100 protein-coding genes (2 of these 100 cut by a window edge) are annotated in these 115,343 nt (G+C 35.4%); 51 read left to right on the forward strand and 49 right to left on the reverse strand.

Going from position 1 to position 115,343, the window contains the following annotated elements:
* Positions 1 to 2,078 carry the 3' portion of a TonB-dependent receptor plug domain-containing protein gene (locus LPC21_RS09705; protein ID WP_229317003.1) on the forward strand. The gene continues 394 nt to the left of window position 1, outside the view, so the window shows 2,078 of its 2,472 coding nt (coding positions 395–2,472); its start codon lies beyond the left edge, outside the window; the stop codon is at positions 2,076 to 2,078.
* 74 nt (positions 2,079 to 2,152) lie between these two features.
* Here LPC21_RS09705 and LPC21_RS09710 read toward each other — a convergent pair whose 3' ends face one another.
* Complete coding sequence (locus tag LPC21_RS09710; protein WP_229317004.1) at positions 2,153 to 2,503, reverse strand: 4Fe-4S dicluster domain-containing protein; 351 nt, start codon at positions 2,501 to 2,503, stop codon at positions 2,153 to 2,155.
* Between the two features lie 115 nt (positions 2,504 to 2,618).
* Here LPC21_RS09710 and LPC21_RS09715 point away from each other — a divergent pair, with 115 nt between their 5' ends.
* From LPC21_RS09715 to LPC21_RS09745, 7 genes are all read left to right on the forward strand, one after another.
* Positions 2,619 to 3,680 carry an acyl-CoA reductase gene (locus LPC21_RS09715; RefSeq protein WP_229317005.1) on the forward strand — a complete coding sequence of 354 codons (1,062 nt, stop codon included), beginning with the start codon at positions 2,619 to 2,621 and terminating at the stop codon, positions 3,678 to 3,680.
* A 90-nt stretch (positions 3,681 to 3,770) separates the two neighbouring features.
* Positions 3,771 to 4,841, forward strand: a complete 1,071-nt coding sequence (serC, locus tag LPC21_RS09720; protein WP_229317006.1) for a 3-phosphoserine/phosphohydroxythreonine transaminase — start codon at positions 3,771 to 3,773, stop codon at positions 4,839 to 4,841.
* Between the two features lie 63 nt (positions 4,842 to 4,904).
* Complete coding sequence (locus LPC21_RS09725; RefSeq protein WP_229317007.1) at positions 4,905 to 5,855, forward strand: D-2-hydroxyacid dehydrogenase; 951 nt, start codon at positions 4,905 to 4,907, stop codon at positions 5,853 to 5,855.
* 104 nt (positions 5,856 to 5,959) lie between these two features.
* A complete protein-coding gene (locus LPC21_RS09730; RefSeq protein WP_229317008.1) occupies positions 5,960 to 6,262 on the forward strand; it encodes a DUF6787 family protein in 303 nt (100 codons plus the stop codon).
* A 77-nt stretch (positions 6,263 to 6,339) separates the two neighbouring features.
* Positions 6,340 to 7,005 carry an ABC transporter ATP-binding protein gene (locus LPC21_RS09735; protein WP_229317010.1) on the forward strand — a complete coding sequence of 222 codons (666 nt, stop codon included), beginning with the start codon at positions 6,340 to 6,342 and terminating at the stop codon, positions 7,003 to 7,005.
* A 14-nt stretch (positions 7,006 to 7,019) separates the two neighbouring features.
* Complete coding sequence (locus tag LPC21_RS09740; protein WP_229317012.1) at positions 7,020 to 7,784, forward strand: TIGR02757 family protein; 765 nt, start codon at positions 7,020 to 7,022, stop codon at positions 7,782 to 7,784.
* Positions 7,785 to 7,853: 69 nt separating this feature from the next.
* A complete protein-coding gene (locus LPC21_RS09745; RefSeq protein ID WP_229317014.1) occupies positions 7,854 to 9,200 on the forward strand; it encodes a DEAD/DEAH box helicase in 1,347 nt (448 codons plus the stop codon).
* A 6-nt stretch (positions 9,201 to 9,206) separates the two neighbouring features.
* Here the strand turns inward: LPC21_RS09745 and LPC21_RS09750 are convergent, their stop codons facing one another.
* The gene (locus LPC21_RS09750; protein ID WP_229317015.1) at positions 9,207 to 10,316 is read right to left on the reverse strand and encodes a lactonase family protein; all 1,110 of its coding nucleotides are present in this window, start codon (positions 10,314 to 10,316) and stop codon (positions 9,207 to 9,209) included.
* A gap of 423 nt (positions 10,317 to 10,739) precedes the next feature.
* On the opposite strand from LPC21_RS09750, the gene LPC21_RS09755 reads away from it, so the two are divergent.
* From LPC21_RS09755 to LPC21_RS09765, 3 genes are read left to right on the forward strand one after another with little or no spacing between them, the layout of a single operon-like run.
* Positions 10,740 to 11,996, forward strand: coding sequence for a dihydroorotase (locus LPC21_RS09755; protein ID WP_229317017.1), 1,257 nt, complete (start codon positions 10,740 to 10,742; stop codon positions 11,994 to 11,996).
* A 3-nt stretch (positions 11,997 to 11,999) separates the two neighbouring features.
* The gene (locus LPC21_RS09760; protein ID WP_229317019.1) at positions 12,000 to 12,329 is read left to right on the forward strand and encodes a hypothetical protein; all 330 of its coding nucleotides are present in this window, start codon (positions 12,000 to 12,002) and stop codon (positions 12,327 to 12,329) included.
* A gap of 4 nt (positions 12,330 to 12,333) precedes the next feature.
* Positions 12,334 to 12,984, forward strand: coding sequence for an alpha/beta hydrolase (locus tag LPC21_RS09765; RefSeq protein ID WP_229317021.1), 651 nt, complete (start codon positions 12,334 to 12,336; stop codon positions 12,982 to 12,984).
* Between the two features lie 6 nt (positions 12,985 to 12,990).
* On the opposite strand, the gene LPC21_RS09770 is transcribed toward LPC21_RS09765, so the two are convergent.
* Complete coding sequence (locus LPC21_RS09770; protein WP_229317023.1) at positions 12,991 to 13,491, reverse strand: hypothetical protein; 501 nt, start codon at positions 13,489 to 13,491, stop codon at positions 12,991 to 12,993.
* Positions 13,492 to 13,498: 7 nt separating this feature from the next.
* Positions 13,499 to 14,263 (reverse strand): MBL fold metallo-hydrolase, encoded by a 765-nt coding sequence (locus LPC21_RS09775; RefSeq protein WP_229317024.1) that lies wholly within the window; start codon positions 14,261 to 14,263, stop codon positions 13,499 to 13,501.
* A 228-nt stretch (positions 14,264 to 14,491) separates the two neighbouring features.
* Between LPC21_RS09775 and LPC21_RS09780 the strand changes: the two genes are divergently transcribed.
* Entirely contained in the window at positions 14,492 to 15,952 is a 1,461-nt protein-coding gene (locus tag LPC21_RS09780) for a TonB-dependent receptor (protein WP_229317025.1), read from the forward strand.
* 67 nt (positions 15,953 to 16,019) lie between these two features.
* On the opposite strand, the gene bcp is transcribed toward LPC21_RS09780, so the two are convergent.
* A complete protein-coding gene (gene bcp / locus LPC21_RS09785) occupies positions 16,020 to 16,472 on the reverse strand; it encodes a thioredoxin-dependent thiol peroxidase (protein WP_229317026.1) in 453 nt (150 codons plus the stop codon).
* Between the two features lie 57 nt (positions 16,473 to 16,529).
* Here bcp and LPC21_RS09790 point away from each other — a divergent pair, with 57 nt between their 5' ends.
* From LPC21_RS09790 to amaB, 4 genes are all read left to right on the forward strand, one after another.
* The gene (locus LPC21_RS09790) at positions 16,530 to 17,174 is read left to right on the forward strand and encodes an endonuclease III domain-containing protein (protein ID WP_229317027.1); all 645 of its coding nucleotides are present in this window, start codon (positions 16,530 to 16,532) and stop codon (positions 17,172 to 17,174) included.
* A 139-nt stretch (positions 17,175 to 17,313) separates the two neighbouring features.
* Positions 17,314 to 18,393 (forward strand): saccharopine dehydrogenase family protein, encoded by a 1,080-nt coding sequence (locus LPC21_RS09795; RefSeq protein ID WP_229317028.1) that lies wholly within the window; start codon positions 17,314 to 17,316, stop codon positions 18,391 to 18,393.
* 8 nt (positions 18,394 to 18,401) lie between these two features.
* Positions 18,402 to 19,304: a DUF1338 domain-containing protein gene (locus LPC21_RS09800; protein ID WP_229317029.1), complete on the forward strand. Its 903-nt coding sequence runs from the start codon at positions 18,402 to 18,404 to the stop codon at positions 19,302 to 19,304.
* Between the two features lie 4 nt (positions 19,305 to 19,308).
* Positions 19,309 to 20,838, forward strand: a complete 1,530-nt coding sequence (amaB, locus tag LPC21_RS09805; protein WP_229317030.1) for an L-piperidine-6-carboxylate dehydrogenase — start codon at positions 19,309 to 19,311, stop codon at positions 20,836 to 20,838.
* A 48-nt stretch (positions 20,839 to 20,886) separates the two neighbouring features.
* Here amaB and LPC21_RS09810 read toward each other — a convergent pair whose 3' ends face one another.
* On the reverse strand, positions 20,887 to 21,030 hold the full coding sequence (locus LPC21_RS09810; protein ID WP_229317032.1) for a hypothetical protein: 144 nt from the start codon (positions 21,028 to 21,030) through the stop codon (positions 20,887 to 20,889).
* A 50-nt stretch (positions 21,031 to 21,080) separates the two neighbouring features.
* Positions 21,081 to 21,665, reverse strand: a complete 585-nt coding sequence (locus LPC21_RS09815) for an RNA polymerase sigma factor (protein WP_229317034.1) — start codon at positions 21,663 to 21,665, stop codon at positions 21,081 to 21,083.
* Between the two features lie 283 nt (positions 21,666 to 21,948).
* Here LPC21_RS09815 and uvrA point away from each other — a divergent pair, with 283 nt between their 5' ends.
* The gene (gene uvrA / locus LPC21_RS09820; protein WP_229317035.1) at positions 21,949 to 24,732 is read left to right on the forward strand and encodes an excinuclease ABC subunit UvrA; all 2,784 of its coding nucleotides are present in this window, start codon (positions 21,949 to 21,951) and stop codon (positions 24,730 to 24,732) included.
* Between the two features lie 7 nt (positions 24,733 to 24,739).
* Here the strand turns inward: uvrA and LPC21_RS09825 are convergent, their stop codons facing one another.
* From LPC21_RS09825 to LPC21_RS09845, 5 genes are all read right to left on the reverse strand, one after another.
* A complete protein-coding gene (locus LPC21_RS09825) occupies positions 24,740 to 25,033 on the reverse strand; it encodes a hypothetical protein (RefSeq protein ID WP_229317036.1) in 294 nt (97 codons plus the stop codon).
* Positions 25,034 to 25,118: 85 nt separating this feature from the next.
* Positions 25,119 to 26,582, reverse strand: coding sequence for a lipopolysaccharide biosynthesis protein (locus LPC21_RS09830; protein WP_229317037.1), 1,464 nt, complete (start codon positions 26,580 to 26,582; stop codon positions 25,119 to 25,121).
* Between the two features lie 15 nt (positions 26,583 to 26,597).
* The gene (locus tag LPC21_RS09835) at positions 26,598 to 27,896 is read right to left on the reverse strand and encodes a glycosyltransferase family 4 protein (RefSeq protein ID WP_229317038.1); all 1,299 of its coding nucleotides are present in this window, start codon (positions 27,894 to 27,896) and stop codon (positions 26,598 to 26,600) included.
* Positions 27,886 to 30,315, reverse strand: a complete 2,430-nt coding sequence (locus LPC21_RS09840) for a YfhO family protein (protein ID WP_229317041.1) — start codon at positions 30,313 to 30,315, stop codon at positions 27,886 to 27,888. Before LPC21_RS09840 ends, LPC21_RS09835 begins: the two co-directional genes overlap by 11 nt.
* A 48-nt stretch (positions 30,316 to 30,363) precedes the next feature.
* Positions 30,364 to 30,645 carry a DUF4834 family protein gene (locus LPC21_RS09845; protein ID WP_229317043.1) on the reverse strand — a complete coding sequence of 94 codons (282 nt, stop codon included), beginning with the start codon at positions 30,643 to 30,645 and terminating at the stop codon, positions 30,364 to 30,366.
* A 125-nt stretch (positions 30,646 to 30,770) separates the two neighbouring features.
* Here LPC21_RS09845 and LPC21_RS09850 point away from each other — a divergent pair, with 125 nt between their 5' ends.
* Both LPC21_RS09850 and LPC21_RS09855 read left to right on the forward strand, forming a co-directional pair.
* Positions 30,771 to 31,712: a transporter gene (locus LPC21_RS09850; RefSeq protein WP_229317045.1), complete on the forward strand. Its 942-nt coding sequence runs from the start codon at positions 30,771 to 30,773 to the stop codon at positions 31,710 to 31,712.
* 9 nt (positions 31,713 to 31,721) lie between these two features.
* Positions 31,722 to 32,840 (forward strand): GTP cyclohydrolase, encoded by a 1,119-nt coding sequence (locus tag LPC21_RS09855; protein ID WP_229317047.1) that lies wholly within the window; start codon positions 31,722 to 31,724, stop codon positions 32,838 to 32,840.
* Positions 32,841 to 32,896: 56 nt separating this feature from the next.
* On the opposite strand, the gene capB is transcribed toward LPC21_RS09855, so the two are convergent.
* The 3 genes from capB to LPC21_RS09870 form a co-directional block, all read right to left on the reverse strand.
* Positions 32,897 to 34,159: a cysteate-C-fatty acyltransferase gene (capB, locus tag LPC21_RS09860; RefSeq protein WP_229317049.1), complete on the reverse strand. Its 1,263-nt coding sequence runs from the start codon at positions 34,157 to 34,159 to the stop codon at positions 32,897 to 32,899.
* Between the two features lie 120 nt (positions 34,160 to 34,279).
* Positions 34,280 to 35,884 carry a DUF1501 domain-containing protein gene (locus LPC21_RS09865; protein WP_229317052.1) on the reverse strand — a complete coding sequence of 535 codons (1,605 nt, stop codon included), beginning with the start codon at positions 35,882 to 35,884 and terminating at the stop codon, positions 34,280 to 34,282.
* Positions 35,885 to 35,889: 5 nt separating this feature from the next.
* On the reverse strand, positions 35,890 to 37,686 hold the full coding sequence (locus LPC21_RS09870) for a DUF1800 domain-containing protein (protein WP_229317054.1): 1,797 nt from the start codon (positions 37,684 to 37,686) through the stop codon (positions 35,890 to 35,892).
* 114 nt (positions 37,687 to 37,800) lie between these two features.
* Here LPC21_RS09870 and LPC21_RS09875 point away from each other — a divergent pair, with 114 nt between their 5' ends.
* From LPC21_RS09875 to LPC21_RS09885, 3 genes are all read left to right on the forward strand, one after another.
* Positions 37,801 to 38,373 carry a non-canonical purine NTP diphosphatase gene (locus LPC21_RS09875; protein ID WP_229317056.1) on the forward strand — a complete coding sequence of 191 codons (573 nt, stop codon included), beginning with the start codon at positions 37,801 to 37,803 and terminating at the stop codon, positions 38,371 to 38,373.
* Between the two features lie 148 nt (positions 38,374 to 38,521).
* The gene (locus LPC21_RS09880) at positions 38,522 to 40,414 is read left to right on the forward strand and encodes a DEAD/DEAH box helicase (RefSeq protein WP_229317058.1); all 1,893 of its coding nucleotides are present in this window, start codon (positions 38,522 to 38,524) and stop codon (positions 40,412 to 40,414) included.
* 86 nt (positions 40,415 to 40,500) lie between these two features.
* A complete protein-coding gene (locus tag LPC21_RS09885) occupies positions 40,501 to 41,268 on the forward strand; it encodes a carboxypeptidase-like regulatory domain-containing protein (protein ID WP_229317060.1) in 768 nt (255 codons plus the stop codon).
* A 242-nt stretch (positions 41,269 to 41,510) separates the two neighbouring features.
* Here LPC21_RS09885 and LPC21_RS09890 read toward each other — a convergent pair whose 3' ends face one another.
* Positions 41,511 to 42,974, reverse strand: a complete 1,464-nt coding sequence (locus tag LPC21_RS09890; protein ID WP_229317062.1) for an aminoacyl-histidine dipeptidase — start codon at positions 42,972 to 42,974, stop codon at positions 41,511 to 41,513.
* Between the two features lie 227 nt (positions 42,975 to 43,201).
* Here LPC21_RS09890 and LPC21_RS09895 point away from each other — a divergent pair, with 227 nt between their 5' ends.
* The 3 genes from LPC21_RS09895 (at position 43,202) to LPC21_RS09905 (ending at position 45,314) form a co-directional block, all read left to right on the forward strand.
* Positions 43,202 to 44,137 carry a DUF3810 domain-containing protein gene (locus tag LPC21_RS09895; RefSeq protein WP_338030349.1) on the forward strand — a complete coding sequence of 312 codons (936 nt, stop codon included), beginning with the start codon at positions 43,202 to 43,204 and terminating at the stop codon, positions 44,135 to 44,137.
* 71 nt (positions 44,138 to 44,208) lie between these two features.
* The gene (locus LPC21_RS09900; RefSeq protein WP_229317064.1) at positions 44,209 to 44,712 is read left to right on the forward strand and encodes an RNA polymerase sigma factor; all 504 of its coding nucleotides are present in this window, start codon (positions 44,209 to 44,211) and stop codon (positions 44,710 to 44,712) included.
* Positions 44,709 to 45,314 (forward strand): hypothetical protein, encoded by a 606-nt coding sequence (locus LPC21_RS09905; RefSeq protein WP_229317065.1) that lies wholly within the window; start codon positions 44,709 to 44,711, stop codon positions 45,312 to 45,314. Before LPC21_RS09900 ends, LPC21_RS09905 begins: the two co-directional genes overlap by 4 nt.
* A gap of 31 nt (positions 45,315 to 45,345) precedes the next feature.
* Here LPC21_RS09905 and LPC21_RS09910 read toward each other — a convergent pair whose 3' ends face one another.
* A complete protein-coding gene (locus LPC21_RS09910) occupies positions 45,346 to 46,155 on the reverse strand; it encodes a lysophospholipid acyltransferase family protein (RefSeq protein WP_229317066.1) in 810 nt (269 codons plus the stop codon).
* An 84-nt stretch (positions 46,156 to 46,239) separates the two neighbouring features.
* Positions 46,240 to 46,884: an NUDIX hydrolase gene (locus LPC21_RS09915; protein ID WP_229317067.1), complete on the reverse strand. Its 645-nt coding sequence runs from the start codon at positions 46,882 to 46,884 to the stop codon at positions 46,240 to 46,242.
* 91 nt (positions 46,885 to 46,975) lie between these two features.
* Here LPC21_RS09915 and LPC21_RS09920 point away from each other — a divergent pair, with 91 nt between their 5' ends.
* Positions 46,976 to 47,416 (forward strand): DUF4268 domain-containing protein, encoded by a 441-nt coding sequence (locus tag LPC21_RS09920; protein ID WP_229317068.1) that lies wholly within the window; start codon positions 46,976 to 46,978, stop codon positions 47,414 to 47,416.
* Between the two features lie 19 nt (positions 47,417 to 47,435).
* On the opposite strand, the gene LPC21_RS09925 is transcribed toward LPC21_RS09920, so the two are convergent.
* The 9 genes from LPC21_RS09925 to LPC21_RS09965 all read right to left on the reverse strand — a co-directional run bounded on the left by LPC21_RS09925 (position 47,436) and on the right by LPC21_RS09965 (position 57,940).
* Positions 47,436 to 48,380 carry an NAD(P)H-dependent flavin oxidoreductase gene (locus LPC21_RS09925; RefSeq protein ID WP_229317069.1) on the reverse strand — a complete coding sequence of 315 codons (945 nt, stop codon included), beginning with the start codon at positions 48,378 to 48,380 and terminating at the stop codon, positions 47,436 to 47,438.
* A gap of 17 nt (positions 48,381 to 48,397) precedes the next feature.
* The gene (gene mnmA, locus LPC21_RS09930; protein ID WP_229317070.1) at positions 48,398 to 49,585 is read right to left on the reverse strand and encodes a tRNA 2-thiouridine(34) synthase MnmA; all 1,188 of its coding nucleotides are present in this window, start codon (positions 49,583 to 49,585) and stop codon (positions 48,398 to 48,400) included.
* A 60-nt stretch (positions 49,586 to 49,645) separates the two neighbouring features.
* Positions 49,646 to 50,347 carry a toxin-antitoxin system YwqK family antitoxin gene (locus LPC21_RS09935; RefSeq protein ID WP_229317071.1) on the reverse strand — a complete coding sequence of 234 codons (702 nt, stop codon included), beginning with the start codon at positions 50,345 to 50,347 and terminating at the stop codon, positions 49,646 to 49,648.
* 78 nt (positions 50,348 to 50,425) lie between these two features.
* A complete protein-coding gene (yidC, locus tag LPC21_RS09940) occupies positions 50,426 to 52,330 on the reverse strand; it encodes a membrane protein insertase YidC (RefSeq protein WP_229317073.1) in 1,905 nt (634 codons plus the stop codon).
* 41 nt (positions 52,331 to 52,371) lie between these two features.
* Positions 52,372 to 53,985 (reverse strand): CTP synthase, encoded by a 1,614-nt coding sequence (locus tag LPC21_RS09945; protein ID WP_229317075.1) that lies wholly within the window; start codon positions 53,983 to 53,985, stop codon positions 52,372 to 52,374.
* Positions 53,986 to 54,134: 149 nt separating this feature from the next.
* Positions 54,135 to 54,368 carry a DUF3820 family protein gene (locus LPC21_RS09950; protein WP_229317077.1) on the reverse strand — a complete coding sequence of 78 codons (234 nt, stop codon included), beginning with the start codon at positions 54,366 to 54,368 and terminating at the stop codon, positions 54,135 to 54,137.
* A 7-nt stretch (positions 54,369 to 54,375) separates the two neighbouring features.
* Complete coding sequence (locus LPC21_RS09955; RefSeq protein WP_229317078.1) at positions 54,376 to 55,557, reverse strand: ABC transporter substrate-binding protein; 1,182 nt, start codon at positions 55,555 to 55,557, stop codon at positions 54,376 to 54,378.
* A 102-nt stretch (positions 55,558 to 55,659) separates the two neighbouring features.
* A complete protein-coding gene (gene guaA / locus LPC21_RS09960) occupies positions 55,660 to 57,189 on the reverse strand; it encodes a glutamine-hydrolyzing GMP synthase (RefSeq protein WP_229317079.1) in 1,530 nt (509 codons plus the stop codon).
* A 58-nt stretch (positions 57,190 to 57,247) separates the two neighbouring features.
* Complete coding sequence (locus tag LPC21_RS09965; protein WP_229317082.1) at positions 57,248 to 57,940, reverse strand: hypothetical protein; 693 nt, start codon at positions 57,938 to 57,940, stop codon at positions 57,248 to 57,250.
* 217 nt (positions 57,941 to 58,157) lie between these two features.
* Here LPC21_RS09965 and LPC21_RS09970 point away from each other — a divergent pair, with 217 nt between their 5' ends.
* The 6 genes from LPC21_RS09970 to LPC21_RS09995 all read left to right on the forward strand — a co-directional run bounded on the left by LPC21_RS09970 (position 58,158) and on the right by LPC21_RS09995 (position 63,963).
* A complete protein-coding gene (locus tag LPC21_RS09970; RefSeq protein WP_229317084.1) occupies positions 58,158 to 58,544 on the forward strand; it encodes a RidA family protein in 387 nt (128 codons plus the stop codon).
* Between the two features lie 121 nt (positions 58,545 to 58,665).
* Positions 58,666 to 59,913 (forward strand): voltage-gated chloride channel family protein, encoded by a 1,248-nt coding sequence (locus tag LPC21_RS09975; RefSeq protein ID WP_229317086.1) that lies wholly within the window; start codon positions 58,666 to 58,668, stop codon positions 59,911 to 59,913.
* A 70-nt stretch (positions 59,914 to 59,983) separates the two neighbouring features.
* Positions 59,984 to 60,988: a DHH family phosphoesterase gene (locus tag LPC21_RS09980; RefSeq protein ID WP_229317088.1), complete on the forward strand. Its 1,005-nt coding sequence runs from the start codon at positions 59,984 to 59,986 to the stop codon at positions 60,986 to 60,988.
* A gap of 3 nt (positions 60,989 to 60,991) precedes the next feature.
* Positions 60,992 to 61,609 carry a gliding motility-associated peptidyl-prolyl isomerase GldI gene (gldI, locus tag LPC21_RS09985; protein WP_229317091.1) on the forward strand — a complete coding sequence of 206 codons (618 nt, stop codon included), beginning with the start codon at positions 60,992 to 60,994 and terminating at the stop codon, positions 61,607 to 61,609.
* 7 nt (positions 61,610 to 61,616) lie between these two features.
* A complete protein-coding gene (locus LPC21_RS09990; RefSeq protein ID WP_229317092.1) occupies positions 61,617 to 62,738 on the forward strand; it encodes a peptidylprolyl isomerase in 1,122 nt (373 codons plus the stop codon).
* 19 nt (positions 62,739 to 62,757) lie between these two features.
* A complete protein-coding gene (locus LPC21_RS09995) occupies positions 62,758 to 63,963 on the forward strand; it encodes a peptidylprolyl isomerase (RefSeq protein WP_229317094.1) in 1,206 nt (401 codons plus the stop codon).
* A 58-nt stretch (positions 63,964 to 64,021) separates the two neighbouring features.
* Here LPC21_RS09995 and LPC21_RS10000 read toward each other — a convergent pair whose 3' ends face one another.
* The 4 genes from LPC21_RS10000 to LPC21_RS10015 form a co-directional block, all read right to left on the reverse strand.
* Entirely contained in the window at positions 64,022 to 64,459 is a 438-nt protein-coding gene (locus LPC21_RS10000) for a hypothetical protein (RefSeq protein WP_229317097.1), read from the reverse strand.
* Between the two features lie 32 nt (positions 64,460 to 64,491).
* Entirely contained in the window at positions 64,492 to 64,848 is a 357-nt protein-coding gene (locus tag LPC21_RS10005; protein WP_229317099.1) for a hypothetical protein, read from the reverse strand.
* Between the two features lie 19 nt (positions 64,849 to 64,867).
* The gene (locus LPC21_RS10010) at positions 64,868 to 66,046 is read right to left on the reverse strand and encodes an AIR synthase related protein (protein ID WP_229317101.1); all 1,179 of its coding nucleotides are present in this window, start codon (positions 66,044 to 66,046) and stop codon (positions 64,868 to 64,870) included.
* Positions 66,047 to 66,207: 161 nt separating this feature from the next.
* Positions 66,208 to 68,397, reverse strand: coding sequence for a glutamine synthetase III family protein (locus LPC21_RS10015; RefSeq protein ID WP_229317103.1), 2,190 nt, complete (start codon positions 68,395 to 68,397; stop codon positions 66,208 to 66,210).
* A gap of 268 nt (positions 68,398 to 68,665) precedes the next feature.
* On the opposite strand from LPC21_RS10015, the gene LPC21_RS10020 reads away from it, so the two are divergent.
* The 3 genes from LPC21_RS10020 (at position 68,666) to purU (ending at position 71,301) form a co-directional block, all read left to right on the forward strand.
* The gene (locus tag LPC21_RS10020; RefSeq protein WP_229317105.1) at positions 68,666 to 69,682 is read left to right on the forward strand and encodes a glutamine synthetase beta-grasp domain-containing protein; all 1,017 of its coding nucleotides are present in this window, start codon (positions 68,666 to 68,668) and stop codon (positions 69,680 to 69,682) included.
* Positions 69,683 to 69,765: 83 nt separating this feature from the next.
* Complete coding sequence (locus LPC21_RS10025) at positions 69,766 to 70,326, forward strand: DUF1543 domain-containing protein (protein ID WP_229317107.1); 561 nt, start codon at positions 69,766 to 69,768, stop codon at positions 70,324 to 70,326.
* Positions 70,327 to 70,446: 120 nt separating this feature from the next.
* Positions 70,447 to 71,301 (forward strand): formyltetrahydrofolate deformylase, encoded by an 855-nt coding sequence (gene purU / locus LPC21_RS10030; protein ID WP_229317109.1) that lies wholly within the window; start codon positions 70,447 to 70,449, stop codon positions 71,299 to 71,301.
* Positions 71,302 to 71,458: 157 nt separating this feature from the next.
* Here the strand turns inward: purU and LPC21_RS10035 are convergent, their stop codons facing one another.
* From LPC21_RS10035 to prfA, 3 genes are all read right to left on the reverse strand, one after another.
* Complete coding sequence (locus LPC21_RS10035; RefSeq protein WP_229317111.1) at positions 71,459 to 72,244, reverse strand: alpha/beta fold hydrolase; 786 nt, start codon at positions 72,242 to 72,244, stop codon at positions 71,459 to 71,461.
* A 37-nt stretch (positions 72,245 to 72,281) separates the two neighbouring features.
* Positions 72,282 to 73,094 (reverse strand): orotidine-5'-phosphate decarboxylase, encoded by an 813-nt coding sequence (gene pyrF, locus LPC21_RS10040; RefSeq protein ID WP_229317113.1) that lies wholly within the window; start codon positions 73,092 to 73,094, stop codon positions 72,282 to 72,284.
* An 83-nt stretch (positions 73,095 to 73,177) separates the two neighbouring features.
* Positions 73,178 to 74,254: a peptide chain release factor 1 gene (prfA, locus tag LPC21_RS10045; protein ID WP_229317115.1), complete on the reverse strand. Its 1,077-nt coding sequence runs from the start codon at positions 74,252 to 74,254 to the stop codon at positions 73,178 to 73,180.
* A gap of 211 nt (positions 74,255 to 74,465) precedes the next feature.
* Here prfA and LPC21_RS10050 point away from each other — a divergent pair, with 211 nt between their 5' ends.
* From LPC21_RS10050 to LPC21_RS10060, 3 genes are all read left to right on the forward strand, one after another.
* The gene (locus LPC21_RS10050; protein WP_229317117.1) at positions 74,466 to 74,939 is read left to right on the forward strand and encodes a DUF6265 family protein; all 474 of its coding nucleotides are present in this window, start codon (positions 74,466 to 74,468) and stop codon (positions 74,937 to 74,939) included.
* Between the two features lie 196 nt (positions 74,940 to 75,135).
* Positions 75,136 to 77,538: a TonB-dependent siderophore receptor gene (locus LPC21_RS10055; protein WP_229317118.1), complete on the forward strand. Its 2,403-nt coding sequence runs from the start codon at positions 75,136 to 75,138 to the stop codon at positions 77,536 to 77,538.
* Positions 77,539 to 77,591: 53 nt separating this feature from the next.
* The gene (locus LPC21_RS10060) at positions 77,592 to 78,140 is read left to right on the forward strand and encodes a PepSY-associated TM helix domain-containing protein (RefSeq protein ID WP_229317120.1); all 549 of its coding nucleotides are present in this window, start codon (positions 77,592 to 77,594) and stop codon (positions 78,138 to 78,140) included.
* A gap of 69 nt (positions 78,141 to 78,209) precedes the next feature.
* On the opposite strand, the gene LPC21_RS10065 is transcribed toward LPC21_RS10060, so the two are convergent.
* Positions 78,210 to 80,843 carry a valine--tRNA ligase gene (locus LPC21_RS10065; RefSeq protein WP_229317124.1) on the reverse strand — a complete coding sequence of 878 codons (2,634 nt, stop codon included), beginning with the start codon at positions 80,841 to 80,843 and terminating at the stop codon, positions 78,210 to 78,212.
* A 215-nt stretch (positions 80,844 to 81,058) separates the two neighbouring features.
* Here LPC21_RS10065 and LPC21_RS10070 point away from each other — a divergent pair, with 215 nt between their 5' ends.
* The 6 genes from LPC21_RS10070 to lgt all read left to right on the forward strand — a co-directional run bounded on the left by LPC21_RS10070 (position 81,059) and on the right by lgt (position 86,498).
* Positions 81,059 to 81,442, forward strand: coding sequence for a DUF1573 domain-containing protein (locus LPC21_RS10070; RefSeq protein WP_229317125.1), 384 nt, complete (start codon positions 81,059 to 81,061; stop codon positions 81,440 to 81,442).
* Positions 81,443 to 81,625: 183 nt separating this feature from the next.
* The gene (locus LPC21_RS10075) at positions 81,626 to 82,831 is read left to right on the forward strand and encodes a pyridoxal phosphate-dependent aminotransferase (protein ID WP_229317127.1); all 1,206 of its coding nucleotides are present in this window, start codon (positions 81,626 to 81,628) and stop codon (positions 82,829 to 82,831) included.
* A gap of 166 nt (positions 82,832 to 82,997) precedes the next feature.
* Positions 82,998 to 83,669, forward strand: a complete 672-nt coding sequence (folE, locus tag LPC21_RS10080) for a GTP cyclohydrolase I FolE (protein WP_229317131.1) — start codon at positions 82,998 to 83,000, stop codon at positions 83,667 to 83,669.
* Between the two features lie 95 nt (positions 83,670 to 83,764).
* A complete protein-coding gene (cysS, locus tag LPC21_RS10085) occupies positions 83,765 to 85,243 on the forward strand; it encodes a cysteine--tRNA ligase (RefSeq protein ID WP_229317133.1) in 1,479 nt (492 codons plus the stop codon).
* A 40-nt stretch (positions 85,244 to 85,283) separates the two neighbouring features.
* Positions 85,284 to 85,532, forward strand: coding sequence for a membrane protein insertion efficiency factor YidD (gene yidD, locus LPC21_RS10090; RefSeq protein ID WP_229317134.1), 249 nt, complete (start codon positions 85,284 to 85,286; stop codon positions 85,530 to 85,532).
* Between the two features lie 42 nt (positions 85,533 to 85,574).
* Positions 85,575 to 86,498 (forward strand): prolipoprotein diacylglyceryl transferase, encoded by a 924-nt coding sequence (lgt, locus tag LPC21_RS10095; protein WP_229317135.1) that lies wholly within the window; start codon positions 85,575 to 85,577, stop codon positions 86,496 to 86,498.
* A 77-nt stretch (positions 86,499 to 86,575) separates the two neighbouring features.
* Here lgt and LPC21_RS10100 read toward each other — a convergent pair whose 3' ends face one another.
* From LPC21_RS10100 to LPC21_RS10140, 9 genes are all read right to left on the reverse strand, one after another.
* Positions 86,576 to 88,684 (reverse strand): prolyl oligopeptidase family serine peptidase, encoded by a 2,109-nt coding sequence (locus LPC21_RS10100; RefSeq protein ID WP_229317136.1) that lies wholly within the window; start codon positions 88,682 to 88,684, stop codon positions 86,576 to 86,578.
* A 111-nt stretch (positions 88,685 to 88,795) separates the two neighbouring features.
* Entirely contained in the window at positions 88,796 to 91,768 is a 2,973-nt protein-coding gene (secDF, locus tag LPC21_RS10105) for a protein translocase subunit SecDF (RefSeq protein WP_229317138.1), read from the reverse strand.
* Positions 91,769 to 91,990: 222 nt separating this feature from the next.
* The gene (mdh, locus tag LPC21_RS10110; protein ID WP_229317140.1) at positions 91,991 to 92,926 is read right to left on the reverse strand and encodes a malate dehydrogenase; all 936 of its coding nucleotides are present in this window, start codon (positions 92,924 to 92,926) and stop codon (positions 91,991 to 91,993) included.
* Positions 92,927 to 92,980: 54 nt separating this feature from the next.
* Positions 92,981 to 94,924: a DNA topoisomerase (ATP-hydrolyzing) subunit B gene (gene gyrB, locus LPC21_RS10115; RefSeq protein ID WP_229317142.1), complete on the reverse strand. Its 1,944-nt coding sequence runs from the start codon at positions 94,922 to 94,924 to the stop codon at positions 92,981 to 92,983.
* A 185-nt stretch (positions 94,925 to 95,109) separates the two neighbouring features.
* On the reverse strand, positions 95,110 to 96,711 hold the full coding sequence (asnB, locus tag LPC21_RS10120) for an asparagine synthase B (RefSeq protein ID WP_229317144.1): 1,602 nt from the start codon (positions 96,709 to 96,711) through the stop codon (positions 95,110 to 95,112).
* 203 nt (positions 96,712 to 96,914) lie between these two features.
* Positions 96,915 to 97,367, reverse strand: a complete 453-nt coding sequence (locus LPC21_RS10125; protein ID WP_229317146.1) for a hypothetical protein — start codon at positions 97,365 to 97,367, stop codon at positions 96,915 to 96,917.
* Between the two features lie 12 nt (positions 97,368 to 97,379).
* A complete protein-coding gene (locus LPC21_RS10130; RefSeq protein WP_229317154.1) occupies positions 97,380 to 99,146 on the reverse strand; it encodes a TonB-dependent receptor in 1,767 nt (588 codons plus the stop codon).
* A gap of 31 nt (positions 99,147 to 99,177) precedes the next feature.
* Entirely contained in the window at positions 99,178 to 100,041 is an 864-nt protein-coding gene (locus LPC21_RS10135) for a PhzF family phenazine biosynthesis protein (protein ID WP_229317156.1), read from the reverse strand.
* Positions 100,042 to 100,045: 4 nt separating this feature from the next.
* Positions 100,046 to 103,054 carry a tetratricopeptide repeat protein gene (locus tag LPC21_RS10140; protein ID WP_229317157.1) on the reverse strand — a complete coding sequence of 1,003 codons (3,009 nt, stop codon included), beginning with the start codon at positions 103,052 to 103,054 and terminating at the stop codon, positions 100,046 to 100,048.
* A 168-nt stretch (positions 103,055 to 103,222) separates the two neighbouring features.
* Between LPC21_RS10140 and LPC21_RS10145 the strand changes: the two genes are divergently transcribed.
* The 7 genes from LPC21_RS10145 to meaB all read left to right on the forward strand — a co-directional run bounded on the left by LPC21_RS10145 (position 103,223) and on the right by meaB (position 110,622).
* Positions 103,223 to 103,906: a cell division ATP-binding protein FtsE gene (locus tag LPC21_RS10145; RefSeq protein ID WP_229317158.1), complete on the forward strand. Its 684-nt coding sequence runs from the start codon at positions 103,223 to 103,225 to the stop codon at positions 103,904 to 103,906.
* A 5-nt stretch (positions 103,907 to 103,911) separates the two neighbouring features.
* Positions 103,912 to 104,697: a TrmH family RNA methyltransferase gene (locus LPC21_RS10150; RefSeq protein WP_229317160.1), complete on the forward strand. Its 786-nt coding sequence runs from the start codon at positions 103,912 to 103,914 to the stop codon at positions 104,695 to 104,697.
* Positions 104,698 to 104,779: 82 nt separating this feature from the next.
* Positions 104,780 to 106,999 carry a RelA/SpoT family protein gene (locus LPC21_RS10155; RefSeq protein ID WP_229317161.1) on the forward strand — a complete coding sequence of 740 codons (2,220 nt, stop codon included), beginning with the start codon at positions 104,780 to 104,782 and terminating at the stop codon, positions 106,997 to 106,999.
* Between the two features lie 73 nt (positions 107,000 to 107,072).
* Positions 107,073 to 107,528, forward strand: a complete 456-nt coding sequence (locus LPC21_RS10160) for a Fur family transcriptional regulator (RefSeq protein ID WP_229317165.1) — start codon at positions 107,073 to 107,075, stop codon at positions 107,526 to 107,528.
* A 49-nt stretch (positions 107,529 to 107,577) separates the two neighbouring features.
* The gene (locus LPC21_RS10165) at positions 107,578 to 108,849 is read left to right on the forward strand and encodes an adenylosuccinate synthase (RefSeq protein WP_229317166.1); all 1,272 of its coding nucleotides are present in this window, start codon (positions 107,578 to 107,580) and stop codon (positions 108,847 to 108,849) included.
* A 57-nt stretch (positions 108,850 to 108,906) separates the two neighbouring features.
* On the forward strand, positions 108,907 to 109,488 hold the full coding sequence (nudK, locus tag LPC21_RS10170; protein ID WP_229317167.1) for a GDP-mannose pyrophosphatase NudK: 582 nt from the start codon (positions 108,907 to 108,909) through the stop codon (positions 109,486 to 109,488).
* Positions 109,489 to 109,536: 48 nt separating this feature from the next.
* The gene (meaB, locus tag LPC21_RS10175) at positions 109,537 to 110,622 is read left to right on the forward strand and encodes a methylmalonyl Co-A mutase-associated GTPase MeaB (protein ID WP_229317169.1); all 1,086 of its coding nucleotides are present in this window, start codon (positions 109,537 to 109,539) and stop codon (positions 110,620 to 110,622) included.
* A 1-nt stretch (position 110,623) separates the two neighbouring features.
* Here the strand turns inward: meaB and LPC21_RS10180 are convergent, their stop codons facing one another.
* The 5 genes from LPC21_RS10180 to LPC21_RS10200 all read right to left on the reverse strand — a co-directional run.
* Entirely contained in the window at positions 110,624 to 110,851 is a 228-nt protein-coding gene (locus LPC21_RS10180) for a hypothetical protein (RefSeq protein ID WP_229317172.1), read from the reverse strand.
* 24 nt (positions 110,852 to 110,875) lie between these two features.
* Positions 110,876 to 111,784 carry a prohibitin family protein gene (locus tag LPC21_RS10185; RefSeq protein WP_229317174.1) on the reverse strand — a complete coding sequence of 303 codons (909 nt, stop codon included), beginning with the start codon at positions 111,782 to 111,784 and terminating at the stop codon, positions 110,876 to 110,878.
* 52 nt (positions 111,785 to 111,836) lie between these two features.
* On the reverse strand, positions 111,837 to 113,216 hold the full coding sequence (locus LPC21_RS10190) for an MATE family efflux transporter (protein WP_229317176.1): 1,380 nt from the start codon (positions 113,214 to 113,216) through the stop codon (positions 111,837 to 111,839).
* Positions 113,217 to 113,258: 42 nt separating this feature from the next.
* Complete coding sequence (gene mtaB, locus LPC21_RS10195) at positions 113,259 to 114,587, reverse strand: tRNA (N(6)-L-threonylcarbamoyladenosine(37)-C(2))-methylthiotransferase MtaB (RefSeq protein ID WP_229317177.1); 1,329 nt, start codon at positions 114,585 to 114,587, stop codon at positions 113,259 to 113,261.
* Between the two features lie 215 nt (positions 114,588 to 114,802).
* Positions 114,803 to 115,343, reverse strand: the 3' portion of a protein-coding gene (locus LPC21_RS10200; protein ID WP_229317179.1) for a Cof-type HAD-IIB family hydrolase. The gene runs 257 nt beyond the window's last position; only the last 541 of its 798 coding nucleotides appear in the window; its start codon lies off the right edge, out of view; its stop codon occupies positions 114,803 to 114,805.

A 115,343-nucleotide genomic window follows, 5' to 3' on the forward strand; every position in this document is an offset into this window, starting at 1 on the left:
CTGGGACTGATTTAAATGCTATTCCTGCATCTGCAATCAAAAGAATTGAAATCTTAAGAGACGGTGCTGCTGCACAATACGGTTCAGATGCTATTGCTGGGGTAATTAATATTGTTTTAAACGACAATATTAACCAAGTAACCGGAGCGGTAACCTACGGAGCTTACAACACAAATGCTCAAGGTGAGTTTGACCCAGGAACTGCCAATACCAAAAACAATTTCTTAGACGAAACTGGTTTTGGAAACACACTAGGTCAAAAAAGAAATTTTGATGGACAATCCTTAAAAGTTGCTGCTAACTATGGTGTTGCCGTAGGTAAAAAAGGAGGGATTGCTAACTTCACTGCTGAATACTTAAACAAAGAAAAGACATTGCGTCCAGGATTTGATTTCAGAAAAGGTTTTGGTGAAGCGGCTATTCAAGGATTGAATCTTTTTGGAAATTTAGTTTTACCAATTTCTGACAAAACGGAATTCTATGCATTCGGGGGAAGAAACTTTAGAGATACTGATGCGTATGCTTTTACAAGAAATGGTGGAGAAAGAGTAGTTGAATCCATCTATCCTGGTGGATATACGCCAAGAATTACTTCAGAGATTGTAGATAATTCTATCGCAACCGGTATCAGAACTAAATATGCCTCTGGATGGAAAATGGATTTGAGTAATACCTTCGGAAAAAACCTTTTCCATTATTATATTAAAGGAACTATCAATGCCTCGTTAGTAGGAAATTCTCCAACAGAATTTAATGCAGGTGGACATAGTTTAAGTCAAAACACTACCAACTTAGATTTTTCTAAAAACTACGATTCAGTTTTAAACGGAATGAACTTGGCCTTTGGAGCAGAATTTAGAACAGAGCAATTCAGCATCTTTGCTGGAGAAGAAGGTTCTTATGCTACTTATGATACAGCTGGAAGACCAATTACCAATCCAGCAACTCAAACCGCACCAACAGACCCTATTTCTGGCGAATTACGTCCAGGTGGTTCTCAAGGATTTCCAGGATATAGCCCTGCTAACGAAGTGAAGAAAAACCGTAACAACGTATCTTTATATACGGATGCCGAATTTGATGTAACTGACAATTTGTTAGTGAGTACTGCAGTTCGTTTTGAAAACTACAGCGATTTTGGAAGTACACTTAATGGAAAATTAGCTGCGCGTTTGAAAGCAACTGATAATGTCAATTTCAGAGGATCGTTAAGCACAGGATTTAGAGCGCCTTCATTGGCTCAAGTATACTATAACTTACGTTTTACTAATTTTAGTTCAGGTGGGGCTACTGAGGTTATTTTATCTTCAAATGACAGTCCAGTAACTCAGGCTTTTGGAATTAATAAATTAAACGAAGAGAAAGCAGTAAACGGATCTTTGGGAGTAACAGCTAGTTTTGGTGCTTTCACTGCAACAGTTGACGGATATTTTATTAACGTAAAAGACCGTATCGTTTTGACTGGATACTTTGATGCTTCTGCATTGAACCTTGGTGTTTCTGCTGCACAATTCTTTACAAATGGAGTAGATACTAAAACTGCTGGTGTAGATGTAGTATTGGCTTGGAAAAAGAAATTTGGAGACAGTAATTTTGCTGCTACCTTAGTTGGAAACATCAACCACATGAAAATTGGTGATGTGAAAAATGGCACTTTAGACAAAGAAACTTTCTTTGGAGAAAGAGAAAAAGCGTTTTTATTAGCTTCGGCTCCAGCCAATAAATTTGGATTAAATCTTAACTATGATAAAAAATGGTTCAATGCTGGTTTAGCGTTTACCCGTTTTAGCAAAGTAGAATTATTAGACTACCAAATGTATGAAGACGTAGCTGATTACGGTAGTTTTGCCGATCAAATAAAAGCAGCAACAGATACGTATAGTGCAAAAATTGTAACTGATTTAACTTTAGGATTCAAATTAAATAAAGCTTCTAAATTAAGTATAGGTGCTAATAACTTATTCAACATCTATCCTGATCAACAAGATGACTGGGTAGAAGCTGGTGGATATTGGGATGCTGTTCAAATGGGATTCAGCGGAGCTTATTACTATGCTAGATTAGGATTTACATTCTAATTTAACTTCATAGAAACAAAAAAATCCTGAGCATGTGCTCAGGATTTTTTTTTGATAAAAGTTTTTTAAAAAAACTATTCGTTATGTAAGAATGCTTGTCTGTTCAACAAGGTTTCTTCTGACTCTACATGATTATCATCTGGAATACAACAATCTACTGGACAAACAGCTGCACATTGTGGCTCATCATGAAATCCTTTACATTCCGTACATTTTCCGGGAACGATGTAATATACATCATCAGAAATCGGAGTTTGAGCTGCATCGGAATCTACCTCAGTACCATCCGGCAAAATTACTTTACCCGATAGTTTAGTTCCATCTTTGTATCTCCAGTCATCAGCTCCTTCGTAAATTGCAGTATTTGGACATTCTGGCTCACAAGCCCCACAATTGATACATTCGTCTGTAATTATAATTGCCATAATTTTAGTCTTAAAGTTGGAAAGTCTAAAGTCTTGTATTGTCTTATTGACTTTCGGCTTAATTATCCTTATTTTTGTGCAAAATTACAATCAAAACCATTCATAAACAAACATTATGGACTTAGAAACAAAAAAAAATGTTTTTGTTACATTAGGACGCTTTTTAAATCAGTTCGCAGAAAATAATTCTAACCAGGATTTGAGCGTACCCAATAATGATTTGTTTTTTGAAGAATTTGAACAATTAATTCAATTATCCCAATCACACAATGGGTGGTATACTCCGGAACAAGTCTACTTCTCTATCCAATCTTGGGCAAAAGCCTTAACAAAAGAAAACCTAGATCAATGGACTTCGTCTTATGATTTTACTATAGCTGAATCCAAAACAATTGCTTTAATTTTAGCAGGAAATATTCCCTTAGTTGGATTTCACGATTTTATTTCTGTTTTAATTTCAGGACATAATGTATTGGTTAAAACATCATCTAACGACCAGCACTTATTGCCTTTTTTAGCCAAATACCTCATAACTCTTGAACCCCAATTAGCCCAAAAAATAACTTTTGTGGAAGGTAAATTAGAGAATTTTGATGCCGTTATTGCTACTGGAAGCAACAATACAGCCCGTTATTTTGAATATTATTTCAAAGACAAGCCTTCTATTATTAGAAAAAACAGAAATTCAGTTGCCGTACTAAACGGTCAAGAAACCAAAGAACAACTCATCGCTTTGGGCGAAGATATTTTTAGATATTTTGGATTGGGTTGCCGCAATGTTTCCAAACTTTTTGTACCCAAAGGCTATTCGTTTGATGCTTTTTTCGAAGCCATTTTTGAATACCAAGACGTGATTCATTATGAAAAATATGCCAATAATTACGATTACAACAAGGCTGTTTTTTTAATGAGTAACTACAAATTATTGGACAATGGCTTTTTAACTTTAAAAGAAGACTCCAGTCATGCCTCTCCTATTTCTAGCGTGTTTTACGAATACTATGATTCCCTTGCCGAAATAGAAAAAAGACTAAAAACTGAAGCTGAAACTATTCAATGTATTGTAAGCAATAATTTAGTACAAAATAGCATCACATTTGGACAAACACAACGCCCTCAATTATGGGATTATGCAGACCATGTGGATACTATTTCGTTTTCGTTAACAATAAACTAATAAATTGTTCAAATATTTCGTTTTTTTTAATTGATTTTAAGAATCGATTGTCGAAATTTGCATTCTTTAAATTTGGAACAAACAACTACCATGAAAAAACACAACTACAGCGCAGGACCTTGTATTTTACCACAAGAAGTTTTTGAAAAATCAGCTCAAGCTATTTTGGATTTCAACAATTCCGGTTTATCTATTTTAGAAATATCGCACAGAAGCAAAGATTTTGTTGCGGTAATGGATGAAGCAAGAGCGTTGGCACTAGAATTATTAGGATTAGAAGGCAAAGGTTACCAAGCCCTTTTTCTTGCTGGTGGTGCTAGTTTGGAGTTTTTAATGGTTCCTTATAACTTGATGAAAGAAAACGGTAAAGCCGCTTATTTAGATTCTGGAACTTGGGCATCAGCCGCAATTAAAGAAGCTAAATATTTTGGAGAAACTGTTGTTGTAGCTTCATCTAAAGAACAAAATTACAATAACGTACCAAAAGGATATTCGATTCCTGCTGATGCCGATTATTTCCACTGTACAAGTAACAATACTATTTTTGGAACTCAAATGAAAGAATTGCCAACTACTAATGTACCTGTAGTTTGCGATATGAGTTCGGATATTTTCTCACGTCAATTGGACTTTACTAAATTTGACATTATCTATGCTGGGGCTCAAAAAAATATGGGACCTGCAGGAACTACTTTAGTAGTGATCAAAGAAGAAATTTTAGGTAAAAACGGAAGAGAAATTCCAAGTATGTTAGATTACGCTAAACACATTAAAGCAGAAAGTATGTATAATACACCTCCTGTTTTCCCAGTGTACGCCTCTTTATTAACCTTACAATGGTTGAAAAAATTAGGCGGAATTGCAGCTATCGAAAAAATCAACAATGCTAAAGCAGAATTACTTTACAACGAAATAGATAGAAACCCATTATTCAAAGGTGCTGCTGCCGTAGAAGATCGTTCGAATATGAATGCAACTTTCTTATTGAATAACCCAGAACACGCTCCGATTTTTGATACTATGTGGAAAGAAGCGGGTATTTCTGGATTGCCAGGACACCGTTCAGTGGGAGGCTACAGAGCGTCTATGTACAATGCAATGCCAATTGAAAGCGTACAAGTTTTAGTTGACGTAATGCAAGCTTTAGAAAAAGCAGTTTAATAAATAAACCATTTATCAATTTGAGGATGAAGGCACTTTATTCCTCGCAATGAAATAAACACAATGAAAGTATTAGCAAATGACGGAATTTCTAAAAGCGGAATTCAAGCTTTAGAAAAAGGCGGATATGAAGTGATTACTACAAAAGTAGCGCAAGAACAAGTGGCTAACTTTATTAACGAAAATAACGTAAGCGTTATTTTGGTAAGAAGCGCAACTAAAGTTCGTAAAGATATTATCGATGCTTGTCCTGGTATCAAAATCATCGGTCGTGGTGGGGTTGGTATGGACAATATTGATGTTGACTATGCTAAAAGTAAAGGAATCAACGTAATCAACACACCAGCTTCTTCATCAGAATCAGTTGCTGAGTTGGTTTTTGGTCACTTATTTAACGGAGTTCGTTTCTTACACGATTCTAACAGAAACATGCCTTTAGAAGGCGATGCTAACTTTGAAGGATTGAAAAAAGCCTACGCTAACGGAACTGAATTAAGAGGTAAAACTTTAGGAATTGTAGGAATTGGTCGTATTGGTCAAGCTACTGCGAAAATGGCGCTTGGTCTTGGAATGAAAGTGATTGCAGCGGATAGTTTTATTGAAAAAGTAGATGTGAAAGTAGAATTCTTTGACGGACAATCAATCACTACAACTATTGTATCACAATCGTTAGAATCATTGTTCAAAGAAGCTGATTTCATTTCATTACACGTTCCAGCTCAAAACGGATATATCATTTCAAAAGCTGAATTGGCAATTATGAAAGACGGTGTAGGTATCGTAAACTGTGCTCGTGGTGGAGTAATTGACGAAATTGCTTTAATAGAAGCTTTAGACAGCGGAAAAGTTGGTTTCGCTGGATTGGACGTTTTTGAAAGCGAACCAAAACCAGAAATCAAAATCCTTATGCATCCAAAAATCTCTTTGACACCTCACATTGGAGCAGCAACAGGAGAAGCACAAGATAGAATTGGAACAGAATTAGCACAACAAATCATTAGTATTTTAGGTTAATCTTTTTCAAATAAAAATAAGAAGGATGTCTCTAAAAGGCATCCTTTTTTTTATGCTTTACTTTGTACAAAAATGATAACTTTGTAACGCTTAAGACAATCCAAATGGAGAAATTAAAACAGCGATGGGGAGTTCAATCCAATTTACAGCTGACTATTATTTTTATCGTTTTTGCAATAACAGGTTCGGCCTCAGCGATGGTTTCGAAACCAGTTTGTCTTTGGTTAGGAATAACTAAAGAGGATTTTGGATTTTTGTTTACTCCTATTCGACTCATTCTGATTTTTCCATTGTACCAAGTGCTGTTAGTTAGCATCGGATTTCTATTTGGCCAATTTGCCTTTTTCTGGAAGTTTGAAAAAAAACTCTTGCGAAAATTAGGATTGGGATTTTTATTCAAAGAATAATTACGCTACGAATTCTTTACCCAAAATTACATTTGGATAACCAAAAAACTTTGTTTCTTTGTAAAAACTAGTTCCTAATGATACAAGCGAAAAACCTACATAAATTTTACGACCAATTAGAAGTACTAAAAGGCGTGGATTTGCATATTCAAAAAGGAGAAATCGTTTCTATTGTAGGGGCTTCTGGAGCAGGAAAAACAACTTTGTTGCAATTATTAGGCACGCTAGACAAACCTTCCATTCAAGAAGGGACATCGCTTCACATTAATGGAGAAGATGTTTTGAGAATGAATGATAAAAATTTATCCAAATTCAGAAATTTGAATCTGGGTTTTATTTTTCAATTTCACCAATTATTACCTGAATTTACAGCTTTAGAAAATGTTTGTATTCCCGCTTTTATTGCCAATAAAAACAAACAAGAAACCGAGAAAGAAGCCAAACGATTATTAGAATATTTAGGTCTTTCGAATCGTATTGATCACAAACCCAATGCGCTTTCGGGCGGAGAACAACAACGTGTAGCCGTTGCGAGGGCATTAATCAACAAACCCGATGTGATTTTTGCTGACGAACCATCCGGAAACCTAGATACGCTTTCGGCAGAAAATTTACACCAATTGTTTTTTCAATTGCGTGATGAGTTCGGACAAACCTTTGTCATTGTCACTCACAACGAAGAATTAGCTAATATGGCGGATCGAAAATTGATTATGATAGACGGACAAATTAGTAATCCTTAATCTTAGCTGCTACCATGAAAGCTGCCGAACTAAAATCTTTTTTGGACGAAAAGGTTATACAATATAACACCCAAGATTTTATAGATAGCGATCCTGTTCAAATTCCGCATTTATTTTCCCAAAAAGAAGATATAGAAATTGCCGGTTTTTTGGCCGCAACCATCGCTTGGGGCAACCGCAAGATGATCATCAAAAATGCACATCATATGATGGAATTGATGGGAAATTCACCCTATGACTTTGTTCTTTCACATCAACAAAAAGATTTGAAAGATCTCGAATCCTTTGTTCACCGAACTTTTAACGGTCAAGATTTTAAAGTTTTCATCAAAGGATTACAACACATTTATCAAAAACACAACGGACTCGAAGCCGTTTTTGCTCAAAACCAAGAAGCCTTTTCTATGCAAAAGAGCATACATGAATTCAAAAAACTCTTTTTTGATGTTCCTCATGCAACTCGTACTCAAAAACACATTTCAGATCCACTGAATAATTCGGCGGCCAAACGCATCAATATGTATTTGCGTTGGATGGTACGCCAAGACACCAAAGGGGTTGATTTAGGTATTTGGAAAAGTATTTCACCCGCAGCACTCTCTTGCCCACTCGATGTTCATTCAGGTAATGTAGCACGAAAATTAGGTTTACTACATCGCAAGCAAAACGATGCAAAAGCTTTAACTGAATTAGATACACAACTGCGAATTTTAGACCCAAATGACCCTGTAAAATATGACTTTGCCTTGTTTGGATTGGGAGTCTTTGAAGGTTTCTAATTGGACTCCTCCAATATAATACACTTAAAATCCCTCTTTTTAATGTACCTTTGCACAAAATAGCATTTTATGAGCACTTTTGAGCAATTCAATCTTCCTAAATCCGTACAAAAAGCCATTGACGAATTGGGCTTTACTACGCCTACTCCAATCCAGGAAAAATCTTTCTCTGTGATTATGTCAGGACGAGATATGATGGGAATTGCACAAACTGGAACAGGTAAAACCTTTGCTTATTTATTGCCGTTATTAAAACTATACAAGTTTACCAATACCAACACACCTAAAATTGTGATTTTGGTACCTACCCGAGAATTAGTGGTTCAAGTAGTTGAAGAAGTGGAGAAACTGACCAAATACATGTCGGTTAGCACGCTCGGAATTTATGGAGGGGTGAACATCAATACGCAGAAAAAAGCAGTTTACGAAGGTGTGGATATATTAGTTGGAACACCCGGTAGAACAATGGATTTGGCCTTAGATGCAGTAGTTCGTTTTGACGAAACTCAAAAATTAGTCATCGACGAATTTGACGAAATGTTGAATTTAGGATTTAGAACCCAATTAACGGCTCTGCTAGCGATGATGAAAACCAAACGTCAAAACATATTGTTTTCAGCAACCATGACCGAAGAGGTAGATGCTGTTTTGAACGACTTTTTTGACTATCCAGAGGAAGTCACACTATCAGCTTCGGGAACACCATTAGAAAAAATAAAACAAATTACATATCAGGTTCCGAATTTCAATACCAAAGTTAATTTATTGAAACATTTATTGACTTCAGACGAAAGTATGAGTCGAGTTTTGGTTTTTGTGAACAATAAAAAAATATCGGATATGCTGTTTGAAAGCATTGATGAAGAATTTGAAGGACAGTTTGGAGTAATTCACTCCAATAAATCACAAAACTACCGTTTAAGCACGATGGCAGAGTTTCAAGAAGGTAATTTGCGTGGTTTAATTACGACCGATATTATGGCGAGAGGTTTGGATATTTCCAATATTACACACGTCATCAACTTTGAAATGCCAGAGCTTCCTGAATTGTACATGCACCGAATTGGACGAACCGGTCGTGCTGATGCTGAAGGAACTTCCATTAGCTTTGTAACCCCTCGCGAAGAAGAATCTTTTGTGGAGGTAGAAGTTTTAATGAACAAAGAACTCGAAATCACTCCATTTCCAGAAGAAGTTGAAATTTCCATCAAGTTGATTGGTCCAGAAAAAGACCGCCAACCGGTGAAGTTTTTGATGAAAAAAGTGAAATTAGAGGGTGATGGGGCTTACCACGAAAAAGCCAAAAAGAATACCAAAGTCAACTTGGGTGGTCCATCAAAAACAAAGAAAAAAACACACGGATCTGTCAACCGAAACATGCTTAAAACTAGAGCTCAGAAAAAGAAGAAAAAGTAATTACAATTACTTCTGATTCCCGAAAACTAAACATACCGGAGAACACAATTCAATTCGTTTACCCGTATCGGAAATTGCTCCTGAAGATAAATCCCTTTTAAAAACAACAATGTCATTAGAATATTGATGTGCAACTAAAAGAAACTTACCGGTTGGATCAATGACAAAATTTCGAGGTCCCTTCCCTAAAGAAGAAACAACTGAAAGCGACTGTAACTGACCATTTTTAAGTATTTTGAAAATAGAAATTGTATTTGCTTCACCTCGATTCGAAGCATACAGAAACTTTCCATCAGGCGAAATATGAATATCAGCTCCGGTAAAATTACCTTTAAAATCTTTCGCTAAAATGGTAGTTTCTTGAATTTTATTCAATTTATCATTAGCAAAATCAAATACTGAAATAGCGCCATTTAATTCTTGCAACACATACAGCTTTTTCCCGTCTTTGCTAAAAGTTAAATGACGCGGTCCACTCCCCGATTGAACTGGAATCGAACTTTCCCATTGCAAAACATCATTAGCAGCATCTGGATGGTATTTATAAATATCTACAGAATCGGTACCTAAATCAGTACTCAATACATATTTCTTATCTGGTGAAAAATACACCATATGAACATGAGCACTTTCTTGGCGTGGATGAATTCCTTTGCCCTTGTGTTGCATTAGTTGTTTGACCTCGGTCAAACTACCATCTGTATTTTTTCTAAAAACAGCAATATTACCACCAGAATAATTAGCCACAATCACATTCAGAACATCATTGATAATATAGCAAGGATCTGCACCCTGCGCCTTTTGCTGATTCAAACTCGTTAATTGACCTGTAGTTCCATCCAATCCAAAAGAGCTTATCGTACTTTCAGTTCCGTTTTCATTGACTGAATACAGCACTTTTTGGTTTTTAGAAAGTGCTAGATAGCTAGGGTTAATTACTTTTTCAGTCGCATTTTTGAACACAAAATCACCCGTATTGGTATCAAAATCGTACACATAGATACCTTTACTATCACAACTATTAGTATAAGTACCAATGAATAAAGGTAGATTTTTGGTTTGGGCTTGTGACAAAGAAATTAAACCCAAGAACAGAAGTAGAATACTATTTTTCATTTTGAATACAATTGAAGGGCTAAAATAAACAATAATGATATGCACTACATTGTAAATGGATGTATTTAAATCCAAATTGCTAAAATTAAATTAAAGAGAGACATCTATGTAGCATGTAAAACTATAAAAACTAGTTTCGAATATATATCTGATCAATTCAATCACAACATTTTTTAATGAAGTGTAAAGCAAAACCAACCTTGGTCGAATATGGAAATGGTTTCTTATATTTGCACTGTAATTAAGAATTATAAAATAATTATTAATTGATTCGCAACGTAATATTGAAAAAAAAATATTTGATTTTTCAATCAGATAAAAATCAAATTTGATATAAATAATTACTTTCGATAAAATATTTTAAAATACTGGTTTAGAATATAATAATAAGCAGATTTTACACAATAAAAAATCAAACACAACATGAAAACAATCATCAGAAGCGCAACTATTATCGATCCTAATAGTCCATTTCACAACAAGACTGTAGACATATTCATTGCAGATGGTTGTATCACTAAAATTGGGGCCACCCTCCCTAATCCAGATAATTGTCAAGAAATTCAATTGGACAATCTACATGTTTCACCAGGATGGTTTGACAGCAGTGTTTCACTTGGCGAACCGGGATTTGAAGATCGAGAAACTATTAAAAACGGTTTACAGGTTGCTGCTAAAAGCGGGTTTACCGGAATTGCACTACAACCCAACTCTTACCCAATAATTGACAATCAATCGCAAGTTCATTTTGTAAAAAGTAAAGCACAAAGTGCAGCAACTGAGCTCTTTCCTATTGGAGCATTAACCAAAGGGAGTGAAGGAAAAGATATGGCTGAATTGTTCGATATGAAAAATGCTGGAGCTATAGCTTTTGGAGATTACAATAGAAGTTTGGATAATGCCAATTTGTTAAAAATAGCCTTGCAATACGCACAAGATTTTGATGGCTTAGTAATCGCTTTCTCCCAAGACGAAAAAATCAAAGGGAATGGTGTCGCAAATGAAGGTGTTGTTTCAACACGATTAGGCTTAAAAGGAATACCTAATTTAGCAGAAGAATTACAAGTGGCTAGGAACTTATTTCTCCTTGAATATACCGGAGGAAAACTACATATGCCAACTATTTCCACCGCGAAATCAGTAGCTTTAATCCAAGAAGCTAAAACTAAAGGACTGAATGTAAGTTGCAGTGTTTCAGTTCACAACATTATTTTAACTGATGTAAAACTAGAAGATTTTGATACTCGCTTCAAAGTAAACCCTCCATTACGAACAGAAGCTGATCGACTCGCTTTGATTGAAGGTGTTAAAAACGGCACTATTGATTTGATTACTTCAGATCACAATCCAATTGATATCGAACATAAAAAAATGGATTTTGACACGGCAAAAAGTGGAACAATTGGTTTGGAAAGTGCTTTTGGAGCTTTACTGACAGTATTGCCTCTCGAAACAGTAATTAATAAACTTACCGCAGCTAGAGCTTTATTTGGAATAGAAAATCCAACAATCTCTGAGGGCGCTAAAGCTAATTTAAGTTTATTCAATCCGGAGGGGAAAAGCACTTTTACTTCTGAATCCATTTTGTCAAAATCGAAAAACTCCGCTTTTATTGGCACTGAAATGAAAGGAAAAGTATACGGAATTATGAATCAAAACCAATTGATTCTAAACCAATAAATCATGAATAAAGAAACGATTGAAGCAGGGAAATCAACCGCCATTACCAGTTATATTTTAGGAATTGGCGTTTTTATCGCCATGTCCATGAATGCCGAAAATAAGAATCCGTTTGCTACTTTTCATATCCGTCAAGGATTAGGATTAACACTGACATTTATCTCTTTGGGTTTAATCATTAGCAATTTTGACAGTTTATTGATTTCATTTCCCATGTGGATTTTCATTTCCATTTTATGGAGTTATGGTATTTTTACCGCTATTAAAGGCGAAACCAAACCTATACCGCTTTTAGGAACTTATTTCCAGAAATGGTTATCCAATATTTCGTAACATCATGAATTTATCATTAGAATACCTAATCAAAGAGCCTAAAATAAAAAAGGAGTCCAATCCCCTTTTGCTTTTATTACACGGATACGGAAGCAATGAAGCCGATTTGTTTTCTTTTGCCTCTGAACTTCCTGAAGACAATTACATCGTTTCAGCGCGTGCTCCTTATGATTTACAATACGGAAGTTATGCTTGGTATGCCATCAATTTTGATGCCGACGAAAATAAATTTTCTGACAATGAACAAGCTAAAGTTTCCAGAGATTTGATTGGTACATTTATAGATGAACTAGTTGCTAATTATCCAATTGATAAAAACAGTATTACGCTAATTGGTTTTAGCCAAGGGGCCATTTTAAGTTATGGAGTAGCGCTTTCAGATCCAAAAAAAATCAAAAATGTGATCGGATTGAGTGGCTATGTTAGCGAACCCATTTTAAAACAAGGGTTTGAAAATAATGACTTTTCCACTCTAGGAGTTTTTGTATCTCACGGAACCGTAGACCAAGTAATTCCAATTGAATGGGCTAGAAAGTCGGATAATTTTTTAACTCAAACAAATATTGCTCACACCTATAAAGAATATCCTATAGGTCATGGGATTTCTCCTCAAGTATTTTTCGACTTTAAGAATTGGCTTCAAGCCCATTCTTAATTCATTTTATTTTTGATATAAAAGCGATTGATTGACTTCAAAAGTGATGGTTTCATCCTCATTTACGAAATATTTTAAGAGTACTTCGCCCCAAATTTCGCCATCACTAAAATCAGCGATGATCCAGCGGTGATTCAATATTTTTACTTTGTTGATAATGAATTTATTCGCCCCAATTTGATCTTGGCCGGTATATGGATTCCCTTTTAGATTGGAATTGTAATCCAGTAATTTTTCCGTCACCACAGGAATTAACTTTTCGTATTGAATTATCATTTGCGAATTCTGATTCTCAAAATAGTTTTGCGCATTTTCGTTTTTAGCCAAAGAAAAATAATTAGCATCTGCCAATTGATTGGTAACTAGAGCCAAGCTATCACGTAATTTAGTGATTTTTCGCTCAGAACGCTTTTGTTCAAATTGTAATTCGCTATTCAAAAAAACATAGGTAAACAAAGTAGTCAATGCAAAAAGTATAGTCAAATAAAGGAGTAAAGAACGTTTCATAGGAAAATTAAATAGTGATTTCTAAATTATCATAAGCGATAAAAACATTTTCAGGAAGACTTTTTTGTACTTCTTCATGAAAACCTAAATGGTGGCTTATGTGTGTTAAATAGGCTTTTTCAGGTTGTACCAAAGTTATAAAATCTAAAGCTTCCTGCAAATTGAAATGGGTAGCATGTGGCTCTTCTCGTAAAGCATTTACGACCAAAACTTTAAGCCCTTTTAGCTTTTGGATTTCCGATTCTTCAATCGTCTTTACATCCGTTAAATACGCAAAATCATCTATACGATAACCAAAGACCTGCAGGTCACCATGCATTACGTTAATAGGAATAGCTGTTTTATTTCCAACTGAAAACGGGATATTGTTTTGTACTTCAAAGGTACATACAGATGGTGCGCCAGGATATCTATTGACTGTTTCAAACACATAATCGAAACGTCGTTTCAAATTCTCAATTACACGTTGATGAGCATAAATCGGCATTGGACCTTGCCGAAAGTTAAATGGGCGAATATCATCAATTCCTGCCGTGTGATCTGCATGTTCGTGAGTAAATAAAATTCCGTCAACTTGTTGGCAATTAGAAACCAGCATTTGTTGTCTAAAATCGGGGCCACAATCAAAAACAAACGAATGATTATCCCAAGACAGCCATGCCGAAACCCGCAAGCGTTTGTCTTTGGCATCAGCACTTTTGCAAACAGGATGATCGCTTCCGATAATTGGAATGCCTTGTGATGTACCTGTTCCTAAAAAATATACTTTCAATAGTGACAGTTGTTTTTTGGTTGATTAAATAATTGCCAATTCGTATTGTGTTAATATCAAAAAAAATAGTCTTCAAAAATAGTAATTCTACATTTGAAAGCGCTAAAAATACGATTCAAATAATAATCGAATGTAGTTGTTATTTTTTTATAAAATTATGGTTAAATTTCTTTTGGCAAACCCCTTATTTGTTAACTTTGTAACATTAAAGCCCATTTAATACAAAAAATGCATACTAAAAAGATAAAACTCAAAGGAGATAAAGTAATGGAGCAAATTCCTTCTATTAAGGATAAAGCGCTCCGTATCAACCTCAACGAAAATATTTACGGAACTTTTGCTGAAATTGGCGCAGGCCAAGAAACGGTTCGACACTTTTTTAGAGCAGGTGGTTCCTCTGGTACAATTGCAAAAGCAATGTCTGCTTACGACAAAGATTTTAGTGATGCCGTTTACGGTATTGAAGAAGATGGTCGCTATGTAACTGAAAGCCGATTGAAAAAGATGCTTTCGCATGAGGTAAGCTTAATTGAAAAGCGTTTGAGTCGTGACAAACATCCCAATAAGATGTTTTTCAGTTATGCTAACACGGTAGCTACTATCGACTTTGCAAAGCAATTCAAAGGGCATGGATGGGTTGGAATTAGTTTCCAAATTGAACCAGACGAAGCGTACAACGAAATCATACTCCACATTCGGTTCAAAGAAACGGATTCGAGATTGCAACAAGAAACCCTAGGTATATTAGGGGTAAACTTGATTTATGGTGCGTATTACAAATACAACGATCCAAAAAAATTGTTGCGCTATTTGTACGACCATTTGGACAAAGACCAACTAGAAATTGACACCATTAACTTTTCTGGACCTCGTTTTGCTGATGTAGACAACCGTTTGATGAGTTTGCAATTGGTTAAAAATGGAATGACTGATGCCGTAATGTTCAATCCAGAAGGAAAAAACATATTACCGGCTGCAATTTTATACAAGAAAAATTTATTAGCCTTTAGAGGAAGTTTCCGACCTGTAACTAAGGTAAATATGGACATGTACGAGAAATCGTTGAAAATGTTCCTCAATGAAAATAAAGTTGAAAAAGAAAACACACTCGTAGTATTTGAAATCACCTTATCTAACTTGCGATCTGATGGTGAAATCGACGAAAGAGATTTTATGGATCGTGCCGAGTTACTTTGTTCTTTGGGACAAACTGTAATGATTTCAAATTTCCAAGAATACTATAAAGTAGTGGAATATTTTGCTAATTATACCAAAGCCCGCATGGGATTAGCCATGGGAGTTAACAACTTAGTCGATATCTTTGACGAAAAATACTACCGCCATTTGAGCGGAGGAATCCTAGAAGCCTTTGGTAAGTTATTCTACCGCGACATGAAAGTATTCTTATACCCAATGATAGGAGAGAATGGCGAAATCATAACTTCTGAAAACCTAAAAGTACATCCACGAATGAAAGAATTGTACAAATTCTTTAAATTCAATGGAAAAGTAATTGATATTGAAGATTACAATCCTGAAATATTAGAAGTATTCTCCCGTGAGGTGCTTAAAATGATTAGTCAAGGTAAAGAAGGTTGGGAACCAATGCTTCCTTCCGGTGTAGCTGAAATTATCAAAGAACACCATTTATTTGGCTATGAGCCAAGTAAATTCTTGAAAGAGGTATAAGTAACCAAAAAATAGATAAAAAAAATCCCCAACTGTTTTCAATTGGGGATTTTTATTTGAAATAGGATTACTTCAAAATCTGATCAGCATGCGCTTTGGTTTTAACTTCTGAAATGACGTCTGCTATAATTCCGTTTTCATCAATTACGAAAGTAGTCCTATGAATTCCATCGTATTCTTTACCCATAAACTTCTTTGGTCCCCAAACTCCAAAAGCTTGAATTACCGATTTATCTTCATCAGCCAATAATGGGAAAGGAAAATCAAATTTTTCCTTGAATTTAGCTTGCGCTTTTTGAGGATCGGCACTAACTCCAAGAAGTGCATAATTATTGGCTTTAAATCGCTCAAAATTATCTCTTAGATCGCAAGCTTCGGCAGTACAACCAGGGGTATTCGCTTTTGGATAAAAGAAAACCACTAGTTTTTTCCCTTTGTAATCCGCTAATTGATGAGATTTTCCGTCTTGATCCACTCCAGAAAATTTCGGAGCCTGATCCCCTATTTTTAATGTTGTCATGTATTTAGTATTGAATTATTGGAATTGTATTATTTTTACTGGAATAAAAGTACAAAAATGAACAAACAGGAACGGGTAACATTTGTTATAAATACGTTAAAAGAATTGTATCCTACAATTCCTATTCCATTAGACCACAAAGATCCCTACACTTTATTAATTGCTGTATTACTTTCAGCGCAATGCACCGATGTTCGAGTAAACCAAATTACACCTCTCCTATTTGCTAAAGCAGATAACCCTTACGATATGGTTAAATTATCTGTTGAAGAAATAAAAGCAATTATTCGCCCCTGCGGTTTATCTCCTATGAAATCAAAAGGAATTTATGGTTTATCGCAAATTCTTATCGAAAAACACAATGGTCAAGTTCCTCAAAGTTTTGAAGCATTAGAAGAATTACCAGCCGTGGGACATAAAACGGCGAGTGTTGTCATGTCTCAAGCCTTTGGCGTACCTGCATTTCCGGTTGACACCCACATTCATCGGTTGATGTACCGTTGGAATTTAACCAATGGGAAAAATGTGGTACAAACCGAAAAAGATGCCAAACGTATTTTTCCTGAGGAATTATGGAATGAACTGCATTTACAAATCATTTGGTACGGAAGGGAATATTCGCCTGCTCGTGGTTGGGATATAGAGAAAGACAGTATTACGAAAACAATCGGAAGAAAATCGGTACTTGACAAAATACTATAACTTCATTAAGAAAGAGCAACTTTTTACCCAATTCAACAAATAAATTGAAATACTTTTTTATTTGTTATGAAAATTAAATTCAAATTGATATTTTGTTATATTTGTAACACATCAATCAATTTTTGTTAAATTTTATACTATGAAAAAAATAATTATTTTAGGAAGCGGTAAAATAGGTTCAACAGCAGCATTTATGTTGCAAGAAAGTTCGAAATTTCAAGTCACTATTGTAGATAATCAAAGACAGGATCATCATACTGAACTTGAAAAAGCAGGTATTGTTGTTTTAATAGAAAATATTTCAGATGCAAGTACAATTGATGCCGTTTTAGCAAACGGATACGAATATGTACTGAATGCCTGTCCCTACCATTTAAATATTGGGATTATTGATGCGGTAGCCAAGAAAGAAATGCATTATTTCGATCTATCAGAAGATGTGAAGTCTGCCAATTATATTAAAGAAATAGCTAAAAAATCAAAAAGTACATTTATTCCACAATGTGGACTCGCTCCAGGATTTGTAAGTATAAGTGCCAATCATTTGTGTAATTATTTTGACGAATTAAAAGATGTAAAATTACGTGTTGGTGCTTTGACACTGAGTCCAAACAATATGTTAAAATACAATCTATCTTGGAGTACTGACGGGCTCTTAAACGAATACTCTCATCCTTGTGATGCCATAGTAAATGGCAAGTTTACAAAGGTGCTCCCGCTAGAAGGATTAGAATATTTTTGTTTAGAAGGCATTGAATATGAAGCGTTTAATACTTCCGGAGGAATTGGTGGATTAGCAGAGAAATTAAATGGGAAAGTAGAAAACTTAGATTATAAAACCATTCGTTACAAAGGACATCGCGACTTAATGAAATTCTTATTTGAAGATCTTGGATTTAAAAATGACAGACCTTTATTAACAAAAATATTCAACAACAACATAGCCACTACATCTGAAGATGTAATAATTATTTACATTAGTGTAACTGGTTTAATTAATGGTAAACTCGAACAAAAAACGGTTTCACATACAATTCCAAATCAAATGGTAGGGAACAAACATTTTACAGGAATCCAATTAACAACAGCCGGATCTGTTTGCGCCGTAATTGATTTACATTCCCAAGGAAAAATTGCACAATCTGGATATGTAATGCAAGAAGATATTCCTTATGAGGATTATGTAAAAAGCCCATTTTTAAACTATTATTTTAAATAACACAATTCATGGAAACCCAATATAAAAATCTAGACTATGTTTTAGAAGGATTAATATCACGTTATAAAGAACGCGTACCTGATGTGGATAAAATTGTAAATGGACTTTTAAAAGAAGGGATTTTAAATAATGAATCTGCATTTCATAATGACCATATTGCTTTTAGAACAATGGGCGTACCTAACTTAGGAATTGCCTCAATGGAAAAAATATTTCTACATTATGGTTACAAGAAAAAAGAGTACCTCTATTTTGAAGAAAAAAAATTAAATGCATTTTGGTACCATCCTCCAAAACCAGAATATCCAAGAATTTTTATAAGTGAATTGCGTGTGGTTGATTTGTCGCCAGCAACACAAGAAATAATACTAAAATATACAAATGAGGTAACGTTCGATCCTGTAGATACTTTAGATTTAAACGACCCAAAAGCAGTAGATCATTTTCTGCACAAAGCATTATGGACTTTACCTACTTTGGAAGATTATACAACTCTTTTAAAAGAGAGCGAATATGCTGCCTGGACGATTTACAACCGATATTATTTAAATCATTTTACTATCAGTGTCCATGAATTGGCAAAATGTAATGATTTAGAATCTTTCAATAGTTGGCTAGAAAAAAACGGAATCCAATTGAATGATGCTGGAGGAAAAATTAAAAAAAGTCCTGATGGGTTACTTTGGCAAAGTTCGACTGTTGCACAAATGATAGAAGCCACTTTCTCAAACAATGAGAAAATGCTAATTTCAGGTTCCTATGTCGAATTTGCAGAAAGAAAAGTACTACCCGAATTCAGACATTTACCCAAAGAAGCTATTCGACGCGAACACCGTAGAGATGGATTTGAAGCTAAAAATGCTGATAAAATATTCGAAAGCACTTTTACTTCACAAACAACAAAAAAATAAAAAAATGGAAAATAATTTCATACAAAAATTAGGATTAAGCGAGAAAGAATTAGGGACCTATACTGGTATTAATGCGTTTGGTGATTTTGAAAATAGCATCGAATCATTTTCTCCAGTAGATGGAAAAAAAATTGCAGAAGTTGCTTTTACCTCTTCATCAGATTATGAAAAAGTAGTTGAAAAAGCACAACAGGCTCACCTGGAATGGAGAAAAGTTCCTGCTCCTAAGAGAGGTGAAATCGTGAGACAAATTGGAAATGAATTACGAAATAAAAAAGCCGAATTAGGTCAATTAGTTGCCTATGAAATGGGAAAAAGTTTGCAGGAAGGCTTGGGTGAAGTTCAAGAAATGATTGATATCTGTGATTTTGCAGTCGGGATTTCAAGACAATTGTATGGATTAACAATGCATTCTGAAAGACCCCAACACCGAATGTATGAACAATACCATCCATTGGGAATTGTAGGAATCATTTCTGCATTTAACTTTCCAGTAGCCGTTTGGAGTTGGAACACCGCTTTAGCTTGGGTATGTGGAAATGTATGTATTTGGAAACCATCTGAAAAAACACCATTATGCGCCATTGCTTGCCAAAAAATTGTTGCCAAAGTTTTCAAGGAAAATAATTTACCGGAAGGCATCTCCAATTTAATTATGGGAGATGGCACTTTGGGGGAAATCATGACAAAAGACACACGTGTTTCCTTAATATCGGCAACAGGATCAACTGCAATGGGTAAAAAAGTAGCAGTAGCAGTTGGGAATCGATTAGGAAAATGTCTTTTAGAATTAGGCGGAAACAATGCAATAATAATTACTGAAAATGCTGATTTATCATTAGCAGTAAGAGCGGCTGTTTTTGGAGCTATTGGAACTGCAGGACAACGATGTACTACCTCAAGAAGACTTATCATTCATGAAAGTATATATACCGCATTTTTGGAGAAATTAGTTGTAGCCTACCAACAGCTACATATAGGTTCTCCTTTAGATTCTAAAAATCATATTGGACCTTTAATTGATCAGCATGCGGTGCAAATGTATCTCAACGCACTTTCAAAATGTGAAAAAGAAAATGCTACCTTTATTATCAAAGGAAAACAACTTCAAGGAGCAGAATACGAATCGGGTTGTTATGTTAGCCCAAGTATCGTTGCGGTAGAAAAAACATTTGAATATTTAAAAGAGGAAGTTTTTGCTCCTTTATTGTACGTGATTAAGTATTCAAATTTAGAGGAAGCAATTGCTATTCAAAATGATGTGCCACAAGGTTTGTCATCATCTATTATGACTTTAAACATGCGAGAAGCCGAACTATTCTTATCTGCCGAAGGTTCTGATTGCGGTATTGCCAATGTAAATATTGGGACTAGCGGTGCCGAAATTGGTGGTGCATTTGGAGGTGAAAAAGAAACTGGAGGTGGTCGAGAATCGGGCTCAGATGCATGGAAAGCTTATATGAGACGCCAAACTAACAGCATTAATTATAGTACTGAAATTCCGTTAGCACAAGGTATCCAATTTGATTTTTAAAAGTATAAAGCAGACTCTTTTTTGTTTTAAAAAGAGTCTGCTTTATAATTAATTAGCAATAAATTCAAAAGTAGCGCACTCCGTTTTGACTACTTTCAACGCTTTTGAATAGTGCAGCAAGAAAGAAATAACTTCTTTCTTTGGTTTCATTTTAGGAGCAATAAATGATTTTTTAGAGTAGATTTTTGCCATAGTTGGTATTTAGAATTTACAATACAACGACAAAAACCAAACATTATTGTTTAATTAGTTAAAGTAATTTGATGTTTATCAATCACTTTTCTCAAATTAAGTAATGCATAACGCATTCGCCCTAATGCCGTATTAATACTCACTCCAGTAGCCTCCGAAATTTCTTTAAAACTCATATCTTGATACAAACGCATCATCAATACCTCTTTTTGATCAACAGGGAGTTCTTCAACTAATTGGCGTAAATCGTTGGAAACCTGATCAGAAATTAGTTTATTTTCAATCGTCAAAGCATCATCTGTCATGATAGAAAAAATAGAAAAATCCTCTGTTTCTCTATACAATGGCATTTTTTTATTGCTGCGGTAATGATCTACAATCAAATTATGCGCAATTCGCATTACCCAAGGAAGGAATTTTCCCTCTTCGTTATACGCATTGGATTTCAAAGTTCGAATCACTTTAATAAACGTATCTTGAAATATATCGTTTGCCATGTCTCTATCGCCAAGTTTGGAATAGATAAAACCGAAAATTTTGGATTGGTGTCTTTTGATAAGCGTTGCTAATGCAGCTTCGTTGCCAGCAATATAATCATGTACTAATGTAGCATCATCAATGGGAGTAATAGCCATAAATTACCTTTTAGAGGGTTTGAAATAGTAAAAAAAAAAATGTTCTAAAAAGTAAAAATGTTAAATAGGCTTTTGTTTTTTGATGATTTTGAATTTCAAATTTAAATTATTTTAATTAGAATAACCTAAGAAAAAAATGATAATTTAAAAAAATAGTGATTTAAGCACCTTAATAATCTCATAAAAGCCGCTAATTAAATTGAATAAAACAGTAAAAATGGTTAATTGGTGGTTGCTAATCTCAGTTGGAAAATGCTTACTTTTGTGAAAATTAAAAAGTCTTATGCCAACCGACATTGCTTCACTAGATCCTAAGAAAAACATTATCATAAAAGGCGCTCAAGTACATAATTTAAAAAATGTAGATGTCGCTATTCCAAGGAACAAACTGGTAGTAATTACAGGGCTTTCAGGATCTGGAAAGTCAAGTTTGGCCTTTGATACTTTGTATGCCGAAGGACAACGTCGTTATGTGGAAAGTTTATCGTCTTATGCACGCCAATTCTTGGGCCGTTTGGATAAACCCAAAGTAGAATACATCAAAGGTATTGCACCTGCGATTGCTATTGAACAAAAGGTTAATACGACTAATGCTCGTTCTACAGTTGGAACCTCAACTGAAATTTACGATTATATTAAATTATTATATGCCCGAGTTGGGCGTACTTTCTCTCCTGTTTCAGGTCAGGAAGTCAAAAAAAATACCGTTACCGATGTCGTTTCAGAAGTAAAAAATTTAGAAATAGATAGCAAATGGTTACTCCTTGCTCCTATTCATTTAGAAAAAGGGCGAAAACTTGAAGACAAACTCAACGTATTGTTACAACAAGGTTTTGCTCGAATATTAGTTGATGGCGAAATGGTTCGTTTGGACGATTTGCCTAAAAATTTAGGTAAAAAAGAAATCTTTCTAATTGTTGACCGAATTGTTGTCAAAGACGAAGAAGAGTTTTACAACCGATTAGCCGATGCTGTTCAAACGGCTTTCTTTGAAGGAAAAGGCATTTGTTATTTACAAGAATTAAACTCCGATAAACGATTCTCCTATTCGAATAATTTTGAGTTGGATGGTATTACTTTTTTAGAGCCTAATGTGCATTTGTTTAGTTTTAATAATCCCTATGGCGCATGTCCAGTTTGCGAAGGTTATGGTAACATCATTGGAATAGACACGGAGTTGGTTATTCCAAATACGAGCTTGTCTATTTATGAAAATGCCATTTTCCCTTGGCGAGGAGAAAGCATGAGCTGGTACAGAGATGAATTAGTTAAAAATGCCTACAAATTTGACTTCCCAATTCACAAACCTTTTTTCGAATTGACCGAAGCGCAAAAAGAATTAGTTTGGACAGGAAATCAATATTTTCAAGGTCTAAATGACTTTTTCAAAGAACTCGAGGAGAAAAATTACAAGATTCAAAACCGGGTAATGTTGTCCCGTTACCGCGGAAAAACCAAGTGTAACACTTGCAAAGGAAAACGACTACGCATTGAAGCTTCTTATGTAAAAATAAACGGCAAAACGGTTTCCGATTTGGTGGATTTACCAATTCGTCATTTGGTAGATTTTTTCAAAAACATTGATCTCAACGAATACGAAATACAAATTGCCAAACGTCTTTTAATCGAAATTAATAATCGTTTGTCTTTTTTAACTGAAGTAGGTTTGGATTACCTGACCTTAAACCGAAATTCGGCTACGCTTTCTGGCGGTGAATCACAACGTATCAACTTAGCGACTTCTTTAGGAAGTAGTTTAGTCGGATCAATGTATATTTTGGATGAACCAAGTATTGGCCTGCATCCAAAAGACACCGAACGCTTAATTAAAGTATTGCTGTCTTTACGAGATTTAGGCAATACGGTAATCGTAGTAGAACACGATGAAGATATCATGAAAGCTGCCGATATGATTATCGACATTGGCCCAGAAGCAGGAACGCATGGTGGTAATTTAGTAGCGCAAGGAACCTATGACGAAATCCTGCAATCGGATTCTTTAACATCTTTATATTTGAATGGTAAATTAGAAATTGCTGTTCCAAAAAGAAGAAGACCGTTCAAAAATCAAATTGAAATCAAAGGCGCAAGAGAAAACAACTTGCAAAACATTGATGTTAGTTTTCCATTAGACGTTCTTACAGTAATAACTGGCGTTTCTGGAAGTGGAAAAAGTACTTTGGTCAAAAAAATCCTATTTCCTGCCATGCAAAAGAAACTCGATAATGCGGGTGAAAAAGCTGGGCAATTTACCGAAATGACTGGGTCTTTTTCGCATATCAAACATATAGAATATGTGGACCAAAATCCTATTGGAAGAAGCTCTCGTTCGAATCCCGTTACCTACATCAAAGCCTATGATGATATTCGGGATTTGTATGCCAAAGAAAAGCTTTCAAAAGTAAGAGGCTATCAAGCCAAACATTTTTCTTTCAACGTAGATGGCGGTCGCTGCGAAAGCTGTAAAGGTGAAGGAACCATCAATGTTGAAATGGTTTTCATGGCGGATGTGCAATTGCATTGCGAAACCTGTAATGGTAAACGATTTAAGAAAGAAGTATTAGAAGTTGCATTTGAAGGCAAAAACATCAATGATATTCTAACTATGACTATAGATGATGCGATAGCCTTTTTTACCACGCACAAACAAACCAAAATTACTCAAAAGCTACAACCGCTTCAGGATGTTGGCTTGGGTTATGTCCAACTAGGACAATCTTCATCTACACTATCTGGTGGGGAAGCGCAACGTATCAAGTTAGCTTCCTTCTTAGTAAAAGGTGCTACCAAAGACAAAGCGCTGTTTGTATTTGACGAACCTACAACTGGATTGCATTTTCATGATATTAAAAAATTATTAGCTTCCTTTGATGCTTTGATAGAAAAAGGACATTCCATCATTGTGATCGAACACAATTTGGATCTTATTAAATGTGCCGATTGGATTATTGATTTAGGACCAGAAGGAGGCGAAAACGGAGGACAATTATTAGGTGCTGGAACTCCTGAAGATTTGGTAAAAATGAAAAAATCGATTACGGCTAGTTATCTAAAAGAAAAACTATAAATCAGAATTAGTAACAGGAATCCACAAAAGTCTTACCGTCTTCATCTATGGCAATAAGAATTCGCTTTTCTTTACCATAAACAAAGGTTAGATAAAGCCAACATATTGACCATAATCCAAAGGTCAAACAAAACAATACAAAGTTAAAGCTGTGATTGATTCTTCTAGCTTCTCTAGATAAAATAGCAAAAGGTAATTTATCATTTCTCTCTTTTACTATAAATCCGGTGCTTATTTTTGAACTTACTCGTTTATAAAAATCTTGTAAACTCTTTTCGGAACTATACTGCTTGTGATTCATAAAATGGAATTCTATTCTTACTACAAACAAAAATAATCCCATCCAATCTCCTGTACAATACCAAGATTTAGTGATATTACACCAATTAGAATTTCAATTTTTTAATTAACGAATTCAATACTTGATTGATCTCCTTTGAAATTGAAAATCGATAATTAATATATACATAGAGTATGGTTACCAGAATGGATTTTAATACAATACCAATTATTGGATGAAATGGAAACTTCCAAAAGTAAAACAACACAAATAAAATGGCAGTAATTAAAATCGAATAGATCGTTTGGATTGTAAATGGATACAAATGCATTCTTTTTACCACAAACATCAATTTAGCAACACTATAAATGGTAATAGACAATAAGGTCGCTATTGCCGAACCTGTAATACCGTACAAAGGAATAAAGATCATATTCAAAACAATCGTAAAGAAAACAAGCATCAATCCTAAGAACAATACCATTCGGTAATATTTTGAATTAAAAATTATCGCATTGTTATTCCCTAAGATTAAATCAAAATATTTGGATAAACCAATGATAAAAACAATCCAAATTCCACCCGCATAATCTTTGGGTAGCATTTCGTACAATTGATCAATATTGACAAAAATGCACAACATAACAAAGCCGCCTACTATTTGCAAATTGACTGAAGTCTTCTTGTATAAATCATTCAGTTCATCGTGTTTGTTTTCATGCATTAACTTGGCCGTAATTGGATATACAATTTGGTGCATCGCCCGACTTGGCACTGAAATTACTAAGGCAATATAAGTTGCCACCGAATAAAAAGCAATATTACCAATGTCCATATATTGGTTCAACATAATTTTATCGCCATCCAAAAGAAGATTAGCTACACTACCGGATAAAATGATATAAAACGTGTATTCTAAAATACCTTTAACGTTATGGGGGATCGAAAGTTGAAATTCAGGTTTTTTTACTCTAAAGGCATACAGCATCGTGATTAATAATGCTACAAAATAAATTCCTGCCGTTAAGTAGATGAACTCTATTGCCGTAATCCATCCCAAATACATTCCTACTAAAGCTACTAACGAAAACAATCGCAGTCCCACTTCTTTGATGAAATTTCCAAAAACCGAATGCATATGCACCCTAGCCCAAGCATAAAATATCTCAAAATAAGCCATACATAATCCAATAAATGGGATTAAATAAATAAACTCCTTTACTATTGGATTTTTCTTGGTTACAAACAAACTGATCTCATCATAAAAAAATAAGCCTAAAAGTAAAAGCGGGATCGTTAATACTAGTGGAAATAGAACCGAAAAGGATAAAAATTGATTTTGTTCTTTCTCAGTTTTGCATTGCGAATAAAATTTAACTAAAGTATTCTGCATTCCAATTGCAAACAAAGGCATAATGACATTGGCACAAGACAAAATGTAATTGGACAAACCGTAATAGGTTTTTCCTAAAATAGAAGGGAATAAAAAAATCGTACTGATACCACCAATTGCAAAACCTATATAGGTGATGATGGTATTTTTTAAAGACTGATTTAATACGATTCCCATAAGTAAATTGGTATATTATTGTTGGCGAAGTAGTTCGACTAATTGTTGGGTTAAATTTTTTCGAGAATACTGCTGAAGTCCAACTGCATGTGATTGCAGTTTCCCTACCAAAAATTGATTATAATACTCTTGAATGGTTTGCTTTAATTTCGCTTTTTCTGAATACTCAAAAAACACTCCTGAATTAGTATTGGTTATTATCTCAGCAAAATCAGAATCTTTTGGACCGATAGCTAGTATTGGCCGTTCCGAAACCATATACTCAAACAATTTTCCTGGCAATATACTTTTGGTTTCTTCTGAATTAATTTCTATTAATAATAGAACTTGTGATTTGCGCTGGTGTGCCACAGCTTCGGCATGCGATACATAACCTAGATTATTTAAGTACAAATTCAATCCAAATTGTTCGATTGTTTCCAAAACTTCTTGGCTAATAGCGCCTATTAATTTGATCTCTAAATGGGATTTAAAATCAGGAATTTCAGTACAAAGTTCGACCAAACTTTCCCATACTATTTTCGGATTTCTTTCTGATAGAAAAGAACCAATATGAGCCAAACTAAATTTTGTATCCAAGCTTTGTTTGTCTACTTTTTCAACATCAAAGCCATTGGTAATTACTTCAATTGGTTTAGTGGTTAAAGCTTGGAACTCGGCTTTAGTAGTTTTACTAGTTACGATAATGGTATCAGCCGTATTTAACACTTGCCTTTCCAATTGTTTGTGCTTCTTAGCTGCATATTGAGATAATCGTAACGATTTATGGTAACCAATAGTGGTCCAAGGGTCACGAAAATCTGCCAACCACTTCAGATTCATTTTTTGTTTTAATTCCAATCCGATCAAATGCAAACTATGTGGTGGTCCCGATGTAATTATGGTGTCAATTTCGTTTTCACGAATGTACTTTTCCAAATAGGCAACAGAAGGTTTTACCCAAAATACCCGAGCATCAGGTATAAATAAATTACCTCGTACCCAAAGCATCACTTTCTCTAAAAACGATTGCTTTTTTTGATTGGGAATAATCCCTGAACTGATTTTTTTGGTCTTGTTTTTAGATAAAAAAGAAGCCAATTGATACGGTTCAAAAATGGGAGTTTTTAAAATAATGGCTTTATCTGAAACTTCAGCAACCAAATTAGAATCCACAATTGGATAGGTTGGGTTTTCAGGTACGAATACGATAGGTTGTACATCAAAATCAGGTAAATACTTCACAAACTTCAACCAACGTTGTACTCCTGGCCCTCCAGCTGGCGGCCAATAATAGGTAATGATTAAAAGTTTTTTGGTGCTATTATTTGCCATTTTGCTGCATTTCGATTGTCTTTTTTCTTTCGAAATAAATTCCGCCCATCAATAGTAAAAGGATCCCAATAGAACTTACCAAAGTAATTGTGCTACCTGTTTGAACCACCTGAGGTTCAAATTTAAATTCAACACTATGTTTTCCTGCAGGAAGTACCAATGCTCTTAAAACATAATCAACTTGAAGATGTTCTACTTTATTCCCGTCTATATAGGCATTCCAGCCATTTTTATAATACATTTCTGAAAACACTGCTAAACCTTCATTGGCATTAATAGAAGTGTATTGTAAATGGTTGGGCTGATACGAATCCAAGGTGATTACAGCTGAACTGTCTTTGACGAAAGCCAATTTATTCATTGTAAATTCCTTTGAATTTAAAACAGCCACATTTTTGGAATCTAGTTGACCCAATGCCTTCATCTCTTCGTCTGCAGTTGGAACTAATTTCACCTGACTCACAAACCAAGCATTTCCATTGGCATCCGGATTGGCAATAGGAAATTCTTTACCTTCTTTATCCGTTTGAATCAAATATTTTACATTCAAGAAGTTCAAGGGTTCTAAATTATTTTTGGCAATTTGGTAATCAAATAATTGCTGCATTCTTCTTGGCTTTGCCGCATGATAGCCACCAATTGATTTATGGAAAAAGGAAGCTCTGGCACTAGATAAATTACCATTGATTTCAAAAACCCGATAGTTGCTACTGTCTTGCAATATCTGTGCATCTACCGGAGTGGCTTGAAAAGGTACTTCTATTTCTCTTTTGCTTACAAAATCTTTTTCAGAAACGTATTTTTTGTCCACTACAAACAGATCAAAAATCATGACCAATCCAATAACGACTATAGTAGTTTGCTGAGCCAATTTTTTCTTGATAAACAACAATAAAGATCCAGCCACAAGCAGAATAAAAAATGCAGAACGCAACAAATCAGCGCTGTACATGGTTTTTCGATCTGCTTTTAAAGCGTCTACAAAAGCAGGTCCATAATTTTTGATAAAATAGTCATCACTTGAAGCAGAAAAACTAAAGGTCCCTTTACACAAAAACAGTATCAATAGCACTCCAAGACCAAACAAGGTCGATTGGAGCAAGCCTTTCTTTTGCTGATTTTGATCCAATTGGAAAAAAGACTGTAACCCCATCACTGCTAATACCGGGAAACATAATTCTAGCAGGACTTGTATCGAAGAAACCGCTCTGAATTTATCATACAACGGAATATAATCAATAAAAAAGTTGGTTAGTACTGGAAAGTTTTTTCCCCAAGACAACACCAAAGCAATCATGGCTCCTCCAAAGAAAACGTATTTGATTTTACGATTGTCTATAAACAAAGCTAAGAAAGCCAAAAAGAATACTACTGCCCCAATGTATGCTGGTGCTGCAACAATGGGTTGGTCTCCCCAATAGGTAGGCATTCCTTTTACATAATCTTGCGCTTGACTGTCTGGCACTCCTTGGCTGATCATGAACTGATACATACTACTATCAGTTCCTAAGGTTTCATTATTAGATCCTCCAAAAAGTCTTGGCGCGACCAAATTGAAACTTTCAGCAATGCCATAACTGTACTCAGTTATATAATCACGAGATAACGCACTGTTTTCAGTTACTTTAGAACCATTACTATTGAAGGTCAATTCGTTTTTTCCACGGGTACTAAATTTGGTGTATTCAGTTGTAGCCAATAAATTCGTAGCATTGGCACCAATAGCAAAAATACCAGCAATAGCTAATACCCCAAAAGCAATTCCTAATCCTTTATAGTCTTTCTCTTTGATAAATTGAAAGGAAAAATAACCCACCAACACCAATAAAAAAATCAACAAATAATAGGTCATTTGAAAGTGATTGGCATTAATTTCTAAAGCTGTTGCAAACAGAGTCAGTAAACCACCCCAAACGTATTTTTTTTGAAAGACCATTAGAAATCCTGCAATCACCAAGGGCATATACCCAATAGCATGTGCTTTTGCATTGTGCCCAACTCCCAAAATAATGATCAAATAAGTAGAGAAACCAAAAGCAATCGCTCCAAAAAACGCCTTCAGAGGATCAATTTTAAGCACTAACAATAACCCATAAAATCCTAAGAAATACAAAAATAAATAATCGGCTGGTCGAGGTAAAAAACGCATTACATCATCTAAAGCACCTATATAATCATGTGGATATTTTGCTCCCAATTGATAGGTTGGCATTCCTCCAAAAGCGGAATTGGTCCAATACGGTTCTTTATCTGTTGCTTCGCGAAAATCAATTTGTTCTTTTGCCATTCCAGTATATTGTGCAATATCGGATTGGAAAATTTGTTTTCTCTGTAAAACAGGATAAAAATAAATCAAGGAAACAAGAACAAAACCAATAATGGCAAGCAAATGTGGATAGAACGTATTTAGTTTTTTCAATGTAAAAATAGTTTGGTTAGCATACAGAAAATCAGGATGGAAGCAAATTTAATCTATTTCTTCGTAATCCACATAGTCCCCTACTTTTTTGGTTTCACGAGGGTTTTTAGCATCCGTTTCTTTGTAGATAATTTCATCGTTATTTTGCGCTTTTTTCCAAGCAGCCTCTTGAGCATATTGCTGTTGCTTTTGAAAACTCTCACCTGCCTTTTCTACTGCTTTTTTAACTAACATAGGCAAAAACAAGCGCGCTAAAAACTTAAATAAATAATAGAACATCAATATGTAAAATACAGTTCTTATAAAATTAGAAAAAGAAGCTTCTTGCATAATCGGAATATTTTGCCCAAAAATAATAAATCAATTGTTCAAATTAAAGTTATACCTCTTAAATAAATAATAAATTATAGTACTTTTGATAAGCGTTATTTCCATCTAAACCAATAAAGACAACTATGTTTAAAAATAACCCTTCGATACTATTGAGTTTTTTATTAATTCCACTATGGAGTTTTGCCCAATATACGGACCAAATCAATTCCAATAGACCTGGCGAAACGATGTCGGCTTTTGCAGTAGGAAAATCAGTGATACAATTGGAAACCGGGGCTTATGGAATAAGTCAAAAACACCATTTACTAAACTATGTTACCAATGGTTATGGCATAGACGCAACGATTCGTTATGGCATGTTCAAGGAAAAATTAGAATTCCTTGCCGATGTCCAGTATCAAAGTCAATTGTATGAAGCTCGCTTGATTACAATAGACCAAAAAGCACTTAAACAAACTGTTTTGGGCGCAAAGTATTTACTTTATGATCCTTTTAAAAATCAAGAAAAGAAAGTAAATGTATACAGCTGGAAAGTGGACAAGTCTTTTAAATGGAAGCAATTGATTCCAGCAGTATCTGTTTTTGCTGGTGCGAATATCACTTCAGCGAACAATCCCTATCATTTTTCTACCAAAGCAGGCATTTCGCCCAAAGTTATTTTAATTACTCAAAATCACTTTGGAGATGGAAGCTGGGTATTGGTTACCAATACTATTGCGGACTATATTGGAACTGAATTTCCAAGTTATGGCTATGCGGTCACTCTTACCAAAGGCCTAAATAAAAACTGGTCTGGATTTATAGAAAACCAAGGCTACAAAAGCGATTTTTATAGCGATCTAATTGTCCGATCAGGAGCAGCTTATTTAGTTACAGAAGATCTTCAATTGGACGTTTCTGCAAGTGCAAGTTTAAAAAACACTCCTTCTATTTTTTATGGAGGAATTGGCTTTTCTTACCGTTTTGATGGGAATTATCAAGAAATTAGAACACCTATCGAAGAAGATCCCGTAAGTGTGAAAAAAGAAAAAAATAAAAAGAAAAAGAGATTCCTGATTTTCTAGAACTATACCATGATTCAAATTAAAGAAGCCATTACCAAAAGTGAATTAACCGATTACATTAAATTCCCTTTTACCTTATACAAAGGCAACCAATATTGGGTTCCGCCCATTATCGCTGACGAATTAGAAACTTTTGACAAAAGTAAAAATCCCGCTTTTGAAAATGCGGAAGCCTACTTTTATTTGGCCTATCGCAATAATAAAATTGTAGGACGAATTGCCGCTATTATCAATTGGGAAGAGGTCAATAACCAACAAAAGAAGAAAGTGCGTTTTGGCTGGTTTGACGTCATTGATGATGTGGAAGTAACGAAAGCCTTACTTGAAAAAGTGTATGAGTTAGGCCGTAAAAACAATCTTGAATACGTCGAAGGCCCGATGGGTTTCTCTAATTTGGACAAAGTTGGCGTACTCACCGAAGGTTTTGAAGAAATTGGCACCATGATTACCTGGTACAATCATCCCTATTATTCTGATCATTTTGAACAATTGGGCTATGTTACCGAAAAAGAATATTTGGAAAACAAATTCCCTTTTGAAAATGTGAAATTGGAGTTTTTTGACAAAGCACAAGAGTTAATCAAAAGGCGCTACCAACTGCGACCTCTTAATTTCAAGAAGACCAAAGACGTTTTACCGTATGTGGATAAGATGTTTGATTTATTCAACGCTTCTTATGCTAGTTTGTCTTCATTTGTAGCTATTTCTGATGTCCAAAAAGACTATTTCAAAAAAAAATACATCAGTTTTATCAATCCAGAATATATCAAATTTGTAGAGGACAAAGACGGAAATTTAGTGGCTTTTGCTATTGTAATGCCAAGTTTTTCAAAAGCTTTACAAAAGGCAAATGGCAAATTATTTCCATTTGGTTTCCTGCACCTGCTGAATGCTAGAAACAACAGTAAAGACGTTACTTTTTATTTAATTGGCGTTCATCCAGAATACCAAAACAAAGGAGTTCACGCGATAATTTTTAAAGAATACCATACCACTTTTACCGAAAAAGGGATTCAAAATTGCATCCGAACTCCTGAACTAGCCGACAATCAGGCGATTCATTTGCTTTGGAAAAATTTTGATCCCAAAATTGTCTGCAGAAGAAAAACGTTTCGAAAAGAGTTATAATTATTCAAAAAAAAATCCATTCTTTCGAATGGATTTTTTTTAAACAATATGATTAATTAAGCATCCAAATCTACTTTGGTTTGCTCTGCAATTTGTCTGTAGGTTCCATTGACTAATTTCTCACGAATCGCTTCAAACGCCGATAAAGTTTCGTCAATATCAGCCAAAGTATGAGAAGCTGTTGGAATCATACGCAATAGAATAATTCCTTTTGGAATTACTGGATAGACCACAATTGATAAGAAAATTCCATAATTCTCTCTTAAATCATTCACCATCACCATCGCTTCTGGAATTGAACCTTCCAAATAAACTGGTGTAATACAAGTGTTGGTATCTCCAATATTAAATCCTTTTTCTTTTAAACCGTTTTGCAATGCATTTACGTTCACCCACAATTTATCTTTAATCTCAGAAGATTGACGCAATAATTCCAAACGTTTCAACGAACCAATCGTTTGAATCATAGGCAATGCTTTAGCAAACATTTGCGAACGTAAATTGTATTTCAAATAATCAATAATTTCTTTATCACCAGCAACGAATGCACCAATGTTTGCCATTGATTTAGCAAAAGTTGAAAAGTACACATCAATATCGTCTTGTACTCCTTGCTCCTCACCTGCTCCAGCACCTGTTTTTCCAAGTGTACCAAAACCGTGTGCATCATCAACTAGCAAACGGAAATTGTATTTCTTTTTCATCGCCACCACTTCCTTCAACTTTCCTTGTTGACCACGCATTCCAAAAACTCCTTCAGTAATGAACAAAATTCCACCACCGGTTTCAGTAGCAATTTTTGTAGCACGTTGTAGGTTTTTCTCCATACTCTCCACGTCGTTATGACGGTAGGTAAAACGTTTCCCACTATGCAAACGTACCCCGTCAATAATACAAGCATGTGCATCAACATCGTAGACAATGACGTCATTTCTAGTCACCAAAGCATCAATAGTAGACATAATTCCTTGGTAACCAAAATTCAATAAATAAGCCGATTCTTTCATTACAAAAGCCGCTAATTCTTGTTCTAATTGTTCGTGGTATTTAGTATGGCCGCTCATCATACGAGCTCCCATTGGGTATGCGGCACCGTATTCAATCGCTGCATCGGTATCAGCTTTTCTAACTTCAGGATGATTCGCAAGACCTAAATAATCATTCAAACTCCAGTTTAAAATATCTTTTCCTTGAAATTTCATTCTCGGTCCTAATTCGCCTTCCAATTTTGGAAAAACAAAATAACCTTCTGCTTGTGAAGCCCATTTTCCTAATGGTCCTTTATTAGTCTGAATTCTTTCGAATAAATCTTTTACCATGATATATATTGAAATTGTTTATTTTTTTTCGATCAGCAAAAATAATTATTTAAAATTGATTAACAGAATTGAATGACTATTTATTTTGAATGATGGTAATAACTAAAATTTTTTTGTGATTTAATTAAACAACACTTTTTTATAAAAACGATTCCCATTCCAATCAATACTAATTATATACATAGATTCTTGTAAATGTCCAGAATAATCTAACTTCAATTCTCTTTGATTTAATTTAAAGACTTCGCTTTTTATTAACTGACCATTAATAGATAATAAAGAAACACTAACATAATCTTTTACAATATCTGGAAAACGAAGAGTTACCATTCCATCTTTAGAAGGATTTGGAAAAAGAATAATGCTGTTATCGTCAAAGTCTTCGCTACTAGATAATGTAGCATTAAAAATGGGTAGTTTTACAAAATTAGTACCTAGGACCTGAGTAGCTTCTGCTTCAGACATACACAACCAATCTTGCATCACGGTGGTATACAATTGTCTGTAATCGAACTGCATTTCAACTTGATCACTGACACCCGCATTCAAAGGTAAATTAGGCGACTTTCCGATCATACCTGTAATAGGATACATTGTCTTTTTAACTTGAGAAGAAGTATTAAGCATAGACCCAAAAAATAAAACTGGGGCAGCAGCACCATGATCTGTACCTTGACTCGAATTACTTTTAATTCTTCTACCAAACTCACTAAAAGTCATTCCAGATACTGAATCCGATTTGCCCATTGTTTCTAAATCTTGTTGAAAAGCTCCTATGGCCTGTGATAATAAAGTTAAATTAGTAGCTTGAGTACCCTGAGTCTTGTCTGTAGTATTTACTTGTGCACTATGTGTATCATGCGAATTTGGATGATTTACAATATAAATTGGAGATTTTAAGCCGCCATTAATCAATTTTGCTACGATCTTTAATTGATCTGCTAATTTGTTGTTTTTTGGATAAATTACAGGGGTAGTCAAAGGCACGTTATATGCTTTTTGAATCACCTTGATGTATTCATTACTCTGATCTTTCATCAGTCTTAAAAACGTTAACTCATGACCATAATCTGAATCTGGAGCGGGATCTGCAACGCCATTAATTATATTCAACAAAGCATTGGGATCTGGTGCACTATACCCCATATTAATATGTGGACCTTGTAACGAAAATGGCAAAGTTGAACCAATTTGTATTGCTAAAGGATCTGGCATTTCAGCTGTTGGATATCCATTAGGAAAATTAGGATATTTGATATCTAATGCTCTACCAATCCAACCCGTATCTAAATCTTTAGTACTTCCAGATCCTGTAAACCAAATGTCGGTAGCTTTAAAATGACTATAAATTGGATTAGGATAAGAAACACCTTGCACAATCATCATCTTCCCATTATCATAAAGATTTTTCATCTCAGTCATTGCAGGATGTAAACCTGTTGTGGGATTATCTGAAAGAGTAAGTACCTGTTTTGGATCCATTAAAATGTTAGCTCTAGCATTTACTAAATTACTCCACTTGTCAAGTGGAAAAATAGTATTCAAACCATCATTGCCCCCGTTTTGCTGAATAATTACTAAAATTCTATCACAGTTTAAAGCTGCTAAAGCCATCTTTTCAAGTGATTGACTTAACAAATCGGAAGAGGCAACTACTGGAATTCCTTTTAATAATAAAGGGATGGATGTAAATGTAGTTTTCTTTATAAAGCTTCTTCTTTTCATCTTTTTTACATTAATTGGTATTCTGCTAATTGTGCAATAGATAACAATAATCCTTTCAATCTAGTTTTAACAACTGAAGTAAAGGTGGTATTGTTTGGTGAATTAGTATAATTTACCCATGCTGTAGTCCAATATGAATTATTAGTTTGATTCGATAATAAATTTTGAACTTTTAAACTGTCTTTTACATTTGTGCTAAGATCAATTGACAATAAATATTTCACACACTCATTTACCAATAGATCAGGATTCTCTATTATTGATCCAGGAAATTGGGAAACCCAAGCAATAACATCTACTTCTATTTTAACTTTAAATCCATTAAATGTTGGTGAGTAACCATTAAAAATAGTATTAATAAAAGAATAGCGTTTTTGAACAGTATTCGAATTAATCCAATACTCATGAAATGAAGGCGATTGATAAAATGCATTCCAACCTGAAACGTTTGGCACTTCTCCCATTGTTTGTTCCATTGGCTTCATAATAGTGGAATTAAAATATCTCCACAAGGAATATTGGGCATCAAAATTAGATGTATCGGACACATTATGAACTATATTAAAAGTTCGCAAACTACCTAAAACTAGGTCAAATGGAGATTTGATGTATACCCCACGATTGGCCATATCAAAAAAATGTTCGCTTTTAAACAAGGCCTCTAACACTGGTTTTATCTCCCAATTAGCTGCTACAAATATTCTTGCCAAAGGTTGAATTACATTTGCTTCAACTGATGCATCAATATCATAATATACAAAATACCGATACAATCTTCTACAAATGTATTCCGATACCACTTGCTGCTTACTAAATAGCATCGTTATAAATGCATCTAATTCAGCTGATCCATTTGAATTGATAACAGTATTGTTAAAAAAAGGGGAAAAGGTTTTGTTAGAAGTATCGTGTAGCGAACTAACAAATGAAGTAGTAGTTGGGGATTGTGTCAAATTTTGAACCCTCCATCCTGTCAGCACTTTAGCAGCTTGAACAACATCAGATTCCGTATATTGACTCAAAGGATCTTTTCCAAGTGTAAATAATTCCATTATTTCACGAGCAAAATTTTCATCTGGTGCCGTTTTGGTATTAACTTGATTATTCAAATAGTACATCATAGCAGGTTGAGTTGCTATATTTCGAATAATTACTTTGAAATTACCCGTTGCATTAGCTCTTAAAAATTTGAAATAATCATAACCAATTCTTGCCGAATTAGAACCTGATGCCGATCTTACAGTATCCAAATCAATTGGTATAAAATGATACCAAAACCAAAGCATCTTTTCGCGAATAATATTTTCTTGATTTAATACTTGACCGGTATTCCAACTAGACAAACTTATGTTTCTGTAAAAATCGGTAGTTCCCCCTATTGAATTAGAATTAAAGGCATGATTGGTCCAATCTTCACCATAAGCTATACCGCCTTCGTCATTAAAAACATTCTGATAATTATTTACAGGCGGTAAAGGTGTTGGGTTAGTAAAATTTAAAAGTTGATTCACAGCAGAATTCAATCCACCAGAAACAAATGTATTTAAGTCATTAATTTTAAATCCAAAAAGGGTTCGTTTCAATAAATGTATAGCCTCTTTTTCTGTCCAAACACCTGTATAAGGAGTAATCCCAGAAGTAATTGTATTTTTTCGGTTAAAGATTCTTGAAGAGGTTGTGTCTACATATCGACGTCCATTGTATACTTTTCTTCTGTATTTCTCCAATAAAGGATCTATACCATTTGAATTTCTACGCACAATTAATTTAAATAATTGTCTTCTAGATAATTTATTACTCATTTGAAACAAATTAAAAAAATAAATATACTATTTTTTTTTAACCTTATTGTCTTAAAATTTAATACGTTACAAAGACTCAAATTAATATCTTTGAAAATTATAATAAACCATATCATGCAACTCGTTTTCGCTTCCAACAATAAAAATAAAATCAAGGAAATTCAATTGTTACTACCCGATTCCATTCAAATCTTAAGCTTGGAAGATATTGGCTGTACCGAAGAGATTCCCGAAACAGCCACTACTATTGAAGGAAATGCGATTCTAAAAGCCAATTATGTCAGTCAAAAATACGGTTACGATTGTTTTGCAGACGATTCTGGATTGGAAGTAGACGCTTTGTATGGCGAACCTGGCGTTTTTTCGGCACGATATGCTGGCGAACCAAAAAATGACGAGAACAATATTGACAAATTAATAGCCAATTTAAACGGAATTGAAAACAAAAAAGCCAATTTCAAAACCGTTATTTGTTTAAATCTCCAGGGTGAACAACATTTATTTACCGGAATAATTAACGGAAAAATAATTGAAGAACGCATGGGCACCAACGGATTTGGTTACGATCCCATTTTTGTTGCTGATGGCTATCAACAAACGTTTGCTGAGTTGACTTTAGAGGAAAAAGCAAGAATCAGCCACCGTGGTATTGCGGTTCAAAAGTTGATAAATTATTTGCATTTTTAGTCCAAATAAATTTTGTTTAACAACAAAAAAGTCAGATCAGCTTCTTTCATTCAAAACACATTTAACATAACTACTTGATAATCAAAAAATAACAAATTAGTTTATATCGTTTTTAAAACCTACCTTTGCAGCCAATTTAAAATAATATATGAACAAATTTGAACAATTAGGTCTGAATGAGTCGCTACTGCTTGCGATCAAAGATCTAGGATTTGAGAATCCATCAGAAGTGCAAGAAAAAGCGATTCCAGTACTATTGGAACAAAACACAGACTTAGTAGCTTTAGCACAAACAGGAACAGGGAAAACAGCAGCTTTTGGTTTTCCACTTATTCAAAAAATTGATGCTGAAGACAGAAGTACACAAGCGTTAATTTTATCACCAACGCGTGAGCTATGCTTACAAATCACCAACGAGATTAAACAATACTCAAAATACGTAAAAGGTTTACATACAGTGGCAGTTTATGGTGGTGCAAGCATTACAGAACAAGCCCGAGAAATTAAACGTGGAGCACAAATTATTGTGGCTACTCCAGGTAGAATGCAAGACATGATCAACAGAGGTCTTGTGAACATTAAAAACATCAATTTCTGTATTCTTGACGAAGCAGATGAGATGTTGAACATGGGCTTTTATGAAGACATCGTATCGATTTTATCCGATACTCCAGACGAGAAAAACACTTGGTTATTCTCTGCAACAATGCCTGCTGAAGTAGCACGTATTGCTAAAAAATTCATGCACGATCCTGCTGAAGTTACTGTTGGTAGCAAAAACTCTGGTTCAGCTACCGTTTCTCACGAATACTATTTAGTAAATGCACGTGATCGTTACGAAGCGTTGAAACGTTTAGCTGATGCTAATCCAGACATCTTTTCGGTGGTTTTTTGTAGAACAAAACGTGATACTCAAGCCGTAGCCGAAAAATTAATTGAAGATGGTTACAGCGCTGCTGCTTTGCATGGAGATTTATCTCAAGCGCAACGTGACGGGGTAATGAAATCTTTTAGAGGTCGTCAAATTCAAATGTTAGTGGCTACAGACGTAGCAGCTCGTGGAATTGACGTTGATAATATTACTCACGTAGTCAACTATCAATTACCTGACGAAATCGAAACCTACAACCACCGTTCAGGTCGTACTGGACGTGCCGGTAAATTAGGTACTTCTATCGTTATTGTAACGAAAAGTGAAATCCGTAAGATTTCTTCAATTGAAAGAATCATTCAACAAAAATTTCAAGAAAAAACCATTCCTTCTGGAATTGAAATTTGCGAAATCCAATTATTGCACTTAGCTAATAAAATCAAAGATACTGAAGTAGATCACGAAATTGACAACTACTTGCCAGCTATCAATGAAGTATTAGAAGGATTATCTAAAGAAGAGTTAATCAAGAAAATGGTATCGGTAGAATTCAACCGTTTCATTAACTATTACAAGAAAAACAGAGATCTATCATCTCAATCTTCTGGTTCAGACCGAAGAGAAAGAGACGGAGCTCCAAGAGAAAATAACAATGGTGGCGCTACCCGTTACTTTGTAAACATTGGATCAAGAGACGATTTCGATTGGATGCAATTGAAAGACTTCTTGAAAGAAACTTTAGAATTAGGTCGTGACGACGTATTTAAAGTAGATGTTAAAGAAGGATTCTCTTTCTTTAATACTGATGCTGAACATACTGATAAAGTAATGGAAGTGTTGAATGGGTATGACTTAAACGGTAGACGAATCAACGTAGAAATTTCTAAAAATGATGGTGGCGGAAGACGTGATCATAATGGAAGAAATTCTGGTGGTGGATTTGGCGGAAGAAGTTCAGCTCCAAGAAGAGAAGGAAGCTTTGCACCAAGACGTGAAGGCGGATTTAGAAGCGACAGAAATTCAGCTCCAAGAGAAGGTGGTTTTAGAAGCGACAGAGGTTCGGCTCCAAGAAGAGGTGAAGGAAGAGAAGGCGGAGTTTCTGAAAGAGCTCCAAGACGCTCAGAAAGCTTTGGTGATTCACCAAGACCAAGAAGACCAAGAAGAGACTAACACCTTTTGTTAATTTTCTTATAATTATAGAAAAACTACAAAATATTCCCGACTGATTTATTACTTTTAAAGTCTTAAACCAGTTTATGAAATATTTTGTAGTTTTCTTTTTTATACTACTTTCAGTACATCTTACTGCACAAGAAGTAGAACCCTCCCAAAAAGTTTCCGGAATTGTTGTCAACGACAATACTAACCAACCCCTATCTAGTGTCAATATCATCAACTTGAATAAAGTTAGAGGAACCACTACAGATGGAAATGGTCGTTTCGAAATTAACGTTCATGTCAACGACACCTTACACTTTACCATTTTAGGTTTTCAACCGCTTCGTGTTAGAGTTACAAACGACTGGATCAAAAACAAAAGTACGCGTATACAATTGACCGAAAAAGCCATTGCCTTAGAAGAAGTGATCATTAGACCCTTTAATTTAACTGGTTATTTAGAAGTCGATTCCAAATTAATTCCTACCAAAGAAAATTTCCGTTATAGCATTTCAGGTTTAACCCAAGGATATGAAGCCGGAGAATATTCGCCAAATGCCTTTGGACGCGTCATGGGATCTATTTTTAACCCTGCGGACATGTTGTATAATTTCTTCGGGAAAAAGCCCAAAGAGCTTAAAAAACTCAAAGAAATGAAGAAGGATGATACCGTTCGAAAACTGCTAGAATCCAAATACGATAGAGAAACAGTTACTGCATTGCTAGGAATTGACACCAAAGAAATTGGCGAAATTCTGAAACGATGTAACTATTCCGAATCTTTTATACAATCGGCTAATGACTTACAAATATTAGACGCTATAAGCGGCTGTTATGAAGAGTATAAAGTTTTGAAAAAGAAATAATTCCGCTACTGCCATCCAACCCTAAGTATATATCGTATATTTAATGAAAATTAATCATTAAACAGAACCAAAATGGCAAAAAGTCAAGACGCAAAAAAGACGGCTAAAAAAGAACCTCTTAAAACTGCGAAGGAAAAAAAAGAGGAAAAAAGAGAAAAGAAAAACAATCCTAAAAGAGACTAACAGATAATAAAAAGCCTCATCTGAAAACAGATGAGGCTTTTTAATTGTATATCAAAAAACTATTTCACTGGAATAGTTGCCAAAACCTCCACTAAAAATTTCCAAAATTTCTGAGCCGAAGAAATACTCGCTCTTTCATCTGGAGAATGCGCACCATGAATGGTTGGTCCAAATGAAATCATGTCCATATCCGGATAATTAGCTCCTAAAATTCCACATTCTAAACCAGCATGACAAGCCACAACTTTGGCTTTTTCTTTGTTTTGCTTTTCATAAATTGAAGTCAATACATCCAAAATTTCCGATTTAGAATTAGGCGTCCAACCTGGATAAGAACCAGAAAATTCTACTTCGCAACCCATCAATTCGAAAGCTGAACGTAAAGCATTCGCCAAATCCATTTTAGCCGATTCTACCGAAGAACGCGTTAAGCATTGTACTGAAAGTTGGCCATTAGCTAAATCTACTTTCGCAATATTGTTAGAAGTTTCGACCAAATTGTCAAAGTCAGCACTCATGCGATATACCCCGTTATGTGCAGTATACATTGCGCGAACAAAATAAAATTGAGCTATCGAAGGCATCACCTTTGCTGGAGGGGTATCTAATTTCTCGAATACTATTTCCAAGTTAGGCTCTGTACTTTTTAATTCCGTTTTAATTTCATTTACGATTTGCTGCATGTCAAAAACAAATGCTTCATCGTATACTTCGGCAATAATGACTTTGGCAACACTTTCACGTGGAATGGCATTACGCAAACTTCCACCATGAATAGATGCTATTTGCAATCCAAAATTATCAAAGCCATCAAATAACAAACGATTCATGATTTTGTTGGCATTACCCAATCCTTTGTGAATATCCATTCCAGAATGACCGCCATTTAATCCTTTAACTGTGATGATATAACCTACTGAACCTTCTGGAGTTTCCTCTTCGTCAAATTCAGCAGTAGCCGTCACATCAATTCCGCCAGCACAACCAATATCAATTTCATCATCTTCTTCGGTATCCAAATTCAAAAGAATTTGACCTTGTAAAATACCACCTTTCAAATTCAGCGCACCAGTCATTCCTGTTTCTTCGTCGATTGTAAACAAGGCTTCAATTGCAGGATGCGGAATATCTTTACTTTCTAAAATGGCCATGATAGCCGCAACACCTAGACCGTTATCTGCACCCAATGTAGTTCCGCGAGCGCGAACCCAATCCCCGTCAACATACATCTCAATTCCTTGAGTGTCAAAATCAAAAACAGTATCGGCATTCTTTTGGTGTACCATGTCCAAATGCCCTTGGAGTACTAATGGCTTTCTATTTTCCATTCCTGGAGTAGCCGGTTTTCTGATGATTACATTGCGAATGGCATCTTCAAAAGTATCCAATCCCAATTGGTTTCCGAAGTCTTTCATAAAAGCAATAACTCGGTCTTCTTTTTTGGAAGGACGCGGTACCGCATTCAAATTGGCAAATTGATTCCAAAGTACTTTCGGTTCTAAATTGCGTATTTCTTGGCTCATATACTGTAGTCGTTTTTATTTATCAAACGGCCAAAGTTACAAAGTTTAGCTTCGTAATGAATGGATATTGTGATTATATTTACATCTCAAAAATACATTTTGTGAAACGCCGGTACTTACTTTCTTTTTTTCTTTTGATACAAATTATTTTGATTCCGTTTCTGGCTGTATTGCCCGAAGTGGTAGAGAAATGGTACAGTAATGGATTCTATCCATAGATTTCCAAAATACTTCGAATGAGCTTTGGATATATCCCTTTTTCTGTGGGAGATTTTTTATACTTCTTAGTCATTTTATTGGTGATAAATTGGACTTGGAAAAGTCGAAAATCATGGAGAATCCATTGGAAAAATAATGTTCAATTAATTTTGAGTGTTTGCTCTATTTTCTATTTTGTCTTTCATTTGCTCTGGGGATTCAATTATTACAGACAACCTCTTTTTGAGAAAATGAAAATGGAGCGCGACTATTCCGATGCTGATTTATTACTTTTTACCCAAAAATTAATTGCTAAAACCAATAGCATTCAGTTCCAAATTACTCAGAACAAAAACAAAGCAATTGTTTTTCCCTATTCGCAAGAACACGTTTTTCAAATGAATGTAAAAGGTTATGATATCCTTGCTAAAGAAATTCCCAATTTTAACTACTCTGAATTGAGTGCCAAAAAATCGCTATTCAGTTTACCTCTCACGTATATGGGTTTTGGCGGCTATTTGAATCCATTTACCAATGAAGCCCAAGTCAACTACTTAATGCCCATGTACCACTCCCCCACTACATCCTGCCACGAAATGGCGCATCAAATGGGATATGCCAGCGAAAGTGAATGCAATTTCATTGGTTTTATGGCTTCGGTAAAGAACCCTGATTTGTATTTCAAATACTCCGGATACAGTTTTGCTTTGAGGTATTGTCTTGCCAATTGGCAAATACGAAACAAAATGGTGTATCAAAAATTACTTCAAACGGTACATCCGGGTATTCTAAAGAACTATGAAGAAAGTGATCGGTTTTGGAAAGCATATGAAACCCCGATTGAAAAAGGCTTTCATTTATTTTATGACCGTTTCTTAAAATGGAACCAACAAAAAGACGGAATAGAAAGCTATAGTAAATTGGTCAACTTAATGGTCAATTACTATAAAAACAAATCCTTGTAAAAACAACAATCACAAATAAATTGCGAAAATAAAACTGTAACAAAACAACCCAAACCACTACTAACCCCCGTATGAAATCAGAATTAGAACAGTCTTTTGTAAAACAACTTCAAGAGAATCAGAATATAATCCACAAAATTTGTCGATTGTATGCTGAGGATGAGGATGCGCACAAAGATTTGTTCCAAGAGATCACGATTCAGTTGTGGAAAGCCTTTCCTAAGTTTAGAGGCGATAGTAAATTCTCTACTTGGGCGTATCGAGTAGCCTTGAATACCGCGATAACACTGTATCGAAAGACGAAGCGATCCATCAATACGGTAGGATACGAAGGTAACTACCATTTCGTTCCTGAAGTACATTACAATTACGAAGAAGAAGAACAACTCAAATTATTATACCAAGCAGTTCATCAATTGAACGACATAGAAAAAGCCCTCATTTTTATGTATTTGGAAGACAAAGATTACACTGAAATTGCAGAAACCCTTGGAATAAGTGAGGTCAACGCAAGAGTAAAAATGAACCGAATTAAAGGAAAATTAAAAAAACTATTAAATCCTAAAGGAATATGAAAGAGTTGGATTTATTGAAGAAAGACTGGCAAAAGAGTGAGGCCTCTTTTGAACAATTGAGCGAAAATGACATTTATGCAATGCTCCACAAAAAATCATCTTCGGTTGTGAAGTGGATTTTAATTGTAAGTATATTGGAATTTGTGATTTTGAATGGAATTGGTTGGTTTCTGCCGGATCCCTACCAATCCAAATACAATCAATTACATCCTTATTTGAGTATTGCAGAAAATCTAAATTATTTTATCATTCTTGGTTTTATCTATTTATTCTTTAAAAACTATAAAACTATTTCTGTTTTAAATAATGCCACGCTACTAATCAAGCATATTTTAAAAACAAGAAAAATAGTAAACTATTACATTTATTGGAACATCTTAATAAGCGGTTTTATAGGTGCCTTCGGATTTATTGATGGATGGAATAACTCCAATACCAACGTTGCCGATATCCCCAATCACGGAACAGCAATGGTGATTCCATTTGCAATTGCCATGTTTTTAATAATGTTATTCATATGGGGATTTTATAAAATACTGTATGGTAACTTTTTAGGAAAACTAAAAACCAATTATGAAGAACTTCAAAAAATAGAATCCTAAAAAAAGAGGCAATAGCCTCTTTTTTTATATCTTAAATATCCCAATTCCTTAGTGCATTCAAACGTTCCTCCTCTTCCAATTCTTCGGCAGGAATCACTTTTAAAAAGGAAGGATGTTGTTCAATGGCATATTCTACTTTTTCAACTATTTCGTCAATAGAGTCGTTTTCATAATCAATATTCAAGGGTTCTTTGATGATGAAGGATTGTAGAATTCCTTTCTTTTTCATGCGTAATCCCTTTTTATCAAAAGAGCGTCTGAAACCGTCAATTACAATTGGAACAACAATAGGTTGATGATCTTTGATTATATGCGCTGTTCCTTTTCTAACAGGTTTAAAAGACTTGGTGGTACCTTGTGGAAAAGTAATCACCCATCCATCAGCCAAAGCAATTTTTATATTTTCAGTATCATTAGGATTAACTTCTCTTTTCTCAGTTACATCAACACCTTTAGCGCGCCAAGTGCGTTCCACTGAAATAGCGCCAACATAGGCTAATATCCTAGGCAACAAACCCGCTTGCATCGTTTCTTTAGCGGCAACATAATAGACATTCATTTTGGGCTGCCACAAATACCCAACGTTTTTAATCGAATCGGTACGGCCACTTAAACTCGCGTTAAAGACATGAAACATGGCTACCACATCAGCAAAATAGGTTTGATGATTCGAAATAAATAAGACATTGGTATCGGGTAAGTTCTTAATAATTTCGGAACCTTCTATATGTAATTCATTAAATCCTCGATATCGTCTGTGTGTCAAACATCCAAGAATGCGGATGAGCCACTTTTTAATAAATAGGATATGACCAAAAGGGTTTCTCTTTAACAATCCCATGATTAGAGTGTATATTAAAATAAATTAGGTGGCAAACTTACAAAATTTATTTTTGGAGACAAATGGAGCGTCAACTGATATCAGTCAGGAAACAGAAGTTATAGCTAACACGTCCTTTAACTCGCTCAACATCATTGCAGTAGCCCCCCAAACAATATGGTTTTCAATTTCGAAAGCAGGTACTTTAATTGAATTGGCATAGGATGTTTGCAATTCCTTCTCAATTATGATAGTATCACTAAGAAAAGTGGCAATAGGCAACTCAATTATACCGGCAACTTCCGAAGGATCGGGTATAAAAGTAATTTCTTCTTTGCACATCCCTAAATAAGGATAGACCATAAAATTACTGGGCGGAATATATACTTGCGTAAACGGTCGAATTAGTGCTACTTTATGAGGGTCAACTCCTACTTCTTCATAGGTTTCCCGAAGGGCAGTTGAAGCAAAATCAATATCCTCTTTTTCATATTTTCCACCAGGAAAGGCGATTTGAGCAGAATGTACTCCTTTATATGAATTACGAACAATCAAAACCAAATGTGTTGTTCCATTTTTAGGATAACACAACATCAAAACGGCAGCAGTTCTTGGATTATAATTATCTCTAAGTTGATTTTTCAAATCATTCAATCGTTCCAAAGGGGCCATTTTTAAATGCGATTGTGTTGCTGGCAATTCTGCAGCAATTAATTTGGGAACAATCTGTAAAAATTCTTGGAAATCCATAATCAAAGTCTATTTTTGCGATGCAAAGCGATTATAAATGTAGTTTAGAAAAAATAAGTACACAAACTTTCAACTACCAAAACAAAATACTATGTACAGTAAAGAAGAAGCCCAACGATTAAAACGTGAATTTTGGATTGCCTTCGCCGAAAAATATCCCAGAAAGTGGCTTTTGTATGATACCAAAATCAAAGATTTTTCTTTTAAGTTTTTTGTAGACAATAAAAAAGCACAGGTACTTATTGATATTGAACCTCGTAATGATGAAAAACGCATCGCCTACTTTGAAAAATTAGAAGCTCTTAAAGCAATTTTGGAAGATGAATTTGTAACCGACTTAGTTTTTGAAAAAAATTATTACTTGGAAAACGGCAAAACCATTAGCCGAATTTGGGTAGAAAAAAGTGACGTTAGTGTCAGTAATCGCAATTATTGGGATGCTATTTTTGATTTTTTTAATGAAAAAATGGCGGCGTTAGAATTATTTTACGCTGAGTATGATGAATTTATCAAGACAATTGAAATGGAGTAGTTCATCGACATGAAAAAAATTAAAATACCCATTGCACACTTTCTTTTTGTGCCAGTTGAAATTCAGTAAGTATACTTTCAATTATTTTGCTCACAGGCTGAATGTCATGAATCAATCCGGAAATTTGGCCAATTTCTAATTCGCCTTCTTCTAAATCTCCTTCAAACATACCGCGTTTGGCACGGGCTCTTCCTAACAATTGAATTAACTCTTCTTTGGTTGCACCCTTGGCGTATAATTCTTGAACTTGTTGGTAAAATTTATTTTTTATTAGACGAACTGGTGCCAATTCTTTTAAGGTTAATTGTGTATCGCCTTCTTTGGAAGCAACCACAGTGTTTTTAAAATTATTGTGTGCTGACGATTCCTCAGAGGCAACAAAACGACTTCCCATTTGCACGCCATCTGCCCCTAAAACCATGGCGGCAAGCATTCCTCTACCGGTTGCTATGCCACCAGCAGCGATCAACGGAATTGAAATTTTTCCCTTCACCATTGGAATCAAAGTTAAAGTCGTCGTTTCTTCACGTCCGTTATGTCCTCCCGCTTCAAATCCTTCTGCAACTACTGCGTCTACTCCTGCTTCTTGTGCTTTTAAAGCAAAAGCAGAACTACTCACTACATGCACTACTGTAATTCCGTTCTCTTTCAAATAAGAGGTCCAAGTTTTTGGATTTCCAGCCGAAGTAAATACAATTTTCACCCCTTCTTCCACAATGATTTTCAAGATTTCTTCTACATTAGGATACAACATAGGAACATTGACACCAAATGGTTTGGAAGTTGCTTGTTGGCATTTACGAATGTGTTCTCTCAGCACTTCGGGATACATCGAACCAGCTCCTATCAATCCCAAACCACCTGCATTACTTACTGCTGAAGCTAATTTATACCCACTATTCCAAATCATTCCACCTTGAATAATTGGGTATTTGATTTTAAAAAGTGAGGTAATATTATTCATGTTATCAAAGGATTACTTTAAGATATAACACCTGAACCTATTAGTTCATCACCAATATGCCAAGCAACGAATTGTCCTTCGGTAATGGCTGATTGTGATTCGTCAAAGGCCACATACATTCCTGATTCAAATTGGTATAAGGTAGCTTTCTGTAGCGGTTGTCGGTAACGAATGCGCGCCATTACTTCCAACGAATCGCCATTGGCTAAAGCCAAATCGGTACGAACCCAATGCAATTCCGCATTAGCAATAAACAATGCTTTTCGGAATAATCCTGGATGTTGGCTCGTCAAACCCGTGTAAATTGTATTTGTAGTAACGTCTGTGGCAATAATGAACAAAGGATCAGTAGTCCCTCCTACATTCAGTCCTTTTCGTTGTCCAATTGTAAAATAATGAGCACCTTGGTGTTTGCCCACCACTTTCCCCATTTCGGGAGTGTACTTGATTTTATTAGCTTCAAAAGCCAAACGCTCTTCTAATGAAAGTCCTTCAGGTAAGCTATGCTGATACACAGGATGGTTCTTATCAATTTGAATAATGATTCCTTCTTTTGGTTGCAATTTTTGTTGCAAAAATTCAGGTAGTCGTACTTTCCCGATAAAACACAAACCTTGAGAATCTTTCTTCTCTGCCGTTATTAAATCCATTTGAGCTGCAATTTCGCGGACTTCAGGTTTGGTTAAATTGCCAATTGGAAATAAGGCTTTCGCTAATTGTTCTTGAGACAACTGACATAAAAAATAAGACTGGTCTTTGTTATTATCAGCACCAGATTTTAGTTGGTATATCGTTTTTCCGGCAACTTCAATTTCGCTTTTTTGACAATAATGTCCCGTTGCCACAAAATCAGCATCCAGGCTCATGGCAATTTTCATAAAAACGTCAAACTTAATTTCGCGATTACACAAGACATCCGGATTTGGAGTACGCCCTTTTTCGTATTCGTTGAACATATAGTCCACGATTTTTTCTTTGTATTGTTCACTTAAATCAACGGTTTGAAAAGGAATTCCTAATTTATCAGCCACTAAAAGAGCATCATTACTATCCTCTAACCATGGACATTCGTTCGAAATTGTCACCGAATCATCGTGCCAGTTTTTCATAAACAGACCAATCACTTCATAGCCTTGCTGTTGTAACAAATACGCAGCAACACTCGAATCAACACCTCCAGAAAGACCAACTACTACACGTTTCATTTCGATTTAATTTGGATTAAAATGGGTAGCAAAGTTACAAAACATTTGCTAGCATAAACTTTATTTCTGTTGTGGACTTTTGGATTTTATAGATAAATCGGCACTGGATTTTTTAACTAATTTACCGTTTTCCAATACTTCCCAAATCCCCGTTTTTAAACCTTTGGAAAACATTCCTTGGGAAACTACAATTCCGCTATCATTTCTGAAAATCGCTAGTCCGTCGTACTCATTATTTTTGAAAAAAGATTCTTCTAAAACAATTCCTGTTTCGGTAAATTTCTTATAGGCACCTTGCTTTAGATTGTTGACAAAGTTAGTTTGCTCAGCTAATTTTCCATTTGGAAAATAGACGGTTCGCAATCCGTTTAATTTTCCGTTTTTATAATTTTCGGCAGTCATTAGGACCGCTGAAGCAAAATGATAGTATTTCCATTCGCCTTCAAAAAGTTTGTTAACTACTTTTCCTTCACTTACTTTGTTCTTATTTTGGTCATAAAAAATAGTGTAAGCTGAATTGTCTTTTGAATTAAATTCACGCGTTGCAATCACATCACCTTTCTGCGTATCATCAAAAAATTGGAACAAACCTATTTCTTTTCCATGATCAAAAGTACCTTGATAACGAGGACGTTTAGATTCTTCATAGACTCCTTTCCAAAGTCCGTGTTTCAATCCTTTTGCATCCAATTGATTGTACTCTTTTTGAGCATGCAAAACACTAAAAATTAAAGAAATCAAAAATACTAGTATACTTCTCATAATGGAATCAGTCTATTGGTTGAACTTCTACTTTATGTTGCAAAAAAAATCCCGAAATGAATCGAGATTTTTAAGAAATTATTTTTTGTTGCGCTGTGCTTTTTGAGCTTCAGCTTGTTCCATTGCCTCTTGCAATTTTTGTTGAAACTTACTTGGCTTCTTCGGCGCTTTCAATTTATTCTCTTGAATTTGAGCATGAATTTTATCGCTATCGATAAAATACTTTTTGATCACAATCATGATTCCAATAGTAATCAAGTTAGAAATAAAGTTATACAAACTCAATCCAGCTCCATAACTATTAAAGAAAAACAACATCATTAATGGTGAAACATAAATCATGATTTTCATCATTTGAGCCATGTCAGGCATTCCTTCTTGTTGCGGAGCAGCCATTTGTTGGTCACCTGAAGTCATTTTCATATAAAAGAAAATGGCAATTGCTGCAAGTACGGGGAACAAACTAATATGATCTCCATACAACGGAATGTGGAAAGGCAATTTGATTACTTCATCAAACGAAGACAAATCATCAGCCCAAAGGAAACTTTTTTGTCTCAATTCAAACGCCGATGGAAAGAATTGAAATGACGCATACATGAACGGCAACTGAATCAAGGCTGGAATACAACCCGCCATCGGATTTACACCGGCTTTGTTGTACAACTTCATGGTTTCTTGTTGCTTTTTCATTGGGTCTTTTTTGAATTTTTCTCCCAATTCGGCAATTTCAGGACGCAATACTTTCATTTTGGCTTGAGACAAAAATGATTTAAAAGTAATAGGCGACATGGCAATTTTAATCAACACTGTGAAAATAATAATTGCAATTCCGTAAGCAATGTATGAACTCAAAAATCCAAATAATGGGATGAAGATGAATTTATTAATCCATCCAAAAATTCCCCATCCTAATGAAATGATTTTCTCTAAATTCTTATCGTAACTGTGTAAGGTTTTATAATCTGTTGGTCCCATGTACCAATTCATTTTATAATCCAATTCCCCGTTGGTAAACGCTAAAGGAATTTCAGCCGTAAATTGTTTGGTATAAGTGGTATCTATTGCTTCATCTTTAACCAAATTTGAAGAAACTAATTTAGACGATGCAAAAGGTGTATTTGTTAATAAAATAGTAGAGAAAAAGTGTTGTTTAAAAGCTACGAAAGTAGTCTTTTCAGCATTTTCTTCTTTATTTTCACCTTGCCCCACATAATCAATTTTACCTTCTTGGTGCTCAAAATACACTTCTGTATATCGATTCTCGTAAGAAATACTTTTCTCATTTCTGTAGGTTTTCATACTCCATTGTAAATCCAATGGCTTGGCTGTATTTAGCACTTTATTCAACCCTTGAGAACGAACGTCAAAACCAATCATGTAATCGTTTGGTTTTAGTATGTACTTGTATTCCAAAAATTCGTTAGCACCTGCTTTCAATTTCATGGAAAGAATTTGATCCTGTCCCACTTTTGAAATAGTAGGTTCAAAATACAAATCTTTAGTATTTAACGTTCTGTTATCAGAAGTTTGCAAAGCAATATTCAAATTAGCATTGTTGTCTTTAATCAACTCCACTAATTGCCCAGAACCTTTTTTGAATTTTTCGTGTTGTTTTAAAATCGCTTCAACAATAAAACCACCTTTATTAGCGATTTTCAATTTAACCACCTGATTTTCTATAGTAGTAAAATCGCCTTTAGCTGATGGTAAAGTAGCTGAATAAGCAAAGTTTCCTAAGGTTTTTTGCAATTGAACTAATTGAGTTGAATCGCCTGTTGCTGCAACAGCCACAGCCGCCTTCTCAATTGATTTTAGTTCCAACGCTTTAGCTTTAGCTGCTTTGGCAACCAATTCTTTTTGTGCTTTCTCAGCCGCAATCACTTTCGGATCGGGTTGATTTTGATACATAATCCAAATCAAGATTCCGAAAATCAATACAAAACCAACGATCGAATTAATGTCTAATTTTTTTTGTTCCATTTTATTTTAAAAATAGTTGATGTTATAGAAACTAGGTTCTATTATTTTTTCTTTGCTTGAACGGCAGCGGCCACAAAATTCACAAAAATTGGATGTGGATTGGCTACAGTACTTTTGTATTCTGGGTGGTATTGTACACCTATAAAAAACGGATGATCTTCAATTTCGACAATTTCTACTAATCCCGTTTGAGGATTCGTTCCAGAAGCCTTTAATCCTGCTTTTTCCAATTGGCTTACATAAGCACTATTGAATTCATAACGGTGACGGTGACGCTCTGAAATAGAAGTTGTTCCATAAATTTTATGAGCCAAAGTACCTGCTTTAATATTGCAATTCCAAGCACCTAAACGCATGGTGCCGCCTTTATCGGTAACCGTTTTTTGTTCTTCCATCAAGTTCACCACTGGATTAGAAGTAGTATCGTTCATCTCGGTTGAATTGGCATCTGAAAGACCCAATACATTTCTTGAATATTCGATTACTGACATTTGCATTCCCAAACAAATTCCGAAAAACGGAATTTTATTTTCACGTACATAACGTACTGTCTCAATCTTTCCTTCAATACCTCTTTCACCAAAACCAGGCGCTACTAAAACAGCATCTAAACCTGCTAATTTTTCATTCACATTTGAAGCATCTATGAATTCCGAATGAAGTGAAATGACATTGACCTTGGTTTCATTTGCAGCCCCTGCGTGAATAAAGGCTTCCAAAATAGATTTATAACAATCTTGCATTTCAACATATTTCCCAACCAAACCAATATTTACGGTATGTTTTGGGTTTTTCAATCGCTTCAAAAACGTATTCCAATTTTTCAAATCGGGAGCGGCTTTCTTAGGTAAATCTAATTTTTTCAACGCCACAACATCCAATCCTTCTTCAAGCATTAAGTTGGGCACTTCGTATATGGTAGACGCATCAATTGATTGAATAACCGCCTCTCTTTTTACATTACAAAACAAGGCTAATTTATTGCGAATTTCATCCGAAATCTCGTGTTCTGTTCTACACACCAAGATGTCCGCTTTGATTCCGCTTTCCATCAAGGTTTTTACGGAGTGTTGGGTTGGTTTCGTTTTCAATTCTCCAGCAGCAGCCAAATAAGGCACTAAGGTTAAATGAATTACAATTCCGTTATTTTCTCCCAATTCCCAAACTAATTGACGAACAGATTCAATGTATGGCAAGGATTCAATATCACCCACAGTACCCCCGATTTCAGTAATCACAATATCATAATCACCTGATTTACCAAGCAATTGCATTCTGTCTTTAATTTCGTTGGTAATATGAGGAACCACTTGCACCGTTTTACCTAAAAATTCGCCACGACGCTCTTTTTCAATCACCGAAAGATAGATTCTACCTGTGGTTACATTATTCGCTTGAGAAGTAGGCACATTCAAGAAACGCTCGTAGTGACCTAAATCCAAATCGGTTTCTGCACCATCATCGGTAACATAACATTCTCCGTGTTCGTATGGATTTAGAGTTCCTGGGTCCACATTGATGTAAGGATCGAACTTTTGAATAGTCGTTCTATATCCTCTAGCTTGTAATAATTTCGCCAAGGAAGCTGCAATAATCCCCTTCCCTAAAGAAGAAGTTACACCGCCAGTAACAAAAATATATTTCGTTTGATTCATTCTGTGTTAGTTTGTATTGTAGTTGTGTAAAAAACGTCGCAAAAATACAATTATAAATTGAGAAAATGCGAATTTAAAATTGTGAAAATATTAAATTTTATGCTATTCAATCCTTTCATTATCATTCCAAAATTGAACTAAATTTTTGATCAAATTGGTTTTGGATATTTCTTTTTTATGTTGCGAATTAAATCTTCTAATCCGTTTAATTTTAATTCGTAAACCAATTGTAATTGCTGACCTAACTCGCCTTTTGGAAATCCTTTATTATTGTACCAAACCACATAATATTCAGGCAACTCAATTAAATGCCAACCTTCGTATTTCCCAAAAGGCATTTTAGTATGCGCTAGTTTAATAAGTTGTTTTTGGTTATTTTCCATTTGGATTTTACTTTGCTTCTTTGACAGTCAAATCGGCATCGTAATACAAAATATACCATCCTTTATTAGCAAAACCACCCGTTTCATTTTTAAAATAATCAAACTTGCTTTCCACTTGTTCAGTCACTTGATTGGCACTTTCCATAAATCCATTAGGTTGAGACAAACGCATCAATGCATCAAAAGTGACATCAAAACCACGTATAGCAAATGAGTTGGGAGTTACTTTATTTATTAATTTGAAATTCTTTTCGAATAACATCGCTTCAGTACTACTATTTTCTCGAGTCATGGAAGGATACATCAATTTCAATTTCACTAAATCAGCAAACTCGATCTCATCTGTATTTAAAGTTTCATTGGTCTCCAAAATTACAAGTTGCACATTGAACCACTGCTGAACGCTCAACAAAGCAGTCATAGTAGCTTTAATCATACTGGTATTAGCGGTTTCCATCACCACATAATTGATTTTGTTTTTTACTAACAAGCCTTTTAAACTAAGTACATTCAAAGCTCCTGTTGCATCCAAGGCGGCAAATCGAACGTCTTTTTGATTCTCAAGAATGTATTTTTTAACCGATACTTTTTTCTTATCTACTACTGCAATAATATTTCCTTTTTTGGACCGCATAAAATCAAAAATAGCAGAACGAATTAGGTTTGGTGAAGTAATAGTTTGAAATAAATTAGGGTAGGATTTCCCCAATTCTTTTGATAAAGGCGAAATAACTGCCACTTGATTAGCACTCAAAAATTCGGCTGTTTTCTCAACATTAGCCTGATAAAATGGTCCAATGACTGCTCCAAAAGTTGCTAGTTGATTATCTGCGATTAGTTTAGCAACATTCGAACTATTTTTGTTTTCCTCCGAATCAAAAACACTTACATCTACTGAAATACCCAATTGTTTGGCAGAATCAATTGCCATTACTGCTCCGGAATAAAAATCCAGCGTCATATTTAGAAACTTATCTTTCTTCAATCGGTCTGCAATAGTATTTACAGTATCGTTTTGCAACTTGGTTATATTAAAAGGCAACAACAAAGCCAGTTTTTTGGATTGATTGACCAAAGGTTTTTCCTGCTGCAAAATGTTTGTTGAAGTCGTAGCGGTAGTGATTTCTTGTGCAACAATAGTATTGGTAAACAAAAGCACCACAACCAGTATTTTTAATAAATAATTCATTTTATTTTGTTTTACAACCATTCCTTTATAACCATCGAACGGTATCAAATTTAGAACAAAATCTGATACCGTTTCAATAAATAATTTCAATTTAAGTACACTTTATTCCCACTCAATTGTGGCAGGTGGTTTTGAACTAATATCATACACCACACGGTTTACCCCTTTTACTTTATTGATAATTTCATTCGAAATTTTCATCAAGAAATCATAGGGTAAATGAACCCAGTCAGCCGTCATACCATCAGTTGATTCTACAGCACGAAGCGCTACTACTTTTTCGTAAGTACGTTCATCACCCATAACTCCAACACTGTTTACAGGCAATAAAATTGCTCCTGCTTGCCAAACTTTATCGTACAATCCCCAAGATTTCAATCCATCGATAAATACCGCATCTACATCTTGTAAAATTTGTACTTTTTCTGGAGTGATATCTCCTAAGATTCGGATGGATAATCCTGGTCCTGGGAAAGGATGTCTTCCTAATAATTCCGGATCAATTCCTAAAGTAGCCCCCACTCTTCGCACTTCATCTTTGAAAAGCATGCGCAAAGGTTCTACAATTTGTAATTTCATATAATCTGGTAATCCACCCACATTGTGGTGCGATTTGATTGTAGCTGAAGGTCCTTTAACCGAAACCGATTCGATAACATCTGGATAAATAGTTCCTTGAGCCAACCATTTTACATCTTCGATCAAATGCGATTCGTCATCAAAAACTTCGATGAAAACACGTCCGATAATTTTACGTTTGGTTTCTGGATCGCTTACTCCTGCCAATTCCGACAAGAAACGATCACCTGCATCTACTCCTTTTACGTTCAATCCCATTCCTTTGTATTGATTCAATACATTTTGGAATTCGTTTTTACGAAGCAAACCATTATTAACGAAAATACAATATAAGTTTTTTCCAATGGCTTGGTGTAATAAAACTGCCGCAACAGTTGAATCTACGCCACCTGAAAGACCTAAAACTACTTTGTCATCTTGTAATTTTTCTTTCAATTCGGACACCATATCAGTAACAAAAGCATTAGGAGTAAAGTTTTGAGGCACCTCAGCAATGTTCACCAAAAAGTTCTCCAACATTTTAGTTCCTTCTGTCGAATGAAATACTTCTGGATGGTATTGAATTGCATAGGTTGTTTCACCTTCAATTCGGTAAGCCGCAAATTCTACATCATGTGTACTAGCTAATTTAATACCGTTAGTTGGTAATACTTTAATACTATCACTATGACTCATCCAAACCTGACTGTTTGGTGAAATACCTTGAAAGAAAACTTCGTCTTCTTTAATATAAGAAAGATTTGCTCTTCCGTATTCTCTTGTATTGGATGCAGCTACTTCGCCACCACTAAAATGGGCTAAATATTGCGCTCCGTAACATACCGCAAGCATTGGCAATTTACCTCTAATTTGAGACAAATCAGGATGTGGTGCATCTTCTGCGCGAACCGAAAATGGACTTCCACCCAAAATTACGGCTTTGTAGGGAGATAAATCGGTTGGAAAATTGTTGTAAGGAAAAATTTCGCAGAATATATTTAATTCGCGAACTCTACGCGCAATAAGCTGTGTGTATTGCGACCCGAAATCTAAAATAAGTACGTTGTGTTGCATGCGCAAAAATACTTTTAAAATTCGGAATTGAAAAATGGATTTTGAAAAAAATATATTTTTATTCTTTGACCAATAAAATCGTTGCTTTAAAGCCTGTTCCAAGGTTCCATTGGCTTGCAGAAATCAAACTACCCTTATCGTCATAGACCCTAAATTCAGCAGTATTGGGACCTGAAGTTCCTTGATTTAATGCTTCAAAATCAATTTTGTTAAACCCTTTTTCAAGCACGATCTCAAAACCTTTAAAAGCACTTTCAAGTGAAACAAAAGTCTCGATTACTTTATCATTTAAATAAACCCGAATATGATCACCATCAACCGCTGCAGCATCTCGATACATAACCCTTGCTTTATTGGCTTTGATTCTAAAATCACCCAAATTTTGATTTCTTCGGTACTCCATTTCTCCGGGATCATCCTCTTTTTTATTCAATCGCGCTTCTACTTCTCCACCGGGTTTGATAAATTCATTTTTTTGAATCATCGAAAAAGTATTGGTTTGTCCTAACTGATACGATTTGGCAGGAGCCGGTTTAGTAAATTGTGCTTCTGGACTATTAAAAACATTGGGCGCTTTAATAGAGGGAATATCGGAATTTGTAGGTGCTACTTTTTTGGGTTCAACCGCTTTTTTTGGAGCAATTGGAAACTTTCCTACAGGAATTGCCTTGAACTTTGCAGTGAACTCACTTTGCGCTTGACTATGCCATGCCCAAGCTATAAATACAATACAAAGTAATAGTCGTTTCATTTTTTTACCTAACTGATAGTCTTATGCTCACAAAAATAGTATAAATACCTTTTATGGTTCATTAATTAGAAAATTCTTAACAAAATCCAGTTGTAAAATTCTAACAAATGACTCCAAAAGACTTTGTTATGTAACCTCTTTTGTCAGAAAACAAAATCACTAATTCATCTCATTATCGTAAATTGCGCCACTTAATTTAAGTTGTAAAACAAACAAAATGGAAAGAAAAAATATCCTAACAGGCTCCCCATGGGAAGATAAAATGGGTTATTGTCGTGCCGTTCGCATTGGCAATATCATTGAAGTATCAGGAACCGTTGCTATCGTTGATGGCGAAAAAGTAAAAGCTGACGACGCGTACGCACAAACGTTAAATATTTTAGAACGGGTAGAAAAAGTTTTAGAAGACCTAAATACCAGTATGAAAGACGTTATTCGTACTCGTATTTTTACCACTGACATTACTACTTTTGAAGCAGTAGCAACAGCACACTCAACTTTTTTTAAAGACATTAAACCAACTACTGGTTTTTATGAAATAAGTAAACTAGTCGCTCCAGAGTATTTGGTGGAAATTGAATTTACCGCAGTTGTTGCGGCCTAATTCAAATTAGACGAAGTATAAAACAAAGCCGTAACGAATTTGTGTACGGCTTTTTTTATGCGATTCATTTTTGATTCATGAAATTAAACTATTTTTGAACCCAATCCATCATGCACTAAAAATGAACTTTAAAAATACTTTTCGTCTCTCCCTGCAATGGCTCATCATTTGTACTTTGATAGGATTGTTTTCAGGTTCAGCATCGGCATTCTTTTTAGTCACTTTAGAATGGGTTACTCAGATTAGAGAAAATCATAATTGGATTATTTGGCTGTTGCCAATTGGAGGTTTTTGCATTGGTTTACTGTATCACTTTTACGGCACATCCGTGGTTAAAGGCAATAATTTACTTTTAGAAGAATACGAAAATCCGCAACAAGCCATTCCTTTCAAAATGGCGCCATTGGTTCTCATAGGTACATTAATTACTCATTTGGTTGGAGGATCAGCGGGACGCGAAGGAACGGCAGTACAAATAGGTGGCGCTATTGCCGACCGATTTTCAAATTGGTTCCAATTGGATAAAACAGACCGAAGAACGATCCTGATTTTAGGAATTAGTGCTGGGTTTGCTTCTGTGTTCGGAACACCTCTAGCAGGTGCTTTATTCGCTTTGGAAGTGGTATACTTTAGTAAAATCAATTTCAAAAGTGTAGTTTTATCTTTTGTAGTGGCTTTTGTAGCCTATTATACCGTAGAATTCTGGCAAGTCGAACACACACAATATAGTGTTCCAATTCTTCCAAAAATTAACGGAATCAATTTAGTTTGGACAATTGGAACCGGAATTCTATTTGGCTTTGCCGCCTTATTATTTTCAAGAACGACACATTTTTGGAATCAATTATTTTCAAAATACATTCAATATGCACCAATTCGACCGTTAGTTGGCGGAATTATTTTAGCTGTAAGCATTTATTGTATTGGAACAACAAAATACATAGGATTGGGAGTTCCTGAAATAATGAAAGCTTTTTCAACTCCCAACGAATCCTATGATTTTCTCTTAAAAATACTATTCACCGGTTTTACATTAGGCGCAGGATTTAAAGGTGGCGAAGTCACTCCGCTTTTCTTTGTAGGCGCTACTCTAGGAAGTGCTTTATCAGGAATAGTTCCAATGCCAATAGCATTGTTAGTAGGCATGGGATTTGTTGCTGTTTTTTCGGGAGCCACCCACACACCGATTGCCTGTACAGTGATGGGCATGGAACTCTTTGGAATTGAAAGTGGGATTTTTATTGGAATTGCTTGCGTTGTAGCCTATTTTTCTTCGGGGTCTATTGGAATATATGCATCGCAAATTGTAAAAGGACCAAAATACCATTTTTACCAAAAAATAAATCGCTTTCGATTGGACCTTTTTTAGTCTTGTGAAAAAGAGGTTAAATAGTTAACTAATTTTTCGTTTAAATTAAAAAAATGTAATTTCGCAATCTATGAAAACACAAGACATACAAGCGATTCAGGAGTTGTTAGCTACTCCAAAAAAAATTGCCATAATTCCACACCGTGGACCCGATGGAGATGCCATGGGTTCTACCCTAGGTTTGTACCATTTTTTACTTAAAAATAACCACCAACCTACTGTGATTTCGCCCAACGAAATGCCACACTTTTTAGAGTGGCTTCCGGGAGCAAACACTGTAAAAATATACGAAAAAGACAAAGCGACTTGTACCCAAATTTTAGAAGAAGCTGAAGTTGTTTTCACTTTAGATTTCAACGCTTTGCACCGTACCGGTGAAATGGAAACGGTTTTAAGTACACTTACTGCTCCCTTTATCATGATTGATCACCATCAATTTCCTGATAATTATGCAACCTTTACTTATTCGGATATCAATTTTGGTTCTACTTGCGAAATGCTGTATAACTTCATTTGCTTTTTAGGTAAAAAAGCAGATATTGACGAAAACATCGGAACTTGCATTTATACTGGAATTCTAACTGATTCGGGATCTTTTCGTTTTCCAAAAACCACCGGAACTACTCACCGAATCATTGCCGAATTAATTGATTTAGGCGTAAAAAATACTGTGATACCAACCTTACTTTTTGATAATAGTTCGTTTGGACGATTACAAATTTTGGGTCGTGCTTTACAAAACATGAAGGTGTATACAGAGCACAAAACAGCTTATACTTATTTGACACAAGACGAACTGGATTCTTTTGATCATGTTAAAGGAGACACAGAAGGTATTGTCAATTATGGATTAAGCATCAAAGGCATTATTTTTACTGCGATTTTCATTGAGAATAAAGACGAAAAGATTATTAAAATATCGTTCCGTTCCCAAGGCGATTTTGATGTCAATCAGTTTGCAAGAGATCATTTCAATGGTGGGGGTCATATCAATGCTGCTGGAGGAAAATCAGAAAATGCTATGGAAGATACCCTTAAAAAGTTTGAAGATTTAGTTAGAAACCTACCTATTTAAACCATGAAAAAATTAATTTTTACAATAGGAGTTACTATTCTTTTAGCAACCACTAGTTGCCACAAAAACCAAGAAGCTCGAAAACCAATCTCGCATAGCTCAGGTTCTTTTATGAAAGAATCTGTGAATCGCAACAAAAAATTAATTGCTGGGGAAGAAGCTGAAATTGCGCGCGTGATTCGTCAAAACAAAAAAGTAAAGTTTATCGCTTCAACTAAAGGATTTTGGTATTCCTATATAATTACGAATAAAAAAGATACGCTCTCTCCCAAAAAAGGAGATGTAGCTTTATTCGATTATGAAGTTAAAGATCTTAAAGGACGTGTTATTTATTCTAAAAGCGAGTTGGGCCCACAAACTTATTTTGTTGACAAACAGAATATAATGACCGGACTTAGAGAAGGAATCAAGTTAATGCACCGAAATGAAAAAATTAATTTCCTTTTCACCTCAACTATTGCTTACGGATATCATGGAGACAATAAAAAAATTGGAACCAACAAACCGCTTCTCTGTATTGTAACTCTTCGCGATTTTATGTCGGAAGCCAATTATGACCAAAAAATGAAAGCCAACTCAAATACTGTTGCTGAAACTCAAAACGATTCTATAACCAACTAATTATACAATGAAAAAACGTTTTTTATTTGCCTTAGCCATTATTGCTTCTTTGTACTCTTGTAAAGAAGAAAACAACAATTTACCTGATGGTTTGTATGCCAAAATTGAAACCAATAAAGGAGAAATTATTGTACAATTGGATTATGAAAAAGCGCCCATTACCGTAGCAAATTTTGTAACACTTGCCGAAGGTAAAAACGAATTTGTTACCAATGAAAATATCAAAAATAGACCTTTTTATGACGGATTGAAATTTCACCGTGTAATTGAAAATTTCATGATCCAAGGTGGCGATCCACTTGGAACAGGTTCTGGAGATGCAGGATACAAATTCAAGGATGAAATTACAGACGCTCGATTTGATAAAGCTGGTGTTTTGGCTATGGCCAATAATGGACCAGCAACCAACAGCAGTCAGTTTTTTATTACTCATCTTGAAACGCCTTGGCTAGATGGAAAACACACCATTTTCGGTCATGTTGTGGGTAACGGAATGGAAGCAGTGAACAAGATTTTGCAAGATGATTATATGAGTAAAGTAACAATCATTCGAAATGGAGATGCTGCTAAAAAGTTTGATGCGGTAAAAGTATTCCATAACTTTTTTATTGCAGAAGCTGAAAACCAAAAAAAACAAGCTAGCATTGACGCAGAAAACAAACGTGTTTTTAACCAAAAGTACAAATCAGTAATTGAGGCGAAACTTAAATATTTTGCAGCATTAAAAGCCAAAGCAACTAAAACGAAATCAGGTTTAGAATTTGTTATTACCCAAAAAAGTGGTGGAAAAAAACCCAAAATTGGAACTGGAATCTTTATCCATTACGCAGGCTTTTTGGAAAACGGAACTTTGTTTGATAGTAGTATCGAAAGTGTTTGCAAGACGTTTGGTACATTTGATGCTAACAGAGCAGCTCAAAACGGCTACCTAGCTATTCCTTTTCAAGCTGGTAGAAAAGACGGAATGATTCCTGGATTTATTGAGGGAATTGAACAATTATCTTATGGAGATAAAGCCGTATTATTTATTCCATCTAAATTAGGATTTGCAGAAGCTGGCGCTGGAGAAGTGATTCCGCCCAATGCGAATCTTATTTTTGAAGTTGAATTAATGACACCGAAAAATTAAATCTTAAAAATTAAACCTGATGAAATATCAATTAGTAGCATTCTTGTTTTTAGGAATCGTAAGTATTCAAGCACAAAAATTAAAAAAAGGCCTTCCTGCAAAAAAACCAGCCATCGCACAAATGGCGAATACAACAATAAATGATGGAATTTTTGCCTCAATTCTTACCAATAAAGGAACTATTGTTATCCAATTGGAATACCAAAAAACTCCGGTTACTGTGGCCAATTTTATTAGTTTAGCTGAAGGTAAAAATCCTTTTGTAACCAATGAAAAAGTTAAAGGCAAGCCTTTTTATGACGGATTAACTTTTCATAGAGTAATTAACAACTTCATGATCCAAGGAGGTGACCCTGCCGGGAATGGTACTGGAGGTCCGGGTTATACTTTTAAAGATGAGTTTACCGATTTAAAACACAACAAAGGTGGTATTCTTTCGATGGCTAATTCGGGTCCCGCTTCTAACGGAAGCCAGTTTTTTATAACACACAAAGACACTCCATGGTTAGATGGTGTTCACACCGTTTTTGGGCATGTAACTCAAGGAATGGAAGTAGTCAATAAAATTGAACAAAACGACCAAATTATCAAGCTAACTATTTCTCGTAAAGGAACTCTAGCAACTAAATTTGATGCTGTTAAGGTATTCTCTGATTATTATGCTAACAAAGCAGAAGAGGCAAAAAAACAAGCAATAATTGATGCTGAAAACAAAGCCAAACAAGCTGCTTTACAAGCTGAAAAAAAACGAATTTATCTTGAAAAATACAGTGCCGTAATTAAAGAAAAGGCAGCTTATTTAGCGGCAAGTAAAGCTACAGCAACTACCACGCTTTCGGGATTACAATATGTAGTACTTCAAAAAGGAAGTGGTGTCAAACCTGTAAATGGTAGTACCATCTATTTTAAATATGCTGGTTATTTTGAAGATGGAAATGTTTTTGACAGTAACTACGAAGAAGTAGCTACAACTTTTGGACTATTCGATCAAACACGAAAAGATCAAAATGGCTACCTAGCCTTTCCTTTTGAAGCTGGTAAAAAAACAGGAATGATTCAGGGGTTCATCGAAGGGATGAGTTTAATGGATTTAGGCGATAAAATTCTTATCTACATGCCCTCTAAATTAGCATATGGTGAAAGAGGGAACGGACCTATTCCTCCGAACACTAATTTATTTTTTGAATTGGAAATTACAGACAAAGCACCTGCTCTACAAAAATAAATATCAAAAAAAATCCTCAACCACTGTTGAGGATTTTTTTTATAATAGAGTCATTAAATTACTTTCCAAACTTCCAATCAAACTCGTCTTTTGAATTGATGATCGCTCCAATTTCAAACTTCACTACTTCTTCAAATTCGGTTTGAAAAATGATCCAATTTTCTTCATTGAAGTAATTTTCAAACGTATCAAATTCTTCTTGAGTGAATTTGGTAATATTTTTAGAAACTAAATCTTGTTTCACATCGGTAATCTTTTTACCAATAATAGTATTTCCAAACAACTCTAAATCAGCACCAGAAGCTACAATATATCCCAACTTAAAATCTTCTTCTTGATAAAAAGTCAAACGGGATTTCAGTTTGTTGTACACTAAAATCTGGTTGTTATCTTCGTCTTTATAATTGCGATCTGGTTTCCCATAAATGGCTTCAACGTCTTTTTGTTTCATTCCAAAAAGCAATTTGTCGATTCCGTTTTTCAGATTAATTTTCATAATTTGTTATTGTTTAAAAACTGTGATAAAATCTATTCGTTCATTTCGTCAAAACGAACAGGCACTTGAGGATCATAACATGGACATTTGAATTCTTCCAAGGTGGAAGCTAATAATTCCATCGTTTTACCTTCGGTTCCATAACAATCAATTAGAATACTTTGTGGTGTTGATTTTACTTGAAAAGCGCCTTTTCCATTAGAATTTTTCCAACTATTCTCATCCACCTTTTCCCAGCTTGAAAAAACACTAGCTATACGATTGAGTATCACATTCACAGGTAATTCTTCTAATCCTTCAACCATTTCCTGCTCCACCAAAGCTTCGTAAACCAATTGATGATTCAAATAAACACCTTCCTGATACTGCCAAAATACTAATTCGTACATCTAATTGTTTTACATTATATTAATACTCGAAAGTACCGTATTCGCTAGAAATAGTTAATTTTTTAGTTGCCGAAGCTTCTACTCTACCCACAATTTGAGCCTCTACATTAAATGATTTTGAAATGGCAATAATGTCCTGCGCTACCGCTTCAGGAACATACAATTCCATTCGGTGACCACAGTTGAAAACCTGGTACATTTCTTTCCAGTCGGTTTTAGATTGCTCTTGAATCAATTGAAACAAAGGCGGAACCGGAAACAAATTGTCTTTTATAATATGAAGATTATTGACAAAATGTAAAATTTTAGTCTGCGCTCCTCCACTACAATGCACCATTCCGTGAATTTCTTTAGACGAATAGGTATCTAAAATTTTCTTGATAATGGGAGCATAGGTTCTGGTTGGCGAAAGCACTAATTGCCCCGCATCAATAGGAGAATTCTCTACTGCATCTGTCAAATTAACTTGACCTGAATAGATCAATTCGTCAGGAACTGCAGCGTCAAAACTCTCTGGGTATTTGTGTGCCAAATATTTTCCAAACACATCGTGACGTGCCGAAGTCAAACCATTACTTCCCATACCACCATTGTAACTTTTCTCGTAAGTAGCTTGTCCAAAAGACGCCAAACCTACGATTACATCACCCGCTTGGATATTAGCATTATCAATCACTTTAGCACGTGGCATTCTTGCCGTAACCGTAGAATCCACAATAATAGTTCGAACTAAATCACCTACATCAGCGGTTTCTCCTCCAGTAGAATGAATCGTTACCCCAAACGAATCCAATTCTTTAATTAATTCCTCTGTACCATTAATGATTGCCGAAATTACTTCTCCAGGAATTAGATTTTTATTTCTTCCAATAGTTGATGAAAGCAAAATATTATCGGTAGCTCCAACACATAACAAATCGTCAATATTCATGATCAACGCATCTTGCGCAATGCCTTTCCAAACCGAAATATCTCCTGTTTCTTTCCAATACATATAGGCTAAAGACGATTTAGTACCTGCGCCATCGGCATGCATTATCAAGCAATAGTTTTCGTCTTGAGTTAAATAATCGGGAACGATTTTACAAAAAGCTTGTGGAAACAATCCTTTGTCAATATTTTTTATGGCATTGTGTACATCTTCTTTGGATGCCGAAACACCGCGTTGTGCGTATCTTTTTGAAGTATCTGAACTCATGTAGTTAGTGGTGTAGTCCGCCTTTCGGCAAATTGTATTTTGGGCAAAGATAATTATTTTTTTGGCTTTTGCCTAAGTAGAATTGGCAACAAATTATCTATTTTTCTTTCATAAAAAAGCCTCTCTGAAATGAGAGGCTTTGTGTAAAATGAATGTGATTATTATTTAGTAAACAATAACTCTCTGTATTTAGTAAGCGTCCACATCTCATTATCTACCAGTAATTCTAACTTATCGCAATGGTTTCTGATGACTTCAAAATAAGGTTTTACTTTATTACAATAGGCTTCTGCCATTGCTTGAGCATCCGTTAATTGATTTGCTTTTTTTCTTTCGTTGGTCATTTCCTCTACTTTCGTATTGATTCCTTCGATATGAGCCGAAATTTGTTTGATTATCGCGATTTGCTCTTTAGAAACACTTTCAAAATCTTTACCGAAAATTTCTTTTAATCCGCGAACATTCTCAATCAAATTATTTTGGTAACGAATGGCTGTTGGAATTACATGATTACGAGCAATATCTCCTAAAACTCTACCTTCAATTTGGATTTTTTTGGTGTATTCTTCCAATTCAATTTCGTATCGCGCTTCTACCTCAATATGATTCATAATTCCTAGTTCAGCAAATAAATCCAAAGCTTGTTTAGAAGCCCTAGCTTTCAATGCTTCGGGAGTAGTTTTATAATTACTCAAACCTCTTTTAGCCGCCTCTTGTTCCCAAGCTTCGCTGTAGCCATCACCCTCAAACAAGATTTTTTTAGATTGCTTGATGTATTCTCTTAACACGTTGAAAATGGCATCGTCTTTTTTCATGCCTTTTTCGTCAATTAAGGTATCCACTGCTACTTTAAAATCGCGCAATTGTTTGGCCACAATTGCATTCAAAGTAGTCATTGCATTCGAACAATTGGCAGAAGAACCAACGGCTCTAAATTCAAATTTATTGCCCGTAAAAGCAAATGGAGAGGTTCTATTTCTATCGGTATTATCCAGCATTAAATCTGGAATTTTACCAACTACATTTAATTTTAAATCGGTTTTTTCTTCAGGAGATAATTTCCCTGTGGTTACCCCTTCTAACTCCGCTAAAACTTTAGTCAAAGATTCTCCAATAAAAACCGAAATAATGGCAGGTGGTGCTTCATTAGCTCCCAATCGATGGTCGTTACTGGCAGTAGCAATAGAAGCTCTCAACAACGATTCATTGTCATTAACCGCTTTGATAGTATTGATAAAGAAAGTCAAAAACTGCAAATTACTCATTGGTGTTTTGCTTGGACTTAACAAGTTCACCCCAGTATCAGTAGCCAACGACCAGTTGTTGTGCTTACCAGAACCATTTACCCCTTTGAATGGTTTTTCGTGAAATAGTACTTTAAAATCATGACGCTCGGCTACTTTTTCCATCACGTCCATCAACAAACAGTTGTGATCTACAGCCAAATTGGTTTCTTCAAAAATAGGTGCCAGCTCAAATTGGTTTGGTGCCACTTCGTTATGACGTGTTTTTACCGGTATACCCAATAACATACACTCTTGTTCCAAATCTCTCATGTAGGTCAACGCACGTGTTGGTATAGATCCAAAATAATGATCGTCTAGTTGTTGTCCTTTAGCCGATGTATGTCCTAACAAAGTACGACCTGTCATCATCAAATCAGGACGCGATTTTGCCAGCGAACGATCAATTAAAAAATATTCTTGTTCCCAGCCCAAAGTGGCCGTTACTTTTTTAACATTTTTGTCAAAATACTTACACACTTCTGTAGCGGCATCGTCCATAACCGTAAGTGCTCGCAATAAAGGTGTTTTATAATCTAAAGCCTCACCGGTATAGGATATAAAAACTGTTGGAATACATAAAGTAGTTCCAAAAATGAATGCTGGAGAGGTTGGATCCCAAGCGGTATAGCCTCTTGCTTCGAAGGTATTTCTAATTCCTCCATTTGGAAAACTGGAGGCATCAGGTTCTTGTTGCACTAATTGCGCACCGCCAAATTTTTCAACAGGATCACTGCCATCATAAGACGTTTCAAAGAAAGCATCGTGTTTCTCAGCGGTTGTGCCTGTGAGCGGTTGAAACCAGTGGGTATAATGCGTAACTCCTTTAGAAAGCGCCCATTCCTTCATTCCCATAGCGACATAATCCGCAATTTTTCTGTCAATTTTTGTCCCATGTTGAATAGCTCCTTGTACCGCTTTGAAAGCCTCTGAAGTTAAATATTGCTTCATCGCTTTGGCATTAAATACATTGGATCCAAATAGGATTGATTTTTTTTCAGTTTCTTCAAAGTGGAGAGGCTTTCTTGTAGAGGCTTCTCTTAAAGCTTGAAAACGTATTGTTGACATTTTGACAATTTTAAATTATTAAATACTCATTTGTACTAAGTAAAGCAAATATAAACAATAATGAACAATAAAAAATGAAGTGCCCCTTTTGCGAAATTATTTTTTATAAGTGCTAAAAATTGTTATTTTTTAAATATACCCCTATTAAAATGCAGTTCTGTGAAAAGTAACCTATTACAATATAAAAACACCCCCTTTTTTTTCAGCACTAAAAAAAATATTTTAAATTTGTACCAGAATTTGAATCACAAAATAAATTTATAGTATCATGGCTAAAATTAAATTAGAATACCTTTGGTTAGATGGTTACGAACCAACTCAAAATCTTAGAAGTAAAACTAAAGTAGAAGAGCACGAAAACTTTCAAGGAACTTTAGCAGAAATTGGAAACTGGTCTTTTGACGGGTCTTCAACAAAACAAGCTGAAGGCGGATCTTCTGACTGTTTATTAGTACCAGTTGCAATCTATCCAGATCCAACTCGTGTAAACGGATATTTAGTAATGTCAGAAGTTATGTATGCTGACGGAACACCACACCCTTCTAATGGTAGAGCAACTATCGACGACGAAGATGACGATTTCTGGTTTGGTTTTGAGCAAGAATATTTCATCATGGATACTAAAACTTTATTGCCTTTAGGATTCCCTGTTGGAGGTTACCCTGCACCACAAGGTATGTATTACTGTTCAGTTGGTGGAAAAAACACTCACGGAAGAAAATTAGTTGAAGAGCATGCAGATTTATGTATTGCTGCTGGAATTAATTTTGAAGGTATTAACCAAGAAGTTGCTTGTGGACAATGGGAATTCCAATTGTTTGCTAAAGGAGCTAAAAAAGCAGGTGATGAAATCTGGGTTGCTAGATACTTATTAGATCGTTTGACTGAAAAATACGGTTACTATATTGAATACCACCCAAAACCATTGGGAGACACTGACTGGAATGGTTCTGGTATGCACGCTAACTTCTCTAACTCTGTATTAAGAACATGTGGAGATCAAGCTACTTACGAAAGAATCTGTGAAGCGTTCCGTCCAGTAACTAAAGAACATATTGCTGTTTATGGGGCATACAACGAACAACGTTTGACTGGTAAACACGAAACTGCATCTATCCACGATTTCTCTTATGGAGTATCTGATAGAGGAGCTTCTATCCGTATCCCATTAATCACTGTTCAAAAAGGATGGAAAGGTTGGTTGGAAGATAGAAGACCAGCTTCAAATGGAGATCCATACAAAATTGCTGCTAGAATTATCAAAACTGTAAAATCAGCTTTGTAATCTAAATCCAATTATATCAAATGAGTGCCTTCCAAAAGAAGGCACTTTTTTTATTCCTAATCTAAAAACCTTATTTTTGTTTTATGGAAAACACATTGAAATTATATATGGTTATGTTGGGCTGCACGCCTAAAGGCCGATTTACTGAACAACACGATATTTTTTTTGGAATAGGCAATTCTTTGAAGGAATTAATTCCGGAGATGAAAGCTTTTTGGCCTGAAGCCAAAGGTAAAATTCATATTGACGCTTGGCGTGAAGTAACAGCCGTGAATAATTATTCCATAGCCATTGTTCCAAAAAATCCAACTACAAACAATGAAAACCTATTCTTCATAAATTTAGGGGGCTACAAAGAAAACGAATTTGAAGAATACCATTATAAAACATTAGCAGTAGCTGAAAGCCTGGGTAAAGCAGCCAAAATAGCTAAAGCCACAACTTTTTATAAACACTATAGTTTCCCGGGTGCTACCTCACATATAGATGACAAATACGGCATTGATGTCGATGATATTCACAATGTTGCAGATATTTTAGCCCCAATTTTTAAGGAGCGTCATTCCATACAAATTATACCATCTGAAACCCGTTTAGAAGAGGATACACTTCACATTGGCTATGTGAAAATTGACACCCTCTAAACCCAATTTTCTAACACAATTCTGCTGTAGATTGTTTTAAAAACAAGGTGATTCAAATGAAAAATAAGTTTAGATTTGAAAATACATTAACAATTAACGAAGAGTTTCAAATAAACGCCTATGCAACGAATTACAATCCTTATTCACTGCGAAGATCAAAAATCAATTATTGCTACAGTGACCAATTATATTGCGGCTATTAATGGAAATATCATTTACTTAGATCAACATGTAGACGCTGACGAGAATGTGTTTTTTATGCGTTTGGAATGTGAATTTAGTGCCAAAGATTGGAATTTAGAATCCATTAAATCCCATTTCGAAACCCATTTGGCCAATCCTTTCAACATGAATTGGGAAATTTATCCTCAAGAACAAAAACCAAAAATGGCCCTATTTATTTCAAAATACGACCATTGCTTGTATGATATTTTAGGTCGTTATAGTGCAGGCGAATTGAATCTTGAAATCCCACTAATCATTAGTAATCATGAAGATTTAAGATCCGTTGCAGATCGCTTTGAGATTCCGTTTGAATATGTACCATTTACCAAAGAAATTAAAGCGCAAGGCGAACAACAACAATTGGATTTATTAGCGAAGCACCAAATTGACTTTGTCGTATTGGCGCGTTATATGCAGATTATCACTCCTCAATTAATTGCAGCTTACAAAAACAATATCATCAATATCCACCATTCCTTTTTACCCGCATTTCCTGGAGCCAAACCCTACCATTCGGCTTTCAAACGTGGCGTAAAAATCATCGGTGCAACAAGTCATTATGTAACCGAAGAATTGGACGAAGGCCCAATTATCGAGCAAGACATTACCCGCGTATCCCACTCCCATTCGATAGAAGATTTCATTATGAAAGGTCGTGACTTGGAGCGAATGGTTTTGGCACGTGCCATACAACTGCATGCTGAACGAAAAACCATAGTATACAATAATAAGACAGTGGTTTTTTCTTAGTGATAAACTTAACGAAACTCCAACAAACTAATAACACAACCTTAACAGTAATTAGTTGACTATCAAACTACTTTTGTAGTCGTAATGAGCTGGTTACTCGTTATTTGGTTTTGGTTAGTAAAAGGAATGTCGATAGCTTAGTTGCCTCGGCATTTTTTTATGCAATAATTTTGATAAAAGAAAGCACCTCTGAATTAAATAAAAGAGGCTGCTCTACATTTACAACATGTCCTGAATTTTGAATAACACAGAGTTTGGAACTACGGTAATGACTTTCCACTACTTTACGGACAGCAGGTAAGAACATATAATCTTCCTCTCCCATCACATACAAAGTTGGAATATTCAATTCCACCTGACGAAACCATCGCAAAACTGGATTGATTTCAGCAGTCAATTTGAACCATTTAATAAATTCTTTTTGGTATAATTTCTTGGCTTCGTTGATGAATAAAATACGTGATTGCTTGTGATTTTTATTAGGCATAATCACAAAGGCAAAAAAGCGATACAAAAGCAAATAAGGTAAGATATATTTAAATGTATTTCCAAGGAACATTAAAATCTGGGAACGGAAATTCATTTTTAAAATGGCACCACCCATAATCATACTTTGTACCCGATCAGGATACATTTCGGCCAACTGGCGAATTAAAATCGTCCCTAAAGAAATGCCCACAAAATGTGATTTCTGAATTTGCAAATAATCTAAGACTTCCAAAATATCATTGGCTAAAGCCGAAAAAGTATATTTTTGTTTGAATGCTTTCTTTATGTTCGTTTTGGATTCACCATGACCACGCAAATCTAACAACAGCACATTATACTCTTTTTGAAAATCACGAATTTGCTTGAACCATATAGACGAACTTCCTCCAGCTCCATGGACAAAAGTCACCCATTGGTCGCTGTTATTGTTCTCGTATACGGTGTAGTTGATCAAATTAGTTGTTTTTGTAAATATAGCAATTAATAGTTATTTAGCTTAGTATAGCCTGCATTTCTTGTTGCATTAACAAGGCTTCTGCTCTGGCTTTTTCGGCAAAATCAACTCCATTAGAGGCGTATATAATTGCTCTTGACGAATTAATCAATAAGCCCACATTGGTATTCATGCCGTATTTACAAACTTCAGACAAACTTCCACCCTGAGCACCAACTCCAGGAACAAGTAAGAAACTATCTGGTACTATTTTCCGAATTTCGGTAAAATATTCAGCTTTAGTGGCGCCCACAACATACATCAAATTGTGACTGTTTTTCCATGTTTTAGAGGTTTCTAAAACTTGCTTGTACAATTCCGTTCCATTCACATTCAACGTTTGAAAATCAAATGCTCCTTCATTAGAAGTCAACGCTAACATGATCGTATGTTTGTTTTCAAAAGCCAAAAACGGTTCCACTGAATCTTTACCCATATAGGGCGCGACCGTAACCGAATCAAAATTCAAATCCTCAAAGAATGCTTTGGCATACATCGAAGAGGTGTTGCCAATATCACCTCTTTTGGCATCCGCAATAGTGAAAATGTTAGGATAATTATCGTTGATATAGCGAATTGTTTTTTCTAACGACAACCAACCTTGTATTCCATAGGCTTCGTAAAAAGCTGTGTTGGGTTTGTACGAAACAGCCAGATCGTGCGTCGCATCAATGATGGCTTTATTGAATTCAAAAATAGGATCTTCTGTTTCCAATAAATGTTTCGGAATCTTAGTCAAATCCACATCCAATCCTACACATAGGAATGATTTCTTGAGTTGAATTTGGTCAATTAATTGTTGTGTTGTCATAGTAACATTATTTTAAAAAAAAATGCCGCACGCTAAAATTCTAGGAGGGCATTTTTATTTTTATAGTTTCATTTGCGCTTGAATTAAAAAACTTCGCTAGCTTCTTTTAGCTTCTCGGTATTGTTAACCAATTGTAATTCGTCAACAATTTTCTGAATATCCCCATTCATGATGTTACCCAAATCGTATAAAGTCAACCCAATTCGGTGATCGGTTACACGACCTTGTGCATAATTATACGTACGAATTTTAGCAGAACGGTCACCCGAACTCACTTGAGAAGTACGTTTAGACGCATCTTCTTCTTGTTTCTTAGCCAATTCCATTTCGTACAAACGAGAACGCAAAACCGTTAATGCCTTGTCTTTGTTTTTATGTTGCGATTTTTGATCTTGACATTGCGCCACCAATCCAGTTGGAATGTGCGTCAAACGAACAGCCGACTTAGTCGTATTCACCGACTGGCCTCCTGGTCCTGACGAACAAAAGAAATCCACACGCACATCATTCATATCAATTTGCACATCAAATTCTTCTGCTTCTGGTAATACCATCACAGTAGCTGCAGAAGTATGAACACGCCCTTGTGTTTCTGTTTGAGGTACACGTTGTACACGGTGTACACCTGCTTCAAATTTTAATGTACCATAGACATCTTCACCAGTTACTTCAAAAATTACCTCTTTAAATCCTCCCGAAGTTCCTTCGTTCATATCAACAACCGAGGTTCTCCAACCTCTTCCTTCACAGTATTTAGTGTACATTCGGAACAAATCTCCTGCAAAAATACTCGCTTCATCACCACCCGTTCCGGCACGTACTTCCACCATCACATTCTTAGCATCTTCAGGATCTTTCGGAATCAACATGAATTTGATTTCTTCTTCCAGTTCTGGCAAACGCTGTTTGGCTTCGTCCAATTGCATTTTGGCCATTTCGACCATTTCAGCATCCGAACCATCAGCAATAATTTCATTAGCCTCGTCAATATTAGCCATCAACAAAACATACTCGTCTCGTTTCTCAGCCAAAGCTTTCAAGCCTTTATATTCTTGATTCAATTGCACATACCGTTTCTGATCTGAAATTACATCGGGTTGAATAATCAAATCCGAAATCTCATCGAAACGTTGTTTTACTATTTGAAGTCTATCTAACATTGTATTAGTTCCTTTATTTGGACGGCAAAAATACAAAAAAGATTGCAGAAATAATTTCTGAATTTCAGATTTTTTAGGAGCTACTTCCAGCTGTTCGCTCTATCTGTATCGGCGAACCCCGCCGCCACAGGATACCACTACCATCTGGGCTAATTCAAATCTTTTTCTTAATATTGTAATCGTTACCACAACCTTTTTTAAATTCAACTCAATGCGTCTATTATTTCTTTTTTTAACCATCAGTTCGTTCCTGTTTTCATGTACTAATAGCCATAAAAATGAAAAAATAAAAACATCCGAATGGTTGGTAGGAGCATGGAAAAACCAATCCAAAGAAGGAATTGTAACCGAAACTTGGTCCAAACTAAATGACAGTACTTTAGCAGCAAGTTCTTTTTTCATCAAAGAAAAAGACACCTTACATTTTGAAAATATCGCTTTAACAGAAAAAGACGGTGAATTGGTCTATGAAACTACCATCCAAGGGCAGAATAATGACAAACCAATTTTATTCCCATTGATTTTAGAAACAGAAAACGAATTGGTTTTTGAGAACCTTCATAACGATTACCCTCAAAAAATCAGCTACCAAAGCAAATCAAAATCGGCAATTACCATTTCCATTTCAGGAAAACAATCCAAAAAAATAATTTCGGAACAATTCAAAATGACCAAAATAAAATAAACAACTTCTTTTGAGTTTAAAATTCAGCAACCTTACTTTATTTAAGTAAGGTTTTTTTTGTTTTTAATGAATTGATTTTCAGTTGCCCAAAAATGAACATTCAATATTATTAAGATTTAATCTAAATAAACTTTGATAATTCAATTGTTGCTTTTATATTTGCATCGTTATTTTAATTTATTCCAAATAAACAACAATGAAAAAGCAATTCTATATCTTAATTACGGTCTTACTATCTTGTTTTACAGCTTATGCACAAGAAACTGGCTCGATTGAGGGAAAGATACTTTCTATAGATGGGTATCCACTTTCGGGCATTTCAATTAAAATTGGAAAGAAAGTCTCTATTGCAAAAACAGACACAAAAGGCAATTTCCAGTTTGAAAATTTCCCTATTGGATTACACACCATTACCATTGAGGGGGAAGGTTTAAAAAAACAAACAAAAGAAATTAAAGTAATAGCAAATGAAGCCACAAAAGTAACTTTCACTTTAGAAGAGCAAATGGAAACTCTGAAAGAAATTGTAATCGTAATCAAAGAAAGCCCAAACAAACGAAAAGTAAGTGCCGTTCGTTCTGGTTTAAAGCCCATTGATATTCCGCAAAGTATGCAAACGATAGAAAACGAAGTTATTGCACAACAACAAGCTATTCGTTTGAGCGAGGTAATTAAAAATGCTAATGGTGTTTATGTAGGTTCAGCAAGAGGTGGCGCACAAGAATCGTTTTGGTCAAGAGGCTATGACATGTCGGCCAATAATATGTTCAAAAATGGTTTTCGTTACAATTCGGGTTCCATTCCCGAAGTTTCTTCTTTGGAAAAAGTAGAATTTTTAAAAGGAGGTTCCGCTTTACTATATGGAAATGTAGCTCCAGGAGGTATTTTAAATTTGGTAACCAAAACCCCTTCTTTCAAAAAAGGGGGCGAAATTGCTATGCAAATGGGAAGTAATGCTTTTTACAAACCATCCATCGATTTTTATGGACCCTTACATAAATCCATTGCTTATCGATTTAACGGTTCTTATGAAAATTCAGACAGCTTTAGAGAGGTGGTCAAAAGAGAACGCTATTACATCAACCCATCGTTCTTATTGAATATTAGTTCTAAAACGCAAATTACGCTTCAAGGTGATTTTATGAATGATCATTGGACACCTGATTTTGGTACTATACTTATTGGGAAACAAATTTATGATTTAGGAAGAAACAATTATTATGGCGCTTTATGGTCTGATGGAAACACCAAAACGGCAAGTACTTCTGCCTTATTGAATCATTCGTTTAACAAAAATTGGAAATTAAATTTCAATTCGTCCTACCAAAATTACGACCGTGAATGGAAAGGAACGGAGCGCATTCAAATAACCAATCCCAACGGAACATGGAGTCGTCCATTAGGTCAATACAAAAACTTAGAGGCTATTTTGGGCGAACAAATTAGCTTACAAGGCTGTTTTACAACCGGAAAAATTAAACACCAAACCTTTTCAGGTATTGATTATGAAAATTCGATAGCAACAGCACATACCTTTGTATTTTCGCCAATTACCTTTGATACTATCAATGTATTTTCTTTTGACCCTAACAATCAAACAACAACCGAACCCATAGCAGTCAATACTCAAAAAGTAGTCACCACTACCAACCGATTTGGAATCTATGCTCAAGACTTAATTTCGTTTACCGAAAAATTTAAAATGTTGGCTGGAATCCGTTGGTCTTGGCAAGAAGCCCAAGCCGAAACATTCAAATTAACTGCAAACCCGATTACTATAACAAAAGGGATTCAATTACAAGACAAAGCGTTTTCACCTAAAATCGGTTTCATCTATCAACCTGATAAAAACACCTCTATTTTTGCCAGTTATTCCAATTCGTTTACTCCAAATACTGGAACTACTGCTGACTTAAAACCGATTGAAGCTTCCATTATTGATCAATATGAAGTAGGTGTGAAAAAAGATTTTTGGAATGGCATTTTGAGTACTAATGTAACGGTGTATCAAATTACCAACAGCAATTTAGCACAAACTGCCGAGTTCAAAGCCGATGGCATTACTTTAAATACCGACACTACTATCAAAGTATTGAATGGTGAAACCAAAAGCAAAGGAATTGAAATTGATATCAATGCAAAACCAATCGAAGGATTAAATATTATTGCAGGTTATAGTTATAATGACAGTCGTTACACCAAAACAAACAAGGTAAATGGTGGTCTAATTGAAGGAGACCGATTGGTTAGAACTCCAGCTAAAACTGCTAATTTAAGTTTTTTTTACAACATTCCGGCTGGAAAACTAAAAGGATTATCTATAGGGGCAATAGGAAACTATATTGGAGAGCGTTTTGGAGGATGGAACGATCAATATGTAGTAAATACCAGTGGTGTAATTACCATTAATGATAGAGATTTTCCGATTCAAGGATATACAACTGTAGATGTTTCAGCGGGTTATTCGTATAAAAAATGGAGCATTTTATGTAAACTTTCTAATATCACCAACGAATTGAATTATACGGTTCACGAAAATTACAGTATCAATCCGATTGCTCCGCGCCAACTAATGACTAGTTTAAAATATAAATTTTAATTAAACCTTTATTAAATAGCTTAGTCTATAATGCAACCAAAAAAAATAATACTATGAAAAAAATCAATTGGAGAAACTTACACCGAGACTTAGGCTATTTCTATATTGGCTTAATTGTATCTTTTGCCTTTTCTGGATTATTAATGAATCATCGCGAAATGTGGCATCCTGAAAAATATACTTATGAAACCAAAGCGATTGAAGTGAAACTGCCCGCCGAAAGCGACATCAATGAAAAATATGCAGAAGATTTGGCCAAGCAATTGGGCATCGAAGGAAAATTGAAACGCCATATGGTCAAAAAAGGTGAATTCAGAATGTCATTTGAAAACCAAGATGTAGAAATTGACTTAAAAACCGGTAAAGGAGAAATTATCTCATTCTTCAAAACACCACTAATTAGTCAGACAATGCAGTTGCATAAAAACACTTCCAATTTTTGGATTTATTATTCCGATATTTTTGCAATAAGTCTAATTACCATTGCTTTAACCGGAACTGTTATGATCAAAGCAGGTAAATTCAGTTGGAAACAACGCGGTTGGAAATTAGCTGTTGCCGGAATTATTTTCCCTTTGTTATTCTTATTTTTATTAGGTTAGTTTTAAATATATTTCAAAAAAAAAATCCCGTTCTAAATTAGAACGGGATTTTTTTATTTAAAGGATGTATTATTTCAATCCTGCCAAACTTTGTTCAATGGTTGCAATTTTTGCCAAAGCATCGGCTTCTTTCTTGCGTTCCATTTCGATTACTTTTTCTGGCGCACCGGAAACAAATTTTTCATTCGATAATTTTCCTTGTACAGATTTCAAGAAACCTTTGGTGTAATTCAACTCTTCAGTCAACTTAGCAATTTCTTCTTCTACATTAATATTTCCAGTAATTGGAATAAAATATTCATTGGATTTCACTCGAAAAGACAACGCACCCTCTACTTTATCGGACACATAATCCAAAGCTGAAATATTTCCTAATTTACTAACCACTGCATCAAAATAGGTCGAAGATTTATCATTGTTCACTATTTTCAATTCGATTGAATCTTTGAACGGTATGTTCTTGTCTTTACGAATCGTTCTAATACCGGATATCACTTCAATCGTATTATCAAAATCAGCAATCAAACTCGCGTGGAATGATTTCATTGTTGGCCAAGTCGAAACAATCAACGCTTCTTCTTTCGTTCTTTCATCCAATAATTGCCAAATCTCTTCGGTCAAGAAAGGCATGAAAGGGTGCAATAATTTTAAATTATTTTCCAACATTTCGATGGCTTTCGCCAAAGTAACACTATCAATTGGTTGTTGGTATCCTGGTTTGATCATTTCCAAAAACCAAGAACAGAAATCATCCCAAACCAATTTATAAATACCCATTAAAGCATCTGAAATTCTATATTTTTCAAAATTATCTTCAATATCCAATAGGGTTTGTTGCAACTTGGCTTCGTACCATTCGATTGCCACTTTAGACGATTCAGGTTGCGGAATAGCATCGGATACTTCCCAACCTTTAATCAGTTTGAAGGCGTTCCAAATTTTATTGGTAAATGCTTTTCCTTGATTGCACAATTCTTCGTCAAACATAATGTCGTTCCCAGCAGAAGCACTCAACAACAAGCCTACACGAACTCCATCGGCACCAAATTTATCTATCAAATCTAAAGGATCAGGAGAATTTCCTAAAGATTTAGACATTTTACGTCGTTGTTTATCGCGAACCAAACCGGTCAAATAAACATTTGTAAATGGTTTTTTACCCGTGTATTCATATCCTGCTATTATCATTCGAGCCACCCAGAAAAACAAAATATCTGGACCTGTAACCAAATCATTGGTTGGATAATAGTAGTTAAAATCTTCGTTTTTAGGATCCATTATTCCTCCAAAAACTGCCATTGGCCACAACCAAGAAGAAAACCATGTATCTAAGGCATCAACATCTTGGGTTAAATTGGCTATTGTTAATTGTTGGTTATTAGTTTTTTGTTTTGCTAGAACCAAAGCCTCTTCAATAGTTTCGGCCACTACAAAATCTTCTTTTCCGTCGCCATAATAGTATGCCGGAATTTGTTGTCCCCACCATAATTGACGTGAAATATTCCAATCGCGAATGTTGTTTAACCAATGCGCATAAGTATTGTCAAAACGTTTTGGATGCAATTTAATTTCTCCGTCTTCTAATACGGCTTTGATCGCTGGTTTTACCAAATCCTCCATTTTTAAGAACCATTGGTCTGACAAACGAGGTTCAATAACGGCTTTAGTACGTTCTGAAGTTCCCACTTTATTCAAGTGGGTTTCCGTTTTAGCCAAGGCGCCAACTGTTTCCAATTCTTTAGCAATTGCCTCACGAACTACAAAACGATCTTGCCCTTGATAATGCAAACCAAAGCTATTTAAAGTAGCATCTTCATTAAAAATATCAATGATTTCAAGTTGGTGTTTTTCGCCCAAAGTTTTGTCGTTCATGTCGTGAGCAGGCGTCACTTTCAAACAACCTGTACCAAATTCGACATCTACATATTCGTCTTCAATTATTGGAATCACTCTACCGCAAATAGGTACAATCGCTTTTTTACCTTTTAAATGAGCAAAACGCTCGTCATTTGGGTTAATACAAATGGCTGTATCTCCAAAAATAGTTTCAGGACGTGTGGTAGCTACAGTTAAGAAATCGGTACTGCCTTCAATTTTATAGTTCAAGAAATACAATTTACCTTGTTGTTCTTCATAAATTACTTCTTCATCAGACAAGGTAGTTTTCGCTTCAGGATCCCAGTTGACCATTCGGTACCCACGATAAATCAACCCTTTGTTGTACAAATCAACAAACGAACGAATTACAGAGGCTGACATATCTGGATCCATGGTGAATTTCGTACGCTCCCAATCACAAGAAGCACCCAATTTTTTCAATTGTTCCAAAATTACTCCGCCATATTTGTCGGTCCATTCCCAAGCGTGTGCCAAAAATTCCTCACGAGTCAAATCATTTTTATTGATTCCTTCCGCTTTTAACTTAGCCACTACTTTAGCTTCGGTAGCGATAGAAGCATGATCAGTTCCAGGCACCCAACACGCATTCAATCCTTTCAAACGCGCTCTACGAATTAAAACATCTTGAATGGTATTGTTCAACATATGTCCCATATGCAACACTCCAGTCACATTGGGTGGTGGAATTACAATCGTATAGGGTGTTCTGTGGTCAGGCTCCGAATGAAAATAGTTGTTTTTCATCCAGTAGTCATACCATTTTTGTTCAATCGTTTTGGCGTCGAATTGTGCAGGAATTGTCATTGTATAGTAAATTCGTTTAATCGTTTAGTCGCACTTGTTTCTAAATTTAATATATAAATAAAAATTCAGGAAATATGCATTGCAATTCAGCTTACTTATTGCAAGCCAAATAAGCAACAAAAGTAAATAATTAAGTACACTATAAAAAGCGAAATAAAAATTTGTAGGGTAAATAAAAGAAACTAACTTTACTTGACATTTAAATCATTTTCAAAATGCAAAAAATAATCGCCTTTATTATATTCACTTTGTGTAGCAACATCAGTTTTTCGCAAGCTGCCAAAATAGAATTTTCTGCCAAAGAAAACACCATCGATTACGGAAGAGTAACTAAAGGGTCTGATTCTGGAATCCGTGTATTTGAATTTACCAATACAGGGAACGCTCCTTTAGTAATTACCAATGTACTTTCTACCTGCGGTTGTACCGTTCCAACTAAACCAGAAGCGCCAATCATGCCTGGAAAAAAAGGAAAAATTGAAGTAAAATACAATATGGCCACAGGCCCTATTCGCAAAACCATAACAGTAGAATCCAATGCCGCCAATTATGAAGGTGGTAGGATTGCGCTGAAAATAAAAGGAGAAGTAATAGAATAAAAGATTCTTTATCAATAATTTAGAAAACGCCTTTTGACTTCAAAAGGCGTTTTTTAGTATCCATTTTATGCATTTTATATCTTAAAAATATAACATTTTCGGGTGTTTTTATGAGCAATTACTGCGAATAATTCCCGAAACTTAGAAAAAAAAAGTGCAAATTTGCAATTCAAGAGTAAACACATGCCTAAATTATCTACACGAGGAAACTCCATGCCTGAATCGCCAATTAGAAAATTGGCTCCTTTCGCTGATTTAGCGAAAGAAAAAGGGCATAAAGTGTACCATTTAAACATTGGTCAACCCGATATTAAAAGTCCCGAAATTGCTATTAATGCAATTAAAAACATACAGCTAGACATTATAGAATATGGTCCTTCAGCAGGTTACGAAAGTTACCGAAAAAAGTTAGCCCAATTCTATACGAAGCAAAACGTAAACGTAAATCCTGAAGATATTTTAATCACTACGGGTGGATCCGAAGCCTTATTATTTGCCTTGGGGAGCATCATGGACCCGGAAGATGAATTGATTATTCCTGAGCCTTTTTATGCTAATTATAGCGCTTTTGCTGCCGAATCTGCTGCTAAAGTGGTTCCGGTTAATTCTGGTTTTGAAACTGGATTTGAGTTGCCATCTATTGCTGATTTCGAAAAGTTAATTACGCCAAAATCAAAAGCAATTTTGATTTGTAACCCGAACAATCCAACCGGATATTTGTATTCTGAATCTGAAATTCTACAATTAGGCGAATTAGCAAAAAAATACGATTTGTTCTTAATTGCCGATGAAGTTTATCGAGAGTTTATTTACGGTGATGACATTCACTATTCGGTAATGAATTTAAAAGAAGTAGAGCAAAATGTCATTATGATTGATTCGGTTTCCAAACGTTACAGTATGTGTGGCGCACGAATTGGTTGTATGGTGACCAAAAATAAAGATGTAATTGCTGCAGCAATGAAGTTTGCTCAAGCACGCCTTTGCCCTCCAACCATTGCACAAATTGCTTGTGAAGCAGCCATTGATACACCTCAAAGTTATTTTGACGAAGTGATCTTAGAATACCGAGGAAGAAGAGACACTTTAATTTCAGAACTTCAAAAAATTGAAGGGGTAAAAGTAACTACCCCTAAAGCCGCTTTTTATTGCATTGCTGAATTGCCTGTTGACAATACCGATGATTTTGCTCAATGGCTTTTAGAAAGTTACGATTTGAATGGCGAAACCGTGATGGTAGCTCCAGCTGGTGGATTTTACTCCACTCCAGGAATGGGATTGAACCAAGTGCGTATTGCCTATGTATTGAAAAAAGAAGATTTAGTTCGCGCTGTAGCTGTTCTAAAAGCAGCTATTCCAGTATATAACGCAACTAAAAAAGCGCAATAATTAACTAATTGTTAATCCAAAATAATATCTAAAGCAATACTCAAAAGGTATTGCTTTTTACTTTTTAATTAAACAAGGATTAAATCCAAAAAGGGCTTCCTTTTTTTGCATTTTATTAATTATCTTTACCGCTTGAATTGACATACCCATTATAACAATAGCTTAGATGATCAACAACGAAGAATTTCAAGACGAAATAGGAAATAATCATGTTAGTACCAATGCGAAAAATCCGCTGAGGGATGATGCTTTTGCTATTGCTGACGACGAAAAAATTGAACGAATTAAAAAAGATGTCGAAAATATCCTAACCACTTTGGGAATGGATTTGACCGATGATAGCTTAAAAGGAACTCCAAACCGAGTAGCAAAAATGTTTGTAAAAGAGATTTTTGGCGGATTAAATCCAGCCAGAAAACCTAAAGCATCTACCTTTGACAACAACTACAAATACGGCGAAATGCTGGTAGAAAAAAACATTACGGTGTATTCTACTTGCGAACACCACTTATTACCTATCATTGGAAGAGCACACGTGGCTTACATTTCGAATGGTACCGTAATTGGGCTTTCTAAAATGAACCGAATTGTCGAATATTACGCAAAAAGACCACAGGTTCAAGAGCGTTTGACCATGCAAATCGTCCAAGAATTACAAATCGCTTTAGGAACTGACGATGTAGCTTGCGTAATTGATGCTAAACATTTATGCGTGAATTCAAGAGGAATCGGCGATATTGAAAGTAGTACCGTGACTTCGGAATTTGGAGGTAAATTCAAAGAAGCCCAAACACGAAGAGAATTTTTGGATTACATCAAATTAGAAACGAAATTCTAAAAGCCTAGCCCTGATGGAAGCGGCATCCTTTACTGCCAGTTTTTGGCAGGAAAGATAGAGCAAACAGCAGGAATAAGCTCCTAAAATAAAGAACAATGCCATTATACAAAAGTCAACAACTGAAAATATACAATTCTCTTTCGGGAGAAAAAGAAGTCTTCACTCCTATTCACGAAGGGAATGTTGGGATGTATGTTTGCGGACCAACGGTGTATAGCAATGTGCATTTAGGAAACCTGAGAACCTTTATGTCGTTTGATGTGATTTTTAGGTATTTCCAACATTTAAATTACAAAGTGCGCTATGTTCGTAACATCACTGATGTAGGACATATCGTAGATGATGTGGATGAAGGCGAAGATAAAATTGCCAAAAAAGCACGTTTAGAACAATTGGAACCGATGGAAGTAGTGCAACGCTACACGGTCGATTTCCACGAAATATTAGGGGCATTTAATTTTTTACCTCCAAGTATTGAACCGACCGCTACGGGACATATTATTGAACAAATCGAAATCATCAAGAAAATAATCGAAACTGGAATTGGTTATGAAGCCAATGGATCGGTGTATTTTGATGTAGTAAAATTTAACGAAACCAACCATTACGGACGTTTGAGCGGCAGAAATATTGAAGATATGCTTGCCAATACTCGTGATTTAGATGGTCAATCTGATAAAAGAAATCCGCAGGATTTTGCCTTGTGGAAAAAAGCCGAACCGCAACACATTATGCGTTGGCCTTCGCCTTGGAGCGATGGATTTCCGGGTTGGCACTTGGAATGTACCGCAATGAGCACCAAATATTTGGGTAACCACTTTGATATTCACGGTGGCGGAATGGATTTGAAATTTCCGCATCACGAATGTGAGATTGCGCAAAACGAAGCTTGTACAGGACAAACTCCTGTGAATTATTGGCTCCATGCTAATATGCTTACGTTGAATGGTAAAAAAATGGCGAAATCAACGGGGAATAATATTTTACCTGGAGAAATCTTGTCGGGAGAAAATACGATTTTAAGCAAGGCATTTTCAGCTTCTGTAACCCGTTTCTTTATGTTGCAAGCGCATTACAGAAGTATCTTAGATTTTTCTGACGATGCTATTGTGGCTGCCGAAAAAGGCTACAAACGTTTGATGGAAGCGATGAGTAGTTTGGAATCAATTCAGCCAGCACCAAAAAGTTCATTGAATATAGCCGAATGGAAACAATTGTGCTATGACGCCATGAATGATGATTTCAACACGCCAATTTTAATTGCGCAGTTGTTTGAAGGTGTTCGTTTTGTGAATCTATTAAAAGAAGGCAAAGAAACCTTGACTACCGAAGATGCAACCACTTTTGCAACTGCAATGAATGCATTTGTATTTGATGTTTTAGGCTTAGAATCTGAGAATGCTAGCGAGGGAAATAACGATAAATTAGAAGGTACCGTAAACTTATTGATCGAAATGCGAAAACAAGCCAGAGAAAATAAAAACTTTGCTTTGTCAGACCAAATTAGAGATCAATTATTGGCATTAGGTATTCAATTAAAAGACGGGAAAGACGGAACAACTTTTAGTTTGTAATACTATTGTTAGTTGAGCGACTCATCCAAAAAATACAACTATGGTATCTAAGATTCTCATTTTTCCTTTTTTGATGTTGGTTCGCTTTTACCAACTAGCTATATCCCCATTTACACCTGCCGCATGCCGTTTTGAACCAACTTGTTCTTCCTATATGCTTGAAGCCTTACAAACTCATGGATTAATTTATGGATTATTTCTAGGTACAAAACGGATTTTGAGTTGCCATCCTTGGGGAAAAAGTGGCTACGATCCTGTTCCTGCTAAAAAATGCCAACACAAACTCTAATCTCTATTAAAACTTTATTTTAACACTAAATAAATAAACAAAATGACACCAACTTTATCTATCGTTTGGAATCCTTCAGAAGGAATTGATTTGGGTTTTTTCATGATTCGTTATTACAGTTTAATGTTTGTAATTGCCTTCGGATTAGGCTGGTACATCATGAAGCATATTTTCGTTCGCGAAGGCGAAACAATTGAAAAACTAGATTCGTTGTTTATTTGGACGGTGGTAGCTACTTTGGCTGGCGCGCGTTTAGGGCACGTTTTCTTTTACGATTGGGAGTACTTTAGAAACAACCTCCTAGAAATCTTTTTACCGGTTCGATTTGAACCTAGTTTCCATTTTACTGGTTTTACTGGTCTAGCTAGTCATGGGGCAGCTATCTCAATCATTGTAGCCATGTATTTTTACAGTAAGAAAATTTTACAAAAACCACAGTTATGGATATTGGATCGCATTGTGATTCCAGTAGCAAGTGGTGCTATATTTGTTCGAATTGGGAACTTTTTTAATTCAGAGATTATTGGACAAGAAACCTCTTCTTCTTTTGGGATTCAATTCATTAGAGATTATTTTAGCCCAAGAGATGCGGTCAATGCTACTCAAATTGCAGATCCAAAAGAGGCGTATGCAGCGATTGCAACCGACCCAAAATTTGCCACACTCTTAGAACAAGTTCCTGCTAAACATCCAACCCAATTATACGAAGCCTTTTGCTATATTTTTGTTTTTGCGATTCTATTTTTCTTGTATTGGAAAACGGAAGCTAGAAAAAAATCAGGTTATTTATTTGGCTTGTTTTTAGTCTTATTATTCTCTGTTCGAATTGTAGTAGAATCAGTTAAAGAAAGTCAAGGCGGATTTGAGAGTGCCTTAGGATTACTATCTACAGGACAATGGTTGAGTATTCCATTTATTGTGACAGGTCTTTATTTTGTATTTACTGCGAAACAGATAAAAGAATAGCATTTAAAAAACCTTGGTGTATAAATAAAAAAAGGCTGTCCTAATTGGACAGCTTTTTTTATTTTATATAGCAACTATTATTGAATAGGTACTGTTTTAACTCCCATATTATACAAGGTGAAGGCTTGTAGATCAGCTGCTTCTTCAATGGTTTTTGAAACGGGTTTACCGGCGCCATGACCTGCATTGGTCTCTATTCGGATTAAGACTGGATTAGATCCGGCTTGTTTGGCTTGCAACTCAGCCGCAAACTTAAAACTATGCGCAGGTACTACTCTATCGTCATGATCACCAGTTGTAACTAAGGTTGCTGGATATTTTACACCCGCTTTCACATTATGTACTGGCGAATAGGACTTAATATAATCGAACATCGCTTTAGAATCTTCGGCTGTCCCATAATCATACGCCCAACCTGCACCAGCAGTAAAGGTATGGTAACGCAACATGTCCATCACACCCACAGCTGGCAACGCTACTTTCATTAAGTCTGGTCGTTGTGTCATTGTGGCTCCAACTAATAAACCGCCGTTAGAACCGCCTTTTATGGCTAAGAAATTAGACGAGGTATATTTTTGTGCGATTAGGTATTCGGCAGCGGCAATAAAATCATCAAAAACATTTTGCTTTTGCATTTTGGTTCCTGCATCGTGCCATTTTTTTCCATACTCTCCTCCACCTCTTAAATTAGCAACCGCATAGATTCCACCCATTTCTAACCAAACCGCATTAGCAATACTAAAAGAAGGAGTTAAACTCACATTAAAACCGCCATAAGCATACAAAATAGTTGGATTCTTGCCATTTAAAGGAGTCCCTTTTTTATAGGTAATAATCATGGGCACCTTAGTACCGTCTTTAGAAGTATAAAAAACTTGTTTAGAAGTATAATCTCCGCTTACAAAATCCACTTTAGGTTGTACATAAAGAGACGATTTTCCATCAACAGGAGAAAATTGATAGGTAGAGCTTGGCGTTACATAATTGGTAAACGAAAAATACAATGAAGTATCTTCATTCTTTCCGCTAAAACCTGTAGCCGTTCCCAATCCTGGTAATTCAATTTCACGTACTAATTGACCATTGTAATCAAATTGTTTTACTAAGGAAACGGCATCTTTCATATAATTAGCAAAGATAAATCCAGCACCCGTTGAAGGTGACAAAACCTGATCCGTTTCGGCGATGCAGTCTTTCCAATTGTCGGCAGTTGGATTGGAAACATCAACAGTAACTATTCGCTTATTTGGAGCTTTATAATTCGTCACTATGAACAACTTGGTACCTTGGTTGTCCAAAACATCCACATCGTATTCAAAACCGGCGTGAATTAGTTGGATTGGAGCATTGGGTTTGGTTAAGTCTTGCAAATACAATTCATTTCCTGAAGTTGAATTCGCTGCAGAAATAAACAAATAATGATTGTCATCCGAAACACTTCCTCCAACATAACGTCGTTTTTCTTTATCGCCAAAAACCAAGACATCTTCCGATTGACTGGTACCCAATTTATGAAAATACAATTTGTGCTGGTCGGTCTTAGCCGATAATTCGCTTCCTTTTGGTTTATCATAACTAGAATAATAAACACCTTCATTGGCTTTCCAGGACAACCCACTGAACTTGACATCGATCAGATTATCTCCAATACTTCCTTTGGTTTCAGCATTAATAAAAATAACTTTTCTCCAATCGCTTCCCGCTTCGGAAATGGAATACGCACATAAAGATCCATCTTTAGAAAAACTAACTGCATCTAAAGAAGTCGTGGCATCTTTTGAAAACGTATTGGGATCCAAGAACAATTCTTCTTTGCCTGAATTATCCTTTCGATACAAAACCGATTGATTTTGCAATCCATTGTTTTTATAGTAATAAGTATATTTCCCTTCTTTGAATGGAGCAGATACTTTCTCATAATTCCATAATTTTTCCATGCGCTCTTTGATCGCATTTCGAAATGGAATGGCAGACAAATAACCAAATGTTAGTTGATTTTGAGCTTTTACCCAATCAGCCGTTTCAGTTGACCTATCGTCTTCTAACCATCGGTAAGGATCCGGAATTTTAGTTTCAAAATAGGAATCGACTTTATCTGTTTTCTTAGTTTGTGGGTATTTAATCTGAGCCTGACTCACGGATACAATTGTGGAAGATACCAACATAGATAGGATTACTTTTTTCATTGTTTTAGAATTATTTATATCAAAAATAAACAATTTAAGTAATGAAATACATCGAATAAAAAAAGGATTCAACTTTCGCTGAATCCTTTAAAAAATATAGTCTTATGAAAATTAAGCCTCTTTGTGCTCTTTTTCAATTTGATTTTTATCTGATCTTGAGATTGTATCTACCAATACTGGTGTTGCAATAAACAATGATGAATAAGTACCTACAACGATACCTACAAGCATAGCAAAAATAAATCCTCTGATTGATTCACCTCCAAAAATAAACATCGTTAACAATACAATAATCATCATTAAAGAAGTATTTAATGTTCTTGATAATGTTGTATTAATAGACGCATTTACAATCTCTTCAAAAGTACCTTTACGTTTACCCATTATGAACTCTCTAATTCTATCAAACACAATTACTGTATCGTTCATTGAGTATCCAATAACCGTTAAGATAGCTGCGATAAAGTGTTGGTCCATTTCCATGTGGAACGGCATGAATTTATAACATAATGAATAAATTCCCAATACAAATATTACGTCATGCGCTACTGCTGCAATCGCTCCTAATGAATACTGCCATTTACGGAAAGAGATCATTAAGTATAAGAAGATTACTGCCATCGCACCTAATACAGCCCAGTACGAGTTGGTTTTAATATCTTCAGAGATAGAAGCCCCCACTTTAGACGCTTGTAAAACTCCTACTTTTTTACCATCATACGAGTTAATGAATTGGTCGTAAGAAGTATTTGGATAATAACTTTGTAAACCTTTGTATAATTTTTCGTTAACTTCTTTATCTACATCAACACCTTCTTCAGTGATTTTGTATTTGGTCGTAATTTTTAATTGATCATCTGAACCGAAAATTTTAGCTTCAACAGTAGTTCCGAATTCTTTCGATAATTCTTCGGCTACTTTAGTTGCATCAATTGCTTTTTCAAATTTCACTTGGAATGTTCTTCCTCCAACAAAATCAACACCCTGATCCAAACCATTCACAAAGAATATCGAGATCAAACTTACCACTACAACTATTGAAGAAAAGATGTAAGTAATAGTTTTAATCTTAATAAAGTCAAAATGGAAATTGGTAAACCAATTTTTAGTAATCGCTGTTGAGAAAGTTAAATTACTATTGTTAGCAATATCTCTATCGATAAAAATTCTCGCAATAAAAATTGATGTAAACAATGAAGTTACAATACCAATCAATAAAGTTAAAGCAAAACCTTTAATCAATCCAGTTCCAAAAGTAAACAAGATCGCTCCTGTTAAAATATGCGTTACGTTAGCATCGATAATAGAACGCATCGCACCTTTCCATCCGTAAGAAGCAATTACAGTTTCTGATAATGATTTGCCTTCGCGTAATTCTTCTTTTGCTCTTTCATAGATAATGATATTCGCATCTACCGCGGTACCTAATGTTAATACGATACCTGCAATACCTGGTAATGTCAATACAAAACCAAAACTTGCCATAATTCCGAATAAGAATAGTAAGTTCAATAATAAAGCTAGATTAGCATACCAACCTGCTTTACCATAATAGAACACCATCCATAAACACACTAATAAGAATCCAACAATAGATGAAATAGTACCTGCATCAATTGCAGCTTGACCTAAAGAGGGTCCTACCACTTCTGATTGAATAATATCGGCTGAAGCTGGCAATTTACCTGCTTTTAATACGTTAGCTAAATCTTTAGTTTCAGTAACATCAAAGTCACCTGAAATTTCTGATCTACCACCAGCAATTGGTCCGCTAGAAACTCCTGGAGCAGAATACACTACATTATCCAAAACAATAGCGATATTGCTTTTTTGAGTATAGGCTTTACCTGTTAATTCTTCCCAAGCTTTAGCTCCTTTACCGTTCATTTGCATAGAAACGGCTGGTTTTCCTAATTGATCAAATGTATCACTTGCATCAGTTACAACACCACCACTCATCGCAGCTACATTGTCTCTGTTTCCTTTTAAAGCATACAATTCAACAGCATCAATTTCTTTTGATTTTGCATCTTTAATTTTAGTTGGTTTACCCCAAACAAATTTGGCATAACGTTGATCTCCTGCTAATAAAACACGGATATCAGCTCTTCTCAAATACTCGCCTACAACAGCAGTATCTTTAGGAGCAAATAAACCTAAAACTGGTCCGCCACCTTGTGCAATAATTTTATCTAATAATGGGTTATTTCCTTTTTTAGCAGCTGCAGTATCTTTAGTATCAGCTAATAAAGCACTTAAAGAATCCTTAACCACTTTTTTAGGCGCTACAGTTTTGATTTCCGTTTTCTTTAAAGACTCATTGGCAGCCATTATGAAATTACCAATTTCTTCAATTTTATAGGTTTCCCAAAACTCTAACTGAGCGGTACTTTGCAATAATTTTTTAATTCTATCAACATCTTTAGCACCTGGAAGTTCAACAAGAATTCTTCCTGATTCTCCTAATTTTTGAATATTAGGTTGTGTTACACCAAATTTATCAATACGTTTTCTCAATACACCAAAAGCACTTTCTACAGACTCATCAACTTTTCTTTTGATTACTTTTTGTACTTGCGCATCGGTCATTTGAAAATCGACACCACCTTCACCTTGTAAACTTCTGTTAGCAAAAATATCAGGCGAAGCTAATTTTACAGTTCCTTTGGAATTTGCCTCAAAAGCTTCAAAGAATGCATCAATATAGGTTTGATTCCCTTTTTGATTAGCAGTAGCATCAGCTAATGATTTATTGAAAACTGGGTTTTTAGAGTTGTTAGATAATCCTTTCAAGATATCTTTTACAGAAACTTGAAGAATTACATTGATTCCTCCTTCTAAGTCAAGACCTTTGTTGATTTGTTTGTCTTTTACTTCGTTAAAAGTAAAATCAGAAAAACCTAGGTTAAAGACTTTCTCTTTACCGATAGAATCTAAATATTTTAATTCTTTTTCAGGATCTCCTCCTGCAAAAGCTTTAGCATCACTTGCTACTTTATTAGCTACGAAAGTGAAAGAAAGTTGGTAAATACTTACCAATGCAAATAGAATTGCGAAAAATTTAATGAGGCCTTTATTCTGCATTATTACTAAAAATTAATTATTCTTATATTTTAATTGTACTTAAACCGCTGTATAACAGCGATTAAAATCACTTACCAAGACAAAATGAGTCTTGAAAAGCAATCCTTCATTTTTTAAACCGAGCAAATATATAATTTAAGGTTAAGATTAACCAATTTATTTGTCAATTAATCTCAAAAAAAAGACTGCAAAAAAGCAGTCTTTTCAATTTAGATTTAAAAATTATACTAAAACTGATTTCAAATCAGCATTCATATTTCTAACTGCATCAGCACTTTTAGCAAATAATGCTTTTTCTGCGTCATTTAATGTGATATCAACGATTTGTTCTACTCCGTTTTTACCAATAATACAAGGAACACCAATACAAATATCATTTTGCCCGTATTCGCCTTCTAGGAAAACAGAACAAGCAATCATTTTCTTTTGGTCATTCAAAATACTATCCACTAAATATGCTACTGAAGCACCTGGTGCATACCAAGCTGAAGTTCCTAAAAGTCCAGTCAAAGTGGCTCCACCTACCATAGTTGATGCCGCTACTTTATCCAAAGCGTCTTGTGAAAGAAATTCAGAAACTGGAATACCATTATAAGAAGCCAATCGCGTTAATGGAATCATAGTCGTATCTCCGTGACCTCCTATTACCATTGCAGACACATCATTTGAAGGTTTGTCTAAAGCTTGAGACAAGTAATATCTGAAACGAGAGCTATCTAAAGCACCTCCCATTCCAATAATTCTGTTTTTTGGTAAACCTGTAGATTTTAATGCCAAATAGGTCATGGTATCCATAGGATTAGAAACAACTACTACAATTGTATTAGGTGAATGAGCCAACACATTTTCGGCAACTGTTTTCACAATACCTGCGTTAATACCAATCAATTCTTCACGAGTCATTCCTGGTTTTCTTGGAATTCCAGAGGTAATAACTACCACATCGCTATTGGCTGTTTTAGAGTAATCATTGGTTACCCCAATTACTTTCGTATTAAAACCAGTATTAGTAGCACACTGCATAATATCCATCGCTTTACCTTCGGCAAAACCTTCTTTAATATCCAATAAAACTACTTCGCTTGCAATTCCTCTATACGAAATCACATCAGCACAGGTTGCTCCCACATTTCCTGCTCCTACAATTGTAACTTTCATGTTGTTATATTTTAAAAATTATTTTATTTTCTAAAATCCGATTGAAGCTCTAGGTTACGCATCAATATTAGCATAAACTGCATTTTTCTCGATGAATTCTCTTCTTGGTGGCACTTCATCCCCCATCAACATAGAGAAAACTCTGTCGGCTTCCACCATATTATCGATAGTAACTTGACGTAAGGTTCTAAAACTTGGATCCATGGTAGTTTCCCACAATTGTTCCGCGTTCATCTCCCCAAGACCTTTGTAACGTTGAATAGCAGCGCTACCGCCCATTCTTTCGTTAGCTAAATCTCGTTGGTCTTCTGTCCAAGCGTATTCTTTTTTATTTCCTTTTTTAACTAAATACAAAGGTGGCGCTGCAATATACACATGCCCTCTTTCGATCAATTCTCTCATAAAACGGAAGAAGAAGGTCAAGATTAAGGTAGCAATGTGACTTCCATCGACATCGGCATCACACATAATGATTACTTTATGGTAACGCAATTTTTCAATGTTCAACGCTTTGCTGTCCTCCGCGGTACCGATAGTTACACCTAAAGCAGTAAAAATATTTCGAATTTCTTCGCTTTCAAAAACTTTGTGATGCATCGCTTTTTCTACGTTCAAGATTTTACCACGTAATGGCAAAATAGCTTGGAAATTTCGATCACGACCTTGTTTTGCAGTTCCACCTGCCGAATCTCCCTCGACAAGGTATACTTCACATTTTTCTGGATCTTGTTCCGAACAATCGGATAATTTTCCTGGCAATCCACCGCCACCCATAACGGTCTTACGTTGTACCATTTCACGTGCTTTTTTAGCAGCGTGACGGGCTTGAGCAGCCAAAATTACTTTTTGGATAATGATACGAGCGTCATTTGGATTTTCTTCCAAATAATTCTCTAGCATTTCTCCTACAGCTTGGCTTACAGGAGAAACTACTTCTCTATTCCCTAATTTAGTTTTCGTTTGTCCTTCGAACTGAGGCTCTGAAACTTTAACCGAAATAATAGCGGTCAATCCCTCACGGAAATCATCTCCAGCAATTTCGAATTTTAATTTATCCAACATCCCTGAAGCATCGGCATATTTCTTTAGCGTTCTTGTCAAACCACTTCTAAAACCTTGTAAATGCGTTCCTCCTTCGTGTGTATTAATATTGTTTACATACGAAAAGATATTCTCAGAATAACTGGTATTATAAATTAGCGCCACCTCAACTGGAATTTCTCCTTTTTCGTGATCCATAGAAATTACGTGCGCAATAATTGGCTCACGGTTTCCATCTAAGTAACGAATGTATTCTTTTAATCCTTCAGTAGAATGAAACACTTCTGAAACGAAGTTGCCGTCTTTATCTAATTCTCTTTTATCTGTGAAAGTGATTTTTATTCCCTTGTTCAAGAAAGACAATTCACGCATACGCGCCGACAAAGTCTCATATGAATACTCCGTAGTTTGAGTAAAAATAGTTGGGTCTGGATAAAAAGTAACGATCGTTCCTCTTTTGGTAGTATCCCCAATTTGTTTTACTGGATATAATGCTTTTCCTCTTTCGTATTCTTGCTCGTAGATTTTTCCGTCACTACTGTGAACCGTAGCTCGTAAGTGAGAGGACAAGGCGTTCACACAAGAAACACCCACACCGTGCAAACCTCCAGAAACTTTATACGAATCTTTATCAAATTTACCTCCAGCTCCAATTTTGGTCATTACCACTTCTAAAGCCGAAACACCTTCTTTTTTATGAATTCCTACTGGAATACCACGACCATTGTCTTCTACAGAAATTGACCCATCTTCATTGATTGCAACGCTGATAGTATCACAATGACCACCCATAGCCTCATCGATGGAGTTATCTACCACCTCATAAACCAAATGATGCAATCCTCGTACTCCAACATCTCCAATATACATAGACGGACGCATTCTTACATGCTCCATTCCTTCTAATGCCTGAATACTATCCGCAGAATAATTATTCTTGTTAATTTCCTCACTCATATTTTTAATCTAAAATGTAAAATTGTATAACAAGCAAATATATAAAAACAGGGGTTATTGGAGAAAGAAATTCCGCTTTATAAATGTTAAGTTATCAACATTTGTTTATATTTTAAACAAAAAAAAACGTTCTTCTTACGAAAAACGTCTTTTTACAAAAAATATTTGAACTAATCTAAAATTTCTTATTTAGCAATCTCGACATCGGCTTGAACGTGAGCCGCATTGGCTCTACCACTTGGATCTTGATTTTCTTGCCATTTTGGAATCCATTTGCGTACAGTTTGAGCCGCACTCACTTGTGGATAGTATTTGTTAAAGATCGATCTATAGAAATACGCTTCTTTAGTCGTTGGCGTATTGTAAGGGAACTCAGCTTCTGCACCTGCTAATTGCGTATCTGTAACTTGAGAAGAACAATACTCGATCAATTGATCAATCCAGTTGTATCCTACACCGTCAGAGAATTGCTCTTTTTGTCTCCACAATACCTCATCTGGTAAATACGGATTGTCTGGTGTATCGAATGCTTTTCTTAGAATATATTTTTCTTTTCCATCGTAGGTTTTCGGCATTTTCTCTTCTGGTTTGATTCGAACAGCCATGTCTAAGAACGCTTTGTCTAAGAAAGGAACTCTCGCCTCTAAACCGTGAGCCATTGTTGATTTATCTGCTCGTAATAAATCGGCAGTAAATAATTTCTGAACTCTTTCAATCGTTTCTTTTTGGAAATCTTCTACAGTTGGTGCATTTCTAAAATACAAATACCCACCAAAAATCTCATCAGCTCCTTCGCCAGAAAGTACCACTTTGATTCCCATATCAGTGATGGCTTTTGACAAGAAATACATCGGTGTACTTGCACGAATAGAAGTTACATCGTACGTTTCTAAATGCCAGATCAATTTATCTAAGATTTCGATTCCTTGCTCAATAGTGAAATGAATTTCGTGGTGCTCCGTACCTAAATATTCAGCTACTTTTTTAGCCGCTTTAGCATCTGGTGCATCAGCATCTAATCCAATTGAAAAGGAGTGTAGTTTTTTACCACTTTCTTTCAATAATCGTGACGCAATTGAAGAAGTCAAAGATGAATCCAAACCTCCTGAAAGCAATACTCCAATTGGCACATCACTCATCAAACGTTTACGAGTAGCCTCAGTCAAGGTTTCTCTGATCAAATCCAAATCTAATTCTTGATCTGCTTTAGTATAATCTTCATATTCTGGTTGGTAGTATTTTACAAAACCAGTGTTGGGTGTGTAATAGTGTCCTGGAGGAAAAGTAGAGAATGTTTTACATTGATCAGCAATAGGTTTCATTTCTGAAGCAAAATAGATTCTTCCTCTATCGTCTAAACCGTAATACAATGGCTTCACTCCCATTGGATCTCTACCTGCAATAAAATCATCACCATCTACTACAACAAAAGCCCAATCTCCATCTAACATGTTACAGAAATCGTATTTGAATTCTTCATATAAATGAACAATAACTTCTGAATCGGATTTGGTTCTAAACGTATGTCCTTTTAAAACTCCATCTCTTAATGCTTGGTGATTGTAAACTTCTCCATTATGTACCATCCAAGCTGTTGAAGTTCCTTGAATTGGTTGACGCCCTGAATGTAAGTCAATAATTGACAAACGCTCGTGACTTAAAATATGTCCATTCTCTGTAATATGTAAATCACTTTCATCAGGACCACGGTGTGTCATTCTTTTTGAAAGTTCTCTTACTAATTGTTCATCTTTTCCTTTTCCAATGATGGCTAATATTCCGCACATAATCTTTAATTTACTATTTTGTTATTTTGTTGCGGCAAAGATGAGTCATAAGTTACAATTGAGAAACACAAATGAATAATTAAGTTATAATATTTAACTTAAATTTAAATTTTATACATAAAATGTAATTAAAAAGATGTAAAATGAGAATTTTGGTTACATTTTATAATTTGAAGCAATAAAACAGAACAGTAATTGCGGGTTTATTCAACACTTTCAATACAATACGAAGTCCCATTGATCTCAAAAGTAAACCCCACTTGATTTCCCATTAACTTAGCGCCAAGTGGTGATTGCGGCGACAAGGCAATGACATTAATTCCTTTGATAGCTATTTTAGGTAATGCCACACTCAGATACAAATAAATACCATTGGCTTTGACCAAACTCCCTAAAGCAATAGTATCCAATTCTTTTGAAGCATCTATTTTATCTAAAATAGCTTTTTGAGCTAGGACTTCAGCCAGTTTGTGATTGATTTTCTCCTGCTCGATGTGCATCATGGACAATGCTGTTTCGTGCTTGTCTCCTGCCGAACCTTTGGCGTCATTTTTAGAATCTTCGGTCAAAGCAGTAATCATATCCCGAAAGACATCAATCCGATCTTGGACTAATTGCAGATAATAGGCATGTGCTTTTTGTTTGAAAGTACTCAAAGAAACGCTCAATTAAAAATCAAATTTATAATTGGCACCCAAAACTACTTGGAATCCTTGTACCGGATAATTCATCCATTTTTGATAGGCCTGATTCAAGATATTATTGGCTTTCAAAAAACCTGTCAATCGCTCGCTGTGTTTGTAACCTACATGAGCATTCAAATCGATATACGATTCCAAAGTAGTTGGAATGTAGGTTGGTGCTACAATATAAACTCTGTCATTGTTGGCTTGCAAATCTTTTCGAGTACCCACAAAAAACACATCTGCACCAGCGTACCATTTTGAATTTAGGGAGTAATCTAGATTGGCATTGAATTGCAGTGCTGGCAAATTCCAAGCTTCAGGTTGATTTGCAGTGTTGTAAATAGACAGCGTACTATTGGCTCCAAAACTAATCGCTTCCGAAATATCGGCTTTCAATTCGCCAAAAAATCGAACTGTTTTTACATTATCATAAACGATGCTCAATGAATTACCAAAAGCATAGGGTTGATTATTGACATCCGATGAGAAATCATTGCTTTTAAACATGGCTTTGTTGTTCTCATCTACAAACGAACCTCTAATATTATAACTGATATTGTCTGCTAATTTTCCTTTTAAACCTGCATATACATCATACTTTTTATTGGTTGGCGCAATCTGAAGTGTTGGGGACAAAAAGGGATTTTCATTTACAAAATCGAGATACGAATTTTGATCCAATCCTCCTTCGGCTCCTGCATAAAAAATCATCAAATCGCCCACTACTTTGTGCGAAGCGGTAAGTTGTGGATACAAGAAAAGTTGGTTGTTACTGTGTTGGGTATCCAAACTGTAATACAAGCCCAATCCTAAATGCATGGACCAATTGTCTTTTTCCAATTCATAACTTGGCGAAATCCCGAAATTAGTAAACCCATATTTTGAAGGTTCAGTATTGGTTCGATTGTAATTATGATCAAAATGACCGCCCAAATAATCCACGATAGCATTCAGTTTAATTTCTTTACCTAAAGCTGTAAATTGAAAAGAGGGTTTAGCATAAAATCGGTTTTCCGATGAGCCAAATGCATCTGAAAAATGGGCAAATTTAAAACTCGAGGCTTGCAAAATACTTTCGTTAAATTCAATTTTAGAATCTAATGTAATCGTGTTATAGGATTGTTTTGGTTCAATTCCCCAAACTAAAACATCATAAGCAGAAGGCACCAATAAATTCGTAAAATTGGTTGGCAATCCATACCAATGGTAGATTTGATTTTGATAGCCTAAATTAATATTCCAAGACAATTCTTTCGCTTCTGTTCCATAAGTAACATCCAACGATGTGTCGTAAAATGAATTTTCTAAATCCACTCCTTTGATTCCTCCTTGAGATGATAAATGACGAAACATTCCCGCCACATATTCCTCACTATTTAGATCTTGAGTAGCAAACAACTCTGCATTCAATGTTCCATAATTACCGCCTCCAAACGTAGCGTAGCTTTTGTAAAAACGACCTAATTCCTCTTGATCTACCTCTTCAGCTCTTCCTTTATTTGGCGTAAAAGTAGAAGCTACAGGAAAAGAAAAAATACTATATTTTACTGTTTCTTTTGGGCTAGTTCCTTCTACATTCAAGGCAGGAGTTTCTTTTATCTTAAAAGCGTCAGAAATAGTTGGGCTATACGATTTGACCACATTTACCTCTTCGGTTCTAATTTTTTCTTGTTTTTTCTGTGCCAATGCTAATTGCGAAACACACAATAACACTACAAATGTCGAATATCTTAAAACAATTTTTTTCATAATTTTCAATAATTAATAACTCTTTATCAATTTATACTTCCCAGGTTCCTTTAGCGATGTATTGAGAATTCCCTCCTATTTTTATATCAAAATTAACCCCATCCCATTGTCCATTAAAATAAATTTTGGAAGGTCGCCCAATGGCATCACCCTGCTGGTTGGTGATTTGTAAATTGGCAGCATGGTACTTTAATAAATAAGCCTGTAAACAAGTACTCGCACTTCCTGTGGCAGCATCTTCTTTCAATTGACCATTTTCGATGTACAACATTCTGCTGTACAAATCATTTCCTTCCAAATAGAAAAAATAAAGCGCTTGAAAGGCTGTTTTACAATTGGATTGCAACCATTCATGGGTGCACAATAAATCTAATTTCAAATTGGTTAACGCCTCTCTATTATTCAATGGAACAATCACAAAAGCACTACCTGTACTCACTTCTTGTATTGGTAACTCAGCAGAAAAATCATTCTTTTTTAAAGTACTAAATTCCGAAAAACCCTCTGATGAAAAAGTAGAAAAAAACTCAGGTTGTGCTGATTGCAACCAAACCAATTCTCCTTCTTGATAAACCGGAATTTTTCCAATTGGCACCATCAGATTGATGGGTTGTTTTGGATCAGAAAAAATTCTATTCATAATCACCCAAGCAGTTCCAATAATGGGATGACCTGCAAATTTCATTTCAAATTCTGGGGTAAAAATTCGAATCGTTGCCGCATTCGTTTTCTTATCGATTTGTGTAATAAAGGTACTCTCTGCAAAATTAATTTCTCGAGCTATATTTTGCATTTCAGCTTGAGTTAAATCCTGCGCGTTTTCAAAAACAGCTAACTGATTTCCCGAATACTTACTTTCAGCAAAAACGTCTACAATATGAAATGGTAATGGCATACTACTAATTGGTAATTGATGAGTTTGTTTTAGATTCTTCAGCTTTTATAGCCTCCAAATCAGTTTGTGCTTTGGCCACAATATCGGTAAAATCAGAAAAGTTTTTTATGATTGTTTCCAAAATAAATGTCGCTTGGTAACTGTCTTTCAATGCATAAAAATTAGCTGCCATCAACAACAAACCTTTAGCACCAATGTACTTATAATCGGAAAAGTTTTTAGCTAACTGTTGCACTACTACATTCGAATCTTCAAACTTCCCTTCTTTATTTTTAAAATAGGCATCATAATACAAGGCTTCGGCCCCCAATTCGCCTTGAGCGGTCATCAGTTTTTCGTAACCTGCTTTGGCTTTGGCTTCATCTCCTGTTTCCATGGCGGAACGAGCCACAACAATTTGAGCATCACTTGCGACATCGGCTTCTGCTTTAGGATTATCCAATACTTTTTCAGCATAAACTACCGCATTTGCAAAATCCTTTTTATCGTAATACAACTTCATCAAATTGGCTTGTGCGAAAGTTTTGTTTTGCAACATATCGGCTTCTGTTTCAATACGAGATAAAATCAAAATGGCTTTTTCTACCTCTTTTGCCTTCAAATAAATCTGACCTAAACGCACCAAAGAAGGCTCTGTATACTCATTTCGAGGTTCCGCAATTACATTTTCATAATTCGCCACTGATTTTTCTTCTGATCCATTGGCAAATAATGATTGTGCCAAATAAAAGTTAGCTTGTAATGCATGAATCCCTTTTGGAAAAGCGGTCAAATAAGCCCCAAACCCAGCAATTGCCTGACTGGTATTCGTTTGCTGGTATTGCTTTTCAGCAGACTCATAGGTGTCATTATCCAATTCAGCATCGGAGACAGTTACGAAATCAAGCGTTCTAACCCATGATGCATATTCATCTACTTTACCGTTTTCTACATAAATCAATCGCGCAGTTGAAACTGCTTCTAAAGCTTCCGAAGATTTAGGAAACTCAGCTACCACTTGTTTAAATTTTACAATTGCTTGGGCATCTTTGTCAGCATTATAATACACCAAACCTTGTCTCAAAATAGCTTTGGAAACAAACGAACCTTTGTCAAATTCTTTTATCAATTGATCGTAGGTTGCAATGGCTTGTTCATCTTTGTTCTCTGCTACATACGTATTTCCTAGTTCAAACAGAGCATCATCTCGGTTTTCTGATTTTGGATACAATTGTAAAAACGATTTTAGATTTTCTATCTTTTTCTCGTTTTTACCTACAAAACCATAGGAAATAGCTCTTTGATAAAAAGCATAATCGGCGTCGACACTTTTTTGTTCAATTACTTTAGCATAGGCCTCCATGGCTTGTGCATATTTAGAAGTTACAAATCGACAATCTGCTAAACGCAAATAAGCATCATTCATACGGGCTTTATCTGTTCCTTTTTCAATTTGTTTTTGAAAATAATTTCCTGCCTGGTCGTAGTCTTTCATTTTGAAATAGGCATAGGCTATATTGTAATTGCAGTTAGTAAATTCAGCTGTGTTTTTAGCTTCTGCGTTACCCAAGAATTGTTTGAATGACAACAACGCATTAATAAAATCATCTAACACAAATTGGGTTTCTCCTTTCCAAAAAGTAGCTCTCGCTGAAATCGTTGCGTCTTTTTGTAGAGCAACTGCTTTTTCAAAACTTTTCAAAGCAGTTTGATATTCACCGTCTGTATACGATTGCAGCCCACTATAAAACAATACTTTTTGATAGGCTAATTTATTTTCTTGACTTTCTTTTTTTTCTAAAATAGCCAATGCTTCTGTATAATTTTTAGAAGACAGGTAGGAATCAATCAATAATTTTTCAATTTCTGATTGGTGGGAATTCTTTGGGTATTGTTCTAAAAAAGCAGTTAAAATAGCCGGAACGCTTTCGTAAGAATTACCTATTTCATAACTTAATTTTACATAATTCAAACTTGACTCTTCTTTCAATGAAGCGTCAAAATCCATATCGGAAGCATTTTTAAACGCATTCAAGGCTTCTTGTTTTTTGTTCAAACTTAAGTAACTCTGCCCCAAATGATAATAGCCATTTTGCGCCACAAAATCTTTTCCCTCAATAATTTTATTGAATTGTGAAATAGCATTTTGAAAGTCTTTTTGTTGGTAATACGCAAAACCTAGTTGGTAATAATCGGTATTGGTCCATTTTCCATTTTTGCCTTTGTACCCTTCCAAGTAAGTAACAGCTTTGGCGTATTCTTTTAAATTAAAATAGCTTTCGCCAATAATCTTATTCAATTCGGATTGTTCTGCCAGAGTCGATTTTGGCATAGCTACAATTCCTAAATCAATTGCTTTTTGAAAATTACCTAATTTAAAATTCATATCCGATTGGTAATAGGACATGCGTTCTTTGTATTTTGATTCGGTTGAAACGGCATCAAAATATTGGGTCGCTTGCTTGTAATCGTCGCCTTCATAAGCCATAAATCCCAAATAATACTTTGCTTGCGAACCGTAATATTGGGTATTCAACACTTTATTGAAGTAAGCTGAAGCTAGTTTTTTGTTTTTAGCAATAAAAAAACTGTAGCCTTTTTGAAAATTATACTTCTCGCTTTCATTAGCATTCAAATACATTTCATCAACCTTTTCATACCAAAACAAAGCTTTCTCGTAATTTTCTTGTTGGAAATAAAAATGACCCACTTCTACACATCCTTGGTTTTTTCGGGTACTAGTTGGATAATCTGAAACAAAGCGTTCCATCAAACTACCGGCATTCGGCTGACGTTCTCTAATAGCACACATGGCAGTATAATAATTCCAATCTGCTTGAATCTCTTGACTCAATGAATTGGTTTTAAGCCGATCTAATACAAATCTAGCAGAAGCATATTGACCTGAATTATACAATGAAACTGCCGTTTCAAAATCCTTTAGATTAGAATTATATATAGTTGATTTTTGTGCTGAAACCGAAAAAGTTCCCCCGAAAAAAAGGGCAAGTAAAATCCCAGAAAGTATACGCATTGTAATTTTTTGTTTAAAATTCAAATGTATCATATTATACGGTCTATAACGAAGTGGATGATGTATTTATTATGAACAATTGTTTTAACAAAAAATAAAAAAAATTGCGTTTGATAATTGTAAATTGGCAATTGATAATTACTTTTACGACTTAAATAACTGCAAATTATGTCACAATCCATTTTATCTTTAAGAAATGCTACTATTTATCAAGAAGGAAAAACCATTTTATCTGATGTAAACCTAGAAGTAAAACAAGGTGAATTCATTTATGTTATTGGAAAAACTGGCTCAGGAAAAAGTAGTTTATTAAAGACTTTATATGCTGATTTAGAGCTTAAAGAAGGCGCTGGACATATTGTTGATTTTGATTTAGCAACTTTGAAAGAGGATGATATTCCGTTTTTAAGAAGAAAAATCGGGATTGTATTTCAAGATTTCAAATTACTTCCAGACCGCACCGTAAAAGACAATATGCTTTTTGTATTAAAAGCAACAGGCTGGACTGACAACTCAGAAATGCTTCAAAAAATAGACGAAGTTTTAGACAAAGTAGGCATGAAAGACTTTGCAACAAAAATGCCACACCAATTATCTGGTGGAGAACAACAACGTGTTGCCATTGCAAGAGCTTTGTTGAATGACCCCGAATTAATTTTGGCCGATGAGCCAACAGGAAATTTGGATCCGCAAACTAGTGCTGAAGTTTTAGAAGTTTTACGTAAAATCAATGAAAACGGGAAAACCGTTGTAATGTCTACTCATGATTATGCATTGTTAGTTAAATTCCCCTACAAAACATTAAAATGTGAAGATGCTAAAATTTTTGAAGTAGTTCAAAAAACGGCTTAATTCCAATGAAGCAAATTAGCTCGGTACAAAACCCATTCGTCAAATCATTAGTGTTATTGCAAGAAAAAGCAAAAGCACGCAAGCAGACTGGCACTTTTTTAATGGAAGGCCAACGCGAAATTAGTATTGCTATCAAAGGGGGGTATCAAATTGAAACCGTTCTTTTCTTACCCGAAATTTGTACTGAAAAACAAGCTTCTCAATTAGCCCCAACTGCTGAATTAATTGAAATCAATAAAGAAGTTTTTCAAAAATTAGCTTACCGAGATACTACCGAAGGAATTTTGGCTGTAGCCAAAACTAAGTCAACGCTTTTATCTGATTTACAATTATCTGAAAATCCATTAATCTTGGTAGCCGAAGCACCTGAAAAACCAGGAAATATTGGCGCTCTTTTGCGAACCGCAGATGCTGCACATTTAGACGCGGTGATTATAGCAAATCCAAAAAGCGATTTATACAACCCCAATATTGTTCGTTCTAGTGTTGGCTGTTTGTTTACAAACCAAATAGCTACAGGAACTACCGCAGAAATTATTGCTTTTCTAAAAGAAAAAAATATTGCTATTTACTGTGCTACCCTGCAAAATTCTAATGGGTACCATTTAGAAAATTATACTACTCCAACTGCTTTAGTTGTAGGAACTGAGGCCACTGGCTTGACCCAAGAATGGCGAGATGCTGCAACACAAAATATCATCATCCCGATGCAAGGAGAGATTGATTCCATGAACGTTTCAGTTGCTGCTGCTATTTTAATTTTCGAAGCCAAAAGACAAAGAGGTTTTTAAAATATCCATCCAAAATATTCTTTAAATACACTTGCGTAATTAGTCGGTTTTTTCTATTTTTAGAAATTGAACCCCGCTTACTATGACAGAGATAGACATCGAAAAAGAAAACAAAGCCATTGCTCAAGAATACAAGGAGTTACTACGAATTAGTTACCAAACACTAACCGATAGCGACAAGAAGTTAATTCGTAAAGCGTTTGATGTAGCCGTTGACGCACACAAAGACCAACGCAGAAAATCGGGTGAAGCCTATATATTTCATCCTATTGCCGTGGCTAAAATTGTAGCTTCAGAAATTGGTCTAGGCGCTACTTCCATTGCTGCAGCTTTATTACACGATGTGGTCGAAGACACCCCCATTACTGTGGAAGATATTGAACGCTTGTTCAATCCGAAAGTGGCGCAAATGGTGGAAGGATTGACTAAAATTTCCTTGGTTCAAAAAGATTTAAACGCTTCCATTCAAGCGGAGAATTTTAGAAAAATGATTTTGACGCTTAACGACGATGTTCGAGTAATTTTAATCAAACTCGCCGATCGTTTGCACAACATGCAAACTATGGAATCCATGCGTGAAGACAAACAAACCAAAATTGCTTCAGAAACCCTATACATTTACGCACCCCTCGCCCATCGTTTGGGTTTATACAATATCAAAACCAAATTAGAAGACTTAGGTTTAAAATACACGGAACCTGCTATTTACAACGATATTTTAGGGAAAATAAAAGAAACTAAAGAAGAACAAGACGCCTATATCAAAGACATCTCAGATGTTTTAAAAAAATCTATGGACGAAGAAGGAGTAGAATATGCCATTAAAGGACGTCCAAAGTCGATTTACTCTATTCGTCGAAAAATGAAGGCACAAGGTGTTAGTTTTGACGAAGTCTACGACAAATTTGCCTTGCGAATTGTCTATAAATCAAATCCACATGACGAGAAATTTTTGGCCTGGAAAATCTATTCTATTGTAACTGATCATTATCGTCCAAGTCCAAGTCGTTTGCGTGATTGGATTTCGTCACCAAAATCAACTGGTTACGAAGCACTACACATTACCGTAATGGGACCAAAAGGTCGTTGGGTGGAGATTCAAGTTCGAAGCGAACGCATGGACGAAATTGCCGAAAAAGGGTATGCTGCGCATTACAAATACAAAAACGGCGCTACCGAAGAAAGCGGATTGGACGTATGGTTGAATTTATTGCGCGAAGCATTGGAAAATGCGGAAACAAATGCAGTTGATTTTGTAGAAGATTTTAAAATGAATTTATATTCGAAAGAAATCTTTGTCTTTACCCCAAAGGGAGATATTAAATCTTTACCCAAAGGTGCTACTTCGCTAGATTTTGCCTTTGGTATTCACTCAGAAATTGGTATTCGCACCAGAGGAACTCGTGTCAACGGAAAATTAGTACCGCTTAATTACGAATTAAAAAGTGGAGATCAAATTGAAGTGATCACTTCACCCAATCAAAAACCAACTACACATTGGCTAGACTATGTAACTACTGCAAGAGCCAAAACAAAAATAAAAAATGTTCTTAATGAAGATACCAAAAAAATTGGTGAAGAAGGTAAAGAGCTACTGACTCGAAAATTAAAACATTTAAAAATTACGCTTAACGAAAAAACGGTTAATGAATTAGTCAACTTTTTCAAACTAAAAACTAGTTTGGATTTATTCTACCGCGTTGGTATTGGCGCTATTGAAAACCAACAATTGAAAGATTACGCTGCGCAAAAAAGCAATACGTTCATTAGTTTTTTCAAGAACAAAATCAAACGTACTGCGACCACACCAGAAGAAGAAATCAACAAGCCAATTGTAAACAGTAATTACGACATGCTGGTGTTTGGAAAAGAACACGACAAATTAGATTACAAATTCTCTCCTTGCTGCAGCCCAATTCCAGGGGATGATGTTTTTGGTTTTGTAACGGTAAACGAAGGAATTAAAATTCACAAAAGCGACTGCCCTAATGCCATTGGTTTACAATCTAACTATGCTTATCGCATAATGACAGCCAAATGGATTGATTCCACCCAAGAAGAATTCAAAGCCATTATCAAAATAACCGGTATGGATTCGTTGGGTTTAACCAATCAGTTGACCAAAGTCATTTCGAATAATATGCATGTCAATATTCAAAGTATTTCCTTGAGTACCGATGCTGGAATTTTTCATGGACAAGTGACTGTTGTGGTACAAAACAATACGATTTTGAAAAAACTAATTGCTAATATTCGAAAAATTGAAGGTATCGAAAAAGTAAGTCGAGTATATTACTCTTAATTGGTTTTCAACAAAAGCTAAACTTATCAACCGAACTTTAGAGATTAAACAAAATAAATTATCTTTGCGCGATATGACACTTATTTCCACAGACAATAACAAAAATCAAGAAATTGTAAAAAACGTTTTTACACTGTATCTTGAAAATAAAGGGCATCGCAAAACTCCAGAGCGTTATGCCATCCTACAGGAAATTTACGAAAGTGAAGAGCATTTTGATATCGAAAACTTATATATCAAAATGAAAAACAAAAACTACCGTGTCAGCAGAGCCACTTTGTACAATACAATCGAATTACTATTGGATTGTGCTTTAGTTCGCAAACATCAGTTTGGACAAAATCAAGCCCATTACGAAAAGTCGTATTTTGACAAACAACACGATCATATTATTATGACAGATACTGGAGAAGTAATTGAATTTTGTGATCCACGAATTCAAACCATCAAAAAAACGATAGAGGAAATTTTTGATATAGAAATTACCAACCATTCGCTGTATCTATACGGAAACAAAAAAAACAACTAATTAGAATTATACAATTCTACAAATACAAACAACACAAATAACACACAGAATGACCATAGATTTACTATTAGGATTACAATGGGGAGATGAAGGAAAAGGAAAAATCGTTGATGTATTAACTTCAAAATACGACATTATTGCTCGTTTTCAAGGAGGACCAAATGCTGGACACACCCTAGAATTTGACGGAATCAAACACGTACTTAGAACGATTCCTTCAGGAATTTTCCACAAAACTGCAGTAAACATCATTGGAAACGGAGTTGTTATTGACCCAGTAGTTTTTCAAAAAGAAATTGAAGGTTTAGAAAAATTCAATATTGACATTAAGAGCAAATTGATTATTTCTAGAAAAGCCCATTTAATCTTACCAACGCACCGTTTGTTAGATGCTGCATCTGAAACAGCCAAAGGAAAAGCTAAAATTGGTTCGACTTTAAAAGGTATTGGACCAACCTATATGGACAAAACCGGTAGAAACGGAATTCGTGTTGGTGATATTGAATTAGCCGATTTTAAAGATCGTTACCGTGCTTTGGCAGACAAACACGAAGAAATGATCAAATTCTACGATGTAGCTATTCAATACAACTTAGCCGAAATGGAAAAAGAATTCTTTGAAGCAATTGAAGAATTGAAAACGCTAGATTTTATAGATAGTGAAGAATACCTTCACCAAGCGCAAAAAGCAGGAAAATCAATCTTATGTGAAGGCGCTCAAGGTTCGTTGTTAGACGTAGACTTTGGAACCTATCCATTTGTAACTTCTTCTAATACTACTGCAGCAGGAGCTTGCACAGGTTTAGGAATTGCACCTAACAAAATCAAAGAGGTTTACGGAATTTTTAAAGCCTATGTTACTCGTGTTGGAAGTGGACCATTTCCAACCGAACTTTTTGACGAAGATGGTGCTACCATGGCTAAGATAGGAAATGAATTTGGTTCTGTAACTGGAAGACAAAGACGTTGTGGATGGTTGGATTTAGTGGCTTTAAAATATGCCATTCAAGTCAACGGAGTTACACAATTAATGATGATGAAAGGCGATGTGCTATCTGGATTCAAAACCTTAAAAGTGTGTACTGAGTACAATTACAAAGGACAAAAAATAAGTCACTTCCCTTACAATATTGAAGAAGAAAATGTAACGCCAATTTATAAAGAATTCAAAGGTTGGGAAGCTGATTTGACCGGTATGACTACCTACGATGAATTACCTAAAGAATTGAAAGAATACATAGAGTTCATCGAAAAAGAAGTGGAAGTTCCAATTAAAATAGTTTCTGTTGGACCAGATAGAAAACAAACGATTTTAAAATAATAATCTTCTAAACGCTCTGAGAAATCAGGGCGTTTTTTTTATCCTAATCGCAAAATTATGCTACATCCAAAAATAACTATCCAAAAAACCGAATTGCTATCTAACAATTGGTACGTTTTAAATAAAGTGACCTTTGATTACAAAATGGAAGACCACGATTCCGAAACTCAAGTTCGCGAAGTTTACGATCGTGGCAATGGCGCTGTGATTTTATTGTACAACCTCACTAAAAAAACGGTGGTTCTAACAAGACAATTTCGTCTCCCAACCTATTTAAACGGCAATACATCAGGAATGGTTATTGAAGCATGCGCTGGTTTATTGGATGCTGAAAATCCCGAAGAATGCATTATTCGCGAAACGGAAGAAGAAACAGGCTACCGACTTTCATCTGTCAAAAAAGTATTCCAATCGTATATGTCGCCTGGATCAGTAACTGAAATATTGCACTTTTTCATTGGTGAATACCAACCAAATATGAAAGTCTCTGATGGTGGCGGACTTGCAGAAGAACACGAAAATATCGAAGTACTCGAATATTCGTTTGACCAAGCCTACCAAATGATTGCTACTGGTGAAATAGTCGATGCAAAAACTATTATGCTATTGCAATACGCAAAAATAAATCTTCCCTTCTAAGATCTCACAGGTATATTTTAGTATTTTTACTTTTCAAATCCATTGACATTGACTTCTAAAAAAGCACCTTCTTCAGCATTACAAGAAAAAGCTGGTATTTCGCAACCCGAAAGTATCAGTAGTCAATCGGTGGAACACATTCAACATTCCCGAAAAATACAACCCTCTGCTGAAGCACTTGTTCAAGGAATTTTGGCTGGAAATATTACCGCTTTAAGTCGTGCAATTACTTTGGTCGAAAGTACCAATCCAATGCATTTGGCCAAAGCCAATACCATCATCAACAGTTGTTTGCCTCATGCTAATCAATCAGTTCGAATAGGAATTACCGGTGTTCCTGGAGTTGGAAAAAGCACCTTTATCGAAGCTTTTGGAAAGCACTTAACTAGTTTAGGAAAAAAAGTAGCCGTTTTGGCAGTGGACCCAAGTAGCACGATTAGTCACGGAAGTATTTTGGGAGACAAAACCCGAATGGAAGAACTGGTTAAAGATCCGAATGCTTTTATTCGTCCTTCAGCCTCTGGAGAAACACTAGGTGGCGTAGCTCGAAAAACTAGAGAAACTATTACACTTTGCGAAGCGGCGGGTTTTGATACCATCATTATTGAAACTGTTGGTGTTGGCCAAAGTGAAACTGCTGTTCATAGTATGGTTGACTTCTTCTTACTTTTGAAAATTGCAGGTGCTGGCGATGAACTGCAAGGGATTAAAAGAGGAATTATGGAAATGGCTGATGCGATTGTAATCAACAAAGCAGATGGAGACAATATCAAAAAGGCCCAATTTGCCAAAGTAGAATTCAACCGAGCTTTGCATTTATTCCCAGCTAAAAAATCAGGATGGATACCAACGACGGCTACTTGTAGCGCATTAACTTCAGAAGGCATTCCTGAAGTTTGGAATACTATTACCGAATTTTTAAAAGTAACACAAACCAATTCTTATTTCTTTGAAAAGCGCAAAGAGCAAAATCAATTTTGGATGTTGGAAACGATCAATGACCAATTAAAATCCAATTTTTTTACAAACCCTGAAATTCATCAACTCCTTGAATCAACAAAAAAAGCGGTGCAAAATGATGAAATTTCACCTTTTGCAGCCGCAACTATTTTGTTAGAAAAATATTTTAAATAAGCTACTCTTCGTATCGACCAATTTCTCGGTCATAAAATTCATTAGCTTCTACAATTAAAGCCTCCATTTCGGCATTCAATTCTGCTTCGTCTAAATCTTCGGCTTCTTCCATAAATTCTACCTCATCATCTTTTAAATTAATAATGAATCGAGGATAATCTAGGTGAATGATAAAAATATCATCTGGAAAATCGGTATTGTCACCTAATAAAAATTTTGGTAATTCCATGGTATGTGTTTAAACGTTAATCAATTATTTGTCTGAAAGAATCACTGGAGCGCTGCCTTTACCGTTCATAAAAATGATTTTAGTATTGGGCGAAGCCGCTAATTCTTTTTGTGCTTTAATTTGTTCGTATTGCAATTGTTTATCAGACAAACCCGTTGAAATAATTCTTTGGTAATCGGCAATACCTTGCGCTTCTACTCTTTTACGCTCAGCTTCTTGCTTTTCTTTTTGCAAAATAAACGTCATTTTTTGCGCATCTTGTTCGGCATTGATCTTACTTTCAATCGTTGTCTTTACCGAAGTAGGCAAATTGATATTGCGAATCAACAATTGTTCTAAAACTAAACCTCTACTTTTAAAATCGGCTTCAATGGTTTTGAAAATACGTTGTTGGAATTCATTTCGTTTGGTCGAATACAAAGCGACTGCATCATAATAAACAGCGTTGTCGCGAATACGAGTTCTAGTTACCGGACGAACAATTTTGTCAGCATAATTCTCTCCAATTTGTTTAAAAATTTTGGGTGCCAATTCAGGCGAAATTCGGTACAAAACTGTCAAATCAATTACCACTTCCAATCCGTCATTCGACAATACTCGAATGGCATCATCTCCTTCTTTATTGCCTTCGTCATGAATGGCTGACATGGTGTAATTTTGAGTTTGTATATCAAAATCGGTAACATCCAACAGCGGATTAATGATATGCAAACCACTTTCTAAAATATCCGGCTCTACATTTCCGTACAAGGATTTTACCCCAACTTTACCAGCATCTATTTGTTTGAACATCGACGAAAAAATTCCCAATGCAATCAATAAAAAGCCTACAATTTTTAAAGAATTTGAAAATTTGGAAAAAGGGTTCGGATTGTTTTTCAAAGAAAAACTCAACAATAATAGGATAACTCCGAAGATAATAAATACAATCATAATACATTTGATTTAGGAAGGTTAGTAATTTTGGGCACTGCAAAAAAAAAATTTAATTTCCGTTTTGGATAACTAAACGTCTTGAGATTCTCGCAAAGCGAATATACAAAAATAAAGCTGCCGCTGACAATCCTGCCAAAAGTCCAATCCAAATTCCAACTGCTTTCAGCTCCGTATATTTTCCTAAGTAAAAAGAAATAGGAAAGCCAATCAACCAATACGCAACAAAAGTAATATACATTGGAATTTTTACGTCCTGCAAGCCCCTTAAGGCACCTAAAACAACCACTTGAATTCCGTCAGACAATTGAAAAACAGCCGCTACCAAAAGTAACTGAGCCGTAATTCCTATAATTTCTTGATTGTCTAACAATTGAGCTGAATCGCTCATATTGAGAAACAAATGCGGTAAATAAGTATGGAAAAGCACGAAAAAGATTCCGAAAATGGTTTCCAAAATAATCGCCAATAAGAAAATCGAACGGGCTACGACAATCATTTCTTTAAAGTCAGCCTTTCCTTTACTGTGACTCACCCGAATCATAGCCGTCACACTCAATCCCATGGCTACCATAAAAGTAGAAGAGGCTAGCGTCAAAGCGATTTGATTGGCTGCCTGACTATTTTTCCCCAAAGAACCCGAAAGCCAAATCGCAGCTGTAAACAAAGTTACTTCAAATAACATTTGCATGGCCGATGGTAAACCCAGATTAATAATTTTTCGCAACATCGATTTCTTAATTTCTCTAAAACTAAAGTTTTTGAAATAGGTACTAAATTTCTTATTATGTTGCAACAATAAATGGAGAAAAACCACCATCATAATACGAGAAATAACCGTTCCTAAAGCGGCGCCTAAAACACCCATCTTTGGAAAAATCCACACTCCATAAATCAAAACGTAATTGAAAAAAATATGCACCACATTGGCCATAAAAATAGCATACATCGAATATTTGGTTTCAGATAAACCATCTGCAAATTGCTTGTAACCTTGGTACATGATCACAGGAATCAATGAAAAAGCTACCCAGTCAATATAAGGCGATGCCATATCGGCCACAATTTTAGGCTGGTGCATCAAGTACATGATTTGCTTCGACAATACCGTGACTATGAATAAAAACACTCCCAAAACCGTACACAACAACAAGCCATGATGAAAAGTAGTTCGGATTTTTTTATCGTCTTTCTCAGCATCTGCCTCAGAGATTAAAGGCGTAATAGCAGTAGAAAAACCAATCCCTAACGACAACGCTATGAAAATAAAACTATTACCTAACGAAACCGCCGCCAATTCAGTAGAACCTAAATTTCCCACCATAAAATTATCTACAACTCCAATTAAAGTATGACCCAACATACCCAAAATAACTGGATAAGCTAGTTTAATATTATAGGCAAATTCTTTAGTGTAAGTAGCTAATTTCAAAATAAATGAAGATATTATAAAGGCGATGCCTTACTGTTATAATTAAGCTAAAGCTGCCACAAACTGAACACGAACACTGCCGTCTTCGTCAATATGGGTCAACTGGATTTTTTGTAAGGTATTGGCCAATTCAGGATTCCAAGGCGCTTTTACTTTGACATAATTTTCGGTAAATCCGTGAATATAACCTTCTTTGTTTTCTGTTTCAAATAAAACTGTTCTTTCGGTACCCAACTGACTTTCGTAAAAAGCGCGACGCTTTTTAACCGATAAGCCTCGGAGCATTTTACTGCGTTTGGCACGCACATTGGCTGGAACAACGCCTTCCATTTCCGCTGCTTCAGTATTGTCTCGTTCTGAATAGGTGAATACGTGCAAATAGGAAATATCCATTTCGTTCAAGAAATGATAGGTTTCTAAGAAATGCTCCTCAGTTTCACCAGGAAAACCAACAATAACATCCACCCCAATACAAGCATGTGGCATCACTTCTTTAATTTGGTTGACTCTATCTGTATACACTTCACGCAAATAACGACGTTTCATCAACTTCAAAATCGCATTACTGCCGGATTGCAAGGGAATATGAAAATGTGGCACAAAAGTTTGGCTTTTGGACACAAAATCAATGGTTTCATTTTTAAGCAAATTCGGTTCAATAGACGAAATACGCAATCGTTCAATGCCTTCCACTTGATCCAAAGCTTGCACCAAATCCAAAAAAGTGTGTTCGTGTTTTTTATTCCCAAATTCGCCTTTGCCATAATCGCCAATATTCACACCAGTCAACACAATTTCTTTAATGTTTTGAGCCGAAATTTCTTTGGCATTTTCCAAGACATTTTCCAAGGCATCACTGCGGGAAATCCCTCTTGCCAATGGAATCGTACAATAGGTACATTTGTAATCACAACCGTCTTGAACCTTTAAAAAAGCACGAGTTCGGTCGCCTATAGAATAACTGCCTACATAAAAATCGGCTTCGGCAATTTCGCAAGAATGCACTTCACCAAAATCATTTTTAGACAAATCGTTGACATAATCAGCTAATTTGAATTTCTCTGTCGCACCCAAAACCAAATCCACTCCATCTACACTCGCTAATTCTTCTGGTTTCAACTGCGCATAGCAACCCACCGCAGCCACAAAAGCCTTGTCATTCAACTTCATTGCTTTTCGTACCACTTGTTTGAACTGCTTGTCGGCATTCTCCGTCACAGAACAGGTATTGATTACATACATATCTGCCACTTCTTCAAAATCCACACGATCAAAACCTTCGTCTTGTAAATTACGTGCAATAGTCGAAGTTTCCGAAAAGTTCAGTTTGCAACCTAGCGTATAAAAAGCTACTTTTTTTCTTTCTGACATTCTTTTGATTTTTTTGGGCGAAACCCCAGGCAGATTATTTTGTTGAAAATCGAATCTATCATAGCCTTGGGTCGGGCTATTCGCTGGATCTTTTGTTCCGCTTTCGCTTCACAAAAGGATGCCGCTGCTATCCCTTTCGCGGGACAAAAATACGTACAAAAAACAACATATAAAACAACTGAAGTAGAGAGTCCTATCCAGATTTTTAGTGCTACTTAATTCAGTATAAACCGTCTTACTACCTCAGCTACACCATGGTCGTTATTTGAAGCGACAATCACATCGGCGCGGTCACGCAATTCAGGAGTTACATTATCCACCCAAACGCCCAAACCAGCATATTCTACCATGGTTAAATCATTGCCTGCATTACCCACCGCAATAATTTCTTGTTGGTGAATATTCAATTTATCGGCCAAGAATCGGATACTTGCTGCCTTGTCTATTCCGTTTTGTGCTACTTCCAAAAAGAAAGGTTTGGACATACACACACTCAAATGAGGCATAGCTTCTTTTAAATGGGTTTCCACTTTTTTAAGATATTCAGGATCTTCTAGTAGAATACATTTAATAGCTGAAGATTGGACTTCTGCTTTAAAATCAGCCACCTTATTATGAGCTAAACCGGTAATATTTTTTTCAACATCAATATATTGAGAATCGGTTTCACTTACAATTTGATTATTGACATAAGTGATAATATGCGTTTTGTGCTCCAAACTATAATCGTATAAGGCATGGATTTGTTCTTGCGTT

Origin of the sequence: Flavobacterium ammoniigenes, assembly GCF_020886055.1 — a bacterium.
Classification (GTDB): Bacteria; Bacteroidota; Bacteroidia; order Flavobacteriales; family Flavobacteriaceae; genus Flavobacterium; species Flavobacterium ammoniigenes.

What these genes read in the sequence shown, in the direction of transcription:
- LPC21_RS09710 (WP_229317004.1), bottom strand. Translation starts at nt 2,503, where the DNA reads ATGGCAATTATAATTACAGACGAATGTATCAATTGTGGGGCTTGTGAG.
- LPC21_RS09715 (WP_229317005.1), top strand. Translation starts at nt 2,619, where the DNA reads ATGGACTTAGAAACAAAAAAAAATGTTTTTGTTACATTAGGACGCTTT.
- serC (WP_229317006.1), top strand. Translation starts at nt 3,771, where the DNA reads ATGAAAAAACACAACTACAGCGCAGGACCTTGTATTTTACCACAAGAA.
- LPC21_RS09725 (WP_229317007.1), top strand. Translation starts at nt 4,905, where the DNA reads ATGAAAGTATTAGCAAATGACGGAATTTCTAAAAGCGGAATTCAAGCT.
- LPC21_RS09730 (WP_229317008.1), top strand. Translation starts at nt 5,960, where the DNA reads ATGGAGAAATTAAAACAGCGATGGGGAGTTCAATCCAATTTACAGCTG.
- LPC21_RS09735 (WP_229317010.1), top strand. Translation starts at nt 6,340, where the DNA reads ATGATACAAGCGAAAAACCTACATAAATTTTACGACCAATTAGAAGTA.
- LPC21_RS09740 (WP_229317012.1), top strand. Translation starts at nt 7,020, where the DNA reads ATGAAAGCTGCCGAACTAAAATCTTTTTTGGACGAAAAGGTTATACAA.
- LPC21_RS09745 (WP_229317014.1), top strand. Translation starts at nt 7,854, where the DNA reads ATGAGCACTTTTGAGCAATTCAATCTTCCTAAATCCGTACAAAAAGCC.
- LPC21_RS09750 (WP_229317015.1), bottom strand. Translation starts at nt 10,316, where the DNA reads ATGAAAAATAGTATTCTACTTCTGTTCTTGGGTTTAATTTCTTTGTCA.
- LPC21_RS09755 (WP_229317017.1), top strand. Translation starts at nt 10,740, where the DNA reads ATGAAAACAATCATCAGAAGCGCAACTATTATCGATCCTAATAGTCCA.
- LPC21_RS09760 (WP_229317019.1), top strand. Translation starts at nt 12,000, where the DNA reads ATGAATAAAGAAACGATTGAAGCAGGGAAATCAACCGCCATTACCAGT.
- LPC21_RS09765 (WP_229317021.1), top strand. Translation starts at nt 12,334, where the DNA reads ATGAATTTATCATTAGAATACCTAATCAAAGAGCCTAAAATAAAAAAG.
- LPC21_RS09770 (WP_229317023.1), bottom strand. Translation starts at nt 13,491, where the DNA reads ATGAAACGTTCTTTACTCCTTTATTTGACTATACTTTTTGCATTGACT.
- LPC21_RS09780 (WP_229317025.1), top strand. Translation starts at nt 14,492, where the DNA reads ATGCATACTAAAAAGATAAAACTCAAAGGAGATAAAGTAATGGAGCAA.
- bcp (WP_229317026.1), bottom strand. Translation starts at nt 16,472, where the DNA reads ATGACAACATTAAAAATAGGGGATCAGGCTCCGAAATTTTCTGGAGTG.
- LPC21_RS09790 (WP_229317027.1), top strand. Translation starts at nt 16,530, where the DNA reads ATGAACAAACAGGAACGGGTAACATTTGTTATAAATACGTTAAAAGAA.
- LPC21_RS09795 (WP_229317028.1), top strand. Translation starts at nt 17,314, where the DNA reads ATGAAAAAAATAATTATTTTAGGAAGCGGTAAAATAGGTTCAACAGCA.
- LPC21_RS09800 (WP_229317029.1), top strand. Translation starts at nt 18,402, where the DNA reads ATGGAAACCCAATATAAAAATCTAGACTATGTTTTAGAAGGATTAATA.
- amaB (WP_229317030.1), top strand. Translation starts at nt 19,309, where the DNA reads ATGGAAAATAATTTCATACAAAAATTAGGATTAAGCGAGAAAGAATTA.
- LPC21_RS09810 (WP_229317032.1), bottom strand. Translation starts at nt 21,030, where the DNA reads ATGGCAAAAATCTACTCTAAAAAATCATTTATTGCTCCTAAAATGAAA.
- LPC21_RS09815 (WP_229317034.1), bottom strand. Translation starts at nt 21,665, where the DNA reads ATGGCTATTACTCCCATTGATGATGCTACATTAGTACATGATTATATT.
- uvrA (WP_229317035.1), top strand. Translation starts at nt 21,949, where the DNA reads ATGCCAACCGACATTGCTTCACTAGATCCTAAGAAAAACATTATCATA.
- LPC21_RS09825 (WP_229317036.1), bottom strand. Translation starts at nt 25,033, where the DNA reads ATGAATCACAAGCAGTATAGTTCCGAAAAGAGTTTACAAGATTTTTAT.
- LPC21_RS09830 (WP_229317037.1), bottom strand. Translation starts at nt 26,582, where the DNA reads ATGGGAATCGTATTAAATCAGTCTTTAAAAAATACCATCATCACCTAT.
- LPC21_RS09835 (WP_229317038.1), bottom strand. Translation starts at nt 27,896, where the DNA reads ATGGCAAATAATAGCACCAAAAAACTTTTAATCATTACCTATTATTGG.
- LPC21_RS09845 (WP_229317043.1), bottom strand. Translation starts at nt 30,645, where the DNA reads ATGCAAGAAGCTTCTTTTTCTAATTTTATAAGAACTGTATTTTACATA.
- LPC21_RS09850 (WP_229317045.1), top strand. Translation starts at nt 30,771, where the DNA reads ATGTTTAAAAATAACCCTTCGATACTATTGAGTTTTTTATTAATTCCA.
- LPC21_RS09855 (WP_229317047.1), top strand. Translation starts at nt 31,722, where the DNA reads ATGATTCAAATTAAAGAAGCCATTACCAAAAGTGAATTAACCGATTAC.
- capB (WP_229317049.1), bottom strand. Translation starts at nt 34,159, where the DNA reads ATGGTAAAAGATTTATTCGAAAGAATTCAGACTAATAAAGGACCATTA.
- LPC21_RS09865 (WP_229317052.1), bottom strand. Translation starts at nt 35,884, where the DNA reads ATGAAAAGAAGAAGCTTTATAAAGAAAACTACATTTACATCCATCCCT.
- LPC21_RS09870 (WP_229317054.1), bottom strand. Translation starts at nt 37,686, where the DNA reads ATGAGTAATAAATTATCTAGAAGACAATTATTTAAATTAATTGTGCGT.
- LPC21_RS09875 (WP_229317056.1), top strand. Translation starts at nt 37,801, where the DNA reads ATGCAACTCGTTTTCGCTTCCAACAATAAAAATAAAATCAAGGAAATT.
- LPC21_RS09880 (WP_229317058.1), top strand. Translation starts at nt 38,522, where the DNA reads ATGAACAAATTTGAACAATTAGGTCTGAATGAGTCGCTACTGCTTGCG.
- LPC21_RS09885 (WP_229317060.1), top strand. Translation starts at nt 40,501, where the DNA reads ATGAAATATTTTGTAGTTTTCTTTTTTATACTACTTTCAGTACATCTT.
- LPC21_RS09890 (WP_229317062.1), bottom strand. Translation starts at nt 42,974, where the DNA reads ATGAGCCAAGAAATACGCAATTTAGAACCGAAAGTACTTTGGAATCAA.
- LPC21_RS09900 (WP_229317064.1), top strand. Translation starts at nt 44,209, where the DNA reads ATGAAATCAGAATTAGAACAGTCTTTTGTAAAACAACTTCAAGAGAAT.
- LPC21_RS09905 (WP_229317065.1), top strand. Translation starts at nt 44,709, where the DNA reads ATGAAAGAGTTGGATTTATTGAAGAAAGACTGGCAAAAGAGTGAGGCC.
- LPC21_RS09910 (WP_229317066.1), bottom strand. Translation starts at nt 46,155, where the DNA reads ATGGGATTGTTAAAGAGAAACCCTTTTGGTCATATCCTATTTATTAAA.
- LPC21_RS09915 (WP_229317067.1), bottom strand. Translation starts at nt 46,884, where the DNA reads ATGGATTTCCAAGAATTTTTACAGATTGTTCCCAAATTAATTGCTGCA.
- LPC21_RS09920 (WP_229317068.1), top strand. Translation starts at nt 46,976, where the DNA reads ATGTACAGTAAAGAAGAAGCCCAACGATTAAAACGTGAATTTTGGATT.
- LPC21_RS09925 (WP_229317069.1), bottom strand. Translation starts at nt 48,380, where the DNA reads ATGAATAATATTACCTCACTTTTTAAAATCAAATACCCAATTATTCAA.
- mnmA (WP_229317070.1), bottom strand. Translation starts at nt 49,585, where the DNA reads ATGAAACGTGTAGTAGTTGGTCTTTCTGGAGGTGTTGATTCGAGTGTT.
- LPC21_RS09935 (WP_229317071.1), bottom strand. Translation starts at nt 50,347, where the DNA reads ATGAGAAGTATACTAGTATTTTTGATTTCTTTAATTTTTAGTGTTTTG.
- yidC (WP_229317073.1), bottom strand. Translation starts at nt 52,330, where the DNA reads ATGGAACAAAAAAAATTAGACATTAATTCGATCGTTGGTTTTGTATTG.
- LPC21_RS09945 (WP_229317075.1), bottom strand. Translation starts at nt 53,985, where the DNA reads ATGAATCAAACGAAATATATTTTTGTTACTGGCGGTGTAACTTCTTCT.
- LPC21_RS09950 (WP_229317077.1), bottom strand. Translation starts at nt 54,368, where the DNA reads ATGGAAAATAACCAAAAACAACTTATTAAACTAGCGCATACTAAAATG.
- LPC21_RS09955 (WP_229317078.1), bottom strand. Translation starts at nt 55,557, where the DNA reads ATGAATTATTTATTAAAAATACTGGTTGTGGTGCTTTTGTTTACCAAT.
- guaA (WP_229317079.1), bottom strand. Translation starts at nt 57,189, where the DNA reads ATGCAACACAACGTACTTATTTTAGATTTCGGGTCGCAATACACACAG.
- LPC21_RS09965 (WP_229317082.1), bottom strand. Translation starts at nt 57,940, where the DNA reads ATGAAACGACTATTACTTTGTATTGTATTTATAGCTTGGGCATGGCAT.
- LPC21_RS09970 (WP_229317084.1), top strand. Translation starts at nt 58,158, where the DNA reads ATGGAAAGAAAAAATATCCTAACAGGCTCCCCATGGGAAGATAAAATG.
- LPC21_RS09975 (WP_229317086.1), top strand. Translation starts at nt 58,666, where the DNA reads ATGAACTTTAAAAATACTTTTCGTCTCTCCCTGCAATGGCTCATCATT.
- LPC21_RS09980 (WP_229317088.1), top strand. Translation starts at nt 59,984, where the DNA reads ATGAAAACACAAGACATACAAGCGATTCAGGAGTTGTTAGCTACTCCA.
- gldI (WP_229317091.1), top strand. Translation starts at nt 60,992, where the DNA reads ATGAAAAAATTAATTTTTACAATAGGAGTTACTATTCTTTTAGCAACC.
- LPC21_RS09990 (WP_229317092.1), top strand. Translation starts at nt 61,617, where the DNA reads ATGAAAAAACGTTTTTTATTTGCCTTAGCCATTATTGCTTCTTTGTAC.
- LPC21_RS09995 (WP_229317094.1), top strand. Translation starts at nt 62,758, where the DNA reads ATGAAATATCAATTAGTAGCATTCTTGTTTTTAGGAATCGTAAGTATT.
- LPC21_RS10000 (WP_229317097.1), bottom strand. Translation starts at nt 64,459, where the DNA reads ATGAAAATTAATCTGAAAAACGGAATCGACAAATTGCTTTTTGGAATG.
- LPC21_RS10005 (WP_229317099.1), bottom strand. Translation starts at nt 64,848, where the DNA reads ATGTACGAATTAGTATTTTGGCAGTATCAGGAAGGTGTTTATTTGAAT.
- LPC21_RS10010 (WP_229317101.1), bottom strand. Translation starts at nt 66,046, where the DNA reads ATGAGTTCAGATACTTCAAAAAGATACGCACAACGCGGTGTTTCGGCA.
- LPC21_RS10015 (WP_229317103.1), bottom strand. Translation starts at nt 68,397, where the DNA reads ATGTCAACAATACGTTTTCAAGCTTTAAGAGAAGCCTCTACAAGAAAG.
- LPC21_RS10020 (WP_229317105.1), top strand. Translation starts at nt 68,666, where the DNA reads ATGGCTAAAATTAAATTAGAATACCTTTGGTTAGATGGTTACGAACCA.
- LPC21_RS10025 (WP_229317107.1), top strand. Translation starts at nt 69,766, where the DNA reads ATGGAAAACACATTGAAATTATATATGGTTATGTTGGGCTGCACGCCT.
- purU (WP_229317109.1), top strand. Translation starts at nt 70,447, where the DNA reads ATGCAACGAATTACAATCCTTATTCACTGCGAAGATCAAAAATCAATT.
- pyrF (WP_229317113.1), bottom strand. Translation starts at nt 73,094, where the DNA reads ATGACAACACAACAATTAATTGACCAAATTCAACTCAAGAAATCATTC.
- prfA (WP_229317115.1), bottom strand. Translation starts at nt 74,254, where the DNA reads ATGTTAGATAGACTTCAAATAGTAAAACAACGTTTCGATGAGATTTCG.
- LPC21_RS10050 (WP_229317117.1), top strand. Translation starts at nt 74,466, where the DNA reads ATGCGTCTATTATTTCTTTTTTTAACCATCAGTTCGTTCCTGTTTTCA.
- LPC21_RS10055 (WP_229317118.1), top strand. Translation starts at nt 75,136, where the DNA reads ATGAAAAAGCAATTCTATATCTTAATTACGGTCTTACTATCTTGTTTT.
- LPC21_RS10060 (WP_229317120.1), top strand. Translation starts at nt 77,592, where the DNA reads ATGAAAAAAATCAATTGGAGAAACTTACACCGAGACTTAGGCTATTTC.
- LPC21_RS10065 (WP_229317124.1), bottom strand. Translation starts at nt 80,843, where the DNA reads ATGACAATTCCTGCACAATTCGACGCCAAAACGATTGAACAAAAATGG.
- LPC21_RS10070 (WP_229317125.1), top strand. Translation starts at nt 81,059, where the DNA reads ATGCAAAAAATAATCGCCTTTATTATATTCACTTTGTGTAGCAACATC.
- LPC21_RS10075 (WP_229317127.1), top strand. Translation starts at nt 81,626, where the DNA reads ATGCCTAAATTATCTACACGAGGAAACTCCATGCCTGAATCGCCAATT.
- folE (WP_229317131.1), top strand. Translation starts at nt 82,998, where the DNA reads ATGATCAACAACGAAGAATTTCAAGACGAAATAGGAAATAATCATGTT.
- cysS (WP_229317133.1), top strand. Translation starts at nt 83,765, where the DNA reads ATGCCATTATACAAAAGTCAACAACTGAAAATATACAATTCTCTTTCG.
- yidD (WP_229317134.1), top strand. Translation starts at nt 85,284, where the DNA reads ATGGTATCTAAGATTCTCATTTTTCCTTTTTTGATGTTGGTTCGCTTT.
- lgt (WP_229317135.1), top strand. Translation starts at nt 85,575, where the DNA reads ATGACACCAACTTTATCTATCGTTTGGAATCCTTCAGAAGGAATTGAT.
- LPC21_RS10100 (WP_229317136.1), bottom strand. Translation starts at nt 88,684, where the DNA reads ATGAAAAAAGTAATCCTATCTATGTTGGTATCTTCCACAATTGTATCC.
- secDF (WP_229317138.1), bottom strand. Translation starts at nt 91,768, where the DNA reads ATGCAGAATAAAGGCCTCATTAAATTTTTCGCAATTCTATTTGCATTG.
- mdh (WP_229317140.1), bottom strand. Translation starts at nt 92,926, where the DNA reads ATGAAAGTTACAATTGTAGGAGCAGGAAATGTGGGAGCAACCTGTGCT.
- gyrB (WP_229317142.1), bottom strand. Translation starts at nt 94,924, where the DNA reads ATGAGTGAGGAAATTAACAAGAATAATTATTCTGCGGATAGTATTCAG.
- asnB (WP_229317144.1), bottom strand. Translation starts at nt 96,711, where the DNA reads ATGTGCGGAATATTAGCCATCATTGGAAAAGGAAAAGATGAACAATTA.
- LPC21_RS10130 (WP_229317154.1), bottom strand. Translation starts at nt 99,146, where the DNA reads ATGAAAAAAATTGTTTTAAGATATTCGACATTTGTAGTGTTATTGTGT.
- LPC21_RS10135 (WP_229317156.1), bottom strand. Translation starts at nt 100,041, where the DNA reads ATGCCATTACCATTTCATATTGTAGACGTTTTTGCTGAAAGTAAGTAT.
- LPC21_RS10140 (WP_229317157.1), bottom strand. Translation starts at nt 103,054, where the DNA reads ATGCGTATACTTTCTGGGATTTTACTTGCCCTTTTTTTCGGGGGAACT.
- LPC21_RS10145 (WP_229317158.1), top strand. Translation starts at nt 103,223, where the DNA reads ATGTCACAATCCATTTTATCTTTAAGAAATGCTACTATTTATCAAGAA.
- LPC21_RS10150 (WP_229317160.1), top strand. Translation starts at nt 103,912, where the DNA reads ATGAAGCAAATTAGCTCGGTACAAAACCCATTCGTCAAATCATTAGTG.
- LPC21_RS10155 (WP_229317161.1), top strand. Translation starts at nt 104,780, where the DNA reads ATGACAGAGATAGACATCGAAAAAGAAAACAAAGCCATTGCTCAAGAA.
- LPC21_RS10160 (WP_229317165.1), top strand. Translation starts at nt 107,073, where the DNA reads ATGACACTTATTTCCACAGACAATAACAAAAATCAAGAAATTGTAAAA.
- LPC21_RS10165 (WP_229317166.1), top strand. Translation starts at nt 107,578, where the DNA reads ATGACCATAGATTTACTATTAGGATTACAATGGGGAGATGAAGGAAAA.
- nudK (WP_229317167.1), top strand. Translation starts at nt 108,907, where the DNA reads ATGCTACATCCAAAAATAACTATCCAAAAAACCGAATTGCTATCTAAC.
- LPC21_RS10180 (WP_229317172.1), bottom strand. Translation starts at nt 110,851, where the DNA reads ATGGAATTACCAAAATTTTTATTAGGTGACAATACCGATTTTCCAGAT.
- LPC21_RS10185 (WP_229317174.1), bottom strand. Translation starts at nt 111,784, where the DNA reads ATGATTGTATTTATTATCTTCGGAGTTATCCTATTATTGTTGAGTTTT.
- mtaB (WP_229317177.1), bottom strand. Translation starts at nt 114,587, where the DNA reads ATGTCAGAAAGAAAAAAAGTAGCTTTTTATACGCTAGGTTGCAAACTG.